Origin of the sequence: Azomonas agilis, assembly GCF_007830255.1 — a bacterium.
Classification (GTDB): domain Bacteria; phylum Pseudomonadota; class Gammaproteobacteria; order Pseudomonadales; family Pseudomonadaceae; genus Azomonas; species Azomonas agilis.
On record NZ_VLKG01000006.1, the window covers coordinates 114723 to 215705 of the forward strand.

96 protein-coding genes, 3 tRNA genes and 3 pseudogenes (1 of these 102 cut by a window edge) are annotated in these 100983 nt (G+C 50.2%); 43 read left to right on the plus strand and 59 right to left on the minus strand.

Annotated elements, in window-relative coordinates:
- The 7 genes from cmk to mtnA all read right to left on the minus strand — a co-directional run.
- Positions 1–692, minus strand: the 5' portion of a protein-coding gene (gene cmk / locus LX59_RS09460; RefSeq protein WP_144571614.1) for a (d)CMP kinase. Its footprint begins 13 nt before the window's first position; the window shows 692 of its 705 coding nt (coding positions 1–692); the start codon lies at positions 690–692; its stop codon lies beyond the left edge, outside the window.
- Positions 689–2914 carry a bifunctional prephenate dehydrogenase/3-phosphoshikimate 1-carboxyvinyltransferase gene (locus LX59_RS09465; protein WP_144571615.1) on the minus strand — a complete coding sequence of 742 codons (2226 nt, stop codon included), beginning with the start codon at positions 2912–2914 and terminating at the stop codon, positions 689–691. The genes cmk and LX59_RS09465 overlap by 4 nt, the downstream gene beginning before the upstream one ends.
- Complete coding sequence (gene hisC, locus LX59_RS09470; RefSeq protein WP_144571616.1) at positions 2911–4020, minus strand: histidinol-phosphate transaminase; 1110 nt, start codon at positions 4018–4020, stop codon at positions 2911–2913. The genes LX59_RS09465 and hisC overlap by 4 nt, the downstream gene beginning before the upstream one ends.
- A gap of 59 nt (positions 4021–4079) precedes the next feature.
- The gene (gene pheA / locus LX59_RS09475) at positions 4080–5177 is read right to left on the minus strand and encodes a prephenate dehydratase (RefSeq protein WP_144571617.1); all 1098 of its coding nucleotides are present in this window, start codon (positions 5175–5177) and stop codon (positions 4080–4082) included.
- Positions 5177–6262 carry a 3-phosphoserine/phosphohydroxythreonine transaminase gene (serC, locus tag LX59_RS09480; RefSeq protein WP_144571618.1) on the minus strand — a complete coding sequence of 362 codons (1086 nt, stop codon included), beginning with the start codon at positions 6260–6262 and terminating at the stop codon, positions 5177–5179. Before serC ends, pheA begins: the two co-directional genes overlap by 1 nt.
- Positions 6263–6310: 48 nt before the next feature.
- On the minus strand, positions 6311–9067 hold the full coding sequence (gene gyrA / locus LX59_RS09485; protein WP_144571619.1) for a DNA gyrase subunit A: 2757 nt from the start codon (positions 9065–9067) through the stop codon (positions 6311–6313).
- 79 nt (positions 9068–9146) lie between these two features.
- Complete coding sequence (mtnA, locus tag LX59_RS09490; RefSeq protein ID WP_144571620.1) at positions 9147–10229, minus strand: S-methyl-5-thioribose-1-phosphate isomerase; 1083 nt, start codon at positions 10227–10229, stop codon at positions 9147–9149.
- Positions 10230–10401: 172 nt separating this feature from the next.
- Here mtnA and LX59_RS09495 point away from each other — a divergent pair, with 172 nt between their 5' ends.
- The 4 genes from LX59_RS09495 to LX59_RS09510 are packed head-to-tail and all read left to right on the plus strand — an operon-like array spanning position 10402 to position 13937.
- Positions 10402–11733, plus strand: coding sequence for a TRZ/ATZ family hydrolase (locus tag LX59_RS09495; RefSeq protein ID WP_144571621.1), 1332 nt, complete (start codon positions 10402–10404; stop codon positions 11731–11733).
- A 30-nt stretch (positions 11734–11763) separates the two neighbouring features.
- Positions 11764–12462, plus strand: coding sequence for a bifunctional 2-polyprenyl-6-hydroxyphenol methylase/3-demethylubiquinol 3-O-methyltransferase UbiG (ubiG, locus tag LX59_RS09500; RefSeq protein ID WP_144571622.1), 699 nt, complete (start codon positions 11764–11766; stop codon positions 12460–12462).
- Positions 12462–13133 (plus strand): N-acetylmuramic acid 6-phosphate phosphatase MupP, encoded by a 672-nt coding sequence (mupP, locus tag LX59_RS09505; protein WP_144571623.1) that lies wholly within the window; start codon positions 12462–12464, stop codon positions 13131–13133. Before ubiG ends, mupP begins: the two co-directional genes overlap by 1 nt.
- A gap of 33 nt (positions 13134–13166) precedes the next feature.
- Positions 13167–13937, plus strand: a complete 771-nt coding sequence (locus LX59_RS09510) for a YciK family oxidoreductase (protein ID WP_144571624.1) — start codon at positions 13167–13169, stop codon at positions 13935–13937.
- Positions 13938–13944: 7 nt separating this feature from the next.
- On the opposite strand, the gene LX59_RS09515 is transcribed toward LX59_RS09510, so the two are convergent.
- The 14 genes from LX59_RS09515 to LX59_RS09580 all read right to left on the minus strand — a co-directional run bounded on the left by LX59_RS09515 (position 13945) and on the right by LX59_RS09580 (position 27095).
- Entirely contained in the window at positions 13945–14313 is a 369-nt protein-coding gene (locus LX59_RS09515; protein WP_144571625.1) for a ComEA family DNA-binding protein, read from the minus strand.
- 49 nt (positions 14314–14362) lie between these two features.
- Positions 14363–15601 carry a flagellar hook-associated protein FlgL gene (flgL, locus tag LX59_RS09520; RefSeq protein ID WP_144571626.1) on the minus strand — a complete coding sequence of 413 codons (1239 nt, stop codon included), beginning with the start codon at positions 15599–15601 and terminating at the stop codon, positions 14363–14365.
- A 13-nt stretch (positions 15602–15614) separates the two neighbouring features.
- Positions 15615–17636, minus strand: a complete 2022-nt coding sequence (flgK, locus tag LX59_RS09525) for a flagellar hook-associated protein FlgK (protein WP_144571627.1) — start codon at positions 17634–17636, stop codon at positions 15615–15617.
- Between the two features lie 5 nt (positions 17637–17641).
- Positions 17642–18751: a flagellar assembly peptidoglycan hydrolase FlgJ gene (gene flgJ / locus LX59_RS09530; protein WP_144571628.1), complete on the minus strand. Its 1110-nt coding sequence runs from the start codon at positions 18749–18751 to the stop codon at positions 17642–17644.
- A gap of 11 nt (positions 18752–18762) precedes the next feature.
- Positions 18763–19869 (minus strand): flagellar basal body P-ring protein FlgI, encoded by a 1107-nt coding sequence (locus LX59_RS09535; protein WP_144571629.1) that lies wholly within the window; start codon positions 19867–19869, stop codon positions 18763–18765.
- Between the two features lie 9 nt (positions 19870–19878).
- Positions 19879–20568: a flagellar basal body L-ring protein FlgH gene (gene flgH / locus LX59_RS09540; protein WP_144571630.1), complete on the minus strand. Its 690-nt coding sequence runs from the start codon at positions 20566–20568 to the stop codon at positions 19879–19881.
- A gap of 19 nt (positions 20569–20587) precedes the next feature.
- Positions 20588–21373, minus strand: coding sequence for a flagellar basal-body rod protein FlgG (gene flgG, locus LX59_RS09545; RefSeq protein ID WP_144571631.1), 786 nt, complete (start codon positions 21371–21373; stop codon positions 20588–20590).
- 21 nt (positions 21374–21394) lie between these two features.
- Positions 21395–22129: a flagellar basal-body rod protein FlgF gene (gene flgF / locus LX59_RS09550; protein WP_144571632.1), complete on the minus strand. Its 735-nt coding sequence runs from the start codon at positions 22127–22129 to the stop codon at positions 21395–21397.
- A gap of 25 nt (positions 22130–22154) precedes the next feature.
- Positions 22155–23483, minus strand: coding sequence for a flagellar hook protein FlgE (flgE, locus tag LX59_RS09555; RefSeq protein WP_144571633.1), 1329 nt, complete (start codon positions 23481–23483; stop codon positions 22155–22157).
- A 17-nt stretch (positions 23484–23500) separates the two neighbouring features.
- Positions 23501–24187, minus strand: coding sequence for a flagellar hook assembly protein FlgD (gene flgD / locus LX59_RS09560; protein ID WP_144571634.1), 687 nt, complete (start codon positions 24185–24187; stop codon positions 23501–23503).
- Between the two features lie 18 nt (positions 24188–24205).
- Positions 24206–24649 (minus strand): flagellar basal body rod protein FlgC, encoded by a 444-nt coding sequence (gene flgC / locus LX59_RS09565; protein ID WP_144571635.1) that lies wholly within the window; start codon positions 24647–24649, stop codon positions 24206–24208.
- A gap of 30 nt (positions 24650–24679) precedes the next feature.
- Positions 24680–25087, minus strand: coding sequence for a flagellar basal body rod protein FlgB (gene flgB, locus LX59_RS09570; protein WP_144571636.1), 408 nt, complete (start codon positions 25085–25087; stop codon positions 24680–24682).
- A gap of 181 nt (positions 25088–25268) precedes the next feature.
- Positions 25269–26093, minus strand: a complete 825-nt coding sequence (locus LX59_RS09575; protein WP_170234361.1) for a CheR family methyltransferase — start codon at positions 26091–26093, stop codon at positions 25269–25271.
- Between the two features lie 54 nt (positions 26094–26147).
- Positions 26148–27095, minus strand: a complete 948-nt coding sequence (locus tag LX59_RS09580; RefSeq protein WP_144571638.1) for a chemotaxis protein CheV — start codon at positions 27093–27095, stop codon at positions 26148–26150.
- A gap of 155 nt (positions 27096–27250) precedes the next feature.
- Here LX59_RS09580 and flgA point away from each other — a divergent pair, with 155 nt between their 5' ends.
- From flgA to fnr, 5 genes are all read left to right on the plus strand, one after another.
- Positions 27251–27925, plus strand: coding sequence for a flagellar basal body P-ring formation chaperone FlgA (flgA, locus tag LX59_RS09585; protein ID WP_246118732.1), 675 nt, complete (start codon positions 27251–27253; stop codon positions 27923–27925).
- Positions 27926–28025: 100 nt separating this feature from the next.
- Positions 28026–28349 (plus strand): flagellar biosynthesis anti-sigma factor FlgM, encoded by a 324-nt coding sequence (gene flgM, locus LX59_RS09590; RefSeq protein WP_144571640.1) that lies wholly within the window; start codon positions 28026–28028, stop codon positions 28347–28349.
- A gap of 52 nt (positions 28350–28401) precedes the next feature.
- Positions 28402–28887: a flagella synthesis protein FlgN gene (locus tag LX59_RS09595; RefSeq protein ID WP_144571641.1), complete on the plus strand. Its 486-nt coding sequence runs from the start codon at positions 28402–28404 to the stop codon at positions 28885–28887.
- Between the two features lie 46 nt (positions 28888–28933).
- A complete protein-coding gene (locus tag LX59_RS09600; protein ID WP_144571642.1) occupies positions 28934–29671 on the plus strand; it encodes a flagellar brake protein in 738 nt (245 codons plus the stop codon).
- A 117-nt stretch (positions 29672–29788) separates the two neighbouring features.
- Positions 29789–30523, plus strand: a complete 735-nt coding sequence (gene fnr, locus LX59_RS09605) for a fumarate/nitrate reduction transcriptional regulator Fnr (RefSeq protein ID WP_144571643.1) — start codon at positions 29789–29791, stop codon at positions 30521–30523.
- 187 nt (positions 30524–30710) lie between these two features.
- Here fnr and rluB read toward each other — a convergent pair.
- From rluB to LX59_RS09645, 8 genes and pseudogenes are all read right to left on the minus strand, one after another.
- Positions 30711–31550 (minus strand): annotated as a pseudogene (gene rluB / locus LX59_RS09610) (23S rRNA pseudouridine(2605) synthase RluB); the annotation flags it as partial.
- 61 nt (positions 31551–31611) lie between these two features.
- Positions 31612–32262 (minus strand): bifunctional 4-hydroxy-2-oxoglutarate aldolase/2-dehydro-3-deoxy-phosphogluconate aldolase, encoded by a 651-nt coding sequence (locus LX59_RS09615; protein WP_144571645.1) that lies wholly within the window; start codon positions 32260–32262, stop codon positions 31612–31614.
- A 13-nt stretch (positions 32263–32275) separates the two neighbouring features.
- On the minus strand, positions 32276–32989 hold the full coding sequence (gene pgl, locus LX59_RS09620) for a 6-phosphogluconolactonase (RefSeq protein ID WP_144571646.1): 714 nt from the start codon (positions 32987–32989) through the stop codon (positions 32276–32278).
- On the minus strand, positions 32976–34442 hold the full coding sequence (gene zwf / locus LX59_RS09625; RefSeq protein WP_144571647.1) for a glucose-6-phosphate dehydrogenase: 1467 nt from the start codon (positions 34440–34442) through the stop codon (positions 32976–32978). Before zwf ends, pgl begins: the two co-directional genes overlap by 14 nt.
- Positions 34443–34503: 61 nt before the next feature.
- Positions 34504–35238 (minus strand): SMC-Scp complex subunit ScpB, encoded by a 735-nt coding sequence (gene scpB, locus LX59_RS09630; protein WP_144571648.1) that lies wholly within the window; start codon positions 35236–35238, stop codon positions 34504–34506.
- Complete coding sequence (locus LX59_RS09635; RefSeq protein WP_144571649.1) at positions 35225–36055, minus strand: segregation and condensation protein A; 831 nt, start codon at positions 36053–36055, stop codon at positions 35225–35227. Before LX59_RS09635 ends, scpB begins: the two co-directional genes overlap by 14 nt.
- Positions 36056–36186: 131 nt before the next feature.
- A complete protein-coding gene (locus LX59_RS09640; RefSeq protein WP_144571650.1) occupies positions 36187–36810 on the minus strand; it encodes an L-threonylcarbamoyladenylate synthase in 624 nt (207 codons plus the stop codon).
- Positions 36779–37660 carry a PHP domain-containing protein gene (locus LX59_RS09645; protein WP_144571651.1) on the minus strand — a complete coding sequence of 294 codons (882 nt, stop codon included), beginning with the start codon at positions 37658–37660 and terminating at the stop codon, positions 36779–36781. Before LX59_RS09645 ends, LX59_RS09640 begins: the two co-directional genes overlap by 32 nt.
- Positions 37661–37765: 105 nt before the next feature.
- Between LX59_RS09645 and LX59_RS09650 the strand changes: the two genes are divergently transcribed.
- From LX59_RS09650 to LX59_RS09680, 6 genes are all read left to right on the plus strand, one after another.
- Positions 37766–38065: a YciI family protein gene (locus LX59_RS09650; RefSeq protein ID WP_144571652.1), complete on the plus strand. Its 300-nt coding sequence runs from the start codon at positions 37766–37768 to the stop codon at positions 38063–38065.
- A 33-nt stretch (positions 38066–38098) separates the two neighbouring features.
- The gene (locus LX59_RS09655; protein ID WP_144571653.1) at positions 38099–38779 is read left to right on the plus strand and encodes a response regulator transcription factor; all 681 of its coding nucleotides are present in this window, start codon (positions 38099–38101) and stop codon (positions 38777–38779) included.
- Positions 38780–38888: 109 nt separating this feature from the next.
- Positions 38889–39374, plus strand: a complete 486-nt coding sequence (locus LX59_RS09660; RefSeq protein ID WP_144571654.1) for a Spy/CpxP family protein refolding chaperone — start codon at positions 38889–38891, stop codon at positions 39372–39374.
- 149 nt (positions 39375–39523) lie between these two features.
- On the plus strand, positions 39524–40855 hold the full coding sequence (locus LX59_RS09665; RefSeq protein WP_144571715.1) for a sensor histidine kinase: 1332 nt from the start codon (positions 39524–39526) through the stop codon (positions 40853–40855).
- 195 nt (positions 40856–41050) lie between these two features.
- The gene (locus LX59_RS09675; protein ID WP_144571655.1) at positions 41051–42505 is read left to right on the plus strand and encodes a TrkH family potassium uptake protein; all 1455 of its coding nucleotides are present in this window, start codon (positions 41051–41053) and stop codon (positions 42503–42505) included.
- A 55-nt stretch (positions 42506–42560) separates the two neighbouring features.
- Positions 42561–43775 (plus strand): adenylate/guanylate cyclase domain-containing protein, encoded by a 1215-nt coding sequence (locus LX59_RS09680; RefSeq protein WP_246118733.1) that lies wholly within the window; start codon positions 42561–42563, stop codon positions 43773–43775.
- Here the strand turns inward: LX59_RS09680 and LX59_RS09685 are convergent.
- From LX59_RS09685 to LX59_RS09715, 7 genes are all read right to left on the minus strand, one after another.
- Positions 43772–46408, minus strand: a complete 2637-nt coding sequence (locus tag LX59_RS09685) for a hybrid sensor histidine kinase/response regulator (protein WP_144571657.1) — start codon at positions 46406–46408, stop codon at positions 43772–43774. The genes LX59_RS09680 and LX59_RS09685 overlap by 4 nt on opposite strands.
- Complete coding sequence (gene nosP, locus LX59_RS09690; protein WP_144571716.1) at positions 46338–47501, minus strand: nitric oxide-sensing protein NosP; 1164 nt, start codon at positions 47499–47501, stop codon at positions 46338–46340. Before nosP ends, LX59_RS09685 begins: the two co-directional genes overlap by 71 nt.
- A gap of 109 nt (positions 47502–47610) precedes the next feature.
- Complete coding sequence (locus LX59_RS09695) at positions 47611–48795, minus strand: porin (protein WP_144571658.1); 1185 nt, start codon at positions 48793–48795, stop codon at positions 47611–47613.
- A 280-nt stretch (positions 48796–49075) separates the two neighbouring features.
- Positions 49076–49924, minus strand: coding sequence for an NAD(+) diphosphatase (nudC, locus tag LX59_RS09700; protein WP_144571659.1), 849 nt, complete (start codon positions 49922–49924; stop codon positions 49076–49078).
- A gap of 3 nt (positions 49925–49927) precedes the next feature.
- Positions 49928–50650: a DNA polymerase III subunit epsilon gene (gene dnaQ, locus LX59_RS09705; RefSeq protein ID WP_144571660.1), complete on the minus strand. Its 723-nt coding sequence runs from the start codon at positions 50648–50650 to the stop codon at positions 49928–49930.
- A gap of 16 nt (positions 50651–50666) precedes the next feature.
- Positions 50667–51125 carry a ribonuclease HI gene (rnhA, locus tag LX59_RS09710; RefSeq protein WP_144571661.1) on the minus strand — a complete coding sequence of 153 codons (459 nt, stop codon included), beginning with the start codon at positions 51123–51125 and terminating at the stop codon, positions 50667–50669.
- Positions 51106–51894, minus strand: coding sequence for a class I SAM-dependent methyltransferase (locus LX59_RS09715; RefSeq protein WP_144571662.1), 789 nt, complete (start codon positions 51892–51894; stop codon positions 51106–51108). The genes rnhA and LX59_RS09715 overlap by 20 nt, the downstream gene beginning before the upstream one ends.
- A 96-nt stretch (positions 51895–51990) precedes the next feature.
- Between LX59_RS09715 and gloB the strand changes: the two genes are divergently transcribed.
- A complete protein-coding gene (gene gloB / locus LX59_RS09720) occupies positions 51991–52779 on the plus strand; it encodes a hydroxyacylglutathione hydrolase (RefSeq protein WP_144571663.1) in 789 nt (262 codons plus the stop codon).
- A 96-nt stretch (positions 52780–52875) separates the two neighbouring features.
- Here gloB and msrB read toward each other — a convergent pair whose 3' ends face one another.
- Complete coding sequence (gene msrB / locus LX59_RS09725; RefSeq protein WP_144571664.1) at positions 52876–53271, minus strand: peptide-methionine (R)-S-oxide reductase MsrB; 396 nt, start codon at positions 53269–53271, stop codon at positions 52876–52878.
- Positions 53272–53447: 176 nt separating this feature from the next.
- Between msrB and LX59_RS09730 the strand changes: the two genes are divergently transcribed.
- On the plus strand, positions 53448–54659 hold the full coding sequence (locus tag LX59_RS09730) for a pyridoxal phosphate-dependent aminotransferase (protein ID WP_144571665.1): 1212 nt from the start codon (positions 53448–53450) through the stop codon (positions 54657–54659).
- Positions 54660–54866: 207 nt separating this feature from the next.
- The gene (htpX, locus tag LX59_RS09735; protein ID WP_144571666.1) at positions 54867–55754 is read left to right on the plus strand and encodes a protease HtpX; all 888 of its coding nucleotides are present in this window, start codon (positions 54867–54869) and stop codon (positions 55752–55754) included.
- Positions 55755–55821: 67 nt separating this feature from the next.
- Here htpX and LX59_RS09740 read toward each other — a convergent pair whose 3' ends face one another.
- The 3 genes from LX59_RS09740 to LX59_RS09750 form a co-directional block, all read right to left on the minus strand.
- The gene (locus tag LX59_RS09740; protein WP_144571667.1) at positions 55822–56493 is read right to left on the minus strand and encodes a thiopurine S-methyltransferase; all 672 of its coding nucleotides are present in this window, start codon (positions 56491–56493) and stop codon (positions 55822–55824) included.
- A gap of 71 nt (positions 56494–56564) precedes the next feature.
- A complete protein-coding gene (locus tag LX59_RS09745; RefSeq protein ID WP_144571668.1) occupies positions 56565–58244 on the minus strand; it encodes a DEAD/DEAH box helicase in 1680 nt (559 codons plus the stop codon).
- A gap of 283 nt (positions 58245–58527) precedes the next feature.
- Positions 58528–59292, minus strand: coding sequence for a spermidine synthase (locus LX59_RS09750; RefSeq protein WP_144571669.1), 765 nt, complete (start codon positions 59290–59292; stop codon positions 58528–58530).
- A gap of 124 nt (positions 59293–59416) precedes the next feature.
- Between LX59_RS09750 and LX59_RS09755 the strand changes: the two genes are divergently transcribed.
- Positions 59417–60400, plus strand: coding sequence for a patatin-like phospholipase family protein (locus LX59_RS09755; protein WP_144571670.1), 984 nt, complete (start codon positions 59417–59419; stop codon positions 60398–60400).
- On the opposite strand, the gene LX59_RS09760 is transcribed toward LX59_RS09755, so the two are convergent.
- Together LX59_RS09760 and LX59_RS09765 are read right to left on the minus strand one after the other, a co-directional pair.
- A complete protein-coding gene (locus tag LX59_RS09760; protein WP_144571671.1) occupies positions 60397–61482 on the minus strand; it encodes an AI-2E family transporter in 1086 nt (361 codons plus the stop codon). The two genes, LX59_RS09755 and LX59_RS09760, sit on opposite strands and share 4 nt — an antisense overlap.
- Positions 61483–61511: 29 nt before the next feature.
- Positions 61512–62366: a DUF4892 domain-containing protein gene (locus tag LX59_RS09765; protein WP_144571672.1), complete on the minus strand. Its 855-nt coding sequence runs from the start codon at positions 62364–62366 to the stop codon at positions 61512–61514.
- Positions 62367–62629: 263 nt separating this feature from the next.
- Between LX59_RS09765 and fabA the strand changes: the two genes are divergently transcribed.
- Both fabA and fabB read left to right on the plus strand, forming a co-directional pair.
- On the plus strand, positions 62630–63145 hold the full coding sequence (gene fabA / locus LX59_RS09770; RefSeq protein ID WP_144571673.1) for a 3-hydroxyacyl-[acyl-carrier-protein] dehydratase FabA: 516 nt from the start codon (positions 62630–62632) through the stop codon (positions 63143–63145).
- Positions 63146–63156: 11 nt separating this feature from the next.
- A complete protein-coding gene (gene fabB / locus LX59_RS09775) occupies positions 63157–64374 on the plus strand; it encodes a beta-ketoacyl-ACP synthase I (protein WP_144571674.1) in 1218 nt (405 codons plus the stop codon).
- Between the two features lie 92 nt (positions 64375–64466).
- On the opposite strand, the gene LX59_RS09780 is transcribed toward fabB, so the two are convergent.
- From LX59_RS09780 to topA, 3 genes are read right to left on the minus strand one after another with little or no spacing between them, the layout of a single operon-like run.
- Positions 64467–64709, minus strand: coding sequence for a hypothetical protein (locus LX59_RS09780; protein ID WP_144571675.1), 243 nt, complete (start codon positions 64707–64709; stop codon positions 64467–64469).
- A gap of 38 nt (positions 64710–64747) precedes the next feature.
- The gene (locus LX59_RS09785; protein ID WP_144571676.1) at positions 64748–65212 is read right to left on the minus strand and encodes a DUF6586 family protein; all 465 of its coding nucleotides are present in this window, start codon (positions 65210–65212) and stop codon (positions 64748–64750) included.
- Between the two features lie 22 nt (positions 65213–65234).
- Complete coding sequence (gene topA / locus LX59_RS09790; protein ID WP_144571677.1) at positions 65235–67844, minus strand: type I DNA topoisomerase; 2610 nt, start codon at positions 67842–67844, stop codon at positions 65235–65237.
- A gap of 478 nt (positions 67845–68322) precedes the next feature.
- Between topA and LX59_RS09795 the strand changes: the two genes are divergently transcribed.
- The 3 genes from LX59_RS09795 (at position 68323) to LX59_RS09805 (ending at position 73034) form a co-directional block, all read left to right on the plus strand.
- Positions 68323–69630 (plus strand): MFS transporter, encoded by a 1308-nt coding sequence (locus LX59_RS09795; RefSeq protein ID WP_144571678.1) that lies wholly within the window; start codon positions 68323–68325, stop codon positions 69628–69630.
- Between the two features lie 68 nt (positions 69631–69698).
- Positions 69699–71945: a glucosylglycerol-phosphate synthase gene (gene ggpS / locus LX59_RS09800; protein ID WP_144571679.1), complete on the plus strand. Its 2247-nt coding sequence runs from the start codon at positions 69699–69701 to the stop codon at positions 71943–71945.
- A gap of 141 nt (positions 71946–72086) precedes the next feature.
- On the plus strand, positions 72087–73034 hold the full coding sequence (locus tag LX59_RS09805) for a chemotaxis protein CheV (RefSeq protein ID WP_144571680.1): 948 nt from the start codon (positions 72087–72089) through the stop codon (positions 73032–73034).
- A 9-nt stretch (positions 73035–73043) separates the two neighbouring features.
- Here the strand turns inward: LX59_RS09805 and LX59_RS09810 are convergent, their stop codons facing one another.
- Positions 73044–74024 (minus strand): sensor domain-containing diguanylate cyclase, encoded by a 981-nt coding sequence (locus LX59_RS09810; protein ID WP_144571681.1) that lies wholly within the window; start codon positions 74022–74024, stop codon positions 73044–73046.
- 5 nt (positions 74025–74029) lie between these two features.
- The gene (locus tag LX59_RS09815; protein ID WP_144571682.1) at positions 74030–75028 is read right to left on the minus strand and encodes a response regulator; all 999 of its coding nucleotides are present in this window, start codon (positions 75026–75028) and stop codon (positions 74030–74032) included.
- 335 nt (positions 75029–75363) lie between these two features.
- Between LX59_RS09815 and LX59_RS09820 the strand changes: the two genes are divergently transcribed.
- Positions 75364–76827, plus strand: coding sequence for a SulP family inorganic anion transporter (locus LX59_RS09820; protein WP_144571683.1), 1464 nt, complete (start codon positions 75364–75366; stop codon positions 76825–76827).
- A gap of 19 nt (positions 76828–76846) precedes the next feature.
- Positions 76847–77710, plus strand: coding sequence for a universal stress protein (locus tag LX59_RS09825; RefSeq protein WP_144571684.1), 864 nt, complete (start codon positions 76847–76849; stop codon positions 77708–77710).
- A gap of 97 nt (positions 77711–77807) precedes the next feature.
- Here the strand turns inward: LX59_RS09825 and LX59_RS15940 are convergent.
- Positions 77808–78101 (minus strand): annotated as a pseudogene (locus LX59_RS15940) (IS3 family transposase); the annotation flags it as partial.
- 107 nt (positions 78102–78208) lie between these two features.
- On the opposite strand from LX59_RS15940, the gene LX59_RS09835 reads away from it, so the two are divergent.
- The 3 genes from LX59_RS09835 (at position 78209) to gudD (ending at position 81338) form a co-directional block, all read left to right on the plus strand.
- A complete protein-coding gene (locus LX59_RS09835; RefSeq protein ID WP_144571685.1) occupies positions 78209–78649 on the plus strand; it encodes a nuclear transport factor 2 family protein in 441 nt (146 codons plus the stop codon).
- A 171-nt stretch (positions 78650–78820) separates the two neighbouring features.
- Positions 78821–79864, plus strand: coding sequence for a LacI family DNA-binding transcriptional regulator (locus LX59_RS09840; protein WP_144571686.1), 1044 nt, complete (start codon positions 78821–78823; stop codon positions 79862–79864).
- Positions 79865–79988: 124 nt separating this feature from the next.
- Entirely contained in the window at positions 79989–81338 is a 1350-nt protein-coding gene (gene gudD, locus LX59_RS09845) for a glucarate dehydratase (protein ID WP_144571687.1), read from the plus strand.
- 86 nt (positions 81339–81424) lie between these two features.
- Here gudD and LX59_RS09850 read toward each other — a convergent pair.
- From LX59_RS09850 to uvrB, 3 genes are all read right to left on the minus strand, one after another.
- Positions 81425–81501 (minus strand) — tRNA-Arg (locus LX59_RS09850).
- Between the two features lie 125 nt (positions 81502–81626).
- Positions 81627–83108 carry a glutamate--tRNA ligase gene (gltX, locus tag LX59_RS09855; RefSeq protein ID WP_144571688.1) on the minus strand — a complete coding sequence of 494 codons (1482 nt, stop codon included), beginning with the start codon at positions 83106–83108 and terminating at the stop codon, positions 81627–81629.
- 54 nt (positions 83109–83162) lie between these two features.
- Positions 83163–85184 (minus strand): excinuclease ABC subunit UvrB, encoded by a 2022-nt coding sequence (uvrB, locus tag LX59_RS09860; RefSeq protein WP_144571689.1) that lies wholly within the window; start codon positions 85182–85184, stop codon positions 83163–83165.
- A 248-nt stretch (positions 85185–85432) separates the two neighbouring features.
- Here uvrB and LX59_RS09865 point away from each other — a divergent pair, with 248 nt between their 5' ends.
- From LX59_RS09865 to LX59_RS16165, 7 genes and pseudogenes are all read left to right on the plus strand, one after another.
- A complete protein-coding gene (locus LX59_RS09865; RefSeq protein ID WP_144571690.1) occupies positions 85433–86629 on the plus strand; it encodes an amino acid aminotransferase in 1197 nt (398 codons plus the stop codon).
- A 56-nt stretch (positions 86630–86685) separates the two neighbouring features.
- Positions 86686–86761, plus strand: a tRNA-Asn gene (locus tag LX59_RS09870).
- A gap of 91 nt (positions 86762–86852) precedes the next feature.
- A complete protein-coding gene (locus tag LX59_RS16075; RefSeq protein ID WP_281284841.1) occupies positions 86853–87068 on the plus strand; it encodes a ParA family protein in 216 nt (71 codons plus the stop codon).
- Positions 87065–87721 carry a ParA family protein gene (locus LX59_RS09875; RefSeq protein WP_281284842.1) on the plus strand — a complete coding sequence of 219 codons (657 nt, stop codon included), beginning with the start codon at positions 87065–87067 and terminating at the stop codon, positions 87719–87721. Before LX59_RS16075 ends, LX59_RS09875 begins: the two co-directional genes overlap by 4 nt.
- Entirely contained in the window at positions 87708–88106 is a 399-nt protein-coding gene (locus tag LX59_RS09880; protein ID WP_144571691.1) for a DnaB-like helicase N-terminal domain-containing protein, read from the plus strand. Before LX59_RS09875 ends, LX59_RS09880 begins: the two co-directional genes overlap by 14 nt.
- Positions 88107–88111: 5 nt before the next feature.
- Complete coding sequence (locus tag LX59_RS15615; RefSeq protein WP_170234362.1) at positions 88112–88255, plus strand: hypothetical protein; 144 nt, start codon at positions 88112–88114, stop codon at positions 88253–88255.
- A 56-nt stretch (positions 88256–88311) separates the two neighbouring features.
- Positions 88312–88509, plus strand: a pseudogene (locus LX59_RS16165) (hypothetical protein); the annotation flags it as partial.
- A gap of 29 nt (positions 88510–88538) precedes the next feature.
- Here the strand turns inward: LX59_RS16165 and LX59_RS15945 are convergent.
- On the minus strand, positions 88539–88799 hold the full coding sequence (locus LX59_RS15945; protein ID WP_144571693.1) for a transposase: 261 nt from the start codon (positions 88797–88799) through the stop codon (positions 88539–88541).
- Between the two features lie 368 nt (positions 88800–89167).
- Here LX59_RS15945 and LX59_RS09895 point away from each other — a divergent pair, with 368 nt between their 5' ends.
- On the plus strand, positions 89168–89878 hold the full coding sequence (locus tag LX59_RS09895) for a glutamine amidotransferase (protein WP_144571694.1): 711 nt from the start codon (positions 89168–89170) through the stop codon (positions 89876–89878).
- A 65-nt stretch (positions 89879–89943) separates the two neighbouring features.
- Positions 89944–91293: a DUF4214 domain-containing protein gene (locus tag LX59_RS09900; protein ID WP_144571695.1), complete on the plus strand. Its 1350-nt coding sequence runs from the start codon at positions 89944–89946 to the stop codon at positions 91291–91293.
- A gap of 5 nt (positions 91294–91298) precedes the next feature.
- On the opposite strand, the gene LX59_RS09905 is transcribed toward LX59_RS09900, so the two are convergent.
- The 4 genes from LX59_RS09905 to LX59_RS09920 form a co-directional block, all read right to left on the minus strand.
- Complete coding sequence (locus LX59_RS09905) at positions 91299–92204, minus strand: rhomboid family intramembrane serine protease (protein WP_144571696.1); 906 nt, start codon at positions 92202–92204, stop codon at positions 91299–91301.
- Positions 92201–93169: a metallophosphoesterase gene (locus LX59_RS09910; protein ID WP_144571697.1), complete on the minus strand. Its 969-nt coding sequence runs from the start codon at positions 93167–93169 to the stop codon at positions 92201–92203. The genes LX59_RS09905 and LX59_RS09910 overlap by 4 nt, the downstream gene beginning before the upstream one ends.
- A complete protein-coding gene (locus LX59_RS09915) occupies positions 93169–94056 on the minus strand; it encodes an NAD(+) kinase (protein ID WP_144571698.1) in 888 nt (295 codons plus the stop codon). The genes LX59_RS09910 and LX59_RS09915 overlap by 1 nt, the downstream gene beginning before the upstream one ends.
- Positions 94057–94197: 141 nt before the next feature.
- Positions 94198–95661, minus strand: coding sequence for a tetratricopeptide repeat protein (locus LX59_RS09920; protein ID WP_144571699.1), 1464 nt, complete (start codon positions 95659–95661; stop codon positions 94198–94200).
- Between the two features lie 79 nt (positions 95662–95740).
- Between LX59_RS09920 and LX59_RS09925 the strand changes: the two genes are divergently transcribed.
- Positions 95741–96004: a sulfurtransferase TusA family protein gene (locus LX59_RS09925; protein WP_144571700.1), complete on the plus strand. Its 264-nt coding sequence runs from the start codon at positions 95741–95743 to the stop codon at positions 96002–96004.
- On the opposite strand, the gene LX59_RS09930 is transcribed toward LX59_RS09925, so the two are convergent.
- Together LX59_RS09930 and LX59_RS09935 are read right to left on the minus strand one after the other, a co-directional pair.
- On the minus strand, positions 95983–96456 hold the full coding sequence (locus LX59_RS09930; protein ID WP_144571701.1) for a peroxiredoxin: 474 nt from the start codon (positions 96454–96456) through the stop codon (positions 95983–95985). The two genes, LX59_RS09925 and LX59_RS09930, sit on opposite strands and share 22 nt — an antisense overlap.
- Before the next feature lie 11 nt (positions 96457–96467).
- Entirely contained in the window at positions 96468–97025 is a 558-nt protein-coding gene (locus LX59_RS09935) for a glycine cleavage system transcriptional repressor (protein WP_144571702.1), read from the minus strand.
- Positions 97026–97318: 293 nt separating this feature from the next.
- Between LX59_RS09935 and dapA the strand changes: the two genes are divergently transcribed.
- The 4 genes from dapA (at position 97319) to LX59_RS09955 (ending at position 100448) form a co-directional block, all read left to right on the plus strand.
- Positions 97319–98197, plus strand: coding sequence for a 4-hydroxy-tetrahydrodipicolinate synthase (gene dapA / locus LX59_RS09940; RefSeq protein WP_144571703.1), 879 nt, complete (start codon positions 97319–97321; stop codon positions 98195–98197).
- Positions 98198–98207: 10 nt separating this feature from the next.
- Positions 98208–99407, plus strand: a complete 1200-nt coding sequence (gene bamC, locus LX59_RS09945; RefSeq protein WP_144571704.1) for an outer membrane protein assembly factor BamC — start codon at positions 98208–98210, stop codon at positions 99405–99407.
- Positions 99408–99420: 13 nt separating this feature from the next.
- Positions 99421–100290: a phosphoribosylaminoimidazolesuccinocarboxamide synthase gene (locus LX59_RS09950; RefSeq protein WP_144571705.1), complete on the plus strand. Its 870-nt coding sequence runs from the start codon at positions 99421–99423 to the stop codon at positions 100288–100290.
- Between the two features lie 68 nt (positions 100291–100358).
- Positions 100359–100448, plus strand: a tRNA-Ser gene (locus LX59_RS09955).
- Positions 100449–100609: 161 nt separating this feature from the next.
- Here the strand turns inward: LX59_RS09955 and LX59_RS09960 are convergent.
- On the minus strand, positions 100610–100983 hold a 374-nt coding region (locus tag LX59_RS09960; RefSeq protein WP_144571706.1), incomplete at its 5' end, for a DNA adenine methylase.

Here is a 100983-nt window from a genome sequence, read left to right on the forward strand (position 1 = left end):
TCAGCGCAAAGGTTGCGTTGAATGGCTGCATCTAGGATGTACTTCAGCACCTGATCAATAGATAGGCTGGTTGAGTCTAGGGACAGTGCATCAGGAGCTGCTACTAAAGGGGCTATAGCTCGCTGAGTATCCCGTGCATCCCGCGCGTTTATCTCGCCAAGTAAGCTGGTAAGAGTAACATCCGGGCTTTTGTCCTTCAACTGAAGATAGCGTCTACGCGCTCGCTCTTCGGCAGAAGCGGTTAGGAATATTTTCAGGGGGGCATCTGGAAACACGACGGTGCCCATGTCCCGCCCATCAGCAATGAGGCCCGGAGTTTGACGAAAATCCCTTTGCCGTTGCAGCAGTGCAGCCCGTACTTGCGGTAAAGCTGCAACCTTTGAGGCACCAGCGCCCACTTGCTCAGTACGGATGCAGTCTGTTACTGACTGCCCCTCAAGCAAAATGTTGGCTGGGCTTTGCTCGGTGGCCGGAATAAAGCGCACATCCAAACCAGCGGCTAATTCAGAGAGTTTAGCTTCCTGATCCAGGGGAATTTGATGGTATTCAGCCGCCAAAGCCACTAAGCGATAGATGGCCCCGGAGTCTAATAGGCTCCAACCTAAGTGCCGAGCTAATAGGCTGGCGATGGTTCCCTTACCTGAACCACTGGGGCCATCAATGGCAATAACTGGAATGATCGAAGCACTCATGATGCGGACTCTTTGTTGACGTGCATCCCCGCTTTTTGAGCCAATTCAAGGAAGTTCGGGAATGAGGTGGCCACGTTAGCGCAGTCGTGGATGCGAATCGGGGCGATCGCTCTTAAAGCTGCAACACTGAAGGACATAGCGATACGGTGATCTCCGTGACTAAACACCTCACCTCCGCCGATGGCTCCCCCTTCAATGACGATGCCGTCCGGCGTGGGAGTCGCTTTAACACCCAGCGTATGCAAACCATCGGCCATGACCTGAATACGGTCTGACTCTTTAACTCGCAACTCTTCAGCACCCCGTAAAACAGTGCGGCCACTGGCACAGGCGGCGGCGATAAAGAGTACGGGGAATTCATCAATGGCTAAAGGCACTAAATCTTCAGGGATATCAATGCCTTTCAAAGCGGCTGAGCGTACACGAATATCCGCTACGGGCTCACCACCCACCTCACGCGGATTGAGCAGCTCAATATTCGCGCCCATCAGCTTCAGGATATCAATGACACCTGTACGGGTTGGGTTGACCCCCACATGCTCTAAAACGAGATCAGAACCCTCAGCGATACTGGCTGCTACTAAGAAGAAAGCCGCTGAAGAAATATCCGCCGGTACTTCGATTTTAGTGGCTTTTAGGCTATGACCTGCTTCAAGGCGGGCGGTACGACCTTCTACGGTTACGGGATAACCGAAACCACGCAGCATGCGCTCGGTATGATCACGAGTAGGTGCAGGCTCGGTCACAGAGGTAGTGCCTTTGGCATACAAACCCGCGAGTAACAGGCAAGACTTTACCTGCGCACTGGCCATAGGCATTTCGTAATGCATGGCCGTCAGGCGTTGGCCACCCTTGATGTTTAGGGGTGGACGACCTTCTGGGCCGGTTTCAATGACGGCTCCCATTTCGCGCAGCGGTTTAGCCACACGGTTCATGGGACGTTTAGACAGAGAGGGATCACCCGTTAAAACGCTGTCGAAGGGTTGGGCAGCCAGCAAACCGGACAGTAGACGCATAGAGGTGCCGGAGTTACCCAGATACAGCGGGCCGGGTGGCGGCTTTAAGCCATGCAGACCCACTCCATGCACGGTTACACGGCCTTGTTGCGGGCCTTCAATGACCACACCCATATCGCGGAAGGCTTGGATGGTGGCTAGGGCATCTTCGCCCTCTAAAAAGCCTTCCACCTCGGTGACTCCGTCAGCTAGGGAGCCCAACATAATGGAGCGATGGGAAATGGATTTATCTCCCGGAACACGCAAATGCCCTGTCAGAGCGCCGCCACACTGAGCCAGAAAAATCACATTATTAGAATTCATAACGTCCACATAAGCCCGGCGGGCCAGAATTTTGCTGAAATGTTCGCGAGCCACCCGTGCTCGGGTAAAAACTCCGAGCAAGTGGTGTCCGTCTTCTGCCACAAGCGCATCACGCAAGCGTTCAATGTCTGCGGTAAAAACATCCAATATGTTGAGTACGGCATCCCGATTAGCCAAAAAGATGTCATGCCACATGATAGGATCACTACCCGCAATACGGGTGAAATCCCGAAAGCCTCCCGCAGCATAACGAAATATGTCTTGGTTTTCGTGATGACGCGCTAGGGAATCAACCAGCCCAAAAGCCAATAAATGCGGCAAATGGCTGGTAGCCGCCAAAACTTCATCGTGATGCTTGACCTCCATTGACTCTACATCTGCGCCTAAGGCACGCCATAAATGCTCAACCAAAGCCAAGGCTTGTGGGTCAGTTTGAGCATTGGGCGTTAAAATCACCTTATGCCGGCGAAATAAAGCACTGTTCGCAGCAGTCACGCCGCTTTGCTCAGAGCCTGCAATGGGATGGCCAGGCACAAACCAAGGAGGCATTGTCCCAAAAGCACGAGCAGCACAACGCACGACATTGCCCTTAGCACTGCCCACATCGGTTAAGACCGCTTGCCCTAAATCCATCTCAGCCAGATGCTCTAATACCCGCTCTAAGGCCAAAATAGGCACAGCAATTTGGATGACATCAGCGCCTTGGCACGCCTGTTCAAGGGTATCGGCACAGCGGTCAACTACCCCTAACTCAACCGCTAAAGCTTGGCTACGTGCATCTAGGTCAAAACCCACAACCTCGCGGAACAGACCTAATTCGCGTATCCCTTTGGCAAAAGAGCCGCCAATCAGCCCCAAGCCAATGACTACGAGCCGCTGTAATGGTTTCTGGGCGGCTGTCACTGAGACAGTACCTCATGTAAAGCCTGTAAGAAGCGCGCATTCTCTTGCTCCGTACCGATGGAGACACGCAAAAAACTTGGCATTGCATAACCGGCAACGGGGCGAACGATCACGCCTTGATGCAGTAAGGCTTGATTGATAGGTGCCGCATCACGGCCAAAATCCACGGCAATAAAGTTACCGCGTGAAGGAATCCAACTCAGACCTAGTGCTTTTAAACCAACCTCTAACTGCTGCATACCGGCAGTATTTGCTTGACGACTACGCTGTAGATAATCCACATCTTCCAGCGCTGCTGTTGCCGCTGCCAAAGCCAAGCTGTTGACGTTAAAAGGCTGCCGTACTCGATTGAGTACAGCAGCAATTTCAGGTGAGGATGCGGCATACCCCACTCGCAGGGCTGCCAGCCCGTAAGCCTTGGAAAAAGTACGGGAGACCAATAAGTTGGGATAAGCGGCTAAAAATTGCATACCGTCGGGTAACTCATCACCTTCAGCGTATTCAATATAAGCCTCATCTAAAACAACCAGTACTCGACTCGGAACCTGCTGCAAAAACTGTTCTAAAGCTTGTGGGCCAAACCAAGTACCGGTGGGGTTATTAGGATTAGCAATAAATACCACACGGGTATGGTCATCAATCGCGGCCAACAGGGCTTCCAGATCGTGGCCCCAGTCTTTAGCTGGCACGACCTTACCCTGTGCGCCCACCGCTTGCGTAGCTATGGGATAAACCGCAAAAGCATGGGCACTGAACACCGCATTCAGCCCTGGCCCCAACCAAGCATGGGCGACCATTTCCAAAATGTCGTTGGAACCATTACCTAGAGTAATTTGCTCCAAGTTCAGGTTGTAATGGCGGGCTAAGGCTTCTTTAAGTACAAAGCCATTGCCATCAGGGTAGCGAGTCAGTTCGGCTAATTCGTTCTGAATGGCGGCCAGCGCTTTAGGACTGGGGCCTAGGGGATTTTCATTACTAGCCAGCTTAACGATACCCGCCGGATCAAGATTTAGCTCGCGGGCTAGCTCATCTACCGGCTTACCCGGTACATAGGGTGACAGCTTTTGTACCCCCGGCAGGGCCAGGGCCAGAAAATCACAGCTCATAAAAACGCCTCGGGGGAACCGGCTGCCAGACCGCTCAGCGCTCCAACAGCCCAGTAAAGTTACAGTACGGCTTTGGGGTAAGAGCCCAACACTTTGAGCGCCACAGCCTCTTGGCTGATTTTCTCCAATGCTCCTTTTACCAGTGGGTCTTGGTGATGGCCCACAAGGTCGATGAAGAAGGCGTAAGTCCACTTGCCGCTGCGGGTTGGGCGAGTCTCAATGCGCGTCAAGTCAATACCGTTCTCGTGGAACGGCTTGAGTAACTCGTAGAGCGCGCCCGGTTTGTTGCGGGTGGAGACGATAATGGAGGTTTTATCATCCCCTGTCGGTGGAACGGCTTGGGTGCCGATGATCAAAAAGCGCGTGGAGTTGTCCGGGCGATCCTCAATCTTCTCTGCCAGATAGGTCAGGCCATAGAGCTTAGCGGCCATATCCCCAGCAATGGCTGCGCTGTTCCACTCGGTTTTAACCCGTTTGGCTGCATCGGCGTTGCTGGGAACGGCCACCCGCTCGACATTCGGATAGTGCGCGTCCAACCACTTGCGGCATTGGGCCAAGGATTGAGCGTGGGAGTAAATCCGAGTGATGCGGTCGGTACGGGTATTTTCACCCACCAGCAGATGATGATGGATGCGCAGCTCCACTTCACCGCAAATCAGCAAATCGTGTTCTAGGAAGCTGTCCAGGGTGTGGTTGACGGCCCCTTCGGTGGAGTTTTCCACGGGTACCACGCCAAAGTTTACGGCGTTGGCGACCACTTCGCGGAATACCTCATCAATGGCTGCCATAGGCAGGCTTTTCACCGAATGCCCAAAGTGCTTGAGGGCGGCCGCTTGAGTGAAGGTTCCCTCTGGGCCTAGATAAGCCACCTTGAGGGTCTGCTCCAGCGCCAAACAGGAGGACATGATCTCGCGGAATAAACGTGCTACCTCTTCACCACTCAGGGGGCCTTTATTCAGCTCCATGATGTGCTTGAGTACCCAAGCTTCGCGCTCAGGCCGGTAAAACACCGGCTCCTCACCTTCAGCCAAGTTCGCCATTTTGACGTGGGCGACTTCTTGGGCACAGCGCGCACGCTCGCTGATCAGTTCGAGGATGCGCTCGTCTAGGGTGTCGATGCGCACCCGCAAGGCTTTGAGCTGATCGGTAGCGCTCATCAGCCGTGCTCCTTCTCGAACTCAGCCATATAGGCTAAGAGCGCATCCACTGCGGCTTCGTCCACGGCATTGTAGATAGAGGCCCGCATGCCGCCTACTGAGCGATGGCCTTTAAGGTTCAGCAAACCACGCGCATCTGCACCCGCCAAGAAGGGCTTGTCCAGCTTCTCATCCGCCAAACGGAAGGGGATGTTCATCCACGAGCGGTCATTTTTGGCAATGGGGTTGGTGTACAGGCCGCTGGCATCAATGAAGTCATACAGCTTTTGCTGTTTACGCTGGTTGATCGCCCCCATGGCCTCCAAACCGCCCTGCTCTTTCAGCCACTCGAAGATCAGGCCCGCCAAGTACCACGCCAGCGTTGGCGGGGTGTTGTACATCGAGCCGTTATCCGCCGCCACCTTGTAGTCGAGCATGGTCGGGCAAATGCTGCGCGCGCGACCGAGTAAATCCTCACGCACGATGGTTACCACCAAGCCACTGGGGCCGATGTTTTTCTGGGCACCGGCGTAGATCAGGCCAAAGCGCGAAACATCCAGAGGACGCGAGAGGATGGTGGAAGACATATCCGCCACCAGCGGGACATCGCCGGTTTCAGGAATCCAGCCAAACTCCAGACCACCAATGGTTTCGTTGGGCGTGTAATGCACATAGGCCGCATCCGCCGACAACTTCCATTCGTTTTGCCCGGGGATGGTGAAGTAATCGTAGGCCTTGGCACTGGCAGCCACGTTCACACGGCCATAACGACCGGCTTCTTCAATGGCTTTTTTCGACCAGATACCGGTATCGATGTAATCGGCTTTACCGTTTTCCGGCAGCAAGTTGAGCGGAATCTGAGCAAACTGCTGGCTGGCACCGCCTTGCAGGAACAGCACCTTATAGTCGGAAGGAATGGAGAGCAGATCGCGCAGATCCTGCTCAGCCTTGGTGGCGATGCCTACAAACTCATCGCTACGGTGGCTCATCTCCATCACCGACAGGCCTTTGCCTTGCCAGTCCAACAGCTCAGCTTGAGCTTTTTTCAATACCGCTTCCGGAAGTGCCGCCGGGCCGGCGCAGAAGTTGTAGGCGCGTTTGCTCACGTTGCTTCTCTCGATTCGTTCAGTGACCCTGAAAGCCTTCAGGGTGGATTAATGCTCTTCTTCGTTGCTGGCGTTGATGGCCATGGCTTCGAGTTCATCCTCGCCCACAGCTTCCTCGCTTGCTTCAAGGCTGTCCAGTCCCTCGTCGGAAGGCTCTTGAACCCGCTCCAACCCTACCAAATGCTCGTCCTCAGCCAGCTTAATCAGGGTGACGCCCTGGGTGTTACGGCCCAGTAGGGAAACCTCATCCACCCGCGTCCGCACCAGCGTGCCTTGGTCGGAAATCAGCATGATTTCTTCGCCATCCAGCACTTGGATTGCGCTAACCAAAGCGCCGTTACGCTCGTTGGTGACCATGGCGATAACACCCTGACCGCCTCGGCCTCGGCGTGGGAACTTAGAAAGCGGTGTCCGCTTACCATAACCGCGCTCAGAGGCAGTCAAAATTTGAGCCCCTGACTCTGGAATTAACATTGAAATCAGTTGCTGATCTTTACTCAAACGCATACCTCGAACGCCGCGTGCTGCGCGCCCCATGATACGCACAACACTTTCCGCGAAACGGATCACTTTGCCTGCGCTAGAGAACAACATGACTTCTTTCGAGCCATCGGTGATCGCAGCCGCAATTAGGGTATCCCCCTCGTCCAACTTCAAAGCAATCAAGCCATTACTACGAGGCTTGCTAAATTGCACCAGCGGAGTTTTCTTCACTGTACCGAACGCTGTGGCCATGAAAATATAAGCACCTGTTGGCTCGGCAACCAACTCCGGCGTTTCACCCTCTGATTCGTCAGTTGTATCAGACTCAGTGACAACTTCGCCTTCGATAACAGCCACTTCCTCGTCTAAATCCTCTTCGCCTCCAGATTGCTGCAATGCTTCTAAGTCAACAGAAAGCATGGCGGTAATACGCTCACCCTCCATCAAGGGCAGCAAATTGACCAGAGGACGACCCCGTGCCGTGCGCGAAGCTTCGGGGATTTCGTAGGTCTTCAGCCAATAGACCTTGCCCTTGCTGGAGAACAGCAACAGCGTGGTGTGACTGTTGGCGACCAGCAGATGCTCCACATAGTCTTCGTCTTTTACCCCGGTAGCCGCTTTACCCCGTCCGCCACGGCGTTGCGCTTGATACGCCGCCAAGGGTTGGGTCTTGGCGTAGCCACCGTGGGAAATGGTCACTACCCGCTCTTCTTCAGTGATCAGGTCAGCAATAGTCAAATCTACGCGCGAGGCGGTGATCTCAGTCCGGCGCTTATCACCAAATTCAGTCTTAACCTTCTCTAACTCTTCCCGAATCACTTCCATCAGCCGCTCTTGGCTGGTCAGGATGCGGATCAGTTCACCGATTTGAGTCAGAATTTCCTGATATTCAGCCAGCAGCTTATCGTGCTCTAGGCCGGTTAAACGGTGCAGGCGCAATTCCAGAATGGCTTGAGCTTGCTCTGGCGATAGGTAATAGCGGCCTTCGCGCAGTCCGTATTCTTCGGGCAGATCGTCCGGGCGGCAGGTTTCAGCTCCTGCCCGTGCAACCATGGCCTCGACAGCACTGGACTCCCAAGCAGTGGCCAGCAAGCGCTCTTTGGCTTCTGCGGGGCTGGGTGAGGCTTTGATCAGCTCAATCACGGGATTAATGTTGGACAGAGCAACCGCTTGGCCTTCCAGAATATGGCCGCGCTCACGGGCTTTGCGCAGCTCATACACCGTGCGCCGGGTCACGACTTCGCGGCGGTGGCGCACAAAGGCTTCTAAGCAATCTTTGAGGTTCAGCAAACGCGGCTGGCCATCTACCAGCGCCACCATGTTAATACCGAACACGTTTTGCAACTGGGTCTGAGCATAGAGATTATTCAGCACCACGTCCGGCACTTCACCGCGACGCAGCTCAATCACCACTCGCATGCCATCTTTATCAGACTCGTCGCGCAGCTCAGTGATGCCTTCGATCTTCTTCTCTTTAACCAGCTCGGCGATTTTTTCAATCAAGCGCGCTTTGTTGACCTGATAAGGCAGCTCAGTCACCACTAACTGCTGGCGGTTACTGCCTTTATCCATGTCCTCAATATCAACCTTGGCGCGCACATAAATACGGCCACGGCCCGTACGGTAGGCCTCAATAATGCCTGCACGCCCGTTGATAATGCCCGCTGTGGGGAAGTCCGGGCCTGGGATGTACTGCATTAAGTCATCGACCGACAAGTCTGCGTTGTCGATCAATGCCAAACAGCCGTCAATGACTTCATTGAGGTTGTGCGGCGGAATATTGGTGGCCATACCCACAGCAATACCACTAGAACCGTTGACCAGCAGATTGGGAATACGAGTGGGCAGTACGGCGGGGATTTTTAAGGAGCCGTCGTAGTTATCCACCCAATCTACGGTTTCCTTGTCCAGATCGGCCAGTAACTCGTGGGTGAACTTAAACATCCGTACTTCGGTGTAACGCATGGCCGCTGCAGAGTCGCCGTCCACCGAGCCGAAGTTTCCTTGGCCATTGACCAGCATATAGCGCAGAGAGAACGGCTGGGCCATACGCACGATGGTGTCGTATACCGCTGAGTCGCCGTGGGGATGGTATTTACCGATCACATCCCCCACGATCCGCGCTGATTTGAGGTAAGGTTTATTCCAGTCGTTGCCCATTTCGCTCATGGCGTACAGCACCCGACGATGCACCGGCTTAAGGCCATCGCGTACATCCGGCAAAGCCCGACCAACAATGACGCTCATGGCATAGTCGAGGTATGACTGTTTCAGCTCATCTTCGATATTGACCGGGAGAATTTCTTTGGCCAGTTCGCCCATGGAAAGCCCTATTCCTTATTGTCAGCAGGGGTATTACAAAGGGGGAGATAGTAACACAGAGCCGGGTATCTACTCATGCTTAATGCAGTCGCCGACGACTCATCAGGGCGGCCATCTTCTCAGCATTGGGCCGCTCCACCACGCCTTTCTCTGTGATAATGGCATCAATCAAATCGGCGGGGGTTACATCAAACACGGGATTAAAAGCTTCTACTTCAGCAGCAAAGCGCTGGCCATGAACCTCTAACAACTCAGTACCCGCCCGCTCCTCGATGGGAATTTCATCCCCTGAAGCCAATTGCATATCAATAGTAGAGCTAGGAGCCACCACCATGAAACGCACGCCGTGGTGCATGGCTAGAACGGCCAATTGATACGTACCGATTTTGTTGGCGACATCACCATTGGCGGTAATGCGATCAGCCCCCACGATGACCCAAGTAATGGCTCCAGATTTCATTAAGTGCGCCGCGGCCGAATCCGCATTGAGGCTAACAGGAATACCCTCTCCGGCTAGCTCAAACGCTGTCAACCTTGAGCCTTGCAGCCAAGGACGAGTCTCATCAGCATGTACCCGCTCGACCAAACCTTCCAAGTAGGCAGCACGAATCACCCCTAAGGCCGTACCAAAACCGCCTGTAGCCAAGGCTCCCGTATTACAGTGGGTTAAGAGGTGCTGTGGGCCCGCTTTGTGTTTGCGGATCAAATCCACCCCAAATTGGGCCATGGTTAGATTGGCTTCACGATCCGCTTCATGCAAGGCAATGGCTTCGGCTTCCATCTGTGCCAGCAACTCGACTTCTGGCAGAGCGGATAAAGCGTTCAAACGCTCCCGCATGCGATCCAGCGCCCAAAACAGGTTAACCGCCGTAGGCCGAGAAGCTGCCAAAATCTGAAAATCCTCATCCAGCGCCAAGCGCCAGTGACCACCAGCCGCCAAACGGGCCCGTAATGCCAATACCACGCCATAAGCCGCAGTGATACCGATAGCCGGAGCGCCACGCACCACCATATCGCGAATAGCTTGGGCAACGGTTGCGGCAGAATCATAAACCAGCCATTGCTCTTCAAGCGGTAAACAGCGCTGATCGAGCAGATAAAGGTTGCCAGACTGCCACCGAATGGCGGTTACCTTTTCAGCCGCTAATAAACGCTCACGCATGATGCCTGCCCTGACTTCAAAAGCTGTCTATTGTACGCCAAAACAGTTCAGGCTGCTGAATCTAGCAATAATCTTCATTACAAAGGGCGATCTTCTGGTTTTAACCCACACAGATTGGGAAGCTTTGATTTACACTTTTGGTTTGTTTTCATTTCGGTTAGGAACCCTCACTATGCCTGCCCCAACCCCTTTGGATCTATTACTGCTTCCAAGTTGGCTGGTACCGATCGAACCGGCTGGTGTTGTGCTGAAGGATTATGCCCTTGGTATCCGTGATGGGATAATTAGCCTACTCGCACCCCGTGACGAAGCCTTACAGCATCCAGCCAAGGAGGTATTAGAGCTTCCCGATATGCTGCTGAGCCCCGGATTGGTCAACGCACATGGACATGCGGCCATGACGCTATTCCGCGGGCTAGCGGACGATCTACCGCTCATGGACTGGTTAAATAACCACATTTGGCCCGCCGAAGGCCGCTGGGTCAATGAAGACTTCGTACGAGATGGCACCAACCTAGCTATTGCAGAACAGCTTAAAGGTGGGATTAGTTGTTTTTCGGATATGTATTTCTTTCCGCAAACTGCCTGCCAATCAGTACACGACGCTGGTATACGGGCCCAAATCAGCGTTCCTATTTTGGACTTTCCCATTCCCGGAGCTCCCAGCGCTGAAGAGGCCTTACGAATCGGGTTCCAACTGCACAATGACCTACGCCATCACCCACGCATCCGTATCGCTTTAGGCCCCCACGCCCCCTATACCGTGAGCGATGCTACCCTAGAAAACTTGCGCCAAATGGCTGAAGAGCAAGATTTAGCCATCCACATGCATGTACATGAAACCTGCCATGAGGTTCATGAAGCGCTACATCGCAATAATGAGCGGCCATTGGCTCGACTGGCTCGACTGCAACTGCTGGGGCCACGCTTTCAAGCAGTACATATGACCCAGGTTAATGAAGAAGATTTAGCCCTACTTACGCGCTACAACTGCCAGATTATCCACTGCCCAGAATCCAATCTGAAATTAGCCAGCGGATTTTGCCCGGTGCAACAGCTCTGGGAGGCCGGAGTGAACGTGGCCATAGGCACCGACGGAGCCGCCAGTAATAACGACCTAGACTTACTGGGAGAAACCCGCACTGCCGCTCTGCTGGCTAAAGCCGTTTCCGGCTCAGCTACCGCTTTAAATGCCCATCAAGCCCTACGCATGGCGACCCTTAATGGAGCCCGAGCCCTAGGCCTAGAGGATCAGATTGGCTCTTTGGAGTTAGGTAAACAGGCCGACATCGTGGCTTTTGACCTTTCAGGATTGAGCCAACAACCTTTATATGATCCCGTATCCCAACTGATTTACGCAGGCAATCGCAACCAAGCGCGCCACCTTTGGGTTGCTGGAAAAAAGCTTCTGGACAACTATCAGTTGACGCAACTGGACGAAACTCAGCTTATTGCCACAGCCAAAGCCTGGGCACAAAAAATTGGCGAAGCTACTTCTGCTTAACCGCTAACTGTTTTTAAAAGGTATTCCTCCATGAGCAACATTGACTACGCAGAAATCGCTAAATTTGAAGCCTTAGCCCACCGCTGGTGGGATCGTGAAAGTGAATTCAAACCCCTGCACGAGATCAATCCCTTACGAGTCAACTGGATTGATGAACACATCTCCTTAGCCGGAAAAAAAGTTTTGGATGTCGGCTGTGGAGGAGGAATTCTCAGCGAATCTATGGCCCGTCGTGGTGCAACAGTAACCGCCATTGATATGGGAGAAGCGCCCTTAGCCGTAGCCCGCTTACACCAATTGGAGTCAGGCTTACAGATTGATTACCGGCAAATCACGGCGGAGGCCTTAGCCAAAGAGTTACCCGGCCAATTTGATGTAGTTACCTGCATGGAAATGCTGGAGCACGTCCCTGATCCCCTGTCTGTCATCCGAGCCTGTGCTCAATTGGTAAAACCGGGTGGCCAAGTGTTTTTCTCTACCCTCAACCGCAACCCAAAATCCTACCTACTAGCCATCATTGGGGCTGAATACCTGCTGAAACTGTTGCCTCGTGGCACCCATGACTTCAAGAAATTTATCCGCCCATCAGAGCTGGGTGCTTGGGCTCGTACAGCCGACTTAGAAGTACGGGATATTATTGGTACTACCTATAATCCCCTGACTAAAATTTACAAGTTATCCTCAGACGTTGATGTCAACTACATGATCCAAACCATCAAGGAACACTGATGTCACTACGCGCCGTTTTATTCGACATGGATGGCACTCTACTGGATACCGCTCCCGACTTTATCGCCATCATCCAAGATATGCGCCATAACCGAGGCTTAGAGCCCGTACCTGAAGCCTGCATCCGAACCGTTGCCTCTGGGGGTGCTAAAGCGATGATCTTGGCAGGCTTTGAGGTAGACCCAGACTCGGAAGTTTGCGAAGCCTTACGCCAAGAGTTCTTAGAACACTACAGCCAGCGTTGTGCAGTTCACAGCAGCCTGTTTGAAGGCATGGATGAATTACTGCGCGATATTGAGCAGGCCAAACTCTCTTGGGGGGTGGTAACTAACAAACCACTGCGTTTCGCTGAGCCCATCATGCAGCAGCTTGGCTTAGCCTCAAGATCAGCGGTTTTAGTCTGCCCAGAGCATGTGCAACGCAGTAAGCCCGACCCAGAGCCCGTGTTACTGGCTTGCCAACAGCTTGGGCTACAGCCTGCAGAGGTGCTATTTATCGGAGATGATCGGCGCGATATTGAATCAGGCCAAGCCGCAGGATGCCGCACCCTAGCCGTCAGCTATGGTTATATTCATCCGCAAGATAATGCTCACCACTGGGGTGCAGATGCTGTCATCGACCAGCCTAGTGATTTACGCAAAATATTGGATCAAGCCATCTGCCGTTGCTGATGAGACCCTCAACTTCATTTAAAAAGAGTTTTTATGTTCTCCTATACTGCCCCTGCTCATTTACTGCATCAGCGCATCATTCTTGTGACCGGGGCAGGTCGCGGCATAGGCGCAGCAGCAGCTAAAGCCTACGCTGCGCATGGAGCAACGGTTTTATTACTGGGCAAAACCGAGGCGCACCTAAGCTCGGTTTATGATGAGATCGAAGCCGCTGGCCATCCACAACCTGTCTCCATTCCTTTTGATCTGGAAACGGCTAAACCCAAAGATTACCAAGCCCTAGTTCAACTGATACAACAAAACTTTGGGCGCTTGGATGGCTTACTGCTGAATGCCTCCATCTTGGGGCCGCGTACCTCTATAGAACAATTAAGCCCCAAAGATTTTATGCAAGTCATGCAAATTAACCTCAACGCAACCCTGATGTTGACTCAGGCCTGTTTACCCCTGCTCAAGCAAGCAGAACAGGCTTCGGTTATTTTTACTTCCAGCAGTGTAGGACGCAAAGGCCGCGCCTATTGGGGAGCTTATGCCATTTCTAAGTTTGCCACCGAAGGCTTAATGCAGGTACTGGCTGATGAACTGGAAGGGGTAGAACCGATTAGAGTGAACAGCATCAATCCCGGTGGGACTCGTACCGATATGAGGGCTCAGGCGTACCCCGGAGAAAACCCCCTTGACCGTCCTAGCCCTGAAGAAATCATGCCTCTGTACCTCTACCTCATGGGAGCTGATAGCCGAGGTATCAACGGGCAGGCACTGGATGCACAAACCAACGCTACAATACCTCAGCCCATCTCCTAGAACTGAGTTAGTCCACAGTGAGTATGGCTCGGTTTTTCTCCAATGTGGCAGGCCCAATCCCCTTAACCTCTAATAAGTCATCTACTGAGGTAAAGGGGCCATGGGCCGTGCGGTGCTCCACGATGGCCTTAGCTTTAGCTGGGCCTATACCAATCAGAGCCCGATTCAGCGTCAGCTCATCAGCGGTATTTAGATTCACCTTAGCGGTCGCTACCAAAGACTCTGGCGGAGTCGGCGCACTGGGTTTATCGACAGAGGGTGTAGGTACTACCTCTTGCTGAGGCTTAACCTCCTCCTTTGCCTGCTCCGCATATCCTAGCGCAGCAGACAAACCCAAAACCAAACCCATCAGCGTATTTAGCAAAATTTTACTCATATAGAACTCCTTTTACTCCCTATCCCAATTAAAATACCAACCAAACAACCTACATAAAGTTAAACAGACTCAAACCATTAATCTGAACATAACTACGCTGAGCTGCTTCCAAAATAGTTTTTTGCAGCGCCAAGGTTGATATTGCTTCAGCATAATCAACTTCCCTTAAATCAGCCTGCATCGACTTATTGATCAATAATACATTATCATGATCCGTTTGCGTAATATCAATAACATTAAGCCGAGCGCCAATACTAGAGCGCGCTGAATCGACGCTATTAATACCATTGTCGATATTCGTTAAAGCAGCCGCTACCGAATCACGAATATCATAAGAAGTAGCTGAAGAATTCTCCAGTGACTGACGTAATTGAGCCAGAGTATCCAATATCCCCTGCTTACCCGCAGAAGTAGAAGAAGGCTGTACTCTGAAGACCTCACCTCCTGCGGGAGCACCATCTAACTGAATACTTACCCCAGCCACCAGCAATGTATCTGTACTCTCAGCATTGGAATCCATTTTTCCTGTTGCTAATACTTTGTCAGGATTAGACAAAGAATAGACTTCATAAGAGTTTGGATCATCGGTACTGAAGCGTACTTCTATGCCTGCATCTGGAAATTCTTTCGCAGCAGTTTCACTGATCACAACAGGATTAGAAACTCGCAACGTGGTATTATCTGTAGTGGAAACTACCGAAGTTGCAAAACGAGCCGCATTAGAAACAGCCCCAAATACCGTTTGACCATCGTTACTGATGGCCATAGTTAGAGAGTCTGCCACTTTAAGACTGCGCTGACCGGTATCCCCCTGATAGCTGTACGAACCATCCGCACTTTTAACAAAGGGCTGAGTTTTCGCCTGAAACCCGGAAAACAAGTAGTTTCCCTTAGCGTCCTTGGTATTCATCAAGCCTAGGAGTTGATTTTCATACTCCGATAGCTCAAGAGCTATAGCAGAACGCCCTTCAGCATCCAGCGCACCATTACCTGCCTGCCCAGCCAACTCTCTAACACTCTGCAAAATAGTATTAACAGAATTTAACGTGGTTTCTTGCTCTGTCAAACTACTTTGAGCCGTTTTTAAGTTACTTTGATATCGGTTTAAACTTTCCTGCTGCTTCTCTAATTGAATTAAGCGTACCGAGGCAACAGGGTCATCACCAGGAGTTAAAATGCGATTCCCGCTACTGATCTGCTCCTGAGTTTTGATCATTTTTGAGTAGTTGCGCTGTATCCCTGAAAGACCACTCTCAAAAGCTTGCAAAGTAGAAATACGTACGCTCATAAAAAGCTCCTATTTACCGAAAGGCTGCAAGCAGAGTGTCAAACATTGAACGAGCCACCTGAATAACCTGAGCAGAAGCATTATAATACTGCTCAAATTTAATTAAGTTGGCAGCCTCTTCATCTAAATCAACACCCGACAGAGAGTTTCTGCTATTGGTAGCCTGGGTTAATACAGCACCAGTTACCTGAACTTCCTGACGCGCTACTGCCGTAGTAGTACCTACAGACTCCACCATATTTCCGTAAGCATCAGACAAACTGTAACCTGAGCTACTGCGAGTAACTCCGAGAATTTGCTTATCCTGTAAATCAACTAAGGCTTGAGCATTACGGCCATCACCTACACCTTGGCTATTAAAAGATACCGTAAAGCTGTCGCCTTCTTTAGGAATTCCACTAAAATCTTGTTGAATATTATAGCTGACACTACTCGTCCCATTATTAATCGCCAAGCTATAACTTAGGGTATTTGTATTACTAGAATCAATTGAGATATTTTCGGGAGTAATAACGACCGAAAAACCATCAGGTACGTTAGGTGCTGTTGCAGTCAACTCCCCATCAGCATTATAAGTCCAAGTTATAGAGGAAATAGCCTCCAGACTTTCAAAATCAGATCCAGACGAACCCACAAGCTCAGGCTGGCCAATACTGCCTGTACCTGAGTTTTGGGCTGCTGCTTCACTACGCAAAGGGGCCGCTAACGCTAACTGATCAGGCTGGGTCAATATTGCTTGGATATCCCCAGCAGCCTGACGAGTGGGTAATAAAGTAAAACTATCTCCAGAAACTGGACTACCTGTTAAAGTCACACTAAAACCCTGATCCTGACCTAGAGTATCTTTAAAGGTCAGCACTCCTTGGTCATCTTGACTTACTTGGATAGAAGCACCATCGCTTAAGCGCAGAGCAGTATAGTTACTCCCATCAAATCTGAGTTGATAGTCACTCGCTACCAAATTAGCAGCACTTGTAATTCTTAAACTGCCATCTATTTCGGAACTATTATAAGTAGATGGTGTAACGCGCTGAGATGCTAAAGCGTCATCGTTAATATCCGTAAAAAGCGCGGCTCCACTGTTTCCGTTTAAATCAACCCCTTGAGATAACTGGGTATTTACTGCGTCTGAGAAAGCCAGCGCCATTTGCCCCAAAGAGTTTAAAGAGGGGATGAGCACTTTATCTCTAAAATCAATTAATCCACCTAAGGTGCCACCATTTAATTGCCCCGTAATCGCACGCTTAGAGCTTTCATTAACAAAGTTGATTTCAACCTGTGTAGGATCATCCACATCACGAGAAACCTCTAAAGCATTTACCTTTTCACCTACCACTAAAGGCTGCCCATTACCTATAAATACGTTTAATGTGCTGTTATCTTGCTGAACAACACTAACGCCGATATAAGAGGAAAGCTCTCTAATGGCTTCGTCACGACTATCCATCAACTCATTAGGCTGCTCGCCTTTAGAGCTTGCTGTTGCAATAGCTTCGTTTAACTTACCAATGGTCTCAGCCAGTCCATTAATTTGCGAACCAACTGCTCTAATTTCTTTATTAATTAATGAGTTTTGCTCAGAAATTGTCGCATTTAAGCTGTTAAAGCGTTGAGCTAAAGCTCCAGCATCTGAAAGCACTAATTGACGCGTTGTTGTATTAGCCGGATCGGTAGAGGCTGTCTGCAATGAAGTAAAAAAACTATCTAAAGCAGAACCAATACCCGTCGTAGAATCGGCTAATAAAGAATCTAGTGTTTCAACTTGAGACTGAAAAGCAACGGCATGGCTGTTTTTCGTGGTATTGGTGCGAACCTGCGTTGTTAAATACTCACTGTAGGCCCGACGCACACTCACCGCCGAGGTTCCCGACCCCACATAACCGGTATTAGCGACCCGAGTTGACTCTGCTATTTTGGTGACAATTTGCCGGCTATAACCGGGGGTGTCCACGTTGGCGATATTATGACCGGTAGTGGTTAGCTGTGTTCTGCTGGCAGTTAATCCGGAACGGCCAATACTGAGTAGGTCAGCCATGATTTTTAACCTCTAGTACGTGTGATAGGTGCCATACCGGCATCAGCAATATTTTGATAAGTTTGTTCTACTTGGCGTGCAATTTGAGTAATTTTGCGCGCATAGTTTGGATCAGTCGCATATCCTGCTTTTTGCAACTCCTGCATAAAGCCTGTGGAGTCCCCTGATGCTGCAACCTTTAACGCTTGGGTATAGCGTTTAGAGTTTTGCAGCAGCAGTGCGTAATCTTCAAAGCTTTGCTCAAATGAATTATAGACCCTAAAGCCTTCCTTCTGACGTACTGCTTTACCCTGTACGTATTCTGTGGTCATTGATTGTGCAGCCGACCCATCCCAAGATCCCGTTGATTTAATTCCAAACAGGTTATGGCTACTTTGCCCCTCAGCCGTGCGTAAAACGGATTTCCCCCAACCGGTTTCAAGGGCTGCCTGAGCCACCAAAAATTCGGGATCAACTCCTAACTTTTCTGCTGCTCGCTCGGCCATAGGTACGAGTGCTGCGATAAACTGCTCCTGCGAACGAAACGGCTGATTCCACACACCTTGGGTCTTATCGGCCAAGCGCACGATATTCTGAGACTTTGACACAACTTCTGTCTGTGAACTCTGGGTCAACCTTTGTTGACTGGCGGATAAGCCTAAGTTTTTGCGTACCGTCTGAGCCGACAGATCAGCCCCAAAAGTCGCTTGAGATCCTGCCACCACTTGACTACGACTGGCAAAAGCCAAACGCCGTCGATTAAGCAAAGGCGCATCGTTACGCACCTCTGAGCTCAGGGTATTTGATCCCTGTAGTTGAGTACCTTTTCGCTGGCGTAATTGACGCACCAAGTTATCCGCTAAACCTATCCCACCGGCCTCCTGCGACAGGCTTAACGCCATTTGTTGATCGTACATATCCCGATACTGGCGCACGGCTGAACTATGCTCAACGCTCTCTTTGTCTGCCAATACATCACTGGCGGCGCGCATAGATTTCAGCATTTGCCCCAAAAATACGGCTTCAAACTCTTGAGCCACTTTACGAATATTGGCTTCGCTGTCTTGATCCCCTACCTTTAGGCGATTAAGACGATTTAAATCCGTGTAGGCCACCTTATCCAATGTTGCGGACATCGCATCCAACCTCAAATGACGATCAAGTCAGCCTGTAAAGCCCCTGCTTGCTTGAGCGCTTCTAAAATAGCCATTAAGTCTCCCGGAGCTGCACCCACTTGATTAACAGCTCGCACTATCTCATCTAACGTCACTCCAGGCGCAAACTTGAACATCGGACGCGCTTCTTGTTCAGCCTGCACCCTTGAACGAGGCACTACAGCCGTCTGTCCTCCCGATAAAGGGTTAGGTTGGCTGACGGTCGTATCCTCAGAAATCGTCACCGTCAAGCTGCCGTGTGTTACGGCGGCGGGCTGAACACGCACGTTTTGGCCAATGACAATGGTGCCTGTACGCGAATTAATAATAACCTTAGCAACAGCCTGTCCCGGTGCGACCTCAAGGTTTTCGAGGACGGATAAATAGTCCACCCGCTGGTTGACGTTTGCCGGGGCGCTCACCCGAATAGAGCCACCATCCAAGGCCTGAGCAACTCCAGGCCCCAGTAAGTCGTTGATTTGATCAACGATATTTTTTGCCGTAGTAAAATCAGGACGGTTCAAGTTCAGCACCAAGCTAGAACCCTGCTCAAAACCACTGGGGACAGGCCGCTCAACCGTAGCTCCCGATGGAATGCGGCCTGCGGAAGGTACATTGACCGTAATACGCGACCCATCAGCCCCACCAGCGTCGAAGCCGCCTACAACCAAGTTCCCCTGAGCGATGGCGTACACATTACCGTCAATACCACGCAATGGAGTCATCAATAGACTGCCACCACGCAGGCTCTTGGCGTTCCCAATAGAGGATACTGTGATATCAATCACTTGACCGGGCTTGGCAAAGGGCGGTAAATCCGCATGGATAGAAACCGCTGCAACGTTTTTTAATTGGATGGTTCCAATATTGGTCGGTAACTGTATATCGAACTGGGCTAGCATATTCTTGAATGTCTGGATGGTAAAAGGTGTCTGTGTTGTCTGGTCTCCCGTTCCGTTTAGACCTACAACCAAACCGTAGCCTACCAGTTGGTTCGTACGTACACCCTGAATACTGACTAAATCCTTCAAGCGCTCGGCCTGTACGCCTAAACTTACGAGGCCAAACAACAAACCGATGAATAACCTAAGCCCAGACATGCTCCCCCCTTAAAATGGCCACAGAGGGCTGATAAAGAAACGATCTAACCAACCCGGCTGGCTGGCTTCAGCAAAGGTTCCTGTCCCTGAATAGGTAATGCGTGCATCGGCCACTCGACTCGAAGATACGGTGTTATCCGGCATAATATCCTCTTTGCGAATCAGCCCGGAAATCCGAATTAACTCATCACCTGTATTTAGAGTGACCCACTTTTCGCCCCGTACTGCCAACACACCATTGGGTAAAACTTCTGAAATAGTGACAGTAATAGAACCTGTTAAACTATTACTTTGCTCAGCTTCACCGGAGCCATCTGTTTCTCGCCGGGCATCATAACTAGCATCCAGTGTTTTTCTATTACTAGAAATAGGGCTAGACATAGACAATACTCCTCCCAAAAAAGAAGTAAGCCCTAAATCTGTTGTACTGTCCTTAGTTAATTTAGAGTCTGCATTTTTACTAGCTTGAGTGCTTTCATCTAAGGTAATAGTGATTACATCGCCAATCCGACGCGCTCTACGATCATCCCACAACGAAACATCAAACCCCGACTGATATATAGCCCCTTGATTTTGCGAAGCTGGAATAGGGGTTCGCGGTAAAACTGGAGCATAATAAGGATCATTCGGCTTAGGAGGCGGTGCCACGCAAGCCGTTAAGGTAACGCTGGCTATACAGAGTATAAATACTCGGGTCATAAATACCCTCAATACCCTATTAGAGGTTTTGGTTCAAATAACCCATCATTTGATCTGCCGTCGAAATAACTTTAGAGTTCATCTCGTAAGCACGCTGAGTAGTGATCATATTAACCAACTCTTCCACTACGCTAACATTGGAAGTTTCTAGTGTATTTTGTAAAACAGTACCTAATCCATTATTCCCCGGTTGACTGACTTGAGGGGCACCACTGGAAAAGGTTTCTAAAAATAAATTATTACCAATCGCCTGCAAGCCCGCTGGATTAATAAAATCTGCTGTTTGTATATTACCAATAACCTGAGCTGCTGCTTGACCGGCCATAGTAATAGAAACTGTACCATCCTCACCTACTGTAAAAGTTTGAGTTTCTGGAGGAACAACAATGGCAGGCTCTAACTCATAACCACTTGCAGTTACAATTTGCCCATCAGCATCTAAATGAAAAGTTCCATCACGAGTATAAGCAATGGTTCCATCAGGGGTCATAATTTGGAAAAACCCCCTACCATTAATAGCCATATCTAAAGGCTGATCCGTTGTTTGCAGACTGCCCGTAGTAAATATTTTTTGCGTGCCGACAATACGCACCCCTGTACCTAACTGTAACCCTGTAGGTAACTCGGTATTTTGTGTTGATTGGGCTCCCGGTTGGCGAACAATTTGATATAACAAATCCTGAAACTCGGCTCGATCCTTTTTAAAACCAGTCGTAGAAACGTTGGCTAAATTGTTTGAAATAGTGCGCAGGTTAATATCCTGCGCTGATAACCCGGTTTTACTGACCCAAAGTGCCGATAGCATAGTCTACCCAAAAGCATTAAATTATGATTGGAGAATGCGCGCCATTGCTCGAGAGTCCTCTTCAGCAGTACGCATCATTTTCACATTGAGTTCAAATTGTCGAGACAAGGCTAATATAGAGGTCATTTCATCCACAGCACTGACATTACTTGCCTCTAAAAACCCAGAAACAATTTGCACCTGTGCATCTACCGGTGGAGGTGCTCCTTCGGCTCGAATTAAACCATCTGTTCCTTTTTTAAGTTGACTTAGCTCTGGCTTTACCAGTTTTAAACGATCTACAGTTACTAATAAATTAGGATCCTCTCCTAAAATACGAATACTTACTGTACCGTCTAAACCTACTTCCACTTTCTCTTCTGGAGGAACTGCAATGGGGCCGCCATTTCCTAACACAGGAAATCCATCAGCCGTTCTAAGCATACCCAGAGCGTCGATGTTTAAACGCCCTGTGCGCACATAAGCTTCACCACCTTCTGGCGTTTGTACCGCAATCCAACCCTCTCCATTTACCGCAACATCTAAATCTCGCCCTGTTTCCTGAAGGACACCGGGAGAGAAATCCGTGCCCGGCCGCTCAGTCATGGCGTAAACACGGGCTGGCAAAGTCTCACCAAAAACAGGCATTGAACGCGCTTGAGCAAAATCACGCTGAAAGCCTGTCGTAGAAATATTGGCCAAGTTATTAGAATGCGCCTGCAATGCAGCCGCATTCTGCCTAGCGCCGGTCATAGCAATATAAACAAACTTATCCATGACTACCCCTATTTATTAGAGATCATTAACGTAGACCAATAATAGTTTGGGTAATAGAGCTTTCTGTCTCAATGGTTTTTGCATTAGCCTGATAATTACGTTGCGCTACGATCAAATCCACTAATTGCTCTGAAAGATCAACGTTAGAGTCTTCCAATGCTGCGGACTGAATAGCACCCAAAGTGCCAAACCCTGGAGGATTACGCACCGGCTGCCCAGAATCCATAGACTCAGCCCACAAACTATCACCTAGAGGAGTTAGACCCTGTGGGTTGATAAAATCAGATAAAATAACCTGCCCTTGTACTTTTAGTTGTCCATTAGTATAGCGGCTATAAATCATGCCATCGCTATCAATCTCAAGACCACTGAAAGCACTAGCACCATATCCATCTTGACTAAGACTATCTACCGAAAAGGTTGTAGCAAACTGGGCGGCCTCAGTAAAATTCATACTAACCCCTGCTGGGTTAGCTACTGCTCCATTAGCTGCCCAAATTTTATTTCCATTAGCATCTAAAGCATTAGTTTCTGCTGCAGGAGTCCAATTAGTTAAATTAACCATATTGGTATCTGGATCAATTGTTATACCTGTAGACGCTGACGTAATAGTATTCAGTCCACCATTGGTTGAAAAATCCATACTTAAAGTATAAGGCGTGGTAGCTGTCGGATCACCTGGATTACGCCCATCAATTAAAATATGCATATCCCAAGTATTTGAACTGGTTTTAACAAAATACTGGCGCATGACATGCACGTTTCCTTGAGAGTCATACATATTCACCGAGGTTGATGAATTATAGCTCGCAGGATCATCTGCACTAAAAGGAGTTACAGTAGGAGCCGACATCGACGAATTTAAATTAAACACCTGATTAATGGATGAGGTTGGCTTTGGGGCTAGACCATCAGTTACAATCTGCAAATTTCCAATAACACCATTTTGCAAATTGCCTGCAGCATCTACGGTGTAACCCTGAAGATTATGATTTTGATTGGTTATAATATAGCCTTGATTATCAAGACCAAAATAACCTGCTCGCGTATACCCCATCACACCATTATTGCTAACCTGAAAAAAACCGCTCCCGTTAATTGCCAAATCTAACGCGTTGTCCGTTGAGCTAATATTCCCCTGATTAAATAGTTGAGAAACAGTAGATAGACGCACTCCGCTGCTTTTTTGTGTACTACTGCTACCTGTACCTAAAAAGGAAGAAGCATAGGCATCAGCAAATTCCGCTCTGGACTGCTTAAACCCAACAGTGCCTACGTTAGCAATATTATTCCCTGTTACATCGAGCTCTTTATTAGCGGCTCTCATGCCGCTTAATGCGATATTAAATGACATTTAATTTCCCCTTAGAGTTATTGTCCAATTACCTGAACCTGAGATAGGGTCACGCTACCCACTCCTGCCAAGTTTAGAACCATTTCACTACCATTTTGGCCCAGTGTTACCGTATCCACGGTAGCGGGCAAAAATGTCGTTAAATCTTGAGACTCACCATCGTAAGTAGCCTGAGCTTTAAAGGTATAAGTACCCGGCGATAGAGTATTTCCAGAAGAGTCTTGACCATCCCACATAAAATTAACTGTTCCGGCTGCCTGCTCCCCAAGCTCAATGCGATCAACAGGAGTCCCAGAGGCATCGTAAACATCAACAAATACTTTACTGCTGCTGGCTGGCAACACCAAACTTCCATTAAAGGTCTTTGCCGTATCTACTACGGCCTTGGATCCCTCAACAATAACGGATCGCCCCACCAAAGTTGCGCCCCGCAGCGCTTGAGATGTTTGATAGTCAGAAAGGATGCTTTCAAGACTGGTATTGAGCTTATTGATTCCCTCCACCGTACTCAACTGAGCTAACTGTGCAATAAACTCTGTATTGTCTTGAGGATCAAGCGGGTTTTGGTTATTTAACTGAGCGACTAACAGCTCAAGAAATTGAGTCTCACCCAACTCCTTAGTAGCAGCATCCGCAGTTTCACTAAACTGATACTGGCTTACCGAATTATCGGTATTAGTTCCTGTATTTCTAACTACAGACATAATAATAGGCCCTATATTTTATTGCCCTAAGGTTAATACCCGCTGCATCATCGTTTTTGCAGTAGCCATTATATCTGCGTTAGTTTGAAAGGATCTGCTAGCCGATATCATATCAGCCATTTGCTCAACAATATTTACATTCGGGTAATAAACATAACCCTGCTCATTAGCAGCAGGATGATTGGGTTCGTAACGCATTTCCAGCTCAGATGAATCCTCAACAATACCTGCAACCTGAACCCCTACCCCGGCTTGATCTTCCCCTGAAAATAAAGAGTTTGATGTTTGACCTTGCTGATCTAGCATCAGGGTTGCAAATACAGGATGTCGGGCTCTGTAGGTCTTATCAATACTCGATGACACTGTTTCCGCGTTTGCAATATTACTTGAAATAGTGTTCAAACGCGTACTTTGAGCACTCATTCCTGAACCAGCAATATTAAATACGTTCGCTAACGACATAATACTCCTCCTTTCCCAATTTATACTTAATTATTCTCCTCGCAAGGCATTCATGATGCCTTTGAACTTATTATTTAAGAACGTAAAACTAGCCTGAAAATCTACAGAGTTCTTGGCATACTCCGCCTGCTCCAATTCTGCGTCTACCGTATTCTGATCAATGGACGGGTGATGTGGTGTTCTATAACGCAACGCAGGATTAGTATCAGTTAGCCCAGTCCCCGCCAAATGCCGCATTTGGGTCTGAGCCATGGAAAAGGGTTGGTTAACAGCTGCGGCCTGAGCGGCCTCTAAAGCAGCCGCAAAGTCCAAATCCCTAGCTTTATAATGGGGCGTATCGGCATTGGCTAGATTGTTTGCCAGCACTGCTGCACGCTGGCTACGAAAGCTTAGAGCTTGCTCGTGAATCCCCAAAGCGTTGTTGAAACTAATGCTCATCAATCATGGCTCCCAAATAGCATGACATTGACAGAGTCAAGCAAAAGTCACACCATGAGCATATCTTATTGTTTTTATTGGTATTTATAAAGCATAGTCAATTTTTTGCCGCATTAAATCCAAGATCACCCAATGAATGGCAAATTTCTGTCACCTGCGCTTTAAGGTGGAATTTTTTGGATTACTTAGCCTTATATAAAATACCTGGATTACATTGAATCATTTGATATAAATCTGGCAACCCATTTAATGCTTCGGAAGCACCCAAGAATAAATAGCCTCCCGGCTTTAAAGCACTGTGCATCTGCTTTAAAATATCTTTCTTAAGCTCTGAAGAAAAATAAATAAGTACATTACGGCAGAAAATAATATCAAACTTTCCTAAAGATGAATAACTCTCTAATAAATTCAGTGCTTTAAACTCAACACGATTCCTAATCTTACCTTTCACTTGCCATCGACTTTCTTCTTTTTTATCAAAAAAACGCTGCAAGCGATCAGAAGACAAGCCTCGTCCAATAGCTAAACTATCGTACTCCGCTTGCCGGCATATATTTAACATACTTCCTGAAAGATCAGTGGCTACAATTTGAACACCTGCTTTCAACAGACCAGGATTAGCCTGCTCAAACTCATCAATGGCAATAGAAATAGAATAAGGCTCTTGACCCGAAGAACAAGCCGAAGACCATATCCGTAGGCGCTGCCCCATATTTTCCCTAACCAACTCAGGCAACAGACGCTGTTTTAATACATCAAAAGGATAAGTATCCCGAAACCACAGAGTTTCATTAGTTGTCATAGCGTCAATTACTTGGATTTGTAAAGAGCTACGCGGGCTGGCTTGAAGCTTTCTAACTAACTCATCCAGAGTTTTAATACTATTTTGCTCCATCAATTTATTAAGTCGACTATTTACTAAATACTGTTTATTTTCTCCTAATTGGATACCACTATTTTTTTCTAAAAAGACACGAAATTGTTCAAATCCGAAATTATCAGACACAGGCCTGTTCACTCTTACACCAAGATAAACTAAATACTTAAGGCATTCTCATATTTAATTTTGAGAGCCATCCAATTGCTTAATACGATCCATTACACGACTTGCTAATTCATCAGGATGAAACTTAGCCAAGAAATCGCTGGCCCCCACACGCTTTACCATTGCTAAATTAAATACACCCGACAAAGAAGTATGCAATAAAATATGCATATCTTTCATGCGCGGATCATGGCGAATTTCTGTCGTTAAGGTATAGCCATCCATTTCTGGCATTTCGATATCAGAAATTAACATCAGAAAATCATGGGCTGGATTTTTTCCCTCATCGGCTATTTGTTTTAAATAATTTAAAGTTTGCCGACCATCATTTAATGCGATGACCTCAATACCTATCCCTTCTAAACAACGCGTTACCTGTTTACGTGCTACAGAGGAATCATCAGCGATTAACACTTTGGCGGGAATTTCCTGTTTTTTCTGTATTTGTGCCGCTTGCTCAGTAACAGACTCTGAAAGACTCTCAGAAACAGGAGAAACCTCTGCTAATATTTTTTCTACATCTAAAATTTCTACCAAATGGCCATCTACATGGGTCACAGCGGTCAGATAATGATTACGACCAGCTCCTTTAGGAGGGGGTAGTATTTCCTCCCAACGCATGTTGACAATGCGCTCCACCGAGCGCACTAAGAAACCAAGCACGCGATCATTATATTCTGTAATGATCGCAAAAGTATTTTGAATGTCTTGTAATAGAGGCTTTCCCGTTGCAATAGAGAGATCCAAAATGGGTAAAACCCCGCCTCGGATACTCGCTACCCCACGCACCACAGGCTTAGATTTGGGCATGATAGACAGGTGTGGGCACTGCAAAACCTCTTTAACTTTAAAGACGTTGATCCCATAAATCTGCGTACCATCTAAGCGAAATAGCAACAACTCCAGCCGGTTTTGCCCAACAAGCTGGGTACGCTGGTTAACCGAATCCAATACACCGGCCATGCCTGTTTTCCTTTTTTCTTTGCAGAAAGTCTATGTATTCAGCACAACATTTGCCTAAATTACCTCAAAAACATGATAACGACGTAATCCCAGCAGTCGAGCGCTTATCAGTTTCTCGTCGCTATGTCGTTATTATACTGGCTACCTTATACAGCTTGAGTACCTCCTCTGCCACACTGGCTCAAACGCTGCCCGCACACCTCATAGAGGTTACTCAATCCTTTCTTGAGCAAATTACAGCAGATTATATGCAGCGTAGCGCAATAGAAGGACGATACGAGGTTGAAGTTAACCGACTGGACTCCCGATTTCACTTAACCCATTGTGAGGTTCCTGCAACTGCCTCATTGGAAAACCCAGCGCAACCTGTGGGGCGGGTTACGGTTCGTTTACAGTGTGAAGGACAAAAACCTTGGACTATTTTTATGCCCGCCCAAGTTCGACTATATCGTGATGTCGTGGTGAGTCGCCGAACAGTACAACGCCAAACACTACTCACAGAAACAGACCTCATGCTGGCAGAGCGTGAAGTCGGGCAACTGCCACAGGGGTACTTGAGCCATTTAGACCAAGCATTAGGCAGCCAAGCAGCACGCAATATCGCAGAAAACCAAGTCATTACTCCAGCAATGCTGCAACAGGCACAGCTTATCCGCAAAGGTGAGCAAGTGATTATCACAGCTCGGCGGGCAAACATTAATGTTCAAATGCCCGGTGAGGCTCTGTCTAATGGCGTATATAATCAGCAAATCCCCGTAAAAAATCTTGGGTCAGGACGAGTCGTTAAAGCCAGAGTAATCAGCCAAGGCCACGTCGAAGCAGGGCTATGATAAACACACAGGGCGCTCAATATAACTGCAAAACTGCTCAAGCTTTTCCAAAAGTGGTCGATACTGGGGGAAAGCGTAGCCTTTATTCGAGATAACCATCATGGTCATTGACTTTAATCGACTGAGTACTATCGGTACGAGCCCTAGCACCAACGCTCGCTCTGGCACAACGGCCCCACCGGGAGAGCGTAACCCAACCAGCAGTACCCAAAATACACTTAGCCCTGGCCCTGAAACTCAAGAAAACGTCCAGCTAAGCCCTGAAGCGCAACAAATCCAGCAAATTGCAGAAAAACTACAGGAATCCCCTGAAATTAATGAAGACAAAGTAGCGCAATTGAAAGCAGCTATTGCCTCAGGCAGCTATAAAGTTGATGCTCAAAAACTGGCCGACAAACTGATTTCAGCAACCCAAGATTGGTGAGCATCTGATCGCGGATGTTCAGCACCCTATAAAACAAGTAGAGCCTAAAACCATGCAACCGATAGAACTACTTGAACAACTAAAAACCGATGTTGAACAGGTTGATCAACTGCTTGCCCTTATTGAGCACGAATTTCAATTACTCCAGCTTCGCCAATTTGAACATTTAGAGGCACTGCTGGAACATAAATCTCCACTGATCAGCCAGCTTAGCGCACACGGACAGCAACGGGCGGATTTGCTTACCCAAAATCACTTACCCGTTACCCGGCAAGGCTTACAAAGCCTGTTGCATAAAGAGCCCTCCAGCCAGCCTATTCAGGAACAAATACTGAAATTAGCTGATTATTTAGAGCAGCAGCTAGAGCTCTGCAAACAAGCTAATGATAGGAATGGCCGCTTCATCTACTATAATCAAATAGCTATCAGTGATACGCTACAGATCCTTCGCGGTACACCAGATTCCGCAAATCTTTACAATCAGCGAGGTGGGAATGCAGCCAACCTGAATCGACAGCGTCCCATTAGCCAAGCATAAAAACTTAACACCGTAATTAGCTAAAGATAGTCAAGAAGGAAAGGAAATGCCCGACCCACTCCCTACAGGAGACTCTCCTCAGGCACCCAAAATTTTAACGGCTTCTCTTGAAATTCTGGCAACTCTTCGTCCTTTACAGACCAACCATGTTCCACTCACCCTGCGCTTTCCTAAGCACAGTTCGCGCTACCAGTCTTACTTGATTGAAATAAACACAGACTACGGCCTATTAGCTTTCGACGAAATTATCCCTAATGATGGGGATTTACACATTAAGCGAGACCCCTCGTTCAAGGTTGAAGGGTTTCATGACGGTGTTCGTATTGCTTGGGAAAACGTCTATCCTGTGCAACAGGGTGAACTCAACAATATTCCCTGTCACTGGATTGCCATTCCTGACGAATTGATTTACCACCAACGTCGCAGTGCTTACAGAGCATCATTACTCGGTCGCAAAGTGCCTGCTGTTCTGTCAGATACCCAACGGGCTATTGACCTACTGGGTGAGCTTATGGATATCTCCACAAGCGGCTGCAAACTGCGTGTTTATGGCAATCTGCAAGATTGGTTGCAACCGGGTGTTGTGTACAGAAATCTGCTCATCAACATGCCCTCATTCCGGGAAATTCAGCTCCCTGTCGAGCTTCGATACACCAATTACGACAGCAGCCAAAATCGCACCTTTCTCGGATTTAAGTTTCACGATATAGATGGTCTGTTACAAAGAGATTTAGCGCGTTACGTTACCCAACTTCAGCGTGAATTTCGCCGTAACGTACTCTGACAACAGCCTTTAGCTGCTTTGAAACAAAAAGTACCCGCCTTGCGACTTCATGACCGATTGGCCATAAGTGGCAAGGTGAGTTAGTCTAAGCTAAAAAGGTTTCCGGGAACGCCCTGTATGCCCCAGCCAATCAAAGCCCAAACTCAACGCCAGGTTCATTGCAAGGATTGCAGTCTTGCACCCCTGTGCCTGCCCATCTCACTTAACATGCAGGACATGGATACCCTGGATGAAATCGTCAAGCGGGGCCGTCCATTGAAAAAGGGCGAAGTCTTATTCCGACAAGGCGAACCCTTTGACTCTGTATTTGCTGTTCGTTCTGGAACATTACGCACCTTTAGTGTGACCGATAATGGAGAAGAGCAAATTACGGGCTTTCACCTTCCTAGTGAACTTGTAGGGCTTTCCGGCATGGATACCGAAAGCTATCCCGTTACCGCCCAAGCCTTGGAAACAACCTCTGTCTGTGAGATTCCTTTTGACCGCCTAGATGAGTTAAGCATGCTACTCCCTCAGCTACGCCGTCAGTTGATGCGGATCATGAGTCGAGAGATTCGTGACGATCAGCAGATGATGTTATTGCTGTCGAAAAAAACGGCTGATGAACGTATTGCTTCTTTTCTAATTAACCTATCTGCTCGTTTTAGCGCCCGTGGGTTTTCGGCCAGCCAATTCCGTTTGTCTATGTCTCGTAACGAGATCGGCAACTACCTTGGGTTAGCCGTAGAAACCGTTTCCCGTGTTTTTACCCGTTTCCAGCAAAACGGCATTATTGAGGCTGAAGGCAAAGAAATTCGTGTCTTAGACTACATCAGTCTATGCAGCATGGCAGGTGGCATCATAGAAAACTGATTGGGCTTAAACGGCTGAAGGACACAGGCTAACCCACTGATGCAGCAAATATGGGTTACTCTGTGTCCTCCAGAGCCAAAGTTTAGCCGTAGCTGGACTAGTACGGCTATTTCTTCCGATCTTCTCTAGGGCCGCCGCTGCGCGGTCTTTTTTGGAAGAACTCCTTATCTCTACTTGCTTTTGTGCTCACAGGCTTATTGGATTTGCGTTGTAAGCGATCCAATTTTTCGCGTGTTTTAAGTGTCGTAGGCGGTAAAGGAATAGGCTCTAAACCAACTTCCGTAGACAAAATATCTGCCTCAGCTTGATTTAGTTCACGCCAACGCCCTAAAGCCAGTTGGGAGTTTAGAAATACTGGGCCAAAGCGAACGCGCTTTAGGCGACTAACAACCAGCCCCTGAGACTCCCAGAGCCGCCGTACTTCGCGGTTACGCCCCTCCATCACCACACAGTGAAACCAATGATTTAAACCATCACCATTGGGAGCCTGTTGTATATCAGTAAAACGGGCCGGGCCGTCTTCAAGCATGACTCCCGCTTTAAGGCGCTCTAACATCTCATCAGTGACTTCACCACGCACACGCACCGCATACTCACGATCCATTTCATAGGAAGGATGCATCAGGCGGTTGGCTAACTCGCCATCGGTTGTAAACAACATCAGCCCAGTAGTATTGATGTCCAAACGCCCAACATTAATCCAGCGTCCCTCTTTTAAACGGGGCAGCCGTTCAAACACAGTGGGACGACCTTCTGGATCATGACGGGTACAAATCTCGCCTTCGGGTTTGTTGTAGATCAGCACCCGCCGCACACAGCGACTGGTCTCTTCACCTTGAATCAAGCGACCATCGACGCTAATCGCATCCCCTGCTTGTATCCGCTGCCCTAACGCCGCGAGCGTACCATTTACCTTGACTCGGCCTTGAGCAATCCAAGCTTCCATGTCACGGCGCGATCCAATGCCTAAACGTGCTAATACCTTCTGCAATTTTTCCCCAGTGATTGGGTTCATTGATTCCGTCATCAGGCACCTCCCGGTGTAGTTCAATCGTAAAAGGGCGGGATGATACGCTTTATCCCAGCAGTCAAACAGGACTTCCAAAGCATCTTAGAGCAGCTTGAGTAGCTTGCTGTACTCGGCTCCAATCGGCTTGCTTGATAGCCTCAGACTCCATCATCCAAGAGCCGCCCACACAAAACACATTAGGCTGGGCAATATACTGAGCCAAATTATGGGCGTTCACTCCGCCCGTCGGACAAAAACGCACTTGAGGAAATGGCCCAGCTAAGGCTTTAAGTGCCGCCACACCTCCCGAAGCCTCGGCGGGAAATAATTTAAAGCACTGATAATCAAGGGCCAGCGCTTGCATAATCTCAGAGGCGGTACTAACGCCTGGTAGTAGAGGGATGGGGCTATCCTGAGCCGCCAAGAGCAGCTCTTGAGTAATCCCCGGAGCAACCAAAAAGCGTGCTCCGGCCTGCACACAGGCTTCAAGCATCTGAGGATTAAGTACCGTTCCCGCGCCAATACACAAATTTGGACGCTGTTCGGTGAGCAGTTGAATAGCGGCCAAACCATACTCCGAGCGCAGAGTAACCTCTAGGGTGGTGAGCCCACCCGCCGCCAAGGCATCTGCAAGCGGTAAAATATGCTCCTCGCAGTGGAAGGTGATCACGGGCAATATGCGGGCCTGTCGGCATAACTGCTCGATTTGGGCATGTTTATCCAGGCTCATAAACCCTCGCTCCTTAGGGACACCAGTAAATTTCTAGGGGATGATGCAAAAAAGCATGTACGGGCATCTGCACTGAGTAAGCTTGTAAAGCTCGGCTCAGGGCTAAAAACTTTCCATGCCCCTGAATCGCTAAATACTGCACTGGCGCTGAAGCCAAAAATGGGTAGGTCAAGCTAATCCGTTGCCTAGGCTCAGAAGGCGCTTGCATGGGCAAACAGCGCAAAGCACACTCAGGATTAAGGGCTTGATATAACAGCGGACTCCCCGGAAATAACGAAGCAGTATGCCCATCACTTCCCATACCCAACACCACTACATCCGGTTTTTTAGGGAGTACCTGCAACACCTGTTCGGCTTTGTGCGCGCTCTCTTCTAAGGTTGGCGCAGGATAATAGAGACTTACAAACTGAGCCACTGCCGCTTGATGCTGTAATAAATGACGACGCACCAACCCTTCGTTGCTATCGGGATGCTCTGGGGGAACCCAACGCTCGTCGGTCAAGCTGATGGTGACTTGTGCCCAGTCTAGTTCTTTTTGGGCCAGATACTCAAAAAAGGCGATGGGACTTTTTCCACCCGACACTAATAGGCTAGCTTGACCATCGGCATGAATCGCAAATTGAAGCGCCTGTGCAACCCGATCAGCCAACAGACGGGCTTGCTGATCTGCATTACTCAGACTATGAGCCAGAACACCCGTTGGTAAATCCAACTCAGAAATCGCCATACCATGACCTCCCATCCTGTGTAATCAATGCAATGGATGCCATTGGCCCCCAAGATCCTGCTGAGTAGGCTTTGGGACGATCGCCTAAACAGGTACAGCTAGCCATCAATTGATCACACCAGCGCCAAGCGTATTCGACCTCGTCTTTGCGCACAAAAAGATTCTGATTGCCCTGCATCACCTCTAACAAAAGCCGCTCATAGGCATCAGGAATGCGCACACTCTGGTAAGCCTCGGAAAAATTTAGCTGTAATGGCCCACGACGCAATTGCATCCCTTTGTCCAAGCCCTGCTCCTTGGTCATCACGTGTAAAGCGATGCACTCATCCGGCTGTAGGCGAATAATCAGACGATTGTTGATTAAAGACCGCTGTTCCGGCGCGAAAATATAGAATGGAGGCTCTTTGAAGTGGATCACAATCTGCGAGAGCTTTTGCGCCATTCGCTTGCCTGTACGCAAATAAAAGGGTACGCCTGACCAACGCCAATTACGGATTTCTGTGCGTAGGGCAATAAAGGTTTCTGTGGTGCTGTTTGAGTTGGCTTGCTCTTCTTCTAAATAGCCGGGTACCGCCTTACCCTGACTAAAGCCTGCCGTATATTGCCCTCGAATGACCTGTTTTGCGTGCTCAGGAGTGATGGGAGCTAGAGCTTTAAGCACCTTCACTTTTTCATCACGGATGCTATCGGCGGTTAAGTCACTGGGTGGATCCATCGCAATCAAACACAAAAGCTGCAACAGGTGGTTTTGCAGCATGTCACGCATTTGGCCAGCCTGATCAAAATACCCCCAGCGCCCTTCGATACCAACGGTTTCGGCAACAGTAATTTCGACATGGGAAATATGGTGCTGATCCCATTGAGTCTCAAACAGACTGTTTGCAAAGCGCAAAGCAATCAGGTTTTGAACCGTTTCTTTGCCTAAATAATGGTCAATACGATAGACCTGACTTTCTGGAAAGTGCCGGGCAACGGCCTCGTTAATTAATTGCGAGGAGCGTAGGTCGTGGCCAATGGGTTTTTCCAACACGATGCGGGTCTGCTCAGCCAGTCCGTGTGCCGCCAGATGTTCACAAATCGCTCCAAACACCTTAGCCGGTGTCGCACAGTAAGCGATTAAAGGCCCCTGAGTAGTGATTTTTGATTTAAGCGCCTCATAGTCCGTTGCGCACTGAAAATCCATAGTTAGACAGTCTAGGCGGTTGCAAAAACGCTCTAAAATGCGCTCATCCAACTCATGGCGGAGCAGACGCTGACGCAAAGCCTGCTCAATACGCGCCTTGTGTGCTTGAGGATCTCCCACCCGCCGAGACAACGCCAGCACACGTGTTCCTTCATGCAGCAAACTCGCTCGATCAAGCTGATAGAGGGCCGGAAATAACTTGCGTAGTGCTAAGTCACCCTGAGCACCAAAAAGCGCTAAAGTGACTGCTTCAGGAATAATAGCCGGCATATCAACGACCACTGAGTTAGGGTATCCGGCTGGCCAGTATAGCGAGCCTCTAAATCACGCACTACGAGCTTGAAGGCTTGGAATCGGACGGTGTGTCTAAATCCTTGAAGTCGGTTTTCAAGCCTTGCTCCATAGTGTCTAGCTCCTCCAGCAAGCTCTTGAAGCTAATCTGGGCTTTTTCTGGGCTGGGAGCAGCCTTAGCTGCCTCCACAGAGGCTGCAAAGCTGAATTCTTCCTGTACCCCTGAGGGTAATTCAGCGCCTAACTCTCGAACCACACTCAGCGGCGGCAGCTCATCCAGATTTTTTAAGTTGAAGTCGTCCAAAAAGACGCGCGTCGTGGCAAACAAGGTGGGACGACCGGGTACTTCTCTATGCCCTACAGCGCGAATCCATTCGCGATCCTGTAGGGTTTTAATAATTTGGCTGCTGACCGTAACGCCTCGGATATCTTCAATTTCACCACGGGTGATGGGTTGGCGGTAGGCAATGAGAGCCAGCGTCTCCAATAGGGCACGCGAGTAACGCTGTGGGCGCTCCTCCCACAAACGACTGACCCAAGGGGCATAGCTACTACGCACCTGTAAACGATAACCTGAGGCGACCTCCTGTAGTTCAAAACCTCGGCCTTGGCAGGAGGCACCCAAAATAGCTAACGCCTGACGTAAGTACGATAATTCAGGGCGCTCGGCTTCTTCAAACAGAGCGGATAAGGCCTCTAAGGATAAAGCGCGCCCTGAAGCCAAAAGGACCGCCTCTAGTAAAGCCGCTAATTCATGAGGGTCAGACAGGTTCATCATTTAGCCTTGTACGCACATGAATAGGAGCAAAAGCTTCATTTTGCACCAACTCCACGAGACACTCCTTCATGAGCTCTAAAACAGCGAGAAAGGTCACTACCACACCTAAGCGCCCTTCTTCGAGGCAAAACAGGCTGGAAAAAGGCGTAAAGCCTCGGTTAGAGCGCAAGTAGTCCAAAACCGCGCCCATGCGTTCGCGCGTTGACAGCGGCTCTTGGGTAATGCGGTGGCTTTCAAACAGCTCAGCCCGATGCAGTATGACGGCCATAGCGCTCAATAATTCATCTAAGCTAACTTCAGGTACTAGGGTACGAATCCGCAGATTGGCAGCAGGTAACTCTGGAATAAACAGATCGCGCCCCACCCTAGGTAAGGTCTCTAAATCTTCCGCCGCCGCTTTAAAGCGCTCGTATTCCTGTAGCCGACGAATAAGTTCAGCGCGGGGATCTTCTTCCTCTGCAGCCGCTTCCGGCGAGCGAGGTAACAACATCCGTGACTTGATTTCCGCCAACATGGCCGCCATCACCAAATATTCAGCGGCTAACTCCAGATGTACAGCCTTCATCAGCTCCACATAGTCCATGTATTGGCGCGTAATGTCGGCCACTGGAATATCAAGGATGTCGATGTTTTGCTTACGGATCAGGTACAACAACAAATCCAAAGGCCCTTCAAAAGCCTCTAAGAAAACCTCTAGGGCATCGGGCGGAATATAAAGGTCTTGGGGAATCTGGGCTAATGCCTCTCCGTACACAAAAATCCGAGCTAAGGCTTCTGTAGGCTCTGGCGGCACACTAGATTCAGTTTGAGGCATCAGAAATCCAAATCAGGGGCTTTTGAAAAACGTAGACCATTATACGACGCAAGATGCTCTGATCTGCGTCTGCAACGCTACTTATTCTAAACAAATACCCCCTGCTGCGGGACATACACTGCTCCGCCTTATTAGTTGATAAAAGGCTCAATATCTCCACAGCCTTCACGCAGCACTTCAGGGTGATCCTCCAAAAGGCTGACAACAGTTGAAGCTTCCTTGCCGCCCAGTCCAGCATCAATGATTAAGTCTACTTGTTTGCCAAGCTGCTCAACGATGTCGTAAGGATCACTCAGGGGCTCAAGCTCTCCAGGCAAGATTAAGCTGACACTCAGCAAAGGCTCGTCCAACTCTTCCAACAAGGCTTGAGCAATAGGCTGAGCCGGAACCCGAATGCCAATGGTACGCCGCTTAGGATGCAGCAGCATCCGAGGCACTTCACGGGTGGCATGTAGGATAAAGGTGTAAGGCCCAGGTACGTGGGCTTTGAGTAAACGAAATACCTGAGTATCCACCCGTGCAAAAACACCTAGCTGGGATAAGTCCTTACACACTAGGGTGAAGTTGTGTTTATCATCCAACTGACGCAGCCTACGAATGCGCTCCAGTCCTGTCTTATTGCCCATCAAACAACCCAAGGCATAAGAAGAATCGGTCGGATAAACCATAATGCCGCCCGCACGCAACACCTCTACCCCCTGTTTGATCAGACGGGCTTGAGGGCTATCGGGATGTATCTGTAAAAGCTGGCTCATGATGCTGCTGATATCCTTCTAAATATGGCCATAGCGGCGTTACCCCTTCCGGTAAAGGGCGGTACAGTCCTAGCTCCGACCATAATCCCGGAGCATGGAAGTCACTGCCTGCACTGGCCAATAAGTTAAAATCGCGCGTTAGTCGCGCTAACACCCCAATTTGCTCCATCGGTTGCCACGCGTTAACTACCTCTAATGCCTGCCCGCCGGACTGCACAAAATCAGCTACCAAACGCCGCCGTTTACTGCCTGTTAACGCATACTGCCAAGGGTGGGCCAAACTAATCCAAGCCGCCGCATTTTTTAGCGTCATTACCGTTTGCGCTAAAGTTGGCCAATGGTGCTTGATGTCGCCCAGTTTGCCCGCACCCAACCACTTACGAAAAGCTTCATTTCGATCGCGAACGTAACCTGCTTGTACCAAAAACTCCGCAAAATGTGGACGAGCTGGCGCATTATTGCTGACTCCAAGCTCTTGCTGGATGAAACGCGCGCCTTCAAAAGCGCCTGACATTCCTTTAGCTGCAAGGCGCTCGCCAATCAGCTCAGCGCGCTGCCACCGTGCGCTGTGTAAATGATCTAAAGCTTCCACTAAGGCGGTGGCCTGTTCCTGAAACCCATAACCCAACACATGGATGGTCACACCACCCCAAGTACAGGAAAGCTCAATACCATTAACCAGTGTAACGCCCAGAGTCTCAGCCGCTCTACGAGCTTCAGCCAAGCCCTCAATCGTATCGTGGTCGGTTAAAGATAACAGGCGGATACCCAGTTGCGCTGCACGGTCTACCAAGGCAGTGGGCGTTAACACACCGTCTGAGGCGGTACTGTGGCAATGCAAATCCATCATGACACTCTGGCCCAAAAGAGCAAAATAGGAATCACAATGACAGTTTGTTGAATTTTCTGCAAAGATAGTGGCCTTATTTTAGCTCTCCACTTGAGATACCCCCTCATGCTCTACGCCATCATCGCTACTGATACACCCAATACCCTGAGCCAACGCCTAGCCACTCGCCCTGAGCACTTAGCACGCTTAGAAAAACTTCAAGCGGAAGGCCGTTTGTTACTGGCAGGCCCACACCCCGCTATTGATAGCAACGACCCCGGCCCGGCAGGATTCACCGGCAGCCTAGTAGTGGCTGAGTTTGAGTCTTTAGAAGCAGCACAAGCTTGGGCCGCTGCCGACCCTTATCAAGCGGCTGGGGTCTACGCCCAAGTGATTGTAAAGCCCTTCAAAAAAGTATTTCCCTAATCTGCCAGCTTGGGTATCCAAGGATAGCGCCCCATGAGCAAGCTTTTACTGATTGATGATGACCAAGAACTCTGTGAGCTCTTAGCCAGTTGGCTCACCCAAGAAGGTTTTGAACTGGATGTATGTCATGAAGCACAAAGCGCTCGGGGAGCCCTCGCTGAGCAGCAACCTGAAGTCGTTATCCTAGATGTAATGCTCCCTGATGGCAGCGGCTTGGAGCTATTACGCCAACTCAGAGCCCTGTATCCAGAACTCCCCGTGCTGATGCTCTCAGCACGCGGTGAACCCCTTGATCGCATTCTAGGCTTGGAATTGGGTGCTGATGATTACCTGTCCAAACCCTGCGACCCTCGCGAGTTGACGGCCCGTTTACGGGCTATTTTGCGCCGTACCCAACCCGTATCCCATAACAACCCCCTTGAGATTGGGGATTTGCGTTACAGCGCCGCACGCGGAATGGCTTACATACGCGATCAAGAAGTCAGCCTGACCCTCACCGAAGGCCGTATCCTTGAAGCGCTCTTAGCACACCCAACCGAGCCCATCGATAAACAGGCGCTGGCTGAACACGCCCTAGGACGCAAGCTCACGCTGTACGATCGCAGTTTAGATATGCACGTCAGTAACTTACGGCGCAAACTAGGCCCACATGCCGATGGCCGCCCGCGCATCTTGGCACTGCGCGGACGAGGCTATCTGTATCAGGTGGAATAATCCCAATAAGGTTTACTCAGGCTTTACTCTGGCCTGACCGGGCTTGACTTTGTACTTCTTACAATGGGGCCATCCAGTCAACACTGACTGCCCATCTGAGGAAGACACCATGAAACGCTCCGTACTGGCTGCCCTGTTCTTAACCGCTGCTCTACCCACACTGGCCTTGGCCACTCCTGAGCCTGAAGTACCGGGTAAAAAAGATGATGCGCCCTCTCACTATCACCAAGGTGAACATCATGGCCCTAAAGGCCCGATGTTCGGTGAAGGCCGTCACCACCATGATCCCCTTGAAAAACTGGATCTGACCAAGGAACAAAAGCGCGATCTGCACAAAATCAAAGCCAAGGAGATGGAAGAGCAGCGCGAAATCACTCGCCGCTACTTGGACAAACTGCCTGAAGCCGAACGTCAAGCCCTGCGTAAAGACATGCACGAGAACCGCGAACAATCCCGTAAAGCCGTGCACGATCTCTTAACACCAGAGCAACAAAAGAAATTTGACGAGCACGAAAAGCGCATGCAAGAAAAACACAAAGAATTCGAAGAATTCAAACAGTGGAAAGCTGAGCGTGACGGCCAAAAACAGCAATAAACCTTAGGGCGGCCAAACTCCACCACCCGCCCGACTCCTCTGGGGTCGGGCTATTTTCATTCGCAAACGGAGCACCCCACCCACTACAAGCAAAGGGGGCTAAAGCCGTTTAAAGTACGGAGAATCTTAGGGTGTCTGGAGAACGGGAATTGCGCTCACTATTTTGGCGAATACTGGCAACGCTGTGGTTAGCCATCGCCCTAGTTGCTGGCTTATCAACGCTTTTAGGCTATGCCCTACAACAGGATGCTTGGATTCTCGATCGTTATCCCGGAGTACAATCACTGGCACAAAATTGGACTCAAGTGTATGAACAGGAGGGTGAAGAAGCGGCCCAGCGCTTTTTAGAACGGCATAAGCGCCGCTTTCGTATCGAAACCCAAGTTTTAGACAGCAACGGACACCCCATCGTCAGCGGTACCTTTCCCGCTCGCTCAGCCGCCTTTGAAAAGCATGAGCAAAAGAATGAACGCAGGCTGCCTTGGCGACGCTTAACCGAAGACTACACCAGCCCCACAACAGGGGAAACCTACCTTTTTATCTACCGCATTCCCCACCCTGACCTCTTTGCTTGGCAACGGGAAACCATGCTTTGGCCGTTCAGTGCCGTTGTCATCGCTTTGGTAGTACTGACCCTATTTAGCCTACTGCTCACTCTGTCCATTACTCGCCCGCTTGATCGGCTGCGCAATGCCGTACATGACCTAGGTCGCACCGCCTATCAACAAACCTCCCTCGCTCGTCTTGCACGGCGGCGGGATGAACTGGGTTTACTGGCTCGGGACTTCAACCGCATGGGGGAGCGTCTGCAAAATCTGATCGACAGTCAACGCCAACTCCTGAGAGACGTTTCCCATGAGCTGCGCTCTCCTTTAGCCCGCTTACGCATTGCTTTAGCACTGGCAGAACGGGCCGCTCCTGAAGAACGTGAACGCATTTGGCCACGCCTCACCCAAGAGTGTGATCGTTTAGAAGCCTTAATCAGTGAAATTTTAACCCTAGCGCGAATGGATGCTGATCCCGGGGCGGCTCGTCCTATTGCCTTGGATGAACTGCTCAAGCAGCTTCAAAGCCATGCTCAGCTCTCCGCCCCCGAGCAGCAGATTCAGATACAGGTTCCAGAGCATCTCAGTCTGTACGGATGGCCCGATATGCTAGAGCGTGCCTTAGATAATCTAGTGCGTAATGCCCTACGCTTTAATCCTGCCGATCACCCCATCGAAATCTCAGGTCATATCCGAGACCACCAACTGGAGCTGAGCGTACGCGATCATGGCCCCGGAGCTACAGAAACTGAGTTACCACAACTGAGTACGCCCTTCTTCCGAGGAGCTAAACAAACAGCACCGGGTCATGGATTGGGTTTAGCCATTGCACGGCGCTCAGCGGAACGACACGGCGGTACCCTACAGTTAAGCAACCATCCCGAAGGCGGCTTTATTGCTACGCTGCGTTTACCACTGGCTAATGCTGCTCCTTAACTAAGCAGCCCGATCAGGGGCTTGAAAGGGCTGTAACGGCGGACTAATCGAGGGTAAACCGTGCGCCGCCCGGGCAGCATCGCGGTCAGGATTTGGGCAACCATGACTCTATCCGAAACTTGATGCACTAAACGCATTTACAGCACCCATAACACAGGTAGAATCCCTATCCTGTTTTAACTGCTGGAAGCATTCATGGCTCTGCCCATTCTGCGCATCATTGGTTTCATTCTCGGAATCTTTCTGATCACCTTGGCAGTGGCTATGACAATCCCGGTGCTAACGGTACTAGCCCTCAACCGCACGGATCAAATTCCAGAATTCATGTGGTCAAGCCTGATTACCCTAGGGTGCGGCTTATTGCTGGTATTGCTACCGCGTCCACACCATGTGCATTTACGCCCAAGGGATATGTATCTGCTCACAACACTCAGTTGGCTGATTGTGTGCTGCTTCGCCGCCTTGCCCATGGTGTTAATTCAAGAAATCAGCCATGCCGATGCTTTTTTCGAAACTATGTCGGGCATCACTACTACTGGAGCTTCGGTGTTAACGGGGCTGGATCAAGCCTCGCCAGGGCTTTTGATATGGCGCTCACTTCTACACTGGTTAGGAGGTATTGGTTTTATCGGCATGGCTGTAGCGGTATTACCCTTATTGCGGGTCGGGGGCATGCGTTTATTCCAAACTGAATCCTCAGACTGGTCAGAAAAAGTTATGCCACGCACCCACATGGTGGCTAAGTACATTTTGTATATCTACGTCTTTTTTACCCTGAGTGCGACCTTTGCTTTTTACTGGGCTGGTATGTCGATTTTCGATGCCATTAATCATGCGATGTCCGCAGTATCCACTGGTGGATTTTCTACCTCTGATACTTCAATGGCTCATTTTCCGGAGCAAACCCATTGGGTTGCTATGCTGTTTATGATTCTGGGCAGCCTGCCTTTTACCCTCTATGTAGCCACATTGCGCGGTAATTACTCTGCTTTATTTAAAGATGAGCAAGTGCGTGGATTTCTGATTATCTTGGCACTCATCAGTGCCGTGCTAAGCCTCTGGTATTGGCTGCACACTCAAGATGTTTCCCCCGCAGATGCGGTACGGATTGCTACTTTTAACGTCATTTCCATCGTTTCTACGACCGGATTTGCCATGGGGGATTACACTCTATGGGGCGATTTTGCCATCATGCTATTTTTCTACCTGACCTTTATGGGCGGTTGCTCAGGCTCAACCTCTGGCGGGTTAAAAATATTCCGTTTTCAAGTGGCCTATGCTCTGTTGCGTGCAAACTTACGCCAGTTGATCCACCCCAGAGCAGTTATTCGGCAACACTACAATGGGCATCCTCTGGACGAGGATATCGTGCGCTCCATCCTGACGTTTTCGTTTTTCTTCACCATTACCATTGCGGTATTAGCATTATGTTTGGCTTTTATCGGCTTGGACTTTATAACCGCGCTCACAGGAGCTGCAACCGCCGTGTGTAACGTTGGCCCGGGATTAGGCTCTATTATCGGCCCAGCGGGTAACTTCGCGCCCCTACCGGATTCAGCTAAATACTTATTGGGTATAGGTATGTTATTAGGTCGGTTAGAAATCATTACCGTGCTGGTATTACTGACCCGAACCTTCTGGAAACACTAAAAATGCTGATTCTAAAGCCCTCTCTGAGCGTTGAAATGCGTTGATTGCTCCGCCCTTGCGCGAATATCACTTAAGGCTCCTAGCCTATCTGATAGGGATCGCTTGCCTTATTTCTGGCGCAGCGACAGGCTTTATCTCCGGCTACTGGTTGCTGGCTATCCCCAGCATTTTTTTGTATGTGTACTTAGCGTATGTGGCAAGCCTTCCCTTTCGGGAGCGTCACCCGCAGCTCGTTTCTGGCACACTCTTGTGCTTGGATACCCTTAACACCAGCGCCTTGATTCTGTTATTGCAGTTTGCCACCATCCCCAGCCTTATGTTCTTGTTGGTGCTAGGGCTCAGTGCCCTATTGTCAGGAGGTATTCGGCAACTGGCCCTGATTACTCCACTGCTGTGTGGTAGCTGCATACTGGGGTATGCGCTACTCGGGCCATACAGTATCAGTGAACCACCCACCGCCTTGGTGTTAACCAGTGTACTAACCAGCATTGCCTATGTATTGGTTACTGCCTATTGCATGCACGAGCTAGGGTTACGCCTTGCCCAAGCGCGGCGGACGGTCAAAATAGAACAAGAAAAAACCGCGCAAATGGCCCAGAACCTAGCCAAATACCTATCGCCTCAGGTTTGGCAGTCTATCTTTGACGGACAAAAGCCCGTGCGTTTGGAAACCAAACGTAAAAAGCTGTCGGTATTTTTTTCTGACATCAAAGGCTTTACCGAGCTTTCGGAAGAGTTAGAGGCTGAGGTCTTAACTCAGCTACTCAACACCTACCTAAATGACATGGCCAATATTGCCCTCTATTACGGCGGCACCATCGACAAATTTATTGGCGATGCGGTGATGATCTTTTTTGGCGACCCCAGCTCCCAAGGGGTACAGGAAGATGCTTTGGCGGCGGTGTCTATGGCTTTGGCCATGCGCAAACATATGGATCAATTCTGCCAGCAATCCCAAACCCTCGGATTTAACCGCCCGATGGAAATTCGCATGGGGATTAGTACAGGCTACTGCACGGTGGGAAATTTTGGGGCCGATACGCGAATGGACTACACCATCATCGGGCGGGAAGTGAACTTAGCCAGCCGACTAGAAAATGCCGCCAAAGCCGGTGAAATCCTGATTGCTCAGGAAACTTACCAACTGGTGCGAGATAAAATTCTCTGTGCGGATAAAGGGAAAATCAGCATTAAGGGATTCTCCCAACCCGTACAGGTATATCAGGTGGTGGACTTTCGCCCACCCTCTGATCCTACCGTCCGAGCCTAAACCCGCTCTAGTAGGTGACTCATGGCGGTTTTCAGCTTCATCGGGCGTACTGGTTTATGCAGCAGCACATGGTTAAGGTCTCGAATCTGCTGCTTTAACTCGTTGGTGTAGTTAGCGGTAATCATCAAGGCGGGCAAAGGAGTTTTGCGCTCGGTATTGACCTGAGCAACCGCTTCCAAGCCCGTGCGCCCTTGATCCAAGTGATAATCCACAATCAACAAATCAGCCGGTGCCTGAAATCCTTGAGTGCGCTCGGCCAAATCTTCTGCACTTAAGGCCGTTACTACCGCACAGCCCCAACCTTCCAATAGGGTACGCATACCGGCACAAATAGCGGTGTCATTATCCACCACCCACACATGAGCGCCGTGCAGTTTATCCGTAATGGGGGCCGGTAACTCGACACCAAAACGCGGAGAAGGTCGTTGTTGCGCGATGGGAATACGCACCCTAAATACCGAGCCTTTACCCAGCACCGATTGCACCTGAACCTCATGCCCCAACATGCGGGAGATTTTATCGACAATAGCCAAGCCTAAGCCCAGCCCGCGATCTTGATTGCGATGCTGATGCTCTCCTCGCTTAAACTCTTGGAAGATTTCTTGGAGTTTATCCTGAGGAATGCCAATGCCCGTATCCCAGACCTCCACCCAAAGATGCTGCTGCGTGCGCCGGCAACCCAGCAAAATACGTCCAGGGCTTGGGGTATAGCGCAGGGCATTGGTCAGCAGATTGCGCAGAATACGCGCCAACAAATGCACATCACTATGCACCAGCACCGAGCTGGACACAAAACGCATCTGTAAGTGTTGGCTCTGAGCTAACTGGGTGAACTCTACGGCCAAATTGTCCAATAGCTCGTTGATGGCAAATACGCTCAGCTCTGGTTGAATCGCCCCCGCATCCAGTTTGGAAATATCCACCAAAGTGCTGAGTAAATGCTCCACATCCTCCAGAGAGTTGCTTAAATTGCGGATTAAACTGCTGGAGTTACTGGAATCGCGTGCTTCCAGTAAGGCGCTGGTGAACAGACGCGCCGCATTTAAAGGCTGCAACAAATCGTGGCTGACCGCCGCCAAAAACTTAGTTTTGGATAAATTGGCCAGTTCGGCTTCACGCTTGGCTTCGCGTAAACGGGCTTCAACCTCGGTACGCTCCTCAATTTCTTCCCGCAATTGGCTATTGAGTGCGGTTAGCTCGGTGGTTCTATCCCGAACCCGTTGCTCAAGGTTCTGGTAGGCGCGCTGTAATGCCTCGGAAGTGCGACGGCGCTCAGTAATGTCGCGCACTAGGATGAAAATCCCCACAATGCGGCCTTCACTGTCCTGATTAGGTACATAGGAGCGCAACAGACAGCGCTTCTGCCCATTCAAGTTAGTCTCACTCAGCTCAAAACTGACGTTTTCACCTTGCAGCGCCCGATCTAAATAGGGCTGAAGTTGTCGGCAATGGGCTTTGGTGTGCGCCTCAAACAAAGTGCAGCCCAACATCAAGCCCGGTGTCCAGTGATACCAGTCCTCATACACACGGTTGGTAAATTGGTAGACCAAATCAGCGGATAGGTAAGCAATCAGCGCCGGAACATGGTCGGTAATCATGCGTACCCAGTGTTCACTCTCGCGCAGTTTTTCCGCATGCCGGTGGCGTTCGGTAATATCGGTAAAGGTGTTGACAAAACCACCGCTCGGTAAGGGATGAGTACGGATCTCTAGCACTCGCCCATCGGGCAGATGTTGCTCTAAATGCGAGATAGACCGCTCGTTCTGGTCGCGACTTTCGGGCGTTAATAAAGGCAGTTCGCTCTTGGCCATGACTTCAGCAAAGGGACGGCCCGTCATTACTAACGTCAGTCCACTTAGCTCTAAAAAGCGCCGATTCCAGAGTTCCAAACAGCCATCGGAAGCCACCATAGCCACGCCTTGGGATAGGTTATCAATGGCGCGTTGTAATAAGGTGGATTTTTGTGCCAGCGCTTGCTCACGGCGGATAGATTCCCGGTTTTTAACTTCGGTGATATCCGTGTATAGGATGACCAAGCCGCCACCTCGGGTACGACGCTCATGCACCTGCACCCAACGGCCATCAAACAGGCGATAGAAGCTTTGCTCGCTGCTGTTGCCCCGATGCTCTTCGACAATAAGCCCCGTACTACCGGCCAAGCGCTTGATATCAGCCAACAACATGCCGGTGGTGACCCGCGTCTGGCTGATCTCCCAGAAGGCTTTAAAGCGGCTGTTAAACAGCACAATGCGTTGATCTTGATCGAACAATACAAAAGCATCGGAAATACTTTCGATGGCATCAATCAGATAACGGTGGGCCGTTTCCGCCCGCTGTCGGGCCTCGCTCAGTAAGCGATTGCTGGACTTAAGCTCGGCCATAGCCTGATTTAACGCATCAGTGCGCTCACGGACTTGCTCGGCCAGCTCCACCGAATATTGAAAGGCCGTGTAGGCATCATCCGGTGGCGCTGAACGAGACTCTACGCGCTCAATTAAGGCTGCATTGATGCGTTTCAGTCGGTAATTTTCCCGCTCTAGTTGCTCAAAACGAGCCTTCAACTCAGCGTCGGGCGTGACCACCCGGTCTGCCGATGGCAACGCCGGTGAAGGTTTGGTTGAGATGCAGCCCATTGCACTGCTCCCCGTAGGTATTGAATCCGATAACTTGATGTGTGCGTAAAAATTCGGAGACCTGATCGGCCACTCCTTCGGCTTCACCACTGAGACGACGCAAAAAACAATCGCAACCTATGGTGAGCAACAGGGGGCCAAGACGCTGCTCTAGCCCTGTAAACAACTGTTCCAAATTGGGTAACAGTGCTCCGGGCTGCATACCCGTCAGGACAATCCCGTTTTCTACCGCACAATAAAAACTGAGGCTTTGATCCTCATTGACCTGTTGAATTGCTCGCACGTAGTAGCGATCCCGAATACGTACCGCCAAAGGATGTGCGGCAAACAAACGATAATTGAGTGCCTCAACCGGAACGCCAACAAAATCGGCATACACTTGGGCCGCAGGCTCAGCATTGAGCTCATACACCCTACGCAAGGCACGGTCGGCTTGAGTGACTACAAATTTTTCTTCCAAAGGCTGAATGTGGTGGGTGCTAAACACCTCAAAATCCAACCAGGTATTAATCAGTACCACCACCGCAGAACCGCTGTGAAAGCGCCCTTTAAAATACACATAGGTATGACTGAGGTGGTTATCATCACCCGCCGAGCCGCCAAAATGAGGAATCCGACCAAAGGCGGCACTGAGCGCTGCTAACACGGTTTCCTCGCGACTGGAAAGCCCATCGAACAAAGTCAGCGCAAAACTATGGTCTTTGATGGGGGCTAATAAATTACTACGGCAGTCGTTAATCAAGCGTTCAACCAGTTGTTGAGCATCCAGTAGGCTGAAACGATCCATCTCCTCAATCAAACTACAGGACACTGAAAAATACTGGTGATCAAAGCCAATGGCGGTCACGCAGTTGCGCCCATAACCTTCAGGGGTGATTTCCCCGGCTGTGGTGCAACCTACTAAGGGTAAGCCCCCAAAATATTGCTCTAATGCTTGCCCTAAAGCCTCTAGATCGTAACTGGTGGAGCAGAAAAACAGCACAAAGCCCAAGTGAGGATGCATCAGTTGCCGCGCTAAGTCCTGAGCAACGCGTTCAGCGTCCTTATGATCTGACATGGCGGTACAGATCACCTGAGCATAGGCGGAAAGCATGGGAGGGCTTCTCATAGATGACTTAACTCCCTGTTATTGTCCTGTGCTATCAAAGCGCCGCAAATGCTACTTGCGTACCAGCTACCCCCTGCTTGCGTAGGAGTACGAGTTACCAACTCAGTATCGCACCTATGGCAAAGGTATTAGTGTCTTCACCTAATTTGTAACTGTCCTGAGCGTCAATTTGATAGCGCGTGTACTCGGTCAAGAAACGTAAATTCTTAGTCAGAGTACGGGTATAGGTAGCGCCTAGGGTTTTAAAGTCTGCACTTTGGCCTAAGCCGTTGCCGTCGTCATTAGTACGCCCATAGGAGAGTGCAACACGGTTATCCCCCCAAGCGTAAGCGCCCTGAACCAGATAGCCATCGCTGTCGATTTCCCGCAACCGTCCCTCACCGGAGTTGTTGGTCAAGAAAGGATTAATACCTTCAGCCTTAAATCCTGACGTAGTCACCGACCAAGGGCCGTATTTGGTTTGAACACCATAGCCCAAGCCCTTCGAGGTCACGCTGTCGATATCATCGTTGGTGTTTTGTGAGCGCTGATGGGTACCGTTGACCCAGGTATAAATTTGAGCCCCGGCCCAATCGAACTGGTAGCTGACTTCAAACTCATAGCGCGGGTCTTCCTGATAGGCTTTATCACTCAAGCCATCACTAGAATCCTTATCTACTTGGGTCGAGTCGTAGGGATCCATAATCCCCACAGCAATGCGCAAACCCTTCAGCAAGAGGTCGTTGTTTCTATAGGTAATCTGAGCCGTCGGGAAGGGATAGGGAAAGCCGGTACCAATGTTTCCAAAGGAAACCCCGCGACCATCTACTAAACCTAGGGTATCACTGACGTTACCCACCCCAGCCAGCATTTCGTCCAAAAAGATGTTGGAACGAGAAAATAGACCAAAGTCTTTACCTAACAGAACCTCCCCCCATTTAGTGCTGACCGTGCCGTAAAACTGGCGCACATCAATGGCGGTGGCGGTGCCATTAGCTTCACTGTCGTTAATAGTAACCCAGAACGAAGAGCGGCCCCCCACAGTCCAACCCTCAGTTACAGTATTGAAGTTAAAACCGATGTAGTTGGGCAGATAGCCCATGCGTACCCGAGCCTGCTTGCGATCGTAGTTTTTATCGTCCCGGTTAACATCGCTACTGGTGTAAAAGGTGTTGAAGTAACCATCCGTAGCAAAGGTGGTACCCCGTTTTTTGTACAACAGAATGTCGGCGCTGGCCGACTGCATCAGGCTGGCCACCAAAATACCGGATAAAGCTATGGCTACTTTATTTTTATTCATGTTTCGCTCCGCTTGTTCGGGCAACTGTCCGTATAAGTGGAGCGATTATTGAAACTTACTCATGGAGTCCCCAGACTTCCATAGAGGTGATTTCTTGCTGCTTTAGGGGCTAATCCCCTCTTCGTTATCCAGAACTAACCCTGTGGTGCCACCAGATGGCCTAAGACTCAAGCTCCATCTAAGGGCATTAGCCTACCCAATCGGGTGGGATTAATCAGGACACACTCGACTTCAGACCCCATAAAATCGGCCTGAAGTACAGTGCAAAATCCTACCGCTCCTACATAGGGTGGGTTGTGCCCAAACGTTCCGCCAGATAGCAGTCGATCAAATGCCGAGCAATGGTATGAGGCCCCGGTAAGTTAGGTAGGGCATTTAGAGGGAACCAGCGGGCTTCCTCAATTTCTTCAGGCTGTAATCGGATCTCGCCGTGTAGATACTGGACGTGAAAGCCCAGCATGAGCGAATGGGGAAAAGGCCAACTTTGACTGGTGATGTAACGCGGCTGTGTTACCTGAACGCCAACCTCCTCCAGCACTTCCCGAGCGATACACTGCTCAATGGTTTCTCCCGGCTCAACAAAGCCCGCTAAGGTGCTAAAAACACCCGGTGCATGGCGTGGTGAGCGCGCCAATAACACCTCATCACCCCGTGTCACTAAAGCAATCATGCAAGGAGAAATGCGTGGGTAATAACGATTATGGCACTGAGGACAGGCCATCGCCCGCTCGCCGGTAACGGCCAATAAAGGAATGCCGCAGTGGCTACAAAAACGATGCTGAGTAGCCCAAGTGCCTACCTGAGCAGCCATACAGAGCATCTCTACATAGGATGTATCCAATTGGCTGCTCATAATCTGGCGTAAACCTAACCAGTTCAGCCCCGCAATGGAGGGAGCCTCTGATAACTCATACAGCACAATGGGGAGCCCTTCCCACATACCCAGCCCTTGCTTAGTGCTCAGGGGCAAATCCAGTGCATCCACCTCAGTTAAGGGAAAGAGTTGTCCTCCCTCTGAGCCTGTTAAAAAAGATTGACGGTAATGCACCAGCACTTGGGTTTCTGAGCCAAGTTGCAGAGGATCAAGCCACTGAGCCCGCCAAGGCGGGGAGCTAAAGACCAAAGTCATCGCTTAATAACCCAGTTGTTGCCATAGTGGCGTACCACCGGCGGCCTTTTCCAAAGCCTTCAAACGCTCCTCATGGGCGGCTAACTCCTCAGCAGAAGCCCGAATAATCGGCGTTGGAACCCTTTGATCGGATAAGGGACGAATAAGACTCGCAGCTCCTATGCCCGTTGCCCCCGTTTCCTCCCCCCCCAAGGACAGATGGGTCTGTCCTCCGGTCATGGCTAAATACACATCAGCCAGAATTTCCGCATCCAAGAGTGCGCCGTGCAGAGTACGTTCTGAGTTATCCACTCCATAACGTTTGCACAAAGCATCTAAACTGTTGCGTTGCCCCGGATGCCGTTCCCGAGCCATCAGTAAGGTATCTAGCACCTGACAATACTGGCTGACATCCGCTCGCTCTACATGCCCTAACCGCTCAAACTCGGCATTAATAAAGCCAACATCAAAGGCTGCGTTATGAATGATGAGCTGAGCGCCTTTGATGAACTCAAAAAACTCATCAGCCACTTCGTGAAAACGAGGTTTATCAGCCAGAAACTCATCTGTAATACCGTGTACCGCTACAGCGCCTTCGTCTACCACGCGGTCAGGCTGCAAGTAGACATGAAAATGCCGTCCCGTTTGACGACGCCCCTGTAGCTCAATACAGCCAATCTCGATGATGCGATGCCCTTCAGTGACTGGCATTCCTGTTGTTTCAGTATCCAAGACGACACTACGCATGTTTTATTCCCAGAACTCATTCAGAATCTGTAGTGGGTACACCCCGATTAGCTAACTGATCGGCGCGCTCATTGCCTGTATGTCCCTGATGTCCACGCACCCACTCCCAAGTAATTTGGTGTTGAGCTACCTGCTCCTCCAACTGTCGCCAGAGGTCTGCATTTTTCACCGGTTGGCCACTGGCTGTTTTCCAGTTACGTTGCTTCCAGTTAGGCAACCACTCGGAAATACCTTGCATCAGGTATTTTGAATCCGTTACCAAACGCACTCGGCAGGGTCTGTTTAAAGCCGCTAGTCCCTGTAAAGCGGCTGTTAACTCCATGCGGTTATTGGTGGTGTTCCTTTCCCCCCCCCACAACTCGCGCTCTTTACCTTTGCAGACTAACAGAGCTCCCCAACCGCCTGGCCCAGGATTTCCCTTACAAGCGCCATCGGTATAAATCTCAACCAAGGGTTCAGTGCCAATTTCGCTCATCGACAGTCCAATAGATTTTTGCAGGAGGACGTACCTTAGCAGGACGAATGCAGGATTGGTCTCTGGCCAGAGACAGCGGCGCTAGTCGTGTATCAAAGGATCTACGCCATTTAGTGCGCGTTGGAATAAGGCCACTGACCAACTTACGGGCGGTAATCAGATAGTAACCACCCACTGGCCATTGATGACGCTCCAACCATTTAGGTTCGGCAGACATACTATAACCCCCATAGCAGTGCAGCTCTAACATAAATCCCAACTGGCTTAAGTAGCTTTTCAAGCGGGAGGGCATGGGGTAATGCAGGTGGGGCACTAAGTCTGCTGCCCGACGACTCTGCCACCGCCACAGGCTCCAAGGGTTGATGCCAACAATCAGTAAATGCCCTCCCGGTCGTAGGCTGCGGGCAGCCTCTTGCAATAACAATTGAGGATGGCGACTAAACTCTAAAGCGTGTTGCAAAATCACGGCATCCAAACAGCGCTCGGCGATTGGCCAAGCAAACTCATGGCAACGAATCGCAGCATCGGGTGTAGTCCCTAAGCGAATAAAGCTGCTAGCCTCCGGCTGCTCCAACAGCGAACCGGCATGAGGCCCCATATGCACCCGATAACGCCCCAAGATTCTGCTGCATTCGGCAATCAGCTTTGGCTGCTCTTGTTCTAACCACCGACTTCCCTCTACACCGCAAAACCAATGATGCGCTAACTCCATGATCCGCGACTCAGCCAGTTTAGGTGGCTCCTTACTGGCAAATAGCCTAGAACTCATTGCAGCGTGCTCCTGTATGGAATCGTTCGGAAAGAGGCTCGTGGCTTAGTGCTGTTAGGATTAAATCCTTTTAGTGAAAGCCTTAAGGAGTTCAACATGTCTCATGTCAAAAAACTCAGCATTTCGGCCTTACCTGCCCTCAAAGATAACTATATATGGCTGATACAAAACCCAGATACTCATCAGTGCGCTGTTGTAGATCCCGGAATAGCCACGCCCGTACTTAAGTGGCTTGCTGAACATCCTCAATGGCAACTCACCGACATCCTGATCACACACCATCACGCTGACCATACTGAGGGCATTGCCAGCCTCAAACAACACAGTGGCGCTCGTATCCTAAGCCCTAGCCTTGAAGCCATTCCAAACACTGATCTTCCCCTGCAGGGCGGAGAATCCATAGAAATTTTGGGGCAGACTTGGCAGGTATTAAGCATTCCCGGACATACCTTAGATCACCTCGCCTATTATGGATCAGGGCAAGTGTTCAGTGGTGATACGCTGTTTGCAGCAGGTTGCGGACGAGTATTTGAGGGGACTATGGGCCAGATGTTCCAATCCTTACATCAATTATCTGCTCTACCTCAAGACACTCTGGTGTATTGCGCCCACGAATACACGCTAGCAAATTTAGCCTTTGCACAGGCCGTAGAGCCAGATAATCAAGCCATTCAACAACGCATCCAAGATTGCCAAACCCTCAGAGCGCAAGGATTACCTACTCTACCCTCTAACATTGAGTTGGAACGAGCCACTAATCCTTTTTTAAGGACTCAATTTCCTAAAGTACGCCAAGCAGCGGCTTTAAAAGAAGGCCTATCCGAATCTGACCTATCAGAAGAACAGGTGTTTTCTATTTTACGGATGTGGAAGAATACTTTTTAGTTTTACCGCTTTATGATTATACGAAATATAAACAAAAGACTTCACCTTCACAGATCAAGAAGGAAGCCCTCCACTTCCCTCTTGATCCACTACCCGCTAAGAACGAGGCTTGAGCTTCAAAGCGGCTGAATTCACACAGTAGCGCTTGCCGGTTGGATCAGGGCCATCGGGAAACATATGTCCCAAATGGGCATCGCAGCACGCACACTTAATCTCAACTCGATACATACCGTGGCTAAAATCGTTGCTATAGGTCACGGCCGTTTCCTGAACGGGTTGAAAATAACTGGGCCAACCACAACCCGAGTTATATTTGGCCTCAGAGTCAAATAGAGGTGCATCACAGCACACACAGTGATAGACCCCTGGCGTTTTGGTTGCGTGATATTTTCCCGTAAAAGCGCGTTCTGTTCCCCCAAGCCGGCAGATTTGGAACTCCTCATCAGAAAGCTCCTCACGCCATGTCTCAAGGGACTTTTCAACTTTTTTCATTATCTAATCCCCACCTAGAAAGGAAAAAAGGCCGGAGCTCACCTTTTCCACAGATCAACCCCCGGCGTATGATGCGTTCCTTCTTACTCTTAAATCTGGCAGCGGCTTAGGCGGCTACCAAAGCGCAGTGCTCCACCCCTAGCCCTACGTTTTCTCACATTGGGACACTCAGGATCATGCAGGTCAGCAAATCGAACAAGCTCGCCAACGTCTGTTACGACATCCGTGGGCCTGTACTCAAACACGCCAAACGTCTGGAAGAGGAAGGTCATCGCATCCTCAAGCTTAATATCGGCAATCCAGCGCCTTTTGGTTTTGAAGCTCCAGACGAAATCCTTCAGGATGTTATTCGTAATCTTCCCACCGCACAGGGATACAGTGACTCCAAAGGATTATTCAGCGCCCGCAAAGCGGTGATGCAGTATTGCCAGCAAAAACAGATAGAAGGTGTTGGTATTGAAGACATCTATCTGGGTAACGGCGTTTCTGAACTTATTGTTATGGCGCTGCAAGCACTGCTCAATAACGGCGACGAAGTGCTGATCCCTGCTCCAGACTATCCACTTTGGACGGCTTCCGTCAGTCTAGCAGGTGGAAAGCCTGTACATTACCTGTGCGACGAACAAGCCAACTGGTGGCCAGACCTTGAAGATATTAAAGCCAAGATTACACCTAATACTAAAGGTCTAGTACTGATTAACCCGAATAATCCTACGGGCGCAGTATATCCGAAAGAAATACTTGAAGGCATGGTAGAGCTGGCACGCCAACATGACTTAGTCCTCTTTTCAGATGAGATTTACGACAAAATTCTATACGAGGACGCGGTACACATTTCTACCGCCTCCTTAGCACCAGATGTTCTGTGCCTTACCTTTAACGGGCTGTCTAAGTCCTATCGGGTAGCTGGCTTTCGCTCGGGCTGGCTGATTATCTCTGGCCCAAAACATCAGGCTAAGAGTTACATTGAAGGTTTAGAAATCCTTGCATCTATGCGTCTATGCGCCAACGTACCCGCGCAGCACGCCATCCAGACCGCTTTGGGCGGCTATCAAAGCATCAATGACTTAGTACTCCCCGGTGGGCGTTTATTGGAGCAGCGTAACCGCGCTTGGGAGCTGTTAAACGACATTCCCGGCGTGAGCTGTGTTAAACCTATGGGGGCTTTATATGCGTTCCCAAAAATTGATCCTAAACACTGCCCTATTCATAATGATGAAAAGTTTGCACTAGATCTTTTGTTATCAGAAAAACTGCTCATTGTACAAGGTACTGCCTTTAACTGGCCGTGGCCTGACCATTTTAGGGTAGTGACTCTGCCACGCGTTGATGATCTGGAAGCGGCTATTGGCCGTATTGGTAATTTCCTTAAACGTTATCAGCAGTAATTTGTAAGCCTATCTCCACCTATGACCGTGGAGAGCACGATAAAAAGCCGGGACAAAGGCAGGTGACTGACGACAAACTCGTTCAACCCAAGGGACACAGCTTGAAATAGTCGTTTAGTTGAATCAGCAGCTTGCCTGCCCTTATATACCCGGCATATTAGTCTTACCTTTGCCCTGTGCTGTTCTCTGTGAGGAGATGCTTTACCCATGATGAGAATTCTGCTTTTTTTAGCCACTAACTTGGCGGTGCTGCTGATTGCAAGCATTACCCTGAGCTTGGTGGGCTTTAATGGTTTCATGGCAGCCAACGGCTTAGACCTTGATCTCAAGCAGTTACTGATCTACTGCGCTGTATTTGGCTTTGCTGGCTCCTTGTTTTCGCTATTCATTTCCAAATGGATGGCAAAAATGAGCACCGGCACGGAAATCATTACTCAGCCCCGTACTTCCCATGAGCAATGGCTGCTGCAAACCGTTGAGCAACTGTCTCAACAAGCCGGTATCCGTATGCCTGAAGTTGGGATTTTCCCAGCCTATGAAGCCAATGCCTTTGCTACCGGTTGGAATAAAAACGATGCCTTAGTAGCGGTCAGCCAAGGCCTTCTGGAGCGTTTTTCCCCTGATGAAGTCCGTGCGGTGCTGGCCCACGAAATCGGCCACGTCGCTAATGGCGATATGGTCACATTGTCCCTCATACAGGGTGTAGTCAACACTTTTGTGATGTTCTTTGCGCGCATTATCGGCAACTTTGTCGATAAAGTGATCTTTAAGAATGAGGAAGGTAATGGCATTGCCTTTATGGTTGCTACCATCATCGCCGAGTTGGTGCTGGGTATTCTGGCCACCATCATCGTCATGTGGTTCTCGCGTTGGCGCGAATATCGTGCGGATGCAGCAGGAGCCCAGTTAGCCAGTCCACGCGCTATGATTTCTGCCTTAGAACATCTTCGAGCGGAACAGGATGTTCCCGTTCATATGCCCGATAGCATGACGGCTTTTGGTATTAACTCAGCCGGTAAGAGTATTTTGGCGGGCTTATTTATGAGTCATCCACCGCTGGAAGAGCGTATTGCCACCTTACAACGTATGGGCTAAGAACCTCCTAGCATCAGCAAAAGGACACCCTGTTATGGTGTCCTTTTTATTTCCCCACACACAGCCTTTATGAGCGACAGAGCCAATAAACGGGCTCATGCAAAAAGTCCAACTGATGCGTATGAAACCTTGGGTGCTGGGATGATACATCCGGCCGTTCTAAAAGCTCCAAGTGCCACTGAAATGGCTGAAAGAGCTTTTGTACCTCCAGCTCTGACACAGAAAAAGGAGGGCCAGCCATTTGCTCTTGTGGATACTCTAGGCTGATCAACAATCCCCGACAGGATGCAGGCAAGCAAGCCGATAGATGGGCAACGTAGTCTTGACGCATGGCCTCCGGCAAAGCAATCAAAGCCGCACGGTCATAAACCAAACCACAATCGCTCAGATCAGCAGCTTCTAATTGAAAGAAATCACCACACCAGATTTCCACAGTCCCTGCTTTATAGCTGATAAATTCTTTGTGCTGACGTATTTGGGGCTGAAGCTGATGCTCTGCAAAAAATGCTTGAACCGCTGCTTCCGAGAGCTCAACGCCCAGCACAGAAAAACCCTGCTCTGCGAGCCACAGCATATCAAGGGTTTTACCGCACAGGGGAACGAAGACGCGCCTAGATGCAGCATCCAAACCTTGCATTTGCAGCCGCGCAACATAGCGCTGTAGGTAAGGATTAACCTGTTGCTGGTGGAAGGCTATTTCATTACGCGACCAACGTCGATGCCAAAAATCCTCATACATGCGCCTTACTCCCTTGCTTTGAGCTGCATAGAATAGCGGCGAAAGCAAGGAAGAGGCAGCACGAAATTAGATCAATCTTCGCGATAACGACGCAGTTTCAGTTGCTTACCCGCTACACGGGTATCTTTTAAGCGGCCCAGCAAGCGATCCAAACCTTCATCGGGAAGCTCTACCAAGCTAAAGGTTTCGCGTACCAAAATGCGCCCGATAGAGTCACGAGCCAAGCCGCCTTCGTTCAGAATTGCGCCAAGCAGGTTACGAGCGGCAATACCGTCGCGGCTACCTAGGGGCGTACGGCAGCGCGCCCGACCTTCAGCGATCGGCATAGACGCACGGCGCTCGCGCTCACGTCCACTACCTTCACTGGAACGCTCACCCCGAGAACGCTCACGGGTATTCGCATTTACTTCAGGGACTGAAGGCTGCTCTTTTTCCAGCTCAGCCAGACTCATGGATTGACCTGCTGTGAGTTTACCCAGCAAAGCCACCGCAAGTTGACGAGGAGTACAACCAATATCTGCAGTCAACTTGTCCAACAGAGCCCCATGCGTTTCTTCAGCAACGGTTGCCAGCGGAGAAAGGGTGGCCGTCAACCGACGAACTCGAGCATCCAAAACCTGTTGAGCGGTCGGTAAACGCACCTCAGCCACTTTTTGCCCAGTGACGCGCTCAATCACTTGCAACATGCGGCGCTCGCGGGGCGTTACCAACAACAGGGCACGACCATCACGCCCTGCCCGCCCCGTACGACCAATTCGGTGTACATAGGATTCAGGGTCATAGGGCATATCCACGTTCAACACATGGGTAATACGAGGCACGTCGATACCACGGGCGGCTACGTCTGTTGCCACTACGATGTCCAAACGGCCATCTTTCAAGGAGTCAATCACGCGCTCGCGTTGATTTTGCGCGATATCGCCATTTAAGGCTGCCGCTTTATATCCTTTGGCTTCCAAAGCGCTGGCCAAATCCAAAGTGGCTTGCTTGGTGCGTACAAAGGCGATCAAGGCATCAAAGTCCTCAACCTCCAGTAGACGCAAAATCGCTGGGATTTTTTGATCGGCATGCACCAGCAAATGGGCCTGCTCAATACGGGCTACGGTTTGGGTTTTAGCCGCAATTTTTACATGCTGCGGGTCACGCAAGTACTTTTCAGCAATCGCCCGAATAGAATGGGGCAAAGTAGCAGAGAACAGCACACTCTGACGGCTCTCGGGCATGGCTTGGAAGATTTGCTCCAAGTCATCCATAAAGCCCAATTTGAGCATTTCGTCCGCCTCGTCCAACACCAGATAGCGGATGGTGGATAGCAGAGTTTCGTTACGACCTAGGTGGTCAACCAAACGGCCCGGAGTCGCTACAATGACTTGAGCACCTTGACGAATCGCTTTTAACTGCGGCCCCATAGGAGCGCCGCCATAAATGGCCACAACGCCCACTCCGGGCATTTGGCTGGCATAGCTTTCAAAGGCTGTAGCTACCTGTAAGGCCAGCTCACGGGTTGGTGCCAAAATCAGCGCTTGGGGTTCCCGTCGGCTAGGATCAATCTTTGACAGAATAGGCAGCGCAAAGGCAGCAGTTTTACCCGTACCGGTTTGTGCCTGTCCAATCAAGTCATGGCCCGCTAAGATGCCAGGAATAGCTTGGGCTTGGATGGGTGAGGGTTCTTCGTAACCAACAGCTGTAATGGCAGCAAGTACAGCGGGATGAATACCGAGTGCGGCAAAACCGCCGGTTTCCTGATACATGGGTCTTAGCCTCTGCGCGTCCGCAAACACCCATGAGCCAGCACTGCACATACCCTGTGATAAGGTCTCCAAGAGACACCCGGGCAGACTGATCGGCGAGGATTTGCGAAATCGCGTATGGTGAGCAAGTAGATAATTGTTACGCGCCCGGAGCCGGGCAGAATGTCGAACCTTTCGGCTTGCTAAAACAAGCCATTAGCTTCAACAAGAGGCTAATACTATACCCGAATTTAGTTCGGCTGCATGCTTTTTTGTTAGTAAGCTGACTATGTTTGTGCAAAATTTAGGTCGCAGGCCGTATATTTTTCAATAATGGTTCCAATGCATAGCCTAAATTAGGGGCTAAACGCTCAAGACTCTGCTTCAAATGTGCTTGATCCAAAGCTTGATCCAAGTCGGCTGGAATGAATAATATGACATTTCCCTCTGCCACAGGCAGCTCCCAATAATGCCGATGAAATAAACCCCTTAATAAAGCAGCTCCCAAGGGTTGGCCATTCGTTGTTGACCATTGATTGATGATCAACCACCCACCCACCTGTAACTTACTTTGGCACTGCTCCAAAAATGACCAAGCCAAATGCAACGCGGCAGGCCCTTTGTCCGTGTATAAATCCATAAAAATGAGATCAGCTTGCTCGACCGAGGATACCAGCGCGCGCGCATCACCTAAACGCAAGGTCACTCGCTCATCTTCTTCTTGCAAATCCAAATAATCTTGAGCAATGCGCACTACCTCAGACCGCAGCTCAATCACCTCAGCATCCTGTATGGGCAAAAATTTTAAACAGGCGCGCAGCAAACTTCCGCCCCCTAGCCCCAAGAACAAGGCTGTTTCTGGATGCGGATGGCACAGCCCACCCAGCAACATGGCTCGCGTGTAGTCGTACTCCAACCAACTGGGATCAGGCATGTACACACAACTTTGCTCTACGCCATCACCAAACTCTAAAAATCGGTAATCACCGAGCTCCAGAACTCGTATCACACCAAAGTCATCCTCAGACTCAAGCAATACGCGTTCTTCCCCTTGAGATATGTGTGTCATTCAACCTCCCGTTTTGAATCAACCTAGTTGCCAGTCCAAGCAAAGTCTGGCACTACTAAATTACATGGGCCGGACTGCATTAGCCCTGTTTTCTCACTCCATTAAGGAATAAGGAGCGCATGGTATGAGCAAGCGCGTTGCTTTGGTACTGGGCTCTGGTGGTGCTCGTGGCTATGCCCACATTGGTGTGATTGATGAATTAGAGGCTCGAGGTTACAAAATCGACTGCATCGCCGGTTGCTCTATGGGATCAGTCATTGGTGGAGTCTATGCTTCTGGTCAGCTTGCGCCCTTTCGTGAATGGATCGAAGCCTTAGATTACTTAGATGTCATGCGCCTGCTGGATGTGAGTTTTAGCATGGGCGCTATTCGAGGGGAAAAAATTTTCGGGCACATCCGAAGCTTAATTGGTGATATCCGTATTGAGGATCTGCCTATTCCTTTCACTGCTGTGGCTACCGATCTTGCCAATCAGCAAGAGGTTTGGTTCCAAGAGGGATGTCTTAATCAAGCTATGCGGGCATCAGCAGCTATTCCAAGCCTATTCACTCCAGTAACGCTAGGGCGACGGGTACTTGTGGATGGCGGGTTGCTCAACCCTTTGCCGATTGTCCCTGTGGTATCCAGCCACTGTGACCTCATTGTCGCTGTTAATCTCAGCGCCAGCGGGAATCGACAGTATTCTTTACCTTTTGTGGAGCGCCCTCGCATCACCCACGGATATTTTGACCATCTGGTGGAGTCCCTCAGCTCTCACCTCACCTTTTGGCGACGCGATGCAGAAGATGCCCCCACCCTCATCAGCCCCCCTTCATTGGATACCATGGAGGCCAGAGAATCTGAACAGGGAACCCCAAAATCGGCTGAGGGTTCTAAGGTGATTGATGAAACGGGCCCAGCCTCCATGCTGGAGCTCATCAACCAGAGCATTGAAGTGATGCAAAATGCGTTAACTCAATACAAGATTGCAGGCTATCCCCCAGATATCCTGATCAGTGTCCCAAGGCGCGCCTGCCGCTTTTTCGAGTTCTATCGAGCCACCGAAATGATCCAGCTTGGACGCATCATCGCCTGTGAAGCACTGGATCACTACGAAGCGCGTCTTTAGGACATATCAGGGCGGCCATCAGTTGGAGCGGGAGGAGAAACCTTTAACTCCTCCTTTTGAGCCCAGTCCGTTATCAAACTGAAGGCAACCGCTAATAGCGTCGGGCCTAAGAACAGCCCCATAAAACCAAAAGCCAAAATGCCGCCAAAAACGCCCAGTAATACAACCACTAAGGGCAAATTCCCGCCACGGCTGATCAAATAGGGCTTAAGGATGTTATCCACGCCACTGATGACAAAAAATCCCCAAATTCCCAAAAAAATAGCAGCGCCGTAGGCCTCTTCCCAAGCCAACCAAATAGTGGCCGGAATCCAGATCAAGGGCGGGCCCATAGGCACTAAACTTAGGACAAAGGTCAAAATCCCCCAAATCAAAGCACCCGGCAACTGCACCACCAAAAAACCGATAAAAGCCAAAGCACCTTGGGCCGCAGCAGTTCCAATCACGCCGTTCACTACGCGTTGAACCGTACCCGCCACCAAGTCCCAATAATGGTCTGAGCGTTCTGCACCTATTAATCGGTAGAGTAAACTGCGTATAAAAGCTGCTAAACGTGGCCCATCTCGGTAGAAAAAGAACACAAAGATTAGACTTAAGACAATCTCCAATATCCCCGTACCCAGACGCGCGCTGTTGACCAGCAACCAGTTTCCTACCTGAATCATGTAGGGACGAACGCTGACTAAAAGAGCCGTTCCTTGAGCATCTACGGTATTCCAAGCCTGAACCAGCCATTCGCCAAAGGGCCAATTAATCAACCAAGGCGGCGGAGGCGGTAATCCATCCACCTGAAGATCACGAATCAGCGTATTGGCGGCCATGATGTAGTCCGCCACATTGAATCCAAACCACACCAAAGGAGCAGCTACTACCAACATCCAACCACAGGTCAAAATGGCTGAAGCTAAGGATGTCTGCCCTCCTAAAGCCCGAGTCAACAAACGCATTAATGGCCAGCTAGCAAAAGCCAACAAAGCCGCCCAAAACAATACGGATACGAAGGGTGCCAGTACCCAAAGACAAGCAACCAATAAAGCCATCCACAAAATCTGCACGAGCAAGCGGTCATTAATATCGCGCATTAACTACATCATCCTAAAAATTAAAGGCATCATTCACGAAATCGCAAGTATAAGCCTTGATCTGCGGTATTCTGCCACTCTAAACGCCTAGCAATACCGCCTATAGGCTCTAAAGCTTTATACCAAGACTCAGCGGCCTGCCCTTCTATCTTAAGGTATAGGCGGCTGTCTAATCGCACTAAGCGGGCCAGTCTTTGAACCCAAGCGGGATCGGGGATTTCGGGCAGACTGGGCAGGCTCAAAAATCCCTGTTGGCGCAACTGACGCAGTAAGGTATCAGCGGTAGGTAACAAATATTCTATTGAATCTGCGGCCTCTAACTGCTCGATATACAGCAAGGCCTGCCCGGTACCACGAGTAGCAGCATACACGGCAACCAAAGTTGAACTTTGAGGCAGTCGAGCCAACAAATAGGCTTGCTGCCGCTCCAAACCATATAGAGAGGAGCGTTTAAAGATCAGATTGGCCCACAGATCACTGGCTCCACAATCAGATCCTTGGCACCAAAACAGCAATACTGCCCCCTGATCCAGTAAATTCTGACGCGCTAGCTCAAAAGCCTCTAATTCCGTATGCCATGCAGGCAATTGATACAAAGCAATGCTTTGCTCCCCCGAAATACTGGCTTGCTCCTCCAGACGCAAACGCCCGCTAATGCGCCGCAGTAATCCCATGGGATACACCCGATGAGTCACGCTGGCCTGCTCTTGCTCCACAAGCTGCGCGTCCGCATAACGCTGCCAAGTTAAGACGGATGCGGCAGGCATAGCGACTGGTTCTGCCTGCACACAGGAAACGCCCGATAAAAAAACTAATAAAATCATAGGACTCAGCAAAGGCTGGGCGTTGAGGTACGAGGTAATATGAGCTAACGTCCTGAACATAAAGAAATTCCACAACCAGATAATCACTCAAAGGCTCGTCAGTCCCCTTGAACAAGTCAAGCAGCGCCCTGTTGCAGTCTGTGTGCCTATGCCTAACCACAACAACATCAAGCGCTAAATGATAAGATGTTCCGTTCAGCCCACCACAAGACTAAATACTGACATTCGATCTCTGTTGTGACTTCAAACTGGATTCATCCGTCTACTCAAAGACGGAAAATCTGGCTTAGACCAGCACCGTCAGGGATCATTGAGGAACTCGCATGAGCAAGAAAAACGCCTTTACCCGGGAAGAATTGTTGAGCTGCAGCCGTGGCGAACTCTTTGGCCCCGGCAACGCCCAACTGCCTGCCCCTAATATGCTGATGATGGATCGAATCATCCATATCAGCGAGGTAGGTGGGAAATTCGGCAAAGGCGAAATTGTGGCCGAGCTGGATATTAGTCCTGATCTTTGGTTCTTTGCTTGCCACTTTGAGGGCGATCCCGTTATGCCGGGTTGCCTTGGCCTAGATGCCATGTGGCAACTGGTTGGTTTTTACCTCGGCTGGCAGGGAAACCCCGGTCGAGGCCGAGCCTTAGGCTCAGGGGAGGTTAAGTTTTTTGGCCAAGTACTCCCAACCGCCAAAAAACTGACGTACAACATTCACATCAAACGCACCATCAACCGTTCGCTGATCCTTGGCATCGCCGATGGCACGGTCAGTGTTGACGGTCGAGAAATTTACAGCGCCGAAAGCTTACGCGTCGGCCTGTTTACTTCTACTGACAGCTTCTGAAGGACATCCGCATGCGTCGCGTCGTGATCACCGGCCTTGGCATCGTATCTTGCCTAGGCAATGACAAAGACACCGTCTCTGCCAACCTACGGGCTAGCCGCCCCGGTATCCGCTTCAATCAAGCTTATGCGGATATGGGACTGCGCAGCCAAGTCTCTGGCTCCATTAACTTAAACCTAGAAGAGTTGATTGACCGTAAGCTGATTCGCTTTATGGGAGATGCGGCGGCCTACGCCTACCTCTCCATGGAGCAAGCGATTAAAGACTCTGGTCTGACACCCGAACAGGTCTCTAACCCGCGCACGGGCTTAATCGCAGGTTCCGGCGGGGCATCCACCTTTAACCAGATGGAAGCCATCGACATCCTGCGCGAAAAAGGGGTCAAGCGCGTAGGCCCATACCGTGTTACCCGTACTATGGGTAGTACCGTATCGGCTTGTCTGGCTACCCCCTTCAAAATCAAAGGCGTTAACTACTCCATCTCCTCAGCCTGTGCGACCAGTGCTCACTGTATCGGTCAAGCCGTTGAGCAAATCCAGATGGGGAAACAAGACGTAGTATTCGCCGGCGGTGGTGAAGAAGAGCATTGGAGCCAAAGCTGCCTGTTTGATGCAATGGGCGCTTTGTCTACCCAATACAACGAAACCCCCGAAAAAGCCTCCCGTGCTTACGATGCCAAACGTGACGGCTTCGTGATTGCAGGTGGCGGCGGTATGATCGTCGTTGAAGAGTTAGAACACGCCCTTAAGCGTGGTGCTAAAATCTATGCCGAGATTATCGGCTACGGTGCTACCTCCGATGGCTACGACATGGTTGCTCCCAGCGGTGAAGGTGCTATTCGCTGCATGCAACTAGCCCTATCTACCGTAGAGGGTACTGTTGACTATCTGAACACCCACGGTACCTCTACTCCCGTCGGGGATGTTGCCGAAGCTAAGGCCATACGCACCCTGTTTGGAGATAAAGTACCGCCCATTAGCTCAACCAAGAGCCTATCTGGGCACTCCTTAGGAGCTGCGGGTGTACATGAAGCTATCTACTCGCTGTTAATGCTGGAAGGTAACTTCATCGCTGGCTCAGCTAACATTGAGGAGATTGACCCCGAAGTGGCTGATCTGCCGATCCTCACCCAAACTCGTGAAGATACCCAATTGGATATTGTCATGAGTAACAGTTTTGGCTTCGGTGGTACCAACGCCACGCTGGTATTTAAGCGCTGGCAAGCTTAAGCCGTATCCTTTGAGAGCACAGGGTGGACACACCACCCTGATGCTCCATTTTCCGCTATACCCAGTGTCTCACCCAGCACGGCTACGGCTGCTTAGTGCAACATTCTTGATACTGTATCGCTTCCGTAAGTATCGTAGTCATCCTCTACTACTTTCCCAGCCATTTGCATTCCTGCACTGAACATAGCTTTTGCAATTTCAATATGCTGCCCTTGCAGAAACTCTTTAGCCTGATCTGAAAAGTCCAAGGTTACCAATACGGTTTCATCCTCAGCTCGGCGCAACACCAAACGGCCATCAGAAAGCTCAATGATTTCTAAAAATGAGGTAGACATACTGGAGTATCCTCGTTTGAAGGTGATTAGGTAATGCCCTACCATTCCGTCATTGCTTCACGAAAACGCAGGATTAATGCTTTCAACTGCTGCCGCCAGTATTCTACTTCTGATGCCGTAGGTAACACTCTATGTTCTACTCCTCCTAACGGACGGTATAAAGCAGCATATTGCTCCAATAGCAAGCTCAGCCAACTATCAGAAACGGCGGTTAACTCCAGTAATTCAGCCAACTCAGGAGCCACCAAAGAGGCCTGCCGAGTGGCATCAAATATTTGAATCAAAGTCCAAGTATCGGCTTGCTGAAAACGGTAATACCCCAGAACCTCTTGGCACAACCCCAATACAGCACCGTACAGATGAAAAATGCAAGCCTCGCGCTCAGCCTGCACTAATCCTGCGGCATTCAAACTGCTGTTCAGCTCTGCCTGCCGCCATTGTTCCAGAGCGAGTCCCGCAAAATAAATTTTTTGATTGGTACGAGTATAACGCTCTTGGGCCATAAAGACTCCGAACACCTCTAACTTACTTAGTTTTATCAGTCACCTGCCAGCGTCCTTGCTCATACACAGCACGCCATCCCGTGGGCTTACCCTCTTGCTCTGACTGAACATAATGCTCCTTAGTTTTACGGCTGAAGCGAACAATAGCCGCTCGCCCCTGAGGATCTTGCGCGGGTGCATCCAATAAATACTGGTATTTTGGATCTAACTCTCGCGCATGGGGCAATAATTCTTTTACTAAAGGCGCACGGGTTTCCCGGTTTTTTGGAAACTGACTAGCAGCCAAGAATAAACCCGCCGCTCCATCGCGCAATACATAGGTGTCATCTACCTTCTCGCAACGCAACTCCGGCATAGGAATGACATCCATTTTGGGTGGTGCTGGCTCCCCGTTTTTTAGCAATTTACGGGTATTTTTACACTCTGGATTGGTACAACCAAAAAACTTACCAAAGCGCCCCGTTTTAAGCTGCATTTCACTACCGCATTTATCGCACTCTAGGGATGGGCCTTCATAGCCTTTAATGCGGTATTGCCCCTCTTCCAGCTCATAACCCGGACAATCGGGGTTGTTACCACAGATATGCAGCTTATGGTGCTCATCCAGCAAATAGGGTTCCATAGCGTCACTACAAATAGGACAGCGCCGTTTCTCACGCAGTAAGCGAGATTCGGACTCCCCCTCATCATCCTCGGCAATCTCACCACCGGGCACAAGGTTAATAGTGCCTTTGCAGCGCTCTTTCGGAGGAAGGCTATAGCCGGAGCAGCCTAAAAACACCCCGGTTGAAGCGGTACGAATCATCATCGGCCGCCCGCACAATTTACAGGGAATATTGGTAGGCGTTGGTTGATTGGCCCGCATTCCCCCTTCAGCGGTTTCTGCTTGCTCCAGCTTATGGCGAAAATCTTGGTAGAACACATTCAACAATTGCTTCCAGTCCTTCTGACCTTGAGCAATTGCATCCAGATTTTCCTCCATGCCTGCCGTAAAGCCGTAATCCATCAGATTGGTAAAGCTCTCTGAAAGACGCTCTGTAACGATTTCTCCCATTTTTTCGGCATAAAAGCGCCGATTGTGCAAGGAAACATAGCCTCGATCCTGAATGGTAGAAATGATGCTGGCATAGGTAGAAGGCCGTCCAATGCCCCGCTTTTCCATCTCTTTAACTAGGCTGGCTTCAGAGTAACGCGCAGGAGGTTTAGTGAAGTGCTGGCTGGGATCAAGCTTTAACAGCTTTAGATCATCACCTTGCTGCATATCAGGCAGCACATCGTCTTCCCCAGTTTTACTCAACGCGGGCAAGACACGGGTATAGCCATCAAACTTGAGAATACGACCACGGGCCCGCAACTCAAAGTCAGCGGCATTCACCAGTACTTGGGTGGATAAATATTCAGCGGCGGTCATTTGGCAGGCTACAAATTGCCGCCAAATCAGTTCATACAGACGCTCTGCATCACGCTCCAAACTAGACAATTGGCCCGGCTGCACACGTACATCGGAAGGCCGAATGGCTTCATGGGCCTCCTGTGCGCCCTCTTTGCTGCTGTACAGGTTGGACTGCTTGGGCAAATAACGCTCGCCAAACTCGCCCTCAATAAAATCACGTACCATCACCAAAGCATCTTCGGATAAATTGGTGGAATCGGTTCGCATATAAGTGATGTAACCCGCCTCATACAAGCGCTGAGCCATCATCATGGTCTTCTTCACTCCAAAGCCTAGGCGAGTGCTGGCCGCCTGTTGCAAGGTGGAGGTAATAAAGGGCGCAGAAGGCTTACTGGAAGTGGGTTTATCTTCGCGTTTGGCCACCTGATACTGAGCGGTTTCGAGCAACCCGAGCGCCCGCTGTATTTCAGCCTCTGTTTTGGGCTCAAAGGCTTTGCCCTGCTCCCGAACTACCGCAAAACGCACCTTGGCCAAATCACCGGGTGTGGCTAAATCTGCATGTAGCTCCCAGTATTCTTCAGGGATAAAGGCCCGAATTTCACGCTCGCGATCCACCACTAAGCGCACTGCTACGGACTGCACCCGACCGGCGGATAATCCTCGTGCGATTTTCTGCCACAGTAAGGGCGAAACCATGTAGCCCACAACCCGATCTAAAAACCGACGCGCTTGCTGAGCATTCACTCGGTTAAGGTCTAGGTCCCCCGGATGGGAAAAGGCCTCTTGAATCGCTTTACGGGTAATTTCGTTAAACACCACCCGCTTATAACGCTCGTTATCGCCACCAATGGCTTCGCGTAGGTGCCAAGCAATGGCCTCTCCTTCGCGATCCAAGTCAGTGGCCAGATAAATAGTGTCCGCTTCCTGAGCTAAACGGCGGAGCTCTTCAACCACTTTCTCCTTGCCCGGAAGAATTTCATATTGGGCTACCCAATCCTGTTCAGGATCAACCCCCATGCGTGCAATCAGTTGACGCTTGGACTTTTCCTTCGGCGATAACTCATCACCGGTCGCTGCCTTACGACCACGCTGGGTTGGCTCCTTGGAGGTGACTGATCCACTGGTGGGTAAGTCTCGAATATGACCGATACTTGATTTCACCACATACTGGCTGCCCAGATACTTGTTGATGGTCTTGGCCTTAGCCGGTGACTCCACAATGACCAGCGATTTACCCATGGATTGGATGATTCCTGAACCGAAATAAGAGGTATGTAGCCAAAAACTCCGCTATATATAGTGGCAATGACCTGATGGTCAAGCGTGTGAACCCTTAATACTGCGTCATAAATCCTTAATAACAATAGAGTGATTTGCCTTAGTTCCAAGACTCGGTGCTGCCTTTGCACTGATGCTGAACAAGGCAAGCATGGGTTGAAAACAATGTCTGACAAAAAACAGCTCTGTCAAGCTACTTGGGTGATTTTAGCTATCTTGATGGTGTTAGTTGTGCCTAATATCAGCGATCTGCTTCGCTAAGGCATACCTCTAACTGATTCCATTAAGGAATTAATAGATCCTATTCTAATCACTAAAATGCTCTACACAAAATTTAATACTCAATAAAGCGCTTTAAAATCAGCAAGTTATTTTTAGTATTTTTTATTTAAAGCGATCAAAGGTTGCCATTTGCGCAACAATTGGTCATGGTAAATAAATGACTACCTTACTTGCTCCTGTCAGATCACTACTGGGTGGAGTCGCTTTATTACTCCTGGGACATGGCCTGCTCAATACCCTGCTCACACTGCGCGGGGTGGCAGAAGGATACTCAGCCAGCCTCATTGGGCTGCTGATGTCTGGTTATTTTCTCGGCTACTTGCTGGGAACTTGGACTGCACCCTCATTAATCCGTCGCGTTGGGCATATCCGCGCCTTTGCTTGCTGTTCCGCCCTTGGAGCCATAACGGCACTTCTGCATGTGCTGTGGGTTAACCCCTGGCTATGGCTGATACTGCGGGTGCTCTATGGGGTCGCCTTAGTGGGCCTCTACATGGTGGTAGAAAGCTGGCTCAATGCCCAAACCAGCTCTAGCGAGCGCGGCCAAGTGTTTGCCCTGTACATGATTGTGAACTTAGGGGCTTTAGCCGTCGCTCAACAGTTACTGCACATGGCCAGCCCTGAGCAATTCACGCTTTTTGCCTTAGCCAGTATTTTAATTTGTGCAGCCTTGATGCCCATTACCCTCACCCGCCAAGCCCAACCAAGCCTACCCGATGCCCCTACTGCAGATTTACTCGCCCTAGCCCGAATTACTCCTCTGCCCCTAGCGGCGGCAGGCTTATCCGGTTTGGCTTTAGGAGGTTTTTGGGGCTTAGCTCCAGTGTATGCCACCCAAGTAGGCTTTAGTCCCAGTCAAGTGGGCTTGTTGATGAGCTTGACTATTTTAGGCGGCGCTATTCTGCAATGGCCCATTGGACGCTTTTCTGATACCCACGACCGCAGAAAGATCATCCTCTGGGTTAGCGCTACGGCAACCTTAGTAGCGCTGATTATCAGCCAGCGCAACGCCGACACCGGACAATTAGCCCTGATGTTCCTCTGGGGTGGGCTGTCTTTTTCCATTTACTCGGTCGCAGTGGCGCTGATGGCTGACCAGCTTAAGCCGGACGAGATTTTATCCGGCTCCAGCGGATTGCTCTTAGCAAACGGAATTGGCTCTGCCATGGGCCCATTACTGGCGGGCGGCTTTATGCACCTCTTAGGGCCGCAGGGATTGCCTTTATATTTTGCCCTTGCCCTTGGTTGCCTCGTGGTCTTTATCTGCTACCGCAGTCGTCGGGTGATAGATCTGTTGACCGAACCGGCGGGCCAATTTACCCCAATGCTGCGCACCAGCCACACCGTTTTAGAGCTGATGCCGGATAACCCCGTAGAAGACGAATCTTCCGAGGTTAAAACACCCCATACATCGAATAAAACCAACTTAAATATTGCACCCTCTTCAATGTCCCAGCAGTCCTAAAGATTGCTGATGCTACTCGTCGGCCCAGGTCGGCGCGTCAACTGTTTAATGACACAGGGAGACAGCGCATGCTACTTGCTACCGATCTTGATGGAACCTTTCTAGGCGGCAACCCTCAAGACCGCCTCAGTCTGTACCAAACCATCACCGCCCACCCAGACATACAGCTAGCTTATGTCACAGGCCGCAGTTTAGAAGCGGTTTTACCCCTATTGGCTGACCCAACCCTGCCCCAACCGGACTACATTATTGCGGATGTGGGAGCCAGCCTGTACCACGGTAATAGCCTACAGCCTATCCAGCCCTTACAGCACGAAATCGAAGCCTTGTGGCCCGGTGAAACCCGAATCACCAAAGCCTTAGAGCACCTACCCCACTTAGAGCGGCAAAACGTCCCTCAGGCCCGCCGCTGCTCTTACTTCTGTACTCCAGAACAGGCCGCAGACCCGCAACTACGAGACATCGCCCAGTCACTCGACTGTGATCTTCTGTATTCGGCAGACCTCTACTTAGATTTCCTACCCCAAGGTGTCAACAAAGGCAGCACCCTCCTACGTTTGGTTGAATACCTGAATATCGACCCTGAACAAGTGCTGGTTGCAGGAGATACTCTGAATGATCTGAGCATGTTGAACTCAGGGCTAAAAGGAGTCTGTGTTGGCCAATCAGAAGCGGCGCTACTGGATGCTACGCGCCATAGTACCCGTGTGTTACATGCCGACAGCCCCGGCTGCGGAGGTATTATCCAAGCCTTCGCCCACTTCGGATTTTTAGGGGAGCATGGATTTGCTGCGGAAACCCGCCAAGCCTGTGAACCCGGCCACGCTGAACTGGTGATTGTCTATCACCGCTTGCCCTATGAAGAATATCGTCTGAACGGGCAGATTCAGCGCCGTCGCCCTCAATCACCCAATGGCATTATCCCAACCCTGCTGAGCTTTTTTGCCGACGGGCGCAAAGGCTCTTGGGTGGCTTGGGCACAGCATGAGCCCACGGATGGCCACTTTGAAACCCATACCACCGTGGATGCTGAAGGCTACCCGCGCTTGACCGCAGCGCGCATTCCTCTGCAAAAAGAAGAGGTGGATATTTTCTATAAGCGCTTCTCCAAAGAGGCGTTCTGGCCCACGCTACACACCTTTTGGGAGCGTGCATCCTTCCAAGAACAGGACTGGCAAGTGTTCCTTAACGTCAACCGAGCCTTTGCTGAGCGCACGGCCCAAGAAGCCGCCCACAATGCAATCGTTTGGCTACACGACTACAACTTGTGGATGGTGCCTGCGTTTTTGCGCGAATTACGTCCTGATTTACGGCTGGCATTTTTCCATCACACTTACTTCCCCTCAGCGGACGTATTTAACGTGCTCCCGTGGCGGCGGCAGATTATTGGAAGCCTCCTTCAATGCGATTACATTGGCTTTCATATCCCACGGCAGGTCGAGAATTTTGTAGATGCGGCCCGTGGAGTCTTCCCATTACAGGTGCTAGAACAACAAAACTGCGCCCCGCGCTTTATCACTTACGGTTGCGCCGTAGGCTTAGACAATATGGCCAAGGTCATTGATACCGGAATGCGCCAAGTACGTCTGGGAGCCCATCCGGTCGGACTGGATTTAGATCGCATTCGCAGCGCCTTAAACCAACCCAAGGTGCAAAAACACATCCAGCAGCTCAAGCAAGAGTTTCAGAATGTGCAACTGATCCTATCTGTAGAGCGCCTAGATTACACCAAAGGAATTTTGGAAAAGCTCAATGCCTTCGAGCAGTTACTGGCCGACTACCCTGACCTAATCGGCCAAGTCACCCTAGCCAGTATTTGTGTACCAGCAGCGCGAGAAATGACCATCTACGACAGCTTGCAAGCTCAGATTGAGCAGGCCGTAGGACGTATCAACGGACGCTTTGCCCACGTGGGCTGGACACCCGTGCAATTTTTCTTCCGCAGCTTTCCCTTTGAACAAGTAGTCGCTTGGTACACCAGTGCTGACGTGATGTGGATTACCCCCCTTCGCGATGGACTGAATTTAGTCTCCAAGGAATTTGTAGCAACCCAAGGTTTAACCAATGGCCAAGGCGTGTTGGTGCTTTCAGAGTTTGCGGGAGCCGCTGCTGAGCTCAAGGGAGCTCTATTGACCAATCCTCACGACCATGCCGACCTGAAACAGGTGTGCCATCGCGCTCTGCATATGGATGTAGAAGAAGCACAATCCCGTCTACGAGAACTGTTTGAAATCGTCCACCATAACGATATCCGACGCTGGGGCGATGAGTTTTTAGAAGCCCTTGAGCAATCCTCTACTCAACCTCAAGGCTAAAACCCTAAGACAAGGGGCGTTTAACCACGCCCATGTCTTAAAATTCTGCATCTCACACAAAAATATAAGAGTGAGTACGCAAGCAAGCTGGTAGGCTCTATAGTTGTTGCCGGAATCTAAGATCAGCTTAAAGGATTTTCCATGACCACTATTCTCGACTCGGTTGACCAGCGCACCCGTTTGGTAGGTGAAAACCGTCTGGAAATCCTGATGTTCAAGCTCAGCAAACGACAGATGTTTGCCATTAACGTATTTAAAATTCAGGAAGTGGTACGTTTACCCAAACTGACCCTCATTCCCCAACGCCACCCCCATGTGCGCGGCATCATCAATCTGAGGGGGCAAACACTTCCGGTCATCGACCTAGCTCAGGCCATCGGAATGCGCCCACTCGAAATCAACGAGCACAGCACTATCATCGTGACCGAGTACAATCGCAGTGTGCAGGCCTTTATGGTGGCTAATGTGGATCGCATCCTGAACCTCAACTGGGAATCCATCCAACCACCGCCTGCTACGGCTGGACGTAACCACTATCTGACCGCTATCACCCAAGTAAATGATCAGTTAGTGGAAATTATTGATGTCGAAAAAGTGCTGGCTGAAATCGTGCATTACGACACCAGTATTCCAGCCAATTGTTTGGAGGACAGCCTCCTTGAGCAGGCCCAAGGCTGGGAAGTGCTTTTGGTCGATGACTCCAGCGTGGCACTGACCCAACTGCGGGAAACCCTAAGCCAATTAGGGCTCAAAATACATACCGCTAGCAACGGACTACAGGGGCTCAAAAAACTTAAGGCTTGGGCTGATGAAGGAACTCCCATCACAGATCGTTTGCTGATGGTATTTACCGATGCGGAAATGCCTGAAATGGACGGTTATCGCCTCACTACAGAAATTCGACAAGATCCTCGATTACAAGGTCTTTATGTGGTTCTGCATACCTCCTTATCAGGCAGCTTCAACCTTGCTATGGTTAAAAAAGTGGGTTGCGATAACTTCTTATCTAAATTCCAACCGGAGGGCTTGGTAGGTGTGGTACGCGATCGTTTAAGCCGTGGCTTAACCGCTCGCCCCAAAGCCAAGTAATCAAATAGCCTAAGGATTGGGCGAAACCTCACTAAATAAAGTCACACGATTACGGCCCCCATTTTTGGACAGATACAGCGCCTGATCAGCGTTATGGATCAGTTGTTCGTGACTTTTTAGGGGTTGGCTTAAATCTGCAATACCAATACTGATGGTAAACCGAATATCTTTATCTTCATGGGGAACGATCAGGCTCTCAACCCGCTTACGAAAACGCTCTGCAAAGAGTCGAGCGCCCATGCAATCGGTACCCGGCATCAAGATGACAAACTCTTCACCACCATAGCGCCCTGCTATGTCCGTCACCCGAGCACTGGTTAGTATTAACCGAGCTAAAGCCTGAATCACCTTATCCCCCGCTTGATGCCCGTAGGTATCGTTAATCTTCTTAAAGTGATCAATATCGAAGATTAACAGGGCGGCCATGCTGTTATAGCGCGTATAACGGGCAAACTCTTGACGCAACAACTCTTCCCAATAGCCTCGATTATTTAGTCCAGTTAGGCGGTCTTTATGGGCCAATTGCTCCAGTTGTGTATTGAGTGACTCTAGTTGTTTCCGACTGGTAGCGGCGATGGTCACATCGTAAATAATCAAGCACACATGCTCTACTTGGCTATTAGTAGAGACTAAAGGCAGCCAGGTTGTATTTTGGTACATCAAATCATCTTGCCCAGTGATGGGCTGATAGTTACGAAAACGTACTAAGTAAGGCCGCTGCTCCCATACTGTGAACGCAGGCATTCCTAGCGTTACCACACTGTCCATTTTATGGCGAAACCAAGTTTGTGAAACCTCGGGGAATAAATCAAAAAAAGACTGCTGAGAAGCCTCCTTAACCGTTCTGCCTGAATGATTTTGCATAAAGCCATTCCAAACACAGACTCGATATTCCAAATCCAGTACAACAATTCCCACATCCATGCTCTGCACAATGGCTAACAGCCAGTGCAACTCTTTAAGATCAAATGAATCGGATAGATCGTGCATGGCTTTTAATCCAGATAGGCCAGTCTTTTTTGCAACAGGGGAATGGAATCCTCTGTAAACAACAGCAAAAGGTCGAAACGAATATGATGGCCTTCAATACCGTAGCTAATCTCTACAGCGAGCATTTTACGCCAGCGCTTTTGGTTAACATGCAGCATTTGATCAATAGGCACATGCTGCCCAAGAACTTGGGGATGCCCTTGGGAAAAGTCGATATCAAGCTGGCTGGCCAGTGAGCTCAAACAAGCCCCAATTAACAATCCTGAAAGATCCAACAGCATTTCGACCGAAGAGACTTCCTGATCCGAATGCCAACGCATCAATTTAGCAACATCAGCCACTTCAGAATCATAAAAGATCAACAGAGCCTCACCACTGATGCCGCCGCCGATATACCCCTGACAAATCGCCGTCAGATGCTGGTCATTGTGCGCATCCAACAGGGCCATTTGCAGCTCGCCCACTTCTAAAATATTGACGTTAGGCACAGGCAAACGCACAAATACGCCCAGAACCTGAGCCAATTTAGCCGCCGCCAACCCCATAGCAACGTTGACGATCTCGCTAAAGGCCTCTCGAAACGAAACCTGAAACTCAACCTCCGGTTGAGCCGCCTGCGGTGCGCAGGTGTCCACTGGATACAAACTTAAGCGTTTCAGCGTACTCAGTAAGAGTTCAGGATCGACGGGTTTTTCCAGAAACGCCAACGCCCCCAACTCCAAAACGCGCTTAACCGCCTCCTCCTGCACATCCGCTGAGATCACAATAACCTTAGTATGCAACTGCTCACGCTGGAGCGCTGCTAACACCCCATACCCATCCAACACGGGCATGGTTAAATCCAGAAAAACCACCTGTATGGATTGCTGACGGATCAAGTCTAACCCAAGCTGTCCGTTTTCTGCCTGACTCAGGGTAACGGGCCAATCGGCCGGTAAAGCCCGTACCAATTGCTTACGCGCCATATTGGAGTCGTCACAGATAAGAACGGACACATTAAGCATAATGGCAACCCCAAGCGTGATATCACTTTAATCTTATTCATTATCTTGAGCAGTGCGCTCAGTATCATAAAATGCAGCTAGAACCTACAAAAAGTGGCTAAATAGTAGCGCATATGGCACAGATTGTATTTCCATAACAGGCATTAAAGATTAATCAAAAACAGGATGCCGGAATTAGAGCACCTGCATTGTGTAGTTAAACCCCGCTCAGGCAGAATCGGGAAGCCTCTCAGAGCTCAGACAATCAAGATACGAGGGCTTCTCACTAAACCTTAGTACTAAACTCCCTTTTTCGCTCCACCTACTGCGTTGAATGGACACTACGGAATAAAAAGATGTTCAAATCCATCCGTCATGATTGGTTTTCCAATATTCGCAATGATTTACTCGCAGGCTTAGTCGTCGCTCTGGCACTGATTCCTGAGGCCATTGCATTTTCAATCATTGCAGGCGTTGATCCTAAAGTGGGTCTGTACGCCTCGTTCTGTATCGCCACTGTTATCGCCTTTGCCGGTGGACGACCCGGTATGATTTCGGCGGCCACAGGAGCTATGGCTGTGGTCATGGTGACTTTGGTTAAGGAGCATGGCCTACAGTATTTGCTGGCAGCTACCGTACTAACGGGCGTACTACAGATAGTAGCTGGCTGGCTCAATATTGCCTCTTTGATGCGCTTTGTCTCGCGGGCCGTGATTACAGGCTTCGTGAATGCCTTAGCAATCTTGATTTTTATGGCACAGCTACCTGAGTTAATCGGAGCCAGTTGGGTTGTATACCTGATGGTATTGGTGGGCTTAGTTATTATTTATCGTCTGCCAGCCTATACCAAAGCGATTCCTTCGCCTCTGGTGGCCATTTTGGTACTGACCCTGATCTCTGTTGTGTTGGGTTTAGACATACGCACTGTCGGTGATATGGGAGCATTACCGGACTCCTTGCCTGTTTTCCTGCTGCCTGACATCCCGCTGAACTTCGAAACACTGATGATCATCCTCCCTGTGTCTTTGACTTTGGCCACAGTGGGCTTATTAGAGTCTCTAATGACAGCCACCATTGTGGATGACCTCACAGACTCGCCCAGTAACAAAAAACGTGAATGCATTGGCCAAGGCATTGCCAACATCACCACCGGCTTTTTAGGCGGTATGGCCGGCTGCGCCATGATTGGACAGTCAGTCATTAACGTGAAATCCGGGGGACGTGGGCGGCTTTCAACCCTAACTGCTGGGGTTCTTTTGCTGTTAATGGTGGTTTTTTTAGGAGACTGGGTCGGTCATATTCCTATGGCGGCGTTAGTCGCAGTGATGATTATGGTATCTGTAGGCACCTTTGACTGGTCGTCTGTGCGCAAACTTCCCACTAACCCCAAAAGCTATTCCGTTGTAGTCTTCGCCACTGTGGTTGTGGTGATTATTACTCAGGATTTAGCCCAAGGCGTGTTGGTCGGCGTTTTGTTATCCAGCTTTTTCTTTGCCCACAGCATCAGCCAAATACTGCATATTCGCTCCATGTCTGAAGAAGGAGGTCGAGTTCGTACCTACCACATCACAGGTCAGGTATTCTTTGCCTCGGCAGATCGCTTCGTGCAGGCTTTTGACTTTCAAGAGGTTATTGAAAAAGTTCAAATTGATGTCAGCCAAGCACACTTCTGGGATATCACTGCCATCAGTGCCCTAGATCGTGTACTGGCTAAATTCCGCCGCGAAGCTACTGAGGTGGAAGTTATTGGATTAAATGCTGCCAGCCGTACTCTGGTGGATCGTCTTGCACTACAAGATAAGCCAGAACTCAAGGGTTGAGCGCTACAGGAGCATAGCCATGGAAAACGAAAACAAAGTGTTGGCTTGCGTGGATCAATCCCGCTTTGCTAACGCCATTACGGACTACGCCACTTGGGCTGCCCAACGCATGCAAGCTCCCTTGGAGCTATTGCACATCATTGATCGTCATCCAGAGCGCAGCACCACCAAAGATCGCAGCGGTACTATCGGCTTTAACGCCCAAGAGCGCCTGCTTAACAAACTCTGCGCCCAAGATGAACGCTACACCAAAGCCATGCGGGAACAGGGGCGACTGTTTCTCAACTGCCTGCGCGAGCGCGCCTTAGCCCGAGGTGTCACCTCAGTAGATATACGCCAACGGCACGGCGAGTTAAAAACCACCTTGGTGGAGCAAGAATCACAGGTTCGCTTGCTGGTTCTGGGGCGACGCGGTGAAACCACCGAAGCGACTCACCACCACTTGGGCCAAAATGTTGAGCGTATTGTGCGCGCGTTGCACAACCCATTGCTGAGCGTTAAAGCGGCCTTCCAGGAGCCCAAGCGAATCATGATTGCCTTTGATGGCAGTGATCTGACTCGACGAGGCATTGAACGGGTAGCCAACAGCCCTCTATTTCAAGGCTTGCCTATCCATGTACTGATGTCGGGTAAAACCCAAGCTGACGCAAAGGCCCAACTGGAATGGGCCACGCAAACACTTAGCAGCGCAGGTTTTAAAACCACTTCAGCCCTGATTCCCGGAGTAGCGGAAGAAGTCATCACCCATGAACTGCATAATCAAGCCATCGACTTGCTGGTCATGGGGGCTTATACCCACTCACCTTGGCGTAATCTATTTTTGGGCAGCAAAACTTCTGAGGTGATGCGCACGTCTAGCTTGCCCATTTTGCTCTTGCGCTAAAGCCTTAACCCAAGCTCCAAAAAGCAGAGAGCATTGACATGACATCCTCCCCGTCCTTTTGAACTGCACCTCAAAAGTTGGACAGTTTGAGTTTGCATCAAGTCATAAAGGGTATCTGAGTTCGGTATTCTACTGGACTCAGCCCCCTAACTTAAGACTGATGCGCTCGTGGTTGTAATAATGGATGTATTCATCCACCGCTTTCCTAAGCTCTGTCAGGCTTGTGAACTTTTAAAGGTAAAACATTCCGATTTTCCCACCTACTGTGAACTCCGTAACATCAGTGACCTCATTTTTCATGAGGTTTCTGCGCGTTGAAATCACGTTTAAGGAGATGGGGCGCTATTTTACCGACTTCTCCTTTCCACGAGCGATAGCTTTTCACTCGGATTTACGAACCACATTCCGTTTAAATTCAAATCAAAAGTCATACGATGTATTATCTTTATTGGGGGCCGAATCCTCCTCTTTACCTACCTCATATTTGGAATACAAATAATGATAAAAAAAACAAAGTTACTGATCTCCGCGCTCTGCTCATTTATGTTGATGAGCCAAGCGGTCATGGCTGACGATACCCTTGATGTTGAGAGTACCGCAGAGCGTTTAAGGGTTGTGATGATCGACCCCGACCAAGCCCAATTAGAAGCTTTAACCGCCTCTGATTTGAGCTACGGCCACTCCAGCGGCAAAGTGGATACTCAAGAAGTCTTTGTCGGCAACCTAATGAGCGGCGCTTCGAATTTTGTCATCCTGAATGCGTCCGAGCAGACCATTAAAGTGGTTGGAGACACGGCCATAGTGCGGCATATCCTGACCGGGGAAACCCACAGCAAGGGTAAAGAACCTGCCAGAGTGAGCTTAAAAGCCCTACAGATCTGGAAAAAACAAGGCAACGATTGGAAGCTGTTAGCACGCCAAGCGGTGACTCTGAACTGATACGTTAATCGGCTGAGTTAGCCCTGATGCCGCCAGAATTACGGATGTGGGCGGCATCAGCTGGGGTCGATGAATAGGGTTTTGGTGTTTTATGGCTGATCGGGTTGCCACGGCCCTGATATGATTTGGCCCATTCGATCTGTGATACACGCCGTATTTTCTGGAAATTCCGTGGCCAAAAAATCCAAGCGAGAGCTCGCGGCTCTTGGTTCTGCAACTCAGGATGTCTCCTTGACACTGGCTGATGTGGCCAAACGGGCTGGTGTGTCACCGATCACTGCTTCTCGGGCATTAAATCGCCCTGAATTGGTCAACGAAGCCACACGAAAAAGGGTGCTCGAAACCGTTCAAACCCTGGGTTATGTTCCCAATTTGTTGGCCGGTGGTTTAGCCTCCAGTAAAAGCCGCTTGGTGGCGATACTGTTACCGACCATCAACCACTCTCTGTTTTCCACTGCTGTACAGGCGATGATGGATCGCCTTACAGAGGCGGGCTATCAATCGTTGTTGGGCTCGACCGGATATTCCGCCAAGAAAGAAGAAATTCTGTTAGAAGCCATTTTAGGCCGTCGCCCCGATGGTGTGGTCTTGACCGGCACCTTGCATACCGAATCCAGCCGCCGCCGCTTAGCTTCAGCCGGTATTCCGGTGGTCGAGGCTTGGGACTTGGGAGACTCTGCACTCGATATGCAAATCGGTTTTTCCCATGAGCAGGTAGGACAACACATTGCCCAGCATTTTTTCGCTAAGGGGTATCGAGATTTTGCCGTCATTACCGCCGATGATCCGCGTGGATTGCGGCGTACCAACAGTTTGGTGAGTCAGCTAAAACAGCTTGGAATCACCCATACCTTGGTCGAAACCCTGCCTTTACCCGCCACTTGGCAAGTGGGGCGTGAAGGGTTACGGCGTTTGCTCAAGCGCAACTCTAGGCCGCAATTGGTGATCTGTAGTTCCGACATTCTGGCATTGGGCGTTTTGGCTGAGGCGGCCAGCATGAACCTGCACATCCCCGATGACTTAGCCGTGCTGGGGTTTGGCAATATCACAGAGTCAGAGTTTGCCTACCCCGCATTATCGACCGTCAGTGTGAATGCCCCAGAAATGGGACGGCAAATCGCTGAGGCTCTGCTCGGACGATTCGCGGATAAAACCTGCAACCTTAAGCTAAGGGTTGATACAGGATTCACTCTGTTAGAGCGATTCAGTACTTAATTCATTTCGTATCCACTTTTTTTGGTCTAAAAAAACTTTAAGGTTGAGCTTGACTGATAGCGCTATCAATATAAGATCTAACCAGTCATACGATGACGTATAATGATGTCGGAGAATAAATCTAATGAACACCCAGACTCAAAAAACCAGCGCTACCCCGATTGTCACTGAGCTACAAGTTATCCCGGTAGCCGGTCATGACTCCATGCTGCTTAACCTAAGCGGCGCTCATGGCCCCTTTTTCACCCGTAACCTGGTGATCCTAAAAGATAACTCCGGGCATATGGGGATTGGTGAGGTTCCAGGGGGTGATGGCATTCGTCAAACCTTGGAAGATGCGCGTAGTCTGATCGTCGGTCAGCCCATCAGCCAGTATCAAAAGCTCCTCAATCAAGTACGTCAAACCTTTGCCGGTCGTGATGCCGGTGGCCGTGGCCTGCAAACCTTCGATTTGCGCATCACCATCCACGCGGTGACTGCTCTGGAAGCGGCTTTGTTGGATCTGTTGGGTCAGCACCTTGAAGTACCGGTAGCTGCTTTACTCGGTGAAGGCCAACAGCGCGACGAGGTCGAGATGCTGGGTTACCTGTTCTACGTGGGTGACCGTAAGAAGACCGATTTGTCCTACCGCACTGAAGCGGATGCGGATAACGATTGGTTCCGTGTGCGCAACGAAGAAGCCCTGACCCCAGAGACGGTGGTGCGTTTGGCTGAAGCGGCGCAACAGCGTTATGGCTTCCAAGACTTCAAACTCAAGGGCGGTGTGCTGCGCGGTGAGGAGGAAATCGAGGCGGTTACTGCGTTGGCCGAGCGTTTCCCTGATGCGCGCATCACCTTAGACCCCAACGGGGGCTGGCTGCTTAAAGATGCAGTTCGTCTGTGCCGCAATATGCATAACGTCCTCGCCTATGCTGAAGATCCGTGCGGCGCGGAAGAAGGCTACTCAGGCCGCGAAGTGATGGCTGAGTTCCGCCGCTCTACGGGCTTGCCGACCGCCACCAACATGATCGCCACCGACTGGCGGCAGATGGGACACGCGATTCAACTGCAATCCGTAGATATTCCTTTGGCCGATCCGCATTTCTGGACCATGCAAGGTTCGGTTCGGGTAGCGCAAATGTGCAACGACTGGGGACTGACTTGGGGCTCCCATTCCAATAACCACTTCGACATTTCCTTAGCCATGTTCACCCATGTGGCGGCTGCGGCTCCGGGCAAGATCACGGCTATTGATACCCACTGGATTTGGCAAGACGGTCAACGTCTGACCAAAGAACCGCCAAAAATCGTTGGTGGTAAAGTCAAGGTATCGCAAAAACCCGGCCTCGGTTTAGAGATCGACTTCGATCAACTGAACAGAGCCCATGAGCTGTATAAATCTATGGGGTTAGGGGCGCGCAACGATGCGGTGGCCATGCAGTATTTGATCAGCAATTGGAAGTTTGATCCCAAGCGTCCTTGCTTCGTACGTTAAGGATCAATACAGCCAAGATTGCATGGAATAGTGTATAAGGCTTCCTATCCATCTGAAGAGCGCAATGGATACAAGAACAATAACACTGGTGTCCCAGAGTGGGCTTGAACCACCAACCTTCCCCTTAGGAGGGGGATGCTCTATCCAATTGAGCTACTGGGACTTATAGAAGAGGGGCGCTATATTAGCGATCCTAAGAAAGCTTGTCATGCTTCAGCGCTTTATCTGCATCTCTTACAGATAAGAGCCATCCTAAGATGGCTCTGCCCTACACCACTGGCTTAAAGACTATTTCAGCTCTGCCAGCAGTTTTTCCCAGTCTTTAGCCTCTTTTTTGGAAGCGCCACCCAGCAGCTCCAGTGCTTGACGCAGACGGAAGCGGGTCAAATCTGGGCCGAGGATTTCCATAGCATCCAACACCGATACCGAGCTAGCCTGCCCGGTAATGGCGACAAACATCAGCGGCATAGCATCGCGCAGCTTCAAACCCAAATGCTCGGCCACGTTTTGAATGCACAGGGTGATGTTGTCTTTATTCCACTGGCGCAGGGCCTCCAACTTCCACAGGATCAACTGCATCAGCTGACGGACTTGAGCTTCATCCAACTTCTTGTGGGCAAACAGCGCCGGATCAAGGGCCAATCCACCTGAGAAGAAGAAACCCGCCAAGGGTGCGATTTGGCTAAAGGTTTCCACTCGCCCCTGCACCAGCGGCGCAATCTGCATCAGGTACTGAGGATTAAAAGCCCACTCGCGTGCTTTAGCGGCAAAGTCCTCGACAGTCAGCTCACGCATCCATTGGCCGTTCAGCCACGAGAGTTTTTCGATGTCGAAAATCGGGCCACCCAAGGAGATACGATTGATGTCGAAGTGCTCGACCATTTCCGCCAAGCTGAATTTCTCACGCTCGTCCGGCATCGACCAGCCCATGCGGCCCAAATAGTTGAGCATGGCTTCGGGCAAAAAGCCCATGCGCTGGTAGAAGGTGACCGAAGTTGGGTTTTTGCGCTTGGACAGCTTGCTCTTGTCCGGGTTACGCAGCAGCGGCATGTAGCAGAGTACGGGCTGTTCCCAGCCAAAATACTCGTACAGCTTGATCAGCTTAGGTGCGGAAGGCAGCCATTCCTCACCGCGCAACACGTGGGTAATCCCCATCAGGTGGTCGTCCACCACGTTGGCAAGGAAGTAGGTGGGCAGGCCGTCGGCTTTCATCAGCACCTGCATGTCCATGCGATCCCACGGGATTTCTACATCGCCGCGCAGCATGTCCGGCACAGTACAGATGCCTTCGGTGGGCACTTTCATGCGAATGACATGAGACTCACCGGCTGCAATGCGTTTTTGCGCCTCTTCAGGGGCAATGTGCATGCAATGGCCGTCGTAGCGCGGGGTTTCCTTGTTGGCTTGTTGTGCCGCCCGCACCTGATCCAGGCGCTCGGCAGAACAAAAACAGGGGAAAGCGTGGCCCTTACTTACTAATTCATCGGAGTATTTTTTGTAGATGGCACTGCGCTCGCTCTGACGGTAGGGGCCGTGGGGGCCGCCGACATCCGGGCCTTCGTCCCACTCAATACCTAACCAGCGCAGGGCATCGAAAATCTGCTGCTCCGATTCACGGGTAGAGCGCACTTGGTCGGTGTCTTCAATGCGCAGGACAAACTGGCCACCGTGCTGACGGGCAAAGCACAGGTTAAACAGCGCGATATAGGCGGTGCCAACGTGGGGATCGCCAGTAGGAGATGGCGCGATGCGGGTACGAACGGTGGTCATTTTGACTCTCAAGGCTAACGGATCAATAAACGGGGCATGTTACCGGCAGCGCGATCACAGCTCCAGCAAACGGGCGCGTAAGGCTTGAATTTCATCCCGCACTTGGGCGGCGGCCTCAAACTCCAGATTGCGCGCCAGATCCAACATTTTGCTTTCCAACTGGCGAATGCGGCGTTCAATCTCGGCCGGTGACTGAAGCGCCACGGCATAGCTACCCGCCTCCTCCACTACTTTCAGCGCGGCTTTGCGTTTGCTGCTGCGCCCGCCCGGAGCTACGGCCCCCTCCATGATGTCGCGGATGTCCTTTTGCACCCCGCGCGGCACAATGCCGTGGACTTCATTAAAGGCGAGCTGCTTGTTGCGACGGCGCTCGGTTTCATCCATCGCCCGCTGCATGGAGCCGGTGACTTTGTCTGCATACAGGATGGCATGGCCATTGAGGTTACGCGCCGCGCGGCCTACGGTTTGAATCAGGGAGCGCTCCGAACGCAAGAAGCCTTCTTTATCCGCGTCCAACACCGCGACCAAGGATACTTCGGGCATGTCCAAACCCTCGCGCAGCAGGTTAATGCCCACCAAGACATCAAAAGTGCCCAGTCGCAGGTCACGGATGATTTCCACCCGCTCCACGGTATCAATATCCGAATGCAGATAGCGCACGCGAATGCCTTGCTCGTGCAGGTATTCGGTTAGGTCTTCGGCCATACGCTTGGTTAGGGTGGTGACCAGCACACGCTCTTTCAGGGCCACCCGCTTATGAATCTCCGACAGCAGATCATCCACCTGTGTGGTCGCAGGACGTACCTCAATCATCGGATCGACCAAGCCGGTAGGTCGCACCACTTGCTCCACTACTCGACCGGCATGCTCTGCCTCATAAGGGCCGGGGGTAGCGGAAACAAAAATAGTCTGCGGACTGGCCGCTTCCCACTCTTCAAACCGCATGGGGCGGTTGTCCAAAGCGGACGGTAGACGGAAGCCGTAATTGACTAGGGTTTCCTTACGCGAACGGTCGCCCTTATACATGGCTCCAATTTGCGGTACGGAAACGTGGGATTCGTCGATCACCAATAGGGCATTGTCTGGCAGATAGTCGTACAGCGTCGGTGGTGGTTCACCGGGCGCACGACCAGACAGATAGCGCGAGTAGTTTTCGATGCCGTTGCAGTAGCCCAGCTCCACCAGCATTTCTAAGTCAAAACGGGTGCGTTGCTCCAAGCGCTGTGCTTCTACCAATTTATCGTCGGCGCGCAGCGCTTCCAGTCGCCCCCTCAACTCCAGCTTGATTCGCTCCACCGCTTCCAAAATCGTTTCACGCGGGGTGACGTAGTGGCTTTTCGGGTAGAAGGTAAAGCGCGGCAGCTTACGCAGTACAGCTCCAGTCAAAGGGTCAAAAGCGGTAATGCTCTCCACCTCATCGTCGAACAGCTCCACCCGAATCGCTTCCAGCTCGGATTCGGCAGGGAAAATATCCACCACATCGCCACGCACTCGGAAGGTCGCCCGTGAAAAATCGGCATCGTTGCGGCTGTACTGTAACTCGGCCAAACGCTGCAATAAGGCGCGCTGATCCATACGGTCGCCACGATCCAAATGCAGCACCATTTTCAGATAGCTTTCGGGATCACCCAAACCGTAAATGCAGGAAACCGTGGCTACAATGATCGCGTCCGAACGCTCCATCAGGGCTTTGGTGGCAGACAAACGCATCTGTTCGATGTGGTCATTAATAGAGGCGTCCTTCTCAATATAGGTATCCGAAGAAGGCACATAGGCTTCCGGCTGGTAGTAGTCGTAATAGGAGACGAAATACTCCACCGAGTTGTGGGGAAAGAAGCTTTTAAACTCGCCGTACAACTGAGCGGCCAAGGTTTTATTCGGTGCTAACACCAAGGTCGGGCGTTTTACCTGCGCAATCACGTTGGCAATGCTGAAGGTCTTACCCGAGCCGGTTACCCCCAACAGGGTTTGATGGGTCAAACCAGCCTCTAAACCTTCAACCAACTGGCGGATAGCCTCGGGTTGATCACCCGCCGGTTGATAGGTGGTAACGAGCTGAAACTCAGACGACGACATACTGACCTCTCAGAACAAAGACCATCACTCATCGATACCTAATTGAGGCTATCTGCGCTGATTATGGGCTTATACCTAGCATAAAGTTCATCTAATACTAGAAAAATTCAGAATAACAAGGCTCAAGTGGTATCGCAGCTTGGGGTTTAAGGCCGTATAATGCCTACCCGTTTGCGCAAGCCTTTTACAAGCCAAGGCTATGCGGTCTTTGCTGCTCCCTTCTTCACTTACCTATCCGAGCTCTGACCATGAGTTTGTTTTCTGCTGTCGAAATGGCGCCCCGCGACCCCATTCTGGGTCTTACTGAAACCTTTAATGCCGACACTCGGCAATACAAGGTGAACCTTGGCGTTGGCGTATATTACAACGAAGAAGGCAAGATTCCGCTGCTGCGCGCCGTAGCCGAAGCGGAAAAAGCCCGCCTAGAAACCCAAGGCCCACGCGGTTATCTGCCCATTGAAGGGGTACTGACCTATGACTTGGCCGTGCAGAAGATGCTGTTCGGACAAGACTCCCCTCTGCTGGACGACGGACGAGTGGTCACGACCCAATCCTTGGGTGGTACGGGTGCTCTGAAAGTGGGTGCTGACTTTTTAAAACGCTTGCTACCCAACTCCGTAGTAGCCATTAGCGACCCAAGCTGGGAAAACCATCGGGCCTTGTTTGAGTCCGCAGGCTTTCCGGTCAAAACCTACCGCTATTACAACCCGCAAACCTATGATGTAGATCGTGCTGGCTTGTTGGAAGACTTACAACAGTTGCCTCCACGCTCCATTATTGTGCTGCATGCCTGCTGCCACAACCCAACCGGCTTGGATCTGAACGCTGAAGACTGGCACCAGATCATTGAAGTCATCAAAACCTGCGGCCATGTTCCCTTTGTGGATATTGCCTATCAAGGCTTTGGCGAAGGTATTGAAGAAGATGCTCTGGCGGTGCGTCTGTTTGCCCAATCGGGATTGAGCTTTCTGGTTTCCAGCTCCTTCTCCAAGTCATTCTCCCTGTACGGCGAGCGTGTGGGTGCGCTTACACTGGTCACTCAAAATGCAGATGAGGCTCAGCGGGTACGCTCACAGATTAAGCGCGTAATTCGTACCAACTACTCCAACCCTCCGACTCATGGGGCCACCGTAGTAGCCAATATTTTGAAAAGTCCGGAGCTACGCGTTCTGTGGGAAGAAGAACTCACCAGCATGCGCTCCCGTATCCAAAGCATGCGTTTAGCTTTAGTGCAAGCTTTAGCCAGCCGAGGCGCTAAGCAGGACTTTAGCTTTATTGCGCGCCAACGGGGCATGTTCTCCTATTCAGGCTTAACCGCCCAGCAAGTGGAGCGCTTACGGGTGGAATTTGGAGTCTACGCCATCAGCACAGGCCGTATTTGTGCGGCTGCTCTGAATCATAAGAACTTGGATTACGTGGCCGACTCCATAGTAAAAGTGCTCTAAACCTTGGTTTAGGGGGCTTGACTTATTGTTGAAAAACAGTAGGATGCGCTCACTTTTCCGCGATAGCTCAGTCGGTAGAGCAAATGACTGTTAATCATTGGGTCCCTGGTTCGAGTCCAGGTCGCGGAGCCAAGTTCAGTTTGTAAGGCTTTTGGCAGGTTACAGGATTCGTCCTATTGGATGCGCTGTACGGTTTTCCTTCCCCTAACCGGAGGAATCCGTAATGTTCGCAGTAACCGTCATATCCACCAAAGGTGGCGTAGGTAAATCAACTACTTGCGCTCACCTCGGTGCGCTACTCGCCGACTCTGGCCTGCGCGTTCTGATGCTGGATCTCGAATTCAGCCCACGCTTTCTAGTTATTATCAGCTCACCCACGAAGCACCCGGTGGGGTTTATGAGCTCATCGCGCTTAACCAAACACATTCTGACCAAGTGATTTCTCAGACGGTCATCGACCGTTTGCACGTCATTGTATCTAATGACTTTAAGGCCCAGCTCCCCCAACTACTCTTGGCCTCACCCGATGGGCGCTTTCGCTTGTCACATCTCGTGCAGCAGTTTGGCCAAGACTACGATGTCCTTCTCATGGACACCCAAGGAGCACGCGGTATTATCCTTGAAGCGGCCCTCCTCGCTTGCGATCACGCCCTATCCCTCATCACCCCTGAGTTACTCTCAGCCCGTGAGTTCGTCCGGGGTACTTTAGGGATGCTGGATGAGCTACGCACCCTCGCCCAGTACACCCATTTGAGGGTGCCCCCTGTCTCCTTGTTAATCAACCGCCTCGACGAAACCCGCGATGCACGCAACATCACCCAAGCCCTGCGTGAAATGTTTCCAGAGACGGCTAACGCTCACGTATCGGTCATGTCTTCCCATCTACGCCATCTGACGGCCTTCCGTCAGGCAGCCGCACTTGGCCAACCCATCCATCGATTCGAACCCGTCAAACCCGCTGGACGAAAAAGTCCTGCGGGAGCCGATCAGATTCGGGCCGTCGCTGCAGAGCTTAATCCTGATTGGATTCCGTTCCTGCAAGCAATGACCCCGACTGGCTCGGACAAGGGGGCGGATCATGTCGATCACTAACACTGCCTCAGCCCCTAAATCAAACTTAGCAACACCGGTTCAGAACATGGGCCGTTTGCCACCCCATTCGATTGAGGCCGAGCAATCGGTCTTGGGCGGTTTGTTGTTGGATAACCAGTGCTGGGATGAGGTATGTGAACTTATCACCGGCTCTGAGGCCTTCTATCTTTCAGAACATCGGATTTTGTTCAAAGCCATTCAAGCATTGAGCCTCAAATCTCTGCCCTTTGATGTGATTACGATTGCAGAGCAGTTGACTGAAACCGAGCGTCAATTTCTGGATTTGGCTTATTTGGCGAGTCTGGCGCGCAATACGCCTTCGGTAGCTGTACCCTTTAAAGCTCCTGTAGTGGCTAGGCTAATGACCGTACTTCTGGCAAGGTAAATCCTATGCCCGCACAAACCCAATCACCCAGCCAAGAGAGTTACCTTGAGAAAATGTCGAAAATCTCAGGGGATTTGCAGCTTGGGTTGATTAACCAAGAAGAAGCTCAACAGCGTATGGCGGCTCTTCACGGGGGAGCAGCTCTATGAAAATGCGCTCCCAGCAAATACACCGGCGCAATACGATGATGCGTGAGCTGTCAGAGATGCTAACAGTCGTGCTCACCAAGCACGGCATAGCAGAAAAAACTGCAAACGACGAAGCCGAAGAGCTGGTGTTTCAGATTCATCGTCGCTGGGCAGGCATAACGCTCTGCATCCCAAAGAGCGATGAGGTAGCCCATAAACGGCTAAATCTACATTTGGTTGAGCGTTATGATGGAACCAATGCTGACGTATTGGTTCGTGAGTATGGCGTAACCGAGAGCTACATTTACAAAGTAGTGCGCGCCATTTTCAAGTCGCGCACTTGCTGTTCAAACTCACGAATCCGCTGTTGTTCTGCGGTGGATGGCTTGCCAAGCTTACCGTCACCGAGTCGTTCTGTTTCATATTGCTGAACCCCGCGCCGTACAGCCGCATCGCCCAGCTTAAGATCACGGCAGACCTGACTAACGCTTATACCCTGATCCTTAACCATTTTGGCGACTTCCAACTTGAAGTCGGTATCGAAGGTTCTGTGCTTTCTACTCACAGAGACTCCTCAGTAGATGTAGTTTCACCTATTTAGGTATCCGGGAATATTAGACCATTACAATCAAAAGCCCACGGAAGGACGAACAAAATGGGGACACAGTTCAACTAACGCCAAAGGTGCTATCCATACAACAGAAAATTGCCTACCACTACATGGAGAGCTATTACCTCTCTTACAAGAATTGGTGACGAAACCCGTGATATACGCAATGTCGCCTAGACCCTGCGCGAGGTGTTCCCGGAAACAACTAATGCTCATGTATCGGTCATGTCTTCCCATCTACGCCATCTGGCGGCCTTTCGTCTAGACTGAAAACATCGTTCGCATATATTTTGGGTTGTACCCAAAGCTGAAAGGATAGAGCAATGACTCAACACATTTGTACCGTGATTCAACACGTTCCCTTTGAGGGCTTAGGGAGTTTTGAGCCCGTGCTTAGGGAAAGAGGTTGGGATATTCAGTACCTGCAAGCAGCTACCGATGATCTCACCTCAGGCTTTAATGCAAAGCTGTGTATTCTCCTCGGTGGGCCTATCGGCGTTTACGAGGCCAACCTTTATCCCTTTTTAGAACAGGAATTGGAGCTGGCTCGGTATCGAACCCAAAAAGGACTTCCGACTCTTGGAATTTGCCTAGGCGCACAAATCATAGCCCAAGCGGCAGGCGGCAAGGTGTATCCGGGAAAGAATGGCAAAGAAATTGGCTGGTCTGAACTTAGCTATACCCCAGAAGCCCAGACATCGCCCGTAAAACACTTGGCAACCCATGCCCCCAAAGTACTTCATTGGCACGGAGATACCTTTGACCTCCCTCCTAATGCGGTACTCCTTGGCTCAAGTCAAGCCTATCCCCATCAAATATTCGCCTTAGGGAAAACGACTTTGGCCTTCCAGTGCCATCCCGAAGCCAGAGCTAAGGATTTAGAAGTATGGTATGTGGGACATACTTTAGAAATTAGCCAAACCCCCGGACTTGATGTAGTTCAGCTTCGAAAAGATGCCTATGAATACGCTAAAGCCCTAGAAACCTCCGCTCAACAGATGCTCCATCAATGGTTAGATGAAGTGAACGAATAACTCATCGTTGATGATTCTGATGCTGCCCTCATACTAGGCAGTATCAGCTGATCTAAGGAGCACCTATGGCTACGGAAATCAAAAATACCGGCAGCTATCCCTACTCTGCTACTACGTTACTGGTTACTACTTTTCCAAATGGCCAAATGATTTTTGGCACCGGAGCTTTAGTGGGGCGTAATGATGTTTTAACCGCCACACATATGCTCTATGCCCCTGATTACGGTGGCTGGGCCATAGACTTGGATTTATATGCAGGTGTGGATTTCAACGGCTATCTACAACGCTTTGAAAGCATGCCACTACTGATTTTAGAACAGGACTTCACTTGGAACGCATGGGCTTATCCTGAATCGGTTTTCGTGGATAATGATCCCGAAACCCTAACCTTCGCAGAAACCCAATACGATGTAGCCCTCATTGGCCTTAGTGAAGCCATTGGCGACACCCTAGGCTGGTTTAATTTATCCGCCGATTACAGCAACACCCGCTTTTGGGCCACGCAGTTGGGTTATCCTGCCGAAGGAACTGGGTTGATGAGTGGGCAGGTATGGATTGAGGCTAACTCTCAGTACTCCATATATTCGACTTATAGCTACACCAGTAGCGAATTAATGGGCTCAGGAAGCTCTGGCGGCCCTCTGTATGTGTACGACGATCAAGGCACACCCAGCATCGTCGGCGTGAAATCCTCTGCCAGCTCATACAGCAACCACTGGGCTGATCTAAGCCTCGTGTATGAAGATCTGCTCACAGCAATTGCTGAAAACGATTCCCTAATCTCTGGCCTAAACGCCCCTCAAACCCACTATGGTACCGAGGGTAATGACCGTTTTATCCTTTCCAACAACGCAGCCGAAACATTTATAGGAGGATCAGGACTCGACACCTTGGTTTTCACTGAAAACTTCGATCAGTACCAGTTAGCTAAAAACGATGCGGGCTGGCAACTTACCCACAAAGCTCAAGCTCACATTTCCGCTACGCTAGATAATATTGAACGCCTTGAATTTACAAATGGCACCCTTGCTTTGGATACTGGTGCTTGGGAAGTGGCTGGCAGTGCTTATCGGCTCTATCAAGCGGCTTTCGACCGCACACCAGATACCGAAGGCTTGAACTTCTGGATCTCAGTCATGGATCAGGGAGTCGGCTTGATGCAGATATCCCAAGCCTTCATACAAAGCCCGGAATACCAGAACCTTTACGGTGAGTCCCCCACGAAGGATGAGCTGCTCACAGCCCTTTACCAAAATGCCTTGAACCGAGCACCCGATGTAGAAGGCTATCAATACTGGATGGAGCAGATGCAGGCAGGTCTATCGACAGCGAATGTATTGGCTTATTTCTCAGAGAGCACAGAAAACCAATTACAAACACAAGCCGATACAGATTGGGGCATCTGGTTAGGTTAGTTGAACTATTCAGCCCGTGAATGCTGAGTGCGGGCGTAATAGCCACTGAGTGTGCCGGTAGCACAACCGATTAACAATCCTGCTACATGGGCCGCATTAGCAATGGACATAGCCCCAAAGCTCAGGGTTTCAACCAAGCCACTCAAGCACACCAATAGCCAAATCAGCATCAAACCTACCACCCCTTGAGGTAATTGGTACGCCTCTGTGGGGGCCAATCGCTGATGCAACCAACAGTGCCCTAACAAGCCGTACAGCACACCCGATAAACCGCCAAAAACTCCGGGGCCACCGTAAAAATACTGGGCTAGATTCGAAGTTAAACCAAAGAGCAGCACTAAAACGGCCAATAATATCGACCCTTGGTGTAGCTCAATACGCCGACCTAGCTCCCAAAACCACAGGCTATTCATGGCTAAATGCAAGATGCCAAAATGCACAAAAATAGGCGTGATTAAGCGCCAATATTGGCCCGTGCCGAGCATCTGCTCCAAAGTTGAAAAATAGCCATAGTCTCCTCGAATACGAAAATCTAAAAAGCTCAAATGCCGTATAGTTTCGAGATTATCCCCTAACGCGGTAAACAGAGCGACTAACGCCGTAATGCTCAAAATCACCCATGTGACCGGTACTCGGCTAAATCCCAAGCGATGACTCAAACGGCGAGTCTCTGAACCCATGTGATCTATTTGAGCTGCTGCTTCTGCCTGAACCGCCAACACATGACCCTGCGGATAACGCCGATACAAATCCTGTACCTCTGCCACCTGCTCAACCGGCACGACCAAAACCTGATATTCACCCTCTTCGTAAATACGACAGGGAATATGTAGTTGACGCAGCAAGGCCAAAAAACCGCTCAAATCCTCAATCGTGGGGCGGCGTAGCGCTTCACACAGGGTTACATTCATCGTTCTTTGCGCTCAACATCTACCCATACAAAATGAGCGGGATTTAACTGAGTTTCTTGATCCAGACGATAGGCCACTAATTTTCCGCCACGCACGGCACTGTAATCCAAACACGCCAAATTCGGCTTTAGCGGCCCGGGCCGACCGCTGCACCAATAATGTCCCACGAATAAAATGGGCTCCTCAGCGCCATACAGGAACAAGCGACGACGCTGATGTTCCTCTAAGGGCACTCGGGCGGCATGTTCGGGCAAACCATCGGGCTGGAACACTACATCACCGTAGGTTTTAGGGTGCTCCTCCCAAAATTTGGTACGAAATACAGTACGCACAAAGCCTTCTTCGCTAATCAGCGTCAGACCATTAGGCAAGGGCATATCCGTACCGCGCAAAATACGGTTCAAAGCCATGCTTTCAAAGCTGTCCTCAAAGGCAGATTGGCGTAATAAGTCTGGAGTTAGGCGACCTTCATCAAGCTGTGGGCAAAATTGTGCCATCAGGTATTTATCCCAGCAGGCGTGTACCACTCGAAAACGCTCAGACTCCAAATACAAAGGCAGCTCCATGAACCAATCACGAAACGCACGCCATTCATTGGGATAGGGATCAAACTGCAACAAAGTCTCCCGCAGTAGCTTGGTAAAGCGCGGACTGTGTTCGCGCACAAACTGCTTACCGCTACCTGCGGGGGCCGGCGTATACCAACCTAAGGCACTAAACTCATGGTTACCCATAATGCAGTAGGCTTGATCTCGATCCACCATGTCGTGAACCAAATGCAGGGACTCTCGAATATGGGAGCCTCGATCAATGATGTCTCCCAGAAAAATAACTTGCCGCCACGGATGCCGCCAAACACCCCCTTGCTCCCGATAGCCCAAACGCTCCAACAGGAGCTTTAGGGTATCCGCACAACCGTGTATATCACCGATGAGGTCGTAGCTGCGCTCTGGGTCTAGTTGCATTAATCGCCTCCAACCAGACGGCTGCCCCACCCAAGTTTGGTGCGACATACAGTGTAATAGTTGTAATCCAATGGGTGAATCAACTGCAGTTTTTGCGCTTTTTTGCGGATGGTGATGCTGTCACCGGGGGCACAGGTAAAGTGGTTTTGGCCATCACAGGAGATTTGCGGATAAATCTGCATATCAGGGGAGATAATAATCTTCAGCTCACTGTGCCCATTAACCACAATCGGGCGGCTAGAGAGTGTGTGCGGGTGCATCGGTACGATCACCAAGGCATCTAATTTAGGCTGCATAATCGGGCCACCCGCAGACAGTGCATAAGCCGTAGAGCCGGTTGGAGTGGCGATAATCAGGCCATCAGATTTTTGGCTGTAGACGAATTGGCCGTCAATGTACAGCTCAAACTCAATCATGCGTGTCGATTTACCTGGATGTAGCACCACATCGTTCAGCGCGTCGCTTTCACCAATGGCTTCATTATTGCGGCGAGCCAGTGTTTCCAACAGAAAACGGTTTTCGACGATGTATTGTCCTGCCAAGACTTCGCTAAGGCGGGTTTCTAACTCATCAGGACTGATGTCGGTTAAAAAGCCTAGAGTACCTCGGTTAATACCTAACACAGGCACACGATGCCGAGCCATAGCCCGCGCCGCACCTAATAAGCTGCCATCACCACCCACCACAATCACTAAGTCGCAGGACTCCCCTAAGCTGTTTCTTGAGGAGACTTGCATCCCATGCCCAGGCATTACCTCAGCAATGGTTTCATCCAAAATGACGTGCAGGTTACGCTCCATCAGGAAGTGTTTCAGCCGACGGATGGTATCTAGCACTTGGGTACTGCCAAGACGACCGATGATGCCGATGTTGCGGAATTGCTCCATGAGGGTATCCCGTATGGCTTAAGGGAAAGAAAGCTTAATTATGCCATCCAATTGAGTGAGCACCCTTGATACTAGCCCGCCCCAATGGACTATCGAGCTATTATGAACCTATAACCCTCACCTTGAGTCTTATCCAAAGCGCTATTGCAGAATTTGGTCTACCATGCGCTTCTCTTCTTTCAACTCTCTTAAACGCGCATCCATGCGGGCGGCTGTCTGAAAGTTGGGAGAGCGCCGCTTAGCGTAATCCAATTGCTCAAAGGCTTGATCGTAGTCTCCTACTAAGGCAAAAAACTCAGCCCGCGCTTGGTGTACGCCTAGAGTATCACCCATCAAGCCACGAACCTCTGCTACTTCGTACCAAATATCTGGGTCTTTAGGACGACGTTTAATCAGTTGATTCAAGATTTCCGAAGATTCACGAATCCGATTTTGCTTTTGCAATAACTCAGCCTGTACCTGTTGGATAGGGAAGCTATCGGGGTAGGTACGGCGTAAGCGTTCAATGCGGTCATTTGCTTGCGCCATACGCTTGGTATTGGTATCCAGCTCTACTTGGGCTAGGTTGTACGCTAACTCACCCGGAGCTCGTTCCAACAAATTAGCTAGGTGTGTTCTCGCTTCATCGTATTGGCCGGTACGCATTAACGCCAGCGCCAAACCATAGCGCGCTGCGTAATTTTGAGGATCAGCATTCAGCTCGCTCCGAAACTGGCGGGCGCTTATTCCAGGGGTGGTCTCAAATTTCAAAGTCATACGCGCACGCATCAACTGATAACGCAAAGTATCGTTGACACCCTGTTTGGGCAGCATATCGGCGCGATTTTTGGTATCCGCCACCCGCGATTCGCTCAAGGGGTGAGTGGTTAAAAATTCCGGCGGCTTTTGTACATAACGATATTGACGAATCAAACGCTCAAACATGGCGGGCATGGCCTGCGGTGAATACCCAGCTCGCTCCAAATTCACCAAACCAATACGGTCAGCTTCCTGCTCGTTTTGGCGCGAAAACTTGGTTTGAGCTTGGTAAGCTGCCGCCTGCGAGGAGGTAATCGCCGCCATACCCACATCCGCAGCCCCCACCGCAGAGGCAACCACGCCCGCTAACATAGCAGCCATGACCGGAATTTGTATTTGCTGTTGAGCCTCTAAACCCCGAGCAAAATGGCGCTGGGATAAGTGCGCCAATTCGTGGGCCATTACTGAGGCATATTCGGCTTCTGTTTCCGCATGCAAAAATAAGCCACCATTCACTCCGATAATGCCACCGGGCGCGGCAAAGGCGTTTAGCTCAGGGCTTTCCAGCAGTACGAACTCAAACCGACGATCCTGTACCTGACTGGTTTCAGCCAGCCGGTACACGCTGGTTTCCACATATTCTTTTAACAGTGGATCGGACAGTTGCCGCACTTGACCACGCACCAAGCTCAACCAAGCACGTCCCAGCAGATACTCTTGCTCAGGCGAAACAATCCCAGAACTCGCATCACCCAAAGCGGGCAGATCACTGGCCATTGCCGTAGGCATGGCCAATCCACAGCTCAATGCCAACACACCGGTTCTTAATAGGGTACTCAGGACGTTTTTGTTAATACGAAGACTCATTGTCGTTCCTGGAATTGGCCAACTGGTCAGCCCATGATGGGGTGAGTATGCTGACTCCTTTTAAAAAGGAAGCGCCGATATGATCTCTATCAGCCCTAGCGAATCCATGATTCACGATGTCGAATTAGATGTCCGTGGACTGACCTGCCCTCTGCCTTTGCTCAAAGCTAAACTAGCGCTCAATAGCCTGTCCTCTGGCCAAGTTCTCAAGGTATTAGTCACTGATGCAGCTTCACAGCGGGACTTTCGTAGCTTTGCCCAGCTTTCTGGACATACCTTAATACAGGAAGCTGTCCAGTCAGAACCTGAAGTGGTCTACCTCTACTGGCTCTGCAAAGCCTGAGCAGCCTCTAGTACCTGATCTGCATGTCCCTTCACTTTAAGATTACGCCATTGGTAGCGCAGAACTCCGTGCTGATCAATCAAAAAGCTGCTGCGCTCAATACCTAAGTACTCACGCCCGTACAGTTTCTTCATTTTCAATACATCAAAGAGCTGACACAGGTGCTCGTTGGCATCTGAAATCAGCTCAAAGGGTAGCTCTTGTTTACGACGAAAATTTTCATGGCTGCGTAAAGTATCTCGGGATACCCCAAAAATCAGCGTATTAGCCTGCTGAAATTGGGCGAAGCGATCCCGAAAATCCTGAGCCTCTGTAGTACAACCGGGGGTGCTGTCTTTAGGGTAAAAGTACAGAAGGTATTGCTGACCCACGAGGGCCGAACTCTGCACCCGCAAGCCACTGGTGGCCTGTGCCTGAAAGTCGGGAATGGGAGCATCAAGGGTAATCATCATTTACTCCAGACTCAGGGCGTTTGTGGCCGCCAAGGTTCAATCAAAGCATCGAGATTAAGCGCATCCGCAAAATCTAAAAACTGATCCCGTAACCAATTGATCTGGATGCCCGCCGGCAATATGAGGGTTAAGGTGGCATTGAGCATCAGACCGCCGGTTTGTGGGGCCAAATAGGTGTCGCAGTTCATCTGCTCCAGCTCTATTCGGTGGCTGGCAAAAAACTGACACAGCTCGCTCACAATATCGGGGCGATAAACGGCACTAACGTACGCCACATAGGGTAATGCCATAGGCCGATCATCCAAGGGGCTACTGCGGGTTAGGTTAACCCGCAACCCATGCTTTTTAGCCAAACTCGTGACCGCTGACTCCATACGCGCTAACGCATCCCAACTACCAGACACCTGTAAAACCAAGGCACTGTACTCGCCATGCCGAGTCAAGCGTGCCATATCCATCACACAACGACTTTCAAGACTGGTGCGGCACAGCAAATGCGCCAAGTCCATGGGGTCTTTCCCCAAAACGCTAAGGACGAGGAACTGTTCACGAACAGAAGGGGTAACCATGCAAATTTCCTGACTTGAGACACTCGACTGGCACGCCGAAACGCAGAAGAGTAACGAAAATACACAGGGGATGGAATTTAATAGCAAGGGGTTAGTGGGCTTTTTATTAGCCCAGTTCCCATTTCCTCTATGAATAGGCCTTCGATCTGATCGCTTGTAGTGCTAAGATCGCGCTCCAACATGCCGGTTTTATCACACCGGTATCCTGTAATATCAGCGGGTAAGGCTATTTATTGGCGCTTTAACGCTAAAGATTTTACTGACCTTTATTCTTTATCGGCAGGAGTGGCAACATGATCTCGGGCAGTATGGTGGCACTGGTCACACCCATGAATGAACAAGGTGGTCTGGACTGGAGCAGCCTGAGTAAGCTGGTGGACTTCCATCTACAGGAAGGCACCCATGCCATCGTTGCTGTCGGTACTACGGGCGAATCCGCCACTCTGGAAGTCGCTGAACACATTGAAGTGATTCGCCGGGTGGTTGATCAAGTTAATGGCCGTATTCCTGTGATTGCAGGCACGGGCGGTAACTCAACCCGTGAGTCCGTAGAACTCACTCAAGCTGCTAAAAATGTCGGGGCGGATGCCTGCCTTCTGGTCACGCCTTACTACAACAAACCCACCCAAGAGGGTTTGTTTCAGCACTTTAAGCACATTGCAAACTCTGTAGCTATCCCACAGATTCTGTACAACGTGCCGGGCCGTACCTCCTGCGATATGCTGCCGGATACCGTTGAGCGCCTGTCTAAAATCGACCATATTATTGGCATCAAAGAAGCCACGGGAAATTTACAGCGCGCCCAAGAAATTCTGGAGCGCGTTAGCTCGGATTTCCTTGTCTACTCGGGTGATGACCCTACCGCCGGAGAGCTCATTCTGATGGGCGGTAAAGGTAATATCTCTGTTACTGCCAACGTAGCCCCCCGTGCCATGAGCGACCTCTGTGTTGCTGCAATGGAAGGCCGCGCAGAGCAAGTGCGCGCCATCAACGAACGGCTAATGCCTTTACATAAGGCATTGTTTTTAGAGTCCAACCCTATTCCTGTGAAATGGGCACTCCACGAAATGGGATTAATCCCCTCCGGTATTCGTTTGCCCCTGACTTGGCTTAACTCCAGTTATCAGCCCCTGTTACGGGATGCCTTGCGCCACTGTGGCTTACTGAGCTGATCCTTTTGATATGAAACAATGGGCAGGACTTCTGCTGCTGGCGATTACCATCGTCAGCACTTCGGGCTGTAGTTGGTTCTCTTTAGACTGGCTATGGGGCGAACACGGCTACTTTCGGGATCGCGCGAACGACTATCAAGAGTCGCGGCAATCCCCTGAGATGCGTGTCCCCTCTAACATAGAGACGCGCCCGTTAGATCCTTTACTGGTCATTCCACGTAATGTAGCAGACAGCCGTGTTACTGGTGGCTATGAGGTTCCACGCCCTCAGAAACTAACCATTGCTAACAACCCGCAGGACTTTAGCCTGCAAACGACAAAAGACCAGCGCTGGTTGATTGCCCAACGACCTCCAGCCCAACTTTGGACAGCAACCCGTCAATTTCTGACCAGCAACGGTTTTAAAATTGATGGGGAAAAAGCCTATATGGGGGAAATGACCACCGCTTGGCAAAAAGCATCAGAGCTTTCCTCTAGTTTACGCCAAAGCGCCTTACCTGAAGGTGAAACCCGTTTGCGGATTCGGATTGAGCCGGGTGTACAACGTAACACCAGTGAGATTTTTATCTTAGCGGCTCACCGCAGCACCAGCACAGCCACCACCCCCAATGTAGCTTGGCCTCAGCGCTCTGACGATCCTAAGCTAGAAGCCGCCGTACTGGATGAAATCCAAATCAGCTTCTTGCGTACCGAAGGCGTGGGTGATGGTATCTCCTTGCTGGCAGAACAAGAGTACGATGCCCCAAGCCGAGTTTTTCTCACCAAAGACGCAGCAGGCAATCCCCTACTGCAACTGGACACAGACTTTGACCGAGCTTGGTCGCGTGTAGGTAGTGCCCTTGAATCGGCGGATATACGGGTTGAAGACTTAAACCGCAGCTTGGGGATTTACTACGTGAACCTGTCAGAAGGTTCATCCGGTCGATCAGCAGGCAAGCAAAGTTTCTGGAATATGATCTTTGGTGGCGGCCCTGACCCTGAAGAGATCGAAGCCCGCGCTGAACGTTATCAGGTACGAGTCGCACGTATCTCTGAAGGGACACAGGTCTCCTTAGAAAAAGACATCAACACGCTGGCCCCTAACGAAGTAGCAAACCGCGTACTATCCATGCTCAGGCAACATCTGGATCAGTCCGCTGCTAAACAAAAGCCCGGATCTAAAGGCCCAGGCCCTGGTGGATCGGGTAACGATAACCGTGGCCCTCGATAATCCGAGTTCTTCTATGACAACGGCTCCGCATATTCATCTGAAAAAACTCTACTCCGGCAAAGTGCGCGATTTATTTGAAATCGACGATAAACGCATGCTGATGGTTGCCAGCGATCGCTTATCCGCTTTTGATGTCATCCTGAATGAACCTATCCCGGATAAGGGTAAGATTCTGACGGCCATCTCCAACTTCTGGTTTTCTAAACTGGAGCACTTAGTCCCTAATCACCTTACAGGCGATAAGGTTGAACAGGTTGTTTCTTCTGAAGACTTAGCCGCAGTGGAGGGACGCTCGGTTGTTGCCAAACGGCTTAAACCCATTGCTGTAGAAGCCATCGTCCGCGGTTACTTGGCGGGTTCCGGTTGGAAGGAATATCAACAAAGTGGCACGGTGTGCGGCATCGCTCTGCCCAGTGGCTTAAAGGAAGCCTCTAAACTTCCAGCCCCGATTTTTACGCCCTCCACCAAAGCCGCCCTTGGTGATCACGACGAGAATATTTCGTTTGCCCAATGTGAATCCCTAATCGGCCCGGACTTAGCGGCTAAAGTGCGGGATACAGCCATTGCTCTATACACTGCTGCTGCCGAATATGCCGCCACCCGAGGCATTATTATCGCGGATACTAAATTCGAGTTTGGCCTCGATGAACAGGGGACTCTGATCCTCATGGATGAAGCTCTAACGCCAGACTCAAGCCGTTTTTGGCCTGCGGATAGCTATGTCGAAGGGAAAAATCCCCCCAGCTTCGATAAGCAGTTTGTACGGGATTGGCTAGAATCCACCGGTTGGAATAAACAACCTCCAGCCCCCATGCTCCCTACAGAGATTGCCGAAAAGACTGCTGAGAAATATCGTGAAGCATTGCTTCGTCTAACTGTCTAAAAATACTCATAAAAATCAGTCATTAGGCTTCGATCTCTCCAAACAAACTGCTATGATAGCTGTCGTTTGGAGAGATGCCGGAGTGGCCGAACGGGACGGATTCGAAATCCGTTGTACGGGCAACCGTACCTAGGGTTCAAATCCCTATCTCTCCGCCATTTTAAAGGGCTCCAGAGGTTTTACACTTCTGGAGCTTTTTTATTTGGGACAATTTTGGGACACTACTGAAAAATCTGTAGCGACGCGCGATATTTGTCGCACTTTTGCGCGATATTTTGCACACACCGCTCCTTTCAGTAGTTAAAAATAGGTTTCATTTTTAACGCATCGTTAAACTCTCCTGAGCCGCCGGAGAGATCCACAAAACCTCGGTACGGAGTAATGCACTGCCGGATGCCCTGTGCTTACGCTCCACTCGACCCCATCCTGTGAGCACATCGTCATAAAGCTCTGAGGGATACCCAGAGATCACCACCATGCCCTGTACTTTGGTGAGCCGATCTAACAACGCCTGATGCTGTTCAAGATTCAGCTCATGCCGGTATTTGGCGGCGCTGCGGGTTGAGGGCATATAAGGTGGATCAACATAGAACAGCGTCTGGGGCGTGTCCTGCGCCCGAATCACCTCCAGCGCATCCCGCCGCTCAATGACTACGCTTTGCAAACGCCGATGAATAAGGGCGCTGTCGGGAG

Excerpts from the sequence above, each read along its gene's own strand:
- nudC (WP_144571659.1), bottom strand. The coding sequence starts at position 49,924 with ATGACTTTGGTCTTTAGCTCCCCGCCTTGGCGGGCTCAGTGGCTTGAT.
- LX59_RS09615 (WP_144571645.1), bottom strand. The coding sequence starts at position 32,262 with ATGAGCCTGGATAAACATGCCCAAATCGAGCAGTTATGCCGACAGGCC.
- mupP (WP_144571623.1), top strand. The coding sequence starts at position 12,462 with ATGTCACTACGCGCCGTTTTATTCGACATGGATGGCACTCTACTGGAT.
- fabA (WP_144571673.1), top strand. The coding sequence starts at position 62,630 with ATGAGCAAGAAAAACGCCTTTACCCGGGAAGAATTGTTGAGCTGCAGC.
- LX59_RS09740 (WP_144571667.1), bottom strand. The coding sequence starts at position 56,493 with ATGTATGAGGATTTTTGGCATCGACGTTGGTCGCGTAATGAAATAGCC.
- LX59_RS09920 (WP_144571699.1), bottom strand. The coding sequence starts at position 95,661 with ATGAGTCTTCGTATTAACAAAAACGTCCTGAGTACCCTATTAAGAACC.
- flgM (WP_144571640.1), top strand. The coding sequence starts at position 28,026 with ATGGTCATTGACTTTAATCGACTGAGTACTATCGGTACGAGCCCTAGC.
- gloB (WP_144571663.1), top strand. The coding sequence starts at position 51,991 with ATGTCTCATGTCAAAAAACTCAGCATTTCGGCCTTACCTGCCCTCAAA.
- LX59_RS09535 (WP_144571629.1), bottom strand. The coding sequence starts at position 19,869 with ATGTCTGGGCTTAGGTTATTCATCGGTTTGTTGTTTGGCCTCGTAAGT.
- LX59_RS09745 (WP_144571668.1), bottom strand. The coding sequence starts at position 58,244 with ATGTATCAGGAAACCGGCGGTTTTGCCGCACTCGGTATTCATCCCGCT.
- LX59_RS09825 (WP_144571684.1), top strand. The coding sequence starts at position 76,847 with ATGGAAAACGAAAACAAAGTGTTGGCTTGCGTGGATCAATCCCGCTTT.
- LX59_RS09515 (WP_144571625.1), bottom strand. The coding sequence starts at position 14,313 with ATGAGTAAAATTTTGCTAAATACGCTGATGGGTTTGGTTTTGGGTTTG.
- gyrA (WP_144571619.1), bottom strand. The coding sequence starts at position 9,067 with ATGGGCGAACTGGCCAAAGAAATTCTCCCGGTCAATATCGAAGATGAG.
- LX59_RS09925 (WP_144571700.1), top strand. The coding sequence starts at position 95,741 with ATGATCTCTATCAGCCCTAGCGAATCCATGATTCACGATGTCGAATTA.
- flgH (WP_144571630.1), bottom strand. The coding sequence starts at position 20,568 with ATGACCCGAGTATTTATACTCTGTATAGCCAGCGTTACCTTAACGGCT.
- scpB (WP_144571648.1), bottom strand. The coding sequence starts at position 35,238 with ATGAACCTGTCTGACCCTCATGAATTAGCGGCTTTACTAGAGGCGGTC.
- LX59_RS09785 (WP_144571676.1), bottom strand. The coding sequence starts at position 65,212 with ATGGCCCAAGAGCGTTATACTCGTACCAATCAAAAAATTTATTTTGCG.
- flgF (WP_144571632.1), bottom strand. The coding sequence starts at position 22,129 with ATGGATAAGTTTGTTTATATTGCTATGACCGGCGCTAGGCAGAATGCG.
- rnhA (WP_144571661.1), bottom strand. The coding sequence starts at position 51,125 with ATGAGCGAAATTGGCACTGAACCCTTGGTTGAGATTTATACCGATGGC.
- LX59_RS09760 (WP_144571671.1), bottom strand. The coding sequence starts at position 61,482 with ATGCGCGATATTAATGACCGCTTGCTCGTGCAGATTTTGTGGATGGCT.
- flgE (WP_144571633.1), bottom strand. The coding sequence starts at position 23,483 with ATGTCATTTAATATCGCATTAAGCGGCATGAGAGCCGCTAATAAAGAG.
- flgC (WP_144571635.1), bottom strand. The coding sequence starts at position 24,649 with ATGTCGTTAGCGAACGTATTTAATATTGCTGGTTCAGGAATGAGTGCT.
- LX59_RS09495 (WP_144571621.1), top strand. The coding sequence starts at position 10,402 with ATGCCTGCCCCAACCCCTTTGGATCTATTACTGCTTCCAAGTTGGCTG.
- flgL (WP_144571626.1), bottom strand. The coding sequence starts at position 15,601 with ATGAGCGTACGTATTTCTACTTTGCAAGCTTTTGAGAGTGGTCTTTCA.
- LX59_RS09730 (WP_144571665.1), top strand. The coding sequence starts at position 53,448 with ATGCAGGTCAGCAAATCGAACAAGCTCGCCAACGTCTGTTACGACATC.
- gudD (WP_144571687.1), top strand. The coding sequence starts at position 79,989 with ATGAACACCCAGACTCAAAAAACCAGCGCTACCCCGATTGTCACTGAG.
- LX59_RS09755 (WP_144571670.1), top strand. The coding sequence starts at position 59,417 with ATGAGCAAGCGCGTTGCTTTGGTACTGGGCTCTGGTGGTGCTCGTGGC.
- LX59_RS09660 (WP_144571654.1), top strand. The coding sequence starts at position 38,889 with ATGAAACGCTCCGTACTGGCTGCCCTGTTCTTAACCGCTGCTCTACCC.
- LX59_RS09655 (WP_144571653.1), top strand. The coding sequence starts at position 38,099 with ATGAGCAAGCTTTTACTGATTGATGATGACCAAGAACTCTGTGAGCTC.
- fabB (WP_144571674.1), top strand. The coding sequence starts at position 63,157 with ATGCGTCGCGTCGTGATCACCGGCCTTGGCATCGTATCTTGCCTAGGC.
- flgJ (WP_144571628.1), bottom strand. The coding sequence starts at position 18,751 with ATGTCCGCAACATTGGATAAGGTGGCCTACACGGATTTAAATCGTCTT.
- LX59_RS09750 (WP_144571669.1), bottom strand. The coding sequence starts at position 59,292 with ATGACACACATATCTCAAGGGGAAGAACGCGTATTGCTTGAGTCTGAG.
- LX59_RS09595 (WP_144571641.1), top strand. The coding sequence starts at position 28,402 with ATGCAACCGATAGAACTACTTGAACAACTAAAAACCGATGTTGAACAG.
- LX59_RS09905 (WP_144571696.1), bottom strand. The coding sequence starts at position 92,204 with ATGAATGTAACCCTGTGTGAAGCGCTACGCCGCCCCACGATTGAGGAT.
- htpX (WP_144571666.1), top strand. The coding sequence starts at position 54,867 with ATGATGAGAATTCTGCTTTTTTTAGCCACTAACTTGGCGGTGCTGCTG.
- LX59_RS09865 (WP_144571690.1), top strand. The coding sequence starts at position 85,433 with ATGAGTTTGTTTTCTGCTGTCGAAATGGCGCCCCGCGACCCCATTCTG.
- nosP (WP_144571716.1), bottom strand. The coding sequence starts at position 47,501 with ATGCTTTCCGCCTATGCTCAGGTGATCTGTACCGCCATGTCAGATCAT.
- flgG (WP_144571631.1), bottom strand. The coding sequence starts at position 21,373 with ATGCTATCGGCACTTTGGGTCAGTAAAACCGGGTTATCAGCGCAGGAT.
- dapA (WP_144571703.1), top strand. The coding sequence starts at position 97,319 with ATGATCTCGGGCAGTATGGTGGCACTGGTCACACCCATGAATGAACAA.
- LX59_RS09930 (WP_144571701.1), bottom strand. The coding sequence starts at position 96,456 with ATGATGATTACCCTTGATGCTCCCATTCCCGACTTTCAGGCACAGGCC.
- LX59_RS09805 (WP_144571680.1), top strand. The coding sequence starts at position 72,087 with ATGACCACTATTCTCGACTCGGTTGACCAGCGCACCCGTTTGGTAGGT.
- LX59_RS09900 (WP_144571695.1), top strand. The coding sequence starts at position 89,944 with ATGGCTACGGAAATCAAAAATACCGGCAGCTATCCCTACTCTGCTACT.
- gltX (WP_144571688.1), bottom strand. The coding sequence starts at position 83,108 with ATGACCACCGTTCGTACCCGCATCGCGCCATCTCCTACTGGCGATCCC.
- LX59_RS09810 (WP_144571681.1), bottom strand. The coding sequence starts at position 74,024 with ATGCACGATCTATCCGATTCATTTGATCTTAAAGAGTTGCACTGGCTG.
- LX59_RS09815 (WP_144571682.1), bottom strand. The coding sequence starts at position 75,028 with ATGCTTAATGTGTCCGTTCTTATCTGTGACGACTCCAATATGGCGCGT.
- mtnA (WP_144571620.1), bottom strand. The coding sequence starts at position 10,229 with ATGCGTGAGCGTTTATTAGCGGCTGAAAAGGTAACCGCCATTCGGTGG.
- LX59_RS09835 (WP_144571685.1), top strand. The coding sequence starts at position 78,209 with ATGATAAAAAAAACAAAGTTACTGATCTCCGCGCTCTGCTCATTTATG.
- LX59_RS09715 (WP_144571662.1), bottom strand. The coding sequence starts at position 51,894 with ATGAGTTCTAGGCTATTTGCCAGTAAGGAGCCACCTAAACTGGCTGAG.
- dnaQ (WP_144571660.1), bottom strand. The coding sequence starts at position 50,650 with ATGCGTAGTGTCGTCTTGGATACTGAAACAACAGGAATGCCAGTCACT.
- flgK (WP_144571627.1), bottom strand. The coding sequence starts at position 17,636 with ATGGCTGACCTACTCAGTATTGGCCGTTCCGGATTAACTGCCAGCAGA.
- uvrB (WP_144571689.1), bottom strand. The coding sequence starts at position 85,184 with ATGTCGTCGTCTGAGTTTCAGCTCGTTACCACCTATCAACCGGCGGGT.
- bamC (WP_144571704.1), top strand. The coding sequence starts at position 98,208 with ATGAAACAATGGGCAGGACTTCTGCTGCTGGCGATTACCATCGTCAGC.
- msrB (WP_144571664.1), bottom strand. The coding sequence starts at position 53,271 with ATGAAAAAAGTTGAAAAGTCCCTTGAGACATGGCGTGAGGAGCTTTCT.
- LX59_RS09695 (WP_144571658.1), bottom strand. The coding sequence starts at position 48,795 with ATGAATAAAAATAAAGTAGCCATAGCTTTATCCGGTATTTTGGTGGCC.
- flgD (WP_144571634.1), bottom strand. The coding sequence starts at position 24,187 with ATGTCTGTAGTTAGAAATACAGGAACTAATACCGATAATTCGGTAAGC.
- LX59_RS09635 (WP_144571649.1), bottom strand. The coding sequence starts at position 36,055 with ATGCCTCAAACTGAATCTAGTGTGCCGCCAGAGCCTACAGAAGCCTTA.
- LX59_RS09950 (WP_144571705.1), top strand. The coding sequence starts at position 99,421 with ATGACAACGGCTCCGCATATTCATCTGAAAAAACTCTACTCCGGCAAA.
- LX59_RS09765 (WP_144571672.1), bottom strand. The coding sequence starts at position 62,366 with ATGTTCAGGACGTTAGCTCATATTACCTCGTACCTCAACGCCCAGCCT.
- LX59_RS09895 (WP_144571694.1), top strand. The coding sequence starts at position 89,168 with ATGACTCAACACATTTGTACCGTGATTCAACACGTTCCCTTTGAGGGC.
- LX59_RS09780 (WP_144571675.1), bottom strand. The coding sequence starts at position 64,709 with ATGTCTACCTCATTTTTAGAAATCATTGAGCTTTCTGATGGCCGTTTG.
- hisC (WP_144571616.1), bottom strand. The coding sequence starts at position 4,020 with ATGAGCTGTGATTTTCTGGCCCTGGCCCTGCCGGGGGTACAAAAGCTG.
- LX59_RS16075 (WP_281284841.1), top strand. The coding sequence starts at position 86,853 with ATGTTCGCAGTAACCGTCATATCCACCAAAGGTGGCGTAGGTAAATCA.
- LX59_RS09685 (WP_144571657.1), bottom strand. The coding sequence starts at position 46,408 with ATGGGCTGCATCTCAACCAAACCTTCACCGGCGTTGCCATCGGCAGAC.
- LX59_RS09820 (WP_144571683.1), top strand. The coding sequence starts at position 75,364 with ATGTTCAAATCCATCCGTCATGATTGGTTTTCCAATATTCGCAATGAT.
- LX59_RS09600 (WP_144571642.1), top strand. The coding sequence starts at position 28,934 with ATGCCCGACCCACTCCCTACAGGAGACTCTCCTCAGGCACCCAAAATT.
- LX59_RS09675 (WP_144571655.1), top strand. The coding sequence starts at position 41,051 with ATGGCTCTGCCCATTCTGCGCATCATTGGTTTCATTCTCGGAATCTTT.
- LX59_RS09795 (WP_144571678.1), top strand. The coding sequence starts at position 68,323 with ATGACTACCTTACTTGCTCCTGTCAGATCACTACTGGGTGGAGTCGCT.
- zwf (WP_144571647.1), bottom strand. The coding sequence starts at position 34,442 with ATGCCGGCTATTATTCCTGAAGCAGTCACTTTAGCGCTTTTTGGTGCT.
- LX59_RS15615 (WP_170234362.1), top strand. The coding sequence starts at position 88,112 with ATGCCCGCACAAACCCAATCACCCAGCCAAGAGAGTTACCTTGAGAAA.
- LX59_RS09935 (WP_144571702.1), bottom strand. The coding sequence starts at position 97,025 with ATGGTTACCCCTTCTGTTCGTGAACAGTTCCTCGTCCTTAGCGTTTTG.
- pheA (WP_144571617.1), bottom strand. The coding sequence starts at position 5,177 with ATGAGCGCTACCGATCAGCTCAAAGCCTTGCGGGTGCGCATCGACACC.
- LX59_RS09640 (WP_144571650.1), bottom strand. The coding sequence starts at position 36,810 with ATGAGCCAGCTTTTACAGATACATCCCGATAGCCCTCAAGCCCGTCTG.
- LX59_RS09915 (WP_144571698.1), bottom strand. The coding sequence starts at position 94,056 with ATGGAGCAATTCCGCAACATCGGCATCATCGGTCGTCTTGGCAGTACC.
- LX59_RS09650 (WP_144571652.1), top strand. The coding sequence starts at position 37,766 with ATGCTCTACGCCATCATCGCTACTGATACACCCAATACCCTGAGCCAA.
- LX59_RS09645 (WP_144571651.1), bottom strand. The coding sequence starts at position 37,660 with ATGATGGATTTGCATTGCCACAGTACCGCCTCAGACGGTGTGTTAACG.
- flgB (WP_144571636.1), bottom strand. The coding sequence starts at position 25,087 with ATGAGCATTAGTTTCAACAACGCTTTGGGGATTCACGAGCAAGCTCTA.
- LX59_RS09510 (WP_144571624.1), top strand. The coding sequence starts at position 13,167 with ATGTTCTCCTATACTGCCCCTGCTCATTTACTGCATCAGCGCATCATT.
- fnr (WP_144571643.1), top strand. The coding sequence starts at position 29,789 with ATGCCCCAGCCAATCAAAGCCCAAACTCAACGCCAGGTTCATTGCAAG.
- ubiG (WP_144571622.1), top strand. The coding sequence starts at position 11,764 with ATGAGCAACATTGACTACGCAGAAATCGCTAAATTTGAAGCCTTAGCC.
- LX59_RS09880 (WP_144571691.1), top strand. The coding sequence starts at position 87,708 with ATGTCGATCACTAACACTGCCTCAGCCCCTAAATCAAACTTAGCAACA.
- pgl (WP_144571646.1), bottom strand. The coding sequence starts at position 32,989 with ATGGCGATTTCTGAGTTGGATTTACCAACGGGTGTTCTGGCTCATAGT.
- topA (WP_144571677.1), bottom strand. The coding sequence starts at position 67,844 with ATGGGTAAATCGCTGGTCATTGTGGAGTCACCGGCTAAGGCCAAGACC.
- LX59_RS09910 (WP_144571697.1), bottom strand. The coding sequence starts at position 93,169 with ATGCAACTAGACCCAGAGCGCAGCTACGACCTCATCGGTGATATACAC.
- ggpS (WP_144571679.1), top strand. The coding sequence starts at position 69,699 with ATGCTACTTGCTACCGATCTTGATGGAACCTTTCTAGGCGGCAACCCT.
- LX59_RS09580 (WP_144571638.1), bottom strand. The coding sequence starts at position 27,095 with ATGGCCGGTGTATTGGATTCGGTTAACCAGCGTACCCAGCTTGTTGGG.